Origin of the sequence: Nocardiopsis sp. FR4, assembly GCF_009830945.1 — a bacterium.
Lineage (GTDB): Bacteria > Actinomycetota > Actinomycetes > Streptosporangiales > Streptosporangiaceae > Nocardiopsis.
Map to the genome: position 1 here is coordinate 1 of NZ_VWVV01000018.1, position 115,343 is coordinate 115,343.

Annotated in this window: 103 protein-coding genes, 1 tRNA gene and 1 riboswitch (1 of these 105 running past the window's edge); of the genes, 72 read left to right on the plus strand and 32 right to left on the minus strand. The window is 72.1% G+C overall.

The window, feature by feature from the left end; all coding sequences use genetic code 11:
• Together FYW95_RS17375 and FYW95_RS17380 are read left to right on the plus strand one after the other, a co-directional pair.
• Window positions 1-291: group II intron maturase-specific domain-containing protein (locus FYW95_RS17375; RefSeq protein ID WP_305081063.1), on the plus strand; the 291-nt coding region annotated here is incomplete at its 5' end.
• A gap of 118 nt (window positions 292-409) precedes the next feature.
• Window positions 410-1,309, plus strand: coding sequence for a prenyltransferase (locus FYW95_RS17380; protein WP_159942311.1), 900 nt, complete (start codon window positions 410-412; stop codon window positions 1,307-1,309).
• A gap of 131 nt (window positions 1,310-1,440) precedes the next feature.
• On the opposite strand, the gene FYW95_RS28940 is transcribed toward FYW95_RS17380, so the two are convergent.
• Both FYW95_RS28940 and FYW95_RS28945 read right to left on the minus strand, forming a co-directional pair.
• Window positions 1,441-1,743 (minus strand): hypothetical protein, encoded by a 303-nt coding sequence (locus FYW95_RS28940; protein WP_370462371.1) that lies wholly within the window; start codon window positions 1,741-1,743, stop codon window positions 1,441-1,443.
• Window positions 1,707-2,030: a maleylpyruvate isomerase N-terminal domain-containing protein gene (locus FYW95_RS28945; protein ID WP_236567743.1), complete on the minus strand. Its 324-nt coding sequence runs from the start codon at window positions 2,028-2,030 to the stop codon at window positions 1,707-1,709. Before FYW95_RS28945 ends, FYW95_RS28940 begins: the two co-directional genes overlap by 37 nt.
• A gap of 222 nt (window positions 2,031-2,252) precedes the next feature.
• On the opposite strand from FYW95_RS28945, the gene pyk reads away from it, so the two are divergent.
• Window positions 2,253-3,686 carry a pyruvate kinase gene (gene pyk / locus FYW95_RS17390; protein WP_159942201.1) on the plus strand — a complete coding sequence of 478 codons (1,434 nt, stop codon included), beginning with the start codon at window positions 2,253-2,255 and terminating at the stop codon, window positions 3,684-3,686.
• Window positions 3,687-3,935: 249 nt separating this feature from the next.
• Here the strand turns inward: pyk and FYW95_RS17395 are convergent, their stop codons facing one another.
• The 4 genes from FYW95_RS17395 to FYW95_RS17405 all read right to left on the minus strand — a co-directional run bounded on the left by FYW95_RS17395 (window position 3,936) and on the right by FYW95_RS17405 (window position 6,098).
• Entirely contained in the window at window positions 3,936-4,895 is a 960-nt protein-coding gene (locus tag FYW95_RS17395; RefSeq protein ID WP_159942200.1) for a DUF1266 domain-containing protein, read from the minus strand.
• Window positions 4,896-5,109: 214 nt separating this feature from the next.
• The gene (locus tag FYW95_RS28310; RefSeq protein ID WP_236567732.1) at window positions 5,110-5,577 is read right to left on the minus strand and encodes an LAGLIDADG family homing endonuclease; all 468 of its coding nucleotides are present in this window, start codon (window positions 5,575-5,577) and stop codon (window positions 5,110-5,112) included.
• Between the two features lie 30 nt (window positions 5,578-5,607).
• Entirely contained in the window at window positions 5,608-5,916 is a 309-nt protein-coding gene (locus FYW95_RS28315; RefSeq protein ID WP_255459581.1) for a transposase, read from the minus strand.
• 108 nt (window positions 5,917-6,024) lie between these two features.
• Window positions 6,025-6,098 (minus strand) — tRNA-Leu (locus tag FYW95_RS17405).
• A gap of 134 nt (window positions 6,099-6,232) precedes the next feature.
• Here FYW95_RS17405 and FYW95_RS17410 point away from each other — a divergent pair.
• The 8 genes from FYW95_RS17410 to rpsD all read left to right on the plus strand — a co-directional run bounded on the left by FYW95_RS17410 (window position 6,233) and on the right by rpsD (window position 14,204).
• Entirely contained in the window at window positions 6,233-6,832 is a 600-nt protein-coding gene (locus FYW95_RS17410) for an ANTAR domain-containing response regulator (protein WP_159942199.1), read from the plus strand.
• 384 nt (window positions 6,833-7,216) lie between these two features.
• Window positions 7,217-8,770 carry a branched-chain amino acid ABC transporter permease gene (locus FYW95_RS17415; protein ID WP_201294906.1) on the plus strand — a complete coding sequence of 518 codons (1,554 nt, stop codon included), beginning with the start codon at window positions 7,217-7,219 and terminating at the stop codon, window positions 8,768-8,770.
• Window positions 8,771-8,782: 12 nt separating this feature from the next.
• Window positions 8,783-9,772 carry a branched-chain amino acid ABC transporter permease gene (locus FYW95_RS17420; protein WP_159942198.1) on the plus strand — a complete coding sequence of 330 codons (990 nt, stop codon included), beginning with the start codon at window positions 8,783-8,785 and terminating at the stop codon, window positions 9,770-9,772.
• The gene (locus tag FYW95_RS17425; protein WP_159942197.1) at window positions 9,762-10,637 is read left to right on the plus strand and encodes an ABC transporter ATP-binding protein; all 876 of its coding nucleotides are present in this window, start codon (window positions 9,762-9,764) and stop codon (window positions 10,635-10,637) included. The genes FYW95_RS17420 and FYW95_RS17425 overlap by 11 nt, the downstream gene beginning before the upstream one ends.
• The gene (locus tag FYW95_RS17430; protein WP_159942196.1) at window positions 10,621-11,466 is read left to right on the plus strand and encodes an ABC transporter ATP-binding protein; all 846 of its coding nucleotides are present in this window, start codon (window positions 10,621-10,623) and stop codon (window positions 11,464-11,466) included. The genes FYW95_RS17425 and FYW95_RS17430 overlap by 17 nt, the downstream gene beginning before the upstream one ends.
• Window positions 11,467-11,770: 304 nt before the next feature.
• Window positions 11,771-12,118, plus strand: a complete 348-nt coding sequence (locus tag FYW95_RS17435; RefSeq protein WP_159942195.1) for a HesB/IscA family protein — start codon at window positions 11,771-11,773, stop codon at window positions 12,116-12,118.
• A 186-nt stretch (window positions 12,119-12,304) separates the two neighbouring features.
• Window positions 12,305-13,276 (plus strand): carbohydrate kinase family protein, encoded by a 972-nt coding sequence (locus FYW95_RS17440; RefSeq protein WP_159942194.1) that lies wholly within the window; start codon window positions 12,305-12,307, stop codon window positions 13,274-13,276.
• A gap of 316 nt (window positions 13,277-13,592) precedes the next feature.
• Window positions 13,593-14,204: a 30S ribosomal protein S4 gene (gene rpsD, locus FYW95_RS17445; RefSeq protein WP_159942193.1), complete on the plus strand. Its 612-nt coding sequence runs from the start codon at window positions 13,593-13,595 to the stop codon at window positions 14,202-14,204.
• 258 nt (window positions 14,205-14,462) lie between these two features.
• Here the strand turns inward: rpsD and FYW95_RS17450 are convergent, their stop codons facing one another.
• On the minus strand, window positions 14,463-14,714 hold the full coding sequence (locus tag FYW95_RS17450) for a sulfurtransferase TusA family protein (RefSeq protein ID WP_160050561.1): 252 nt from the start codon (window positions 14,712-14,714) through the stop codon (window positions 14,463-14,465).
• 534 nt (window positions 14,715-15,248) lie between these two features.
• On the opposite strand from FYW95_RS17450, the gene coxB reads away from it, so the two are divergent.
• The 4 genes from coxB (at window position 15,249) to FYW95_RS17470 (ending at window position 19,693) form a co-directional block, all read left to right on the plus strand.
• Complete coding sequence (gene coxB / locus FYW95_RS17455; protein ID WP_159942191.1) at window positions 15,249-16,088, plus strand: aa3-type cytochrome oxidase subunit II; 840 nt, start codon at window positions 15,249-15,251, stop codon at window positions 16,086-16,088.
• Window positions 16,088-17,761 (plus strand): aa3-type cytochrome oxidase subunit I, encoded by a 1,674-nt coding sequence (gene ctaD, locus FYW95_RS17460; protein WP_159942190.1) that lies wholly within the window; start codon window positions 16,088-16,090, stop codon window positions 17,759-17,761. Before coxB ends, ctaD begins: the two co-directional genes overlap by 1 nt.
• A gap of 6 nt (window positions 17,762-17,767) precedes the next feature.
• Window positions 17,768-18,193, plus strand: a complete 426-nt coding sequence (locus FYW95_RS17465; RefSeq protein WP_159942189.1) for a cytochrome c oxidase subunit 4 — start codon at window positions 17,768-17,770, stop codon at window positions 18,191-18,193.
• 207 nt (window positions 18,194-18,400) lie between these two features.
• Window positions 18,401-19,693: a L,D-transpeptidase gene (locus FYW95_RS17470; protein ID WP_236567730.1), complete on the plus strand. Its 1,293-nt coding sequence runs from the start codon at window positions 18,401-18,403 to the stop codon at window positions 19,691-19,693.
• Here the strand turns inward: FYW95_RS17470 and FYW95_RS17475 are convergent.
• The 5 genes from FYW95_RS17475 to FYW95_RS17495 all read right to left on the minus strand — a co-directional run bounded on the left by FYW95_RS17475 (window position 19,690) and on the right by FYW95_RS17495 (window position 25,369).
• Complete coding sequence (locus FYW95_RS17475; RefSeq protein ID WP_159942188.1) at window positions 19,690-20,844, minus strand: glycosyltransferase family 4 protein; 1,155 nt, start codon at window positions 20,842-20,844, stop codon at window positions 19,690-19,692. The two genes, FYW95_RS17470 and FYW95_RS17475, sit on opposite strands and share 4 nt — an antisense overlap.
• A 163-nt stretch (window positions 20,845-21,007) precedes the next feature.
• A complete protein-coding gene (locus FYW95_RS17480) occupies window positions 21,008-22,072 on the minus strand; it encodes a C40 family peptidase (protein WP_159942187.1) in 1,065 nt (354 codons plus the stop codon).
• A gap of 334 nt (window positions 22,073-22,406) precedes the next feature.
• Entirely contained in the window at window positions 22,407-23,411 is a 1,005-nt protein-coding gene (locus FYW95_RS17485; protein ID WP_159942186.1) for a C40 family peptidase, read from the minus strand.
• Between the two features lie 258 nt (window positions 23,412-23,669).
• The gene (locus FYW95_RS17490; protein WP_159942185.1) at window positions 23,670-25,091 is read right to left on the minus strand and encodes an NYN domain-containing protein; all 1,422 of its coding nucleotides are present in this window, start codon (window positions 25,089-25,091) and stop codon (window positions 23,670-23,672) included.
• Window positions 25,088-25,369 (minus strand): hypothetical protein, encoded by a 282-nt coding sequence (locus tag FYW95_RS17495; RefSeq protein ID WP_159942184.1) that lies wholly within the window; start codon window positions 25,367-25,369, stop codon window positions 25,088-25,090. Before FYW95_RS17495 ends, FYW95_RS17490 begins: the two co-directional genes overlap by 4 nt.
• 120 nt (window positions 25,370-25,489) lie before the next feature.
• On the opposite strand from FYW95_RS17495, the gene FYW95_RS17500 reads away from it, so the two are divergent.
• The 3 genes from FYW95_RS17500 to FYW95_RS17510 all read left to right on the plus strand — a co-directional run bounded on the left by FYW95_RS17500 (window position 25,490) and on the right by FYW95_RS17510 (window position 28,393).
• Window positions 25,490-27,313, plus strand: coding sequence for a DEDD exonuclease domain-containing protein (locus tag FYW95_RS17500; RefSeq protein WP_159942183.1), 1,824 nt, complete (start codon window positions 25,490-25,492; stop codon window positions 27,311-27,313).
• The gene (locus FYW95_RS17505; protein ID WP_159942182.1) at window positions 27,291-28,055 is read left to right on the plus strand and encodes a rhomboid family intramembrane serine protease; all 765 of its coding nucleotides are present in this window, start codon (window positions 27,291-27,293) and stop codon (window positions 28,053-28,055) included. The genes FYW95_RS17500 and FYW95_RS17505 overlap by 23 nt, the downstream gene beginning before the upstream one ends.
• 62 nt (window positions 28,056-28,117) lie before the next feature.
• Complete coding sequence (locus FYW95_RS17510) at window positions 28,118-28,393, plus strand: Lrp/AsnC family transcriptional regulator (protein ID WP_159942181.1); 276 nt, start codon at window positions 28,118-28,120, stop codon at window positions 28,391-28,393.
• 88 nt (window positions 28,394-28,481) lie between these two features.
• On the opposite strand, the gene trpD is transcribed toward FYW95_RS17510, so the two are convergent.
• The 3 genes from trpD to FYW95_RS17525 all read right to left on the minus strand — a co-directional run bounded on the left by trpD (window position 28,482) and on the right by FYW95_RS17525 (window position 30,197).
• The gene (trpD, locus tag FYW95_RS17515; RefSeq protein WP_159942180.1) at window positions 28,482-29,552 is read right to left on the minus strand and encodes an anthranilate phosphoribosyltransferase; all 1,071 of its coding nucleotides are present in this window, start codon (window positions 29,550-29,552) and stop codon (window positions 28,482-28,484) included.
• Between the two features lie 64 nt (window positions 29,553-29,616).
• On the minus strand, window positions 29,617-29,754 hold the full coding sequence (locus FYW95_RS17520; protein ID WP_159942179.1) for a hypothetical protein: 138 nt from the start codon (window positions 29,752-29,754) through the stop codon (window positions 29,617-29,619).
• Between the two features lie 5 nt (window positions 29,755-29,759).
• Entirely contained in the window at window positions 29,760-30,197 is a 438-nt protein-coding gene (locus FYW95_RS17525) for a hypothetical protein (RefSeq protein ID WP_159942178.1), read from the minus strand.
• 554 nt (window positions 30,198-30,751) lie between these two features.
• Here FYW95_RS17525 and FYW95_RS17530 point away from each other — a divergent pair.
• Genes FYW95_RS17530 through FYW95_RS17545 form a run of 4 tightly spaced genes read left to right on the plus strand, consistent with a single transcriptional unit; the run spans window position 30,752 to window position 35,029 of the window.
• On the plus strand, window positions 30,752-31,306 hold the full coding sequence (locus tag FYW95_RS17530) for an aa3-type cytochrome oxidase subunit III (RefSeq protein ID WP_159942177.1): 555 nt from the start codon (window positions 30,752-30,754) through the stop codon (window positions 31,304-31,306).
• A gap of 17 nt (window positions 31,307-31,323) precedes the next feature.
• The gene (locus tag FYW95_RS17535; protein WP_159942176.1) at window positions 31,324-32,259 is read left to right on the plus strand and encodes a cytochrome bc1 complex diheme cytochrome c subunit; all 936 of its coding nucleotides are present in this window, start codon (window positions 31,324-31,326) and stop codon (window positions 32,257-32,259) included.
• Entirely contained in the window at window positions 32,252-33,376 is a 1,125-nt protein-coding gene (locus tag FYW95_RS17540; RefSeq protein ID WP_159942175.1) for a cytochrome bc1 complex Rieske iron-sulfur subunit, read from the plus strand. Before FYW95_RS17535 ends, FYW95_RS17540 begins: the two co-directional genes overlap by 8 nt.
• Before the next feature lie 3 nt (window positions 33,377-33,379).
• Window positions 33,380-35,029 carry a cytochrome bc1 complex cytochrome b subunit gene (locus FYW95_RS17545; RefSeq protein WP_159942174.1) on the plus strand — a complete coding sequence of 550 codons (1,650 nt, stop codon included), beginning with the start codon at window positions 33,380-33,382 and terminating at the stop codon, window positions 35,027-35,029.
• A gap of 405 nt (window positions 35,030-35,434) precedes the next feature.
• On the opposite strand, the gene FYW95_RS17550 is transcribed toward FYW95_RS17545, so the two are convergent.
• Complete coding sequence (locus FYW95_RS17550) at window positions 35,435-37,234, minus strand: AMP-dependent synthetase/ligase (protein ID WP_159942173.1); 1,800 nt, start codon at window positions 37,232-37,234, stop codon at window positions 35,435-35,437.
• Window positions 37,235-37,745: 511 nt separating this feature from the next.
• Between FYW95_RS17550 and FYW95_RS17555 the strand changes: the two genes are divergently transcribed.
• Together FYW95_RS17555 and FYW95_RS17560 are read left to right on the plus strand one after the other, a co-directional pair.
• Window positions 37,746-38,189: a hypothetical protein gene (locus tag FYW95_RS17555; RefSeq protein ID WP_236567729.1), complete on the plus strand. Its 444-nt coding sequence runs from the start codon at window positions 37,746-37,748 to the stop codon at window positions 38,187-38,189.
• 232 nt (window positions 38,190-38,421) lie between these two features.
• Complete coding sequence (locus tag FYW95_RS17560; RefSeq protein ID WP_159942172.1) at window positions 38,422-39,369, plus strand: ROK family glucokinase; 948 nt, start codon at window positions 38,422-38,424, stop codon at window positions 39,367-39,369.
• Window positions 39,370-39,448: 79 nt separating this feature from the next.
• Here FYW95_RS17560 and FYW95_RS17565 read toward each other — a convergent pair whose 3' ends face one another.
• Window positions 39,449-40,264: a lysophospholipid acyltransferase family protein gene (locus tag FYW95_RS17565; RefSeq protein WP_159942171.1), complete on the minus strand. Its 816-nt coding sequence runs from the start codon at window positions 40,262-40,264 to the stop codon at window positions 39,449-39,451.
• 364 nt (window positions 40,265-40,628) lie between these two features.
• Here FYW95_RS17565 and FYW95_RS17570 point away from each other — a divergent pair, with 364 nt between their 5' ends.
• The 3 genes from FYW95_RS17570 to macS are packed head-to-tail and all read left to right on the plus strand — an operon-like array spanning window position 40,629 to window position 43,471.
• Window positions 40,629-41,447: an alpha/beta hydrolase gene (locus tag FYW95_RS17570; RefSeq protein ID WP_159942170.1), complete on the plus strand. Its 819-nt coding sequence runs from the start codon at window positions 40,629-40,631 to the stop codon at window positions 41,445-41,447.
• Complete coding sequence (locus FYW95_RS17575; protein WP_159942169.1) at window positions 41,444-42,325, plus strand: hypothetical protein; 882 nt, start codon at window positions 41,444-41,446, stop codon at window positions 42,323-42,325. The genes FYW95_RS17570 and FYW95_RS17575 overlap by 4 nt, the downstream gene beginning before the upstream one ends.
• Window positions 42,326-42,328: 3 nt before the next feature.
• Window positions 42,329-43,471, plus strand: coding sequence for a MacS family sensor histidine kinase (gene macS, locus FYW95_RS17580; RefSeq protein ID WP_255459594.1), 1,143 nt, complete (start codon window positions 42,329-42,331; stop codon window positions 43,469-43,471).
• Window positions 43,472-43,729: 258 nt separating this feature from the next.
• Here the strand turns inward: macS and FYW95_RS17585 are convergent, their stop codons facing one another.
• Window positions 43,730-44,359 carry a molybdopterin-dependent oxidoreductase gene (locus FYW95_RS17585; protein WP_159942168.1) on the minus strand — a complete coding sequence of 210 codons (630 nt, stop codon included), beginning with the start codon at window positions 44,357-44,359 and terminating at the stop codon, window positions 43,730-43,732.
• Window positions 44,360-44,710: 351 nt separating this feature from the next.
• Here FYW95_RS17585 and aroF point away from each other — a divergent pair, with 351 nt between their 5' ends.
• Window positions 44,711-45,757, plus strand: a complete 1,047-nt coding sequence (gene aroF, locus FYW95_RS17590) for a 3-deoxy-7-phosphoheptulonate synthase (RefSeq protein WP_159942167.1) — start codon at window positions 44,711-44,713, stop codon at window positions 45,755-45,757.
• A gap of 93 nt (window positions 45,758-45,850) precedes the next feature.
• On the opposite strand, the gene thiI is transcribed toward aroF, so the two are convergent.
• The 7 genes from thiI to thiO form a co-directional block, all read right to left on the minus strand.
• A complete protein-coding gene (gene thiI / locus FYW95_RS17595; protein WP_159942166.1) occupies window positions 45,851-47,140 on the minus strand; it encodes a tRNA uracil 4-sulfurtransferase ThiI in 1,290 nt (429 codons plus the stop codon).
• A 284-nt stretch (window positions 47,141-47,424) separates the two neighbouring features.
• Window positions 47,425-48,450, minus strand: coding sequence for a 6-phosphofructokinase (locus FYW95_RS17600; protein ID WP_159942165.1), 1,026 nt, complete (start codon window positions 48,448-48,450; stop codon window positions 47,425-47,427).
• Window positions 48,451-48,635: 185 nt separating this feature from the next.
• Complete coding sequence (locus FYW95_RS17605; protein ID WP_159942164.1) at window positions 48,636-49,292, minus strand: response regulator; 657 nt, start codon at window positions 49,290-49,292, stop codon at window positions 48,636-48,638.
• Window positions 49,293-49,412: 120 nt separating this feature from the next.
• On the minus strand, window positions 49,413-51,392 hold the full coding sequence (pknB, locus tag FYW95_RS17610) for a Stk1 family PASTA domain-containing Ser/Thr kinase (protein ID WP_159942163.1): 1,980 nt from the start codon (window positions 51,390-51,392) through the stop codon (window positions 49,413-49,415).
• Window positions 51,393-51,863: 471 nt separating this feature from the next.
• Window positions 51,864-52,637 carry a thiazole synthase gene (locus FYW95_RS17615; protein WP_159942162.1) on the minus strand — a complete coding sequence of 258 codons (774 nt, stop codon included), beginning with the start codon at window positions 52,635-52,637 and terminating at the stop codon, window positions 51,864-51,866.
• 2 nt (window positions 52,638-52,639) lie between these two features.
• On the minus strand, window positions 52,640-52,855 hold the full coding sequence (thiS, locus tag FYW95_RS17620) for a sulfur carrier protein ThiS (protein ID WP_159942161.1): 216 nt from the start codon (window positions 52,853-52,855) through the stop codon (window positions 52,640-52,642).
• A 16-nt stretch (window positions 52,856-52,871) separates the two neighbouring features.
• Entirely contained in the window at window positions 52,872-54,107 is a 1,236-nt protein-coding gene (thiO, locus tag FYW95_RS17625; protein ID WP_159942160.1) for a glycine oxidase ThiO, read from the minus strand.
• A riboswitch (TPP riboswitch) is annotated at window positions 54,075-54,187 on the minus strand. It overlaps the preceding gene by 33 nt.
• 89 nt (window positions 54,188-54,276) lie before the next feature.
• Here thiO and FYW95_RS17630 point away from each other — a divergent pair.
• Window positions 54,277-54,654 (plus strand): Rv2175c family DNA-binding protein, encoded by a 378-nt coding sequence (locus FYW95_RS17630; RefSeq protein WP_201294908.1) that lies wholly within the window; start codon window positions 54,277-54,279, stop codon window positions 54,652-54,654.
• An 82-nt stretch (window positions 54,655-54,736) separates the two neighbouring features.
• Window positions 54,737-55,402, plus strand: a complete 666-nt coding sequence (thiE, locus tag FYW95_RS17635) for a thiamine phosphate synthase (protein WP_160050562.1) — start codon at window positions 54,737-54,739, stop codon at window positions 55,400-55,402.
• A gap of 145 nt (window positions 55,403-55,547) precedes the next feature.
• On the opposite strand, the gene FYW95_RS17640 is transcribed toward thiE, so the two are convergent.
• The 3 genes from FYW95_RS17640 to FYW95_RS17650 form a co-directional block, all read right to left on the minus strand.
• Window positions 55,548-56,441 (minus strand): SDR family oxidoreductase, encoded by an 894-nt coding sequence (locus FYW95_RS17640; protein WP_159942157.1) that lies wholly within the window; start codon window positions 56,439-56,441, stop codon window positions 55,548-55,550.
• Window positions 56,442-56,531: 90 nt separating this feature from the next.
• Window positions 56,532-57,815, minus strand: a complete 1,284-nt coding sequence (locus FYW95_RS17645; protein WP_159942156.1) for a DUF418 domain-containing protein — start codon at window positions 57,813-57,815, stop codon at window positions 56,532-56,534.
• A 192-nt stretch (window positions 57,816-58,007) separates the two neighbouring features.
• Window positions 58,008-59,084 (minus strand): polyprenyl synthetase family protein, encoded by a 1,077-nt coding sequence (locus FYW95_RS17650; RefSeq protein ID WP_159942155.1) that lies wholly within the window; start codon window positions 59,082-59,084, stop codon window positions 58,008-58,010.
• Between the two features lie 153 nt (window positions 59,085-59,237).
• Here FYW95_RS17650 and metF point away from each other — a divergent pair, with 153 nt between their 5' ends.
• Window positions 59,238-60,170 carry a methylenetetrahydrofolate reductase [NAD(P)H] gene (metF, locus tag FYW95_RS17655; RefSeq protein ID WP_370462370.1) on the plus strand — a complete coding sequence of 311 codons (933 nt, stop codon included), beginning with the start codon at window positions 59,238-59,240 and terminating at the stop codon, window positions 60,168-60,170.
• On the opposite strand, the gene FYW95_RS17660 is transcribed toward metF, so the two are convergent.
• Window positions 60,103-60,717 (minus strand): GNAT family N-acetyltransferase, encoded by a 615-nt coding sequence (locus FYW95_RS17660; protein WP_201294909.1) that lies wholly within the window; start codon window positions 60,715-60,717, stop codon window positions 60,103-60,105. The genes metF and FYW95_RS17660 overlap by 68 nt on opposite strands.
• Window positions 60,718-60,971: 254 nt before the next feature.
• A complete protein-coding gene (locus FYW95_RS17665; protein ID WP_013154123.1) occupies window positions 60,972-61,466 on the minus strand; it encodes a transcriptional regulator BldD in 495 nt (164 codons plus the stop codon).
• Between the two features lie 498 nt (window positions 61,467-61,964).
• Here FYW95_RS17665 and pyrR point away from each other — a divergent pair, with 498 nt between their 5' ends.
• The 14 genes from pyrR to FYW95_RS17735 all read left to right on the plus strand — a co-directional run bounded on the left by pyrR (window position 61,965) and on the right by FYW95_RS17735 (window position 78,182).
• Window positions 61,965-62,588, plus strand: a complete 624-nt coding sequence (gene pyrR / locus FYW95_RS17670; RefSeq protein WP_159942154.1) for a bifunctional pyr operon transcriptional regulator/uracil phosphoribosyltransferase PyrR — start codon at window positions 61,965-61,967, stop codon at window positions 62,586-62,588.
• Window positions 62,588-63,496: an aspartate carbamoyltransferase catalytic subunit gene (locus FYW95_RS17675; RefSeq protein ID WP_159942153.1), complete on the plus strand. Its 909-nt coding sequence runs from the start codon at window positions 62,588-62,590 to the stop codon at window positions 63,494-63,496. Before pyrR ends, FYW95_RS17675 begins: the two co-directional genes overlap by 1 nt.
• Before the next feature lie 69 nt (window positions 63,497-63,565).
• Window positions 63,566-64,867, plus strand: a complete 1,302-nt coding sequence (locus FYW95_RS17680; RefSeq protein ID WP_159942152.1) for a dihydroorotase — start codon at window positions 63,566-63,568, stop codon at window positions 64,865-64,867.
• A gap of 59 nt (window positions 64,868-64,926) precedes the next feature.
• Complete coding sequence (gene carA / locus FYW95_RS17685; protein ID WP_159942151.1) at window positions 64,927-66,069, plus strand: glutamine-hydrolyzing carbamoyl-phosphate synthase small subunit; 1,143 nt, start codon at window positions 64,927-64,929, stop codon at window positions 66,067-66,069.
• Window positions 66,070-66,087: 18 nt separating this feature from the next.
• Window positions 66,088-69,393, plus strand: a complete 3,306-nt coding sequence (gene carB, locus FYW95_RS17690; protein ID WP_159942150.1) for a carbamoyl-phosphate synthase large subunit — start codon at window positions 66,088-66,090, stop codon at window positions 69,391-69,393.
• A gap of 139 nt (window positions 69,394-69,532) precedes the next feature.
• Window positions 69,533-70,432, plus strand: coding sequence for a dihydroorotate dehydrogenase electron transfer subunit (locus tag FYW95_RS17695; protein ID WP_159942149.1), 900 nt, complete (start codon window positions 69,533-69,535; stop codon window positions 70,430-70,432).
• A 124-nt stretch (window positions 70,433-70,556) separates the two neighbouring features.
• On the plus strand, window positions 70,557-71,492 hold the full coding sequence (locus FYW95_RS17700; RefSeq protein WP_159942148.1) for a dihydroorotate dehydrogenase: 936 nt from the start codon (window positions 70,557-70,559) through the stop codon (window positions 71,490-71,492).
• Window positions 71,493-71,812: 320 nt separating this feature from the next.
• A complete protein-coding gene (pyrF, locus tag FYW95_RS17705; protein ID WP_159942147.1) occupies window positions 71,813-72,547 on the plus strand; it encodes an orotidine-5'-phosphate decarboxylase in 735 nt (244 codons plus the stop codon).
• Between the two features lie 381 nt (window positions 72,548-72,928).
• On the plus strand, window positions 72,929-73,252 hold the full coding sequence (gene mihF / locus FYW95_RS17710; RefSeq protein WP_097635562.1) for an integration host factor, actinobacterial type: 324 nt from the start codon (window positions 72,929-72,931) through the stop codon (window positions 73,250-73,252).
• 354 nt (window positions 73,253-73,606) lie between these two features.
• Window positions 73,607-74,194 (plus strand): guanylate kinase, encoded by a 588-nt coding sequence (gmk, locus tag FYW95_RS17715; RefSeq protein WP_159942146.1) that lies wholly within the window; start codon window positions 73,607-73,609, stop codon window positions 74,192-74,194.
• 121 nt (window positions 74,195-74,315) lie between these two features.
• Complete coding sequence (gene rpoZ / locus FYW95_RS17720) at window positions 74,316-74,582, plus strand: DNA-directed RNA polymerase subunit omega (RefSeq protein ID WP_159942145.1); 267 nt, start codon at window positions 74,316-74,318, stop codon at window positions 74,580-74,582.
• A gap of 72 nt (window positions 74,583-74,654) precedes the next feature.
• Window positions 74,655-75,845 carry a bifunctional phosphopantothenoylcysteine decarboxylase/phosphopantothenate--cysteine ligase CoaBC gene (gene coaBC / locus FYW95_RS17725; RefSeq protein WP_159942305.1) on the plus strand — a complete coding sequence of 397 codons (1,191 nt, stop codon included), beginning with the start codon at window positions 74,655-74,657 and terminating at the stop codon, window positions 75,843-75,845.
• A 251-nt stretch (window positions 75,846-76,096) separates the two neighbouring features.
• Complete coding sequence (gene metK / locus FYW95_RS17730; RefSeq protein WP_159942144.1) at window positions 76,097-77,290, plus strand: methionine adenosyltransferase; 1,194 nt, start codon at window positions 76,097-76,099, stop codon at window positions 77,288-77,290.
• A gap of 160 nt (window positions 77,291-77,450) precedes the next feature.
• Window positions 77,451-78,182, plus strand: coding sequence for a DUF11 domain-containing protein (locus FYW95_RS17735; protein WP_159942143.1), 732 nt, complete (start codon window positions 77,451-77,453; stop codon window positions 78,180-78,182).
• A gap of 139 nt (window positions 78,183-78,321) precedes the next feature.
• Here the strand turns inward: FYW95_RS17735 and FYW95_RS17740 are convergent, their stop codons facing one another.
• Window positions 78,322-79,554, minus strand: coding sequence for a DUF349 domain-containing protein (locus FYW95_RS17740; protein WP_159942142.1), 1,233 nt, complete (start codon window positions 79,552-79,554; stop codon window positions 78,322-78,324).
• A gap of 444 nt (window positions 79,555-79,998) precedes the next feature.
• Between FYW95_RS17740 and FYW95_RS17745 the strand changes: the two genes are divergently transcribed.
• The 4 genes from FYW95_RS17745 to FYW95_RS17760 all read left to right on the plus strand — a co-directional run bounded on the left by FYW95_RS17745 (window position 79,999) and on the right by FYW95_RS17760 (window position 86,725).
• Window positions 79,999-80,676: an MBL fold metallo-hydrolase gene (locus FYW95_RS17745; RefSeq protein WP_159942141.1), complete on the plus strand. Its 678-nt coding sequence runs from the start codon at window positions 79,999-80,001 to the stop codon at window positions 80,674-80,676.
• A gap of 233 nt (window positions 80,677-80,909) precedes the next feature.
• Window positions 80,910-82,655, plus strand: coding sequence for an aspartate--tRNA ligase (aspS, locus tag FYW95_RS17750; RefSeq protein WP_159942140.1), 1,746 nt, complete (start codon window positions 80,910-80,912; stop codon window positions 82,653-82,655).
• Between the two features lie 697 nt (window positions 82,656-83,352).
• Window positions 83,353-85,362, plus strand: coding sequence for a SpoIIE family protein phosphatase (locus FYW95_RS17755; protein ID WP_160050563.1), 2,010 nt, complete (start codon window positions 83,353-83,355; stop codon window positions 85,360-85,362).
• 22 nt (window positions 85,363-85,384) lie between these two features.
• The gene (locus FYW95_RS17760) at window positions 85,385-86,725 is read left to right on the plus strand and encodes a replication-associated recombination protein A (RefSeq protein WP_159942138.1); all 1,341 of its coding nucleotides are present in this window, start codon (window positions 85,385-85,387) and stop codon (window positions 86,723-86,725) included.
• Window positions 86,726-86,732: 7 nt separating this feature from the next.
• Here the strand turns inward: FYW95_RS17760 and FYW95_RS17765 are convergent, their stop codons facing one another.
• Entirely contained in the window at window positions 86,733-88,307 is a 1,575-nt protein-coding gene (locus tag FYW95_RS17765) for a serine/threonine-protein kinase (protein WP_159942137.1), read from the minus strand.
• Between the two features lie 367 nt (window positions 88,308-88,674).
• Here FYW95_RS17765 and FYW95_RS17770 point away from each other — a divergent pair, with 367 nt between their 5' ends.
• The 23 genes from FYW95_RS17770 to FYW95_RS17880 all read left to right on the plus strand — a co-directional run.
• A complete protein-coding gene (locus tag FYW95_RS17770; RefSeq protein WP_159942136.1) occupies window positions 88,675-89,067 on the plus strand; it encodes a DUF948 domain-containing protein in 393 nt (130 codons plus the stop codon).
• On the plus strand, window positions 89,064-89,330 hold the full coding sequence (locus FYW95_RS17775; RefSeq protein ID WP_159942135.1) for a hypothetical protein: 267 nt from the start codon (window positions 89,064-89,066) through the stop codon (window positions 89,328-89,330). The genes FYW95_RS17770 and FYW95_RS17775 overlap by 4 nt, the downstream gene beginning before the upstream one ends.
• A gap of 105 nt (window positions 89,331-89,435) precedes the next feature.
• A complete protein-coding gene (locus tag FYW95_RS17780) occupies window positions 89,436-90,032 on the plus strand; it encodes a proline-rich domain-containing protein (RefSeq protein ID WP_201294910.1) in 597 nt (198 codons plus the stop codon).
• A gap of 522 nt (window positions 90,033-90,554) precedes the next feature.
• Complete coding sequence (gene alaS / locus FYW95_RS17785) at window positions 90,555-93,224, plus strand: alanine--tRNA ligase (RefSeq protein ID WP_160050564.1); 2,670 nt, start codon at window positions 90,555-90,557, stop codon at window positions 93,222-93,224.
• 606 nt (window positions 93,225-93,830) lie between these two features.
• Window positions 93,831-94,319 (plus strand): Holliday junction resolvase RuvX, encoded by a 489-nt coding sequence (gene ruvX, locus FYW95_RS17790; RefSeq protein ID WP_159942133.1) that lies wholly within the window; start codon window positions 93,831-93,833, stop codon window positions 94,317-94,319.
• Window positions 94,316-96,685, plus strand: coding sequence for an endolytic transglycosylase MltG (mltG, locus tag FYW95_RS17795; RefSeq protein WP_160050565.1), 2,370 nt, complete (start codon window positions 94,316-94,318; stop codon window positions 96,683-96,685). Before ruvX ends, mltG begins: the two co-directional genes overlap by 4 nt.
• A gap of 20 nt (window positions 96,686-96,705) precedes the next feature.
• The gene (locus tag FYW95_RS17800; RefSeq protein WP_160050566.1) at window positions 96,706-97,533 is read left to right on the plus strand and encodes a shikimate dehydrogenase; all 828 of its coding nucleotides are present in this window, start codon (window positions 96,706-96,708) and stop codon (window positions 97,531-97,533) included.
• Between the two features lie 445 nt (window positions 97,534-97,978).
• The gene (infC, locus tag FYW95_RS17805; protein WP_255459673.1) at window positions 97,979-98,545 is read left to right on the plus strand and encodes a translation initiation factor IF-3; all 567 of its coding nucleotides are present in this window, start codon (window positions 97,979-97,981) and stop codon (window positions 98,543-98,545) included.
• A 183-nt stretch (window positions 98,546-98,728) separates the two neighbouring features.
• A complete protein-coding gene (gene rpmI, locus FYW95_RS17810; protein WP_159945333.1) occupies window positions 98,729-98,923 on the plus strand; it encodes a 50S ribosomal protein L35 in 195 nt (64 codons plus the stop codon).
• A 167-nt stretch (window positions 98,924-99,090) separates the two neighbouring features.
• Complete coding sequence (gene rplT / locus FYW95_RS17815; RefSeq protein ID WP_159945334.1) at window positions 99,091-99,462, plus strand: 50S ribosomal protein L20; 372 nt, start codon at window positions 99,091-99,093, stop codon at window positions 99,460-99,462.
• A gap of 11 nt (window positions 99,463-99,473) precedes the next feature.
• Window positions 99,474-100,310 (plus strand): TrmH family RNA methyltransferase, encoded by an 837-nt coding sequence (locus FYW95_RS17820; protein WP_159945335.1) that lies wholly within the window; start codon window positions 99,474-99,476, stop codon window positions 100,308-100,310.
• A gap of 532 nt (window positions 100,311-100,842) precedes the next feature.
• Window positions 100,843-102,069, plus strand: coding sequence for a sensor histidine kinase (locus FYW95_RS17825; RefSeq protein ID WP_159945336.1), 1,227 nt, complete (start codon window positions 100,843-100,845; stop codon window positions 102,067-102,069).
• 191 nt (window positions 102,070-102,260) lie between these two features.
• Window positions 102,261-103,379 carry a phenylalanine--tRNA ligase subunit alpha gene (pheS, locus tag FYW95_RS17830; RefSeq protein ID WP_159945337.1) on the plus strand — a complete coding sequence of 373 codons (1,119 nt, stop codon included), beginning with the start codon at window positions 102,261-102,263 and terminating at the stop codon, window positions 103,377-103,379.
• Window positions 103,379-105,865, plus strand: a complete 2,487-nt coding sequence (gene pheT / locus FYW95_RS17835) for a phenylalanine--tRNA ligase subunit beta (RefSeq protein WP_160050567.1) — start codon at window positions 103,379-103,381, stop codon at window positions 105,863-105,865. The genes pheS and pheT overlap by 1 nt, the downstream gene beginning before the upstream one ends.
• A gap of 466 nt (window positions 105,866-106,331) precedes the next feature.
• Window positions 106,332-107,558: an aminotransferase family protein gene (locus tag FYW95_RS17840; RefSeq protein WP_159945339.1), complete on the plus strand. Its 1,227-nt coding sequence runs from the start codon at window positions 106,332-106,334 to the stop codon at window positions 107,556-107,558.
• 211 nt (window positions 107,559-107,769) lie between these two features.
• Complete coding sequence (locus tag FYW95_RS17845) at window positions 107,770-108,252, plus strand: MarR family winged helix-turn-helix transcriptional regulator (RefSeq protein WP_159945340.1); 483 nt, start codon at window positions 107,770-107,772, stop codon at window positions 108,250-108,252.
• Between the two features lie 197 nt (window positions 108,253-108,449).
• Complete coding sequence (locus FYW95_RS17850; RefSeq protein WP_159945341.1) at window positions 108,450-109,871, plus strand: NAD(P)/FAD-dependent oxidoreductase; 1,422 nt, start codon at window positions 108,450-108,452, stop codon at window positions 109,869-109,871.
• A 233-nt stretch (window positions 109,872-110,104) separates the two neighbouring features.
• Complete coding sequence (gene argC / locus FYW95_RS17855; RefSeq protein ID WP_159945342.1) at window positions 110,105-111,133, plus strand: N-acetyl-gamma-glutamyl-phosphate reductase; 1,029 nt, start codon at window positions 110,105-110,107, stop codon at window positions 111,131-111,133.
• A gap of 12 nt (window positions 111,134-111,145) precedes the next feature.
• Complete coding sequence (locus FYW95_RS17860) at window positions 111,146-111,925, plus strand: bifunctional ornithine acetyltransferase/N-acetylglutamate synthase (RefSeq protein ID WP_159945343.1); 780 nt, start codon at window positions 111,146-111,148, stop codon at window positions 111,923-111,925.
• The gene (gene argB / locus FYW95_RS17865) at window positions 111,922-112,923 is read left to right on the plus strand and encodes an acetylglutamate kinase (RefSeq protein WP_159945344.1); all 1,002 of its coding nucleotides are present in this window, start codon (window positions 111,922-111,924) and stop codon (window positions 112,921-112,923) included. The genes FYW95_RS17860 and argB overlap by 4 nt, the downstream gene beginning before the upstream one ends.
• Window positions 112,920-114,134 (plus strand): acetylornithine transaminase, encoded by a 1,215-nt coding sequence (locus FYW95_RS17870; RefSeq protein ID WP_159945345.1) that lies wholly within the window; start codon window positions 112,920-112,922, stop codon window positions 114,132-114,134. The genes argB and FYW95_RS17870 overlap by 4 nt, the downstream gene beginning before the upstream one ends.
• Window positions 114,131-115,078 (plus strand): ornithine carbamoyltransferase, encoded by a 948-nt coding sequence (argF, locus tag FYW95_RS17875; protein ID WP_160050568.1) that lies wholly within the window; start codon window positions 114,131-114,133, stop codon window positions 115,076-115,078. Before FYW95_RS17870 ends, argF begins: the two co-directional genes overlap by 4 nt.
• Window positions 115,075-115,343, plus strand: the 5' portion of a protein-coding gene (locus tag FYW95_RS17880) for an arginine repressor (protein ID WP_159945347.1). The gene runs 262 nt beyond the window's last position; the window shows 269 of its 531 coding nt (coding positions 1-269); it begins with the start codon at window positions 115,075-115,077; the stop codon falls past the right edge of the window. Before argF ends, FYW95_RS17880 begins: the two co-directional genes overlap by 4 nt.

Here is a 115,343-nt window from a genome sequence, read left to right on the forward strand (position 1 = left end):
AAGATTCGGGACCGGTCCGGCCGTGGCCAGATGGGTCGGGATGTGCGGGTGGTGATCGCCCGGATCAACCCGGTCCTGAGGGGCTGGGGTGCCTACTTCCGTACCGGGAACGCCGCCACCAAGTTTAGAGCGGTGGATGACTGGGTGGTCTGGAGGCTGCGTCGACTCATGGTCAAGAAGCGTGGGCGCAATCTCCGGCCGGGTCAGGCTGCTGCCTGGACGGAGGAGTGGTTCAACCAGCAGGGCCTGTACAGGCTCCGTGGCACGGTCCGTTATCCGGGTGCTGCGTAACCCTGTCAAGAAGATTATCGGTAAGCCGTGTGCGGGAAAACCGCACGCACGGATTGAAAGGGGAATGAGGAGACGGGCCCGGGAACGGGTACCGCGCCTCTGACTACCAATGACCGTTGTGACCTGGGACTCCTTCCGTGCCGCGGAACACTTCACCATGCGCAGCGCCCGCCTCGTCGACCGGCACCGCTTCGCCCACCTCTTCCAGAGCGGCCCAACCGGTCCCGTCCGCTCCGCCCTGGACGCCTACCGCAACATCGACGGCGGCTACGGCAACGGACTCGACCCCGACCTGCGCGGGCACGCCAGCCAACCCGCCGCCCTCGACATCGCCCTGCGCTACCTCGACGACCTCGGCCCCATCCCACCCGACCTCGGCACCGGCATCTGCCGCTACCTCACCACCGTCACCAACCCCGACGGCGGCGTCCCCCCCGTCCTCCCCAACGTCCGCCACACCGAGTCAGCACCCTGGTGGCGCCACCGCGACGACTTCACCAGCGACCTCGGCCTCACCGCACTCATCACCGGATACCTGCACAAACACAACATCCCGCACCCCTGGCGCGACAACGCCACCGCCTACTGCTGGAAGCGCGTCGACGCCCTGTGCTGGACCGAAGCCCACGAGGCCATCGGCGTGTGCACCTTCCTCCAACACGTCCCCGACCGCCAACGCGCCCTCAACGCCGTCAACCGCCTCCACCCCATGATCCGCGCGGTCATCGACACCCACCCCAAACCCCGCGCCCGCCGGCACTGCCACAACGCCCTCGACCTGGCCCCCCACCCCCGACACCTCGCCCGCGGCCTCTTCACCGACGCCGAGCTCAACCGTGCCCTGGACTTCACCGAACGCGCCCAACGCCCCGACGGCGGCTGGGACGCCAACGGGGACCACTGGGACACCGCCGCCACCATCGAACGCGAGGGCATGCGCACCATCCAACGCCTGCGCGTCCTGCGCGCCTACGGCCGCGTCGGCGCCTTCATCCCACCGCCCCGCCGCGACCACTGACCCCCGGACACGAGAGATCAGGCGAACGCCCGCACCACGATCGCTACCGCCACCCGGCCGGGCCACCCCGGCCCCGGCGGCCCGACGGCGCCCCCGCTAACCCAGAGCCAGGAAACGCACCCCCGCCGTCGCTAACGCCTCGCGCCCCCCCCGCCCGAGACGGCCCGGCCCGTCACCGCGCGCGCCGCCGCCAACCCCGCCTCCCGCTCCGAGAGCGCCCCCTCCACCACCGACCGGTCAGCACCCCCGAACAACGACGCCAGCACCACCGCCAACGCCTCCCGGCGCGTCCACGGCTCCCGGCCCAGCGCGTCCGCCAGGTCCAACCCGTGCACCACCGCCTCCAGCACCCGCGTCACCAGGAAGTCCGTCAACAGCATCCGGTCCCCGTGCCGGGTCACCACGACCCGGTCCACCGGCTCCGCGCCCAGCACGCCCCCAGCACCCGGCCCGGCTCCGCCGCGTCCGCCCGACACGCCGCCGCCCCCACCGCGCCGCCCACCCGGTCCGCGTTCACCGCCGCCGAGAACCGCACGTCAGGCGCGTAGTACCCCGCGGCCGACACCAGCGGCCCCGACCCCGGCCCCTCCGACACACCGGCGTCCAACATCACCGAAACCCGCTCCACCGCACCCACCGTGTGCACCGCCAACGCCGCCACGTCCCACGGCGCGCACCGCGTCGGCAGCACCGCCTCCTGCTCCGCCAGCCCCGACAACACCCTCTCCAACGCCCTCACCTCGGACGAAAGAGCGGAAACCACCACACCACGCTCAAACACGACACGCTCCGCCCGCAGCCGACAACCCCCGGCACCCCCACCACACACCCCCCGAAAAACCTCACCCAGGGTCACCGCATTCTCCCCCACGCCACCTCACACACACCCACTCGCAACCTGGTTTAGACCACTCCACCCCCCAAACGCTCTAGAGTGTTAGGCGTGACACGTCGAGCAAAAATCGTCGCGACCCTCGGCCCCGCCACCTCGAGCCCGGAGACCCTCCGCAGGCTCGTCGACGCGGGACTGGACGTCGCCCGACTCAACCTCAGCCACGGAACCCACGACGACCACAGCGCCAACCTCGCCAACCTCCGGCAGGCCGCTGAGGACGCCCAACGAGCCGTCGGCGTCCTCGCCGACCTCCAGGGCCCCAAGATCCGCGTCGGCACCTTCCCCGACGGCCCCGTCGACCTCAACGTCGGCGACGAATTCACCATCACCACCGACGACGTCCCCGGCGACGCCACCCGCGTCTCCACCACCTACAAGGGACTCCCCAACGACGTCCGCCCCGGCGACCGCGTCCTCATCGACGACGGCCGCATCGCGCTGGAATGCACCAAAACCACCAGCACCGACGTCCACACCCGCGTCATCGTCGCCGGAACCGTCTCCAACCACAAGGGACTCAACCTCCCCGGCGTCTCCGTCAGCGTCCCCGCGCTCACCGACAAGGACGAAGAAGACCTGCGCTGGGCCCTGCGCAACAAGGTCGACATGGTCGCCCTCTCCTTCGTCCGCAGCCCCGCCGACGCCGAGGAGTGCCACCGCATCATGGACGAGGAGGGCCTCACCGTCCCCCTCATCGCCAAGATCGAGAAACCCCAGGCCGTCGAACGGCTCCAGGACATCATCGAGGTCTTCGACGGAGTCATGGTCGCCCGCGGCGACCTCGGCGTCGAACTCCCCCTCGAAAACGTCCCCATGGTGCAAAAACGCGCCGTCGAACGCTGCCGCGACAAGGCCAAACCGGTCATCGTCGCCACCCAGATGCTCGAATCCATGATCGGATCCCCCCGGCCCACCCGCGCCGAGGCCTCCGACGTCGCCAACGCCGTACTCGACGGCGCCGACGCCGTCATGCTCTCCGGAGAGACCAGCGTCGGCAAATACCCCATCGAAACCGTCGAGACCATGGCCCGCATCGTCAGCGCCGCCGAACAGGAATCCCTGCGGGCCTCGCACATCCTCAACCGGGTCCCCGAGACCACCGGCGGAGCCATCGCCCGAGCCGCCGCCGAGATCGGCGCCACCGTCGGAGCCAAGGCACTCGTCGCCTTCACCATGTCCGGCGAAACGGCCCGACGCCTGGCCCGCTACCGCTCACCCATCCCGCTCATGGCCTTCACCACCGAAGAGCCCACCCGCGGCCGACTCTCCCTCACCTGGGGCGTCGAGAGCCACATCGTCCCCTGGGTCGACAACACCGACGACATGGTCCGCCAGGTCGAGAGCGAACTCCTCCAACTCGGCGACTACCACAAGGGCGACAAAATCGTCATCGTCGCCGGAAGCCCGCCCGGAACCGTCGGATCCACCAACTCCCTGCGCGTCCACCGCCTCGGCGACGCCGTGGCCCTCACCACACCCTGACCCACCCCGGCGCGGCCACGGCGACCACAGCCACGGCAGCCACCCAGACCGCGCCCGCTGACGTGCCGCATCAGGTCCTGCCCGGAACACACGGCGTATGAGCCACGCCGCCCAACCCGGGACAGGACCAGGTGCGGCCGACGCATATCCGGGGCCGCACACCCCACCCGCCACGGGCCCCGACACACCAAAGGCCCCGCACCCCGGCCGAAACCGGGACCAGGGCCAAGGACGGCACCGCCCCCGCGACTACGGCTCCGGATGCGAGGCCACACCACCCTCCGGCAGCACCCGCTCCAACGGCATGTCCCACGGCAGCAGATTCCACGGACTACGCGGATCCTCCGCCAACAGCCCCAACGCCGCCCACACCCGGTCGGTCCCCCCGTGGTCGCCCTCCACACCCTTCTCCGGCCACAGCAGATACCCCGCGTGGAACGCCGTCGACAACTGCGCCCACGACGAGTACCGCCGCTGCAGATCCGACGCCACCCGCCGCAACAACGTCTGCGTCTCCACCGGACTCAACCAGTCCAACGACGCCCCACCGCACACCAGCCGGATCACGTGCACCGACTTCCACCACTGGTACGCACCGATGAGCACCGTCTCGTCCGCCTCGGCCACCCCGGTGACCGCACGCAACCGCGCCACCTGCTCCTCGGACAGACGCACCTGAGCGCCCGTCACGTGCCCGCCCTGCTCCTGCGGAAGACGCGACCGCGCCACCCCCGCCCGCAGATCCACCACCAGGTCCAGCGACGGCCCCGTGTGCAGTTCCTCGAACAGGGCCTCCACGGCCTCCCGCAACGACTCCCGGTCGGTCACACCCCACTGCCGCTCCAGCATCCGCCGGTAACGGCGCCGCAGCGAGGGCCGGGCCACCACGTCCCACGGCTCGGCCAGAGCCACCCGGAAGGGCGCGGCCACCGCCGCCGCCCAGCGCTCGGTACTCAGCGGGGCGTCGGGGTCCTTGGTACGCACGGCGGGGTTCTCGCGCGCGCCGATCACCAGTTCGGCGAAGGACCCCGCCACCAGCACGGCCACGGGCAGGAACGCCCACCCCGGTTGGTCGACGGCCACGAGCAGGACGATGAGCAGCGCTACGGGGGCCAGCATCCAGGGCTGGCGGCGTCCCGATCCCCAGGCCACCACGACCCAGGCACCGATCACCAGTGCGCCGATGACTCCGGCGACCGCGGTCAGCACCCGCTGCTCCTCTCCTGAGAACTCGCTCGTCCGGCTCTTCAAGGATCGGGGACGCGGGCCCTCCGGGGCGCCGGAACCGACGGGTTGTACTCAGGTTGTGGCCGTGATGTGACCGCTTCAGCCCGCTTGCCCCGGCATAAAGTGACAAAGGGCCTATTTGGGGTGGTACTGGCCGGGTAGTTACGGAGGTTCCGGCCCGTCTGTCCGACTCCCCTCAGTACTTGGGCCCGACGAAGGCGTCCATGCGTGCCACGGCGCCCCGCCGCGCCACCGACACGACGATCCGGTCCCGCCCCCGGCCCGGGGCCTGGCGGCGGATCTGCCGCTTCCACGGGATGCCGAGATGGTCGAGGGCCCCGGTGAGCAGTCCGATGATGTCCTCGGAGACGTTGACGAACTCGTAGCGGGGGTAGAGGTAGTACTTCCACTCGCCGCCGACCTGCCTGCGGACCCGGTTCTCGACGCGGCACCCGTCGGAATGGATCAGTCCTCGGATGAACGCCTCGGGGTGTCCTTCGACGATTGCCCCTTGCCAGGGCTCCAGGACGATGGCCCGGTCGTGTTTCCTGCCGGGTCCGTGCTGGGGGAAGAGGCACGGCCAGTGCTTCCAGTCGCTGTAGACCTCGGTGCAACCGACACAGGTGATCCCTCCGACGGAGCGGTGGGGCGACCCCTTCGACATGCTGGCCTGGCACTCCCGGAGAAGCCCGGGTCAGGAGTCCCCGCAGAAGATCCTCAACCGCCACACACCCTTGTCCCTGTTTCCGGCGGGGCTGATGGACCCGTCGCCGAGGTAAGAGGCCCAGGAGGTAGCTGTAGATCTCGGCGGGCGCGGGGGCCGGGGGAGGGGCCGACACCGGGGGCACTCACCGCTGTCCCGGTACTTGTCGATGAGGGAGCGGTCCTGCGCCCACGCGCGAAGGGTGGAGCGGTTGATTCCCATACGACGGCTGACCTCGGCGTAGGAAATACCAGAGTCGATCATGGAAACCGCTGAGCGGCGGATGTGTGAGGAGTACATGGCGAGAATGCCGACCCACGCTTGTGACAATCCGCGGGCAGCCAACTACAGCGGGTGTATATGTCCGAAATGAAAAAAGCCACCCGCTTGGGTGGCTCTGGGAACTTGTGCCCTGGGTGGGACTCGAACCCACACTGTACGAGGTTTGAGCTCGCGCTCTCTGCCGATTGGAGTACCAGGGCGAAAAGGTTTTGTCAAGGCCTTCTCTGGAATTTTCTTATTCGCCTGGCCGTCGCCGCTCCGCCAACGTTGGTGTCACGATTGACGCGCATTGCCGGTCCCGACGCCTAGCATCCTAGCGGATCTCGGTAACCTCATGTACGTGACGAGGACGCAGAGCCGTGTGGTGATCGCGGAAGACGAGGCCCTGATCCGCCTGGACCTCAAGGAGATGTTGGAAGAGGACGGCTACGCCGTCGTGGGCGAGGCCGGTGACGGCGAGACCGTGGTCCGTCTCGCCCAGGAGCTCAAGCCCGACCTGGTGATCACCGACATCAAGATGCCGGTGCTCGACGGCCTGTCGGCCGCCGAGCGCATCGCCGCCGAGCGCATCGCCCCGGTGGTGATCCTGACCGCCTTCTCCCAGCGGGAGCTGGTCGAGCGCGCCCGGGAAGCGGGGGCCATGGCCTACCTGGTCAAGCCCTTCAACAAGGCCGACCTCGTACCCGCCATCGAGATGGCCACCTCCCGCTACGCGGAGCTGTCCGCGCTGGAGTCGGAGGTCAGCAGCCTCCAGGAGCGCCTGGAGACGCGCAAACTGGTCGAGCAGGCCAAGGGGTTGTTGCAGAGCCGCCACGGGATGAGCGAGCCCGAGGCGTTCCGCTGGATCCAGAAGAACTCCATGGACCGCCGCCTGACCATGCGCAAGGTGGCCGAGACGGTCGTGGAGACGCTGGGGAACGGGAACAGGGGGTAAGCGCGGCTTACGTTCCCACCCGCGCCGCACTGAAGCAGGGGCCGCACTCCCGACGGGGGTGCGGCCCCTGTGGCGTTGCCGGGGCTCCGGCCCCGCCCGCGACCCCGTCCCGGTTCTGGGCACTTCGCTACGGAGAGTGCGGAGAGAATGTGCAGATCAGGACCTTGGCAGGGTGGAAACGAGACGGATGTCCATGGTCAACTCGCTTCTGGTACCAGTTTGATCTCGTTTGCACACGATGGGGTGACGGTTGGATCACGTGGCTTTAGCCATGCTGAACGATCTGCCTAAATCGGGCTAAACTCGCCGCACCGAACAGCAATGGACAGCGGTGTCGAATGCGCGCATTCGGCGCCGCCACCCTCAGATGCGCAAGGAGCGCGCGTGCGCACACGTCTCGTGACCGTGCTGCTCGCCCTGATCACCGCGATCCTGGTGATCCCCGGGCCAGTGGCGTCGGCAGACGAACAGGGCGGTGAGGCGCTGCACGGTCGGATTCTCAACCCGGACAACCGGGATCAGGGTGTCGAGGGCATCGTGATCACGGTCTACGGCGGTGAGGACGAGATCGGGGCGGCGGAGACCGACTCTGATGGAATGTGGGAAGTGGAGCTGCCCGAACCGGGTACCTACCGCGTCGTGGTGGACCAGGAGTCCGTCCCCAGCGAGTTCGTCGTACGAGAGGGCCTCATCGTCGACGGCGAGACCGAGGTGGAGGTCGAGGCCGACGACAGGCGGCCGCTCATCGTGGCCCTGGAGCGCCAGGGCGCGTCCGACGACACCACCGCCTCCCCCTCGGAGGAGGAGACGCGGGACCAGGATTCCGGTGCCGGTGACGAGGAGGCTTTCCAGCCCACGACGGGCGGCGGCAGCTCCTTCGGTGACCGCTTCGTGCAGCTGTCCGCGGCGGGACTGCTCTTCGGCCTGGTGATCGCGGTGTCCGCGATCGGGTTGTCGCTGATCTTCGGTACGACGAAGCTGATCAACTTCGCGCACGGTGACATGGTGACCTTCGGCGCGATGATGGCGCTGGTCTTCAGCAGCGGTGCGGTGGGGCTGGGCAACTCGCTGCTGGCGATCTTCGCCGGTCTGGCGGGTGCGGTCCTGATCGGCGGTCTTCTGGAGTCGCGGTTGTCGCGGCCGGTGCTGATCGTGGCGCAGTGGGCGTCGATCGTCGGGGGTATCGCCCTGGCGACGGTTCTGGGGCTCATGGGCGAGGCGGTGGGCTGGCAGGTGCCGTTGTGGGTGGCCGCCGCGCTGGCGGTGGTCATGGGCGCCGTCCTGGGTGCGTCGATGGAGCGGTACGTGTGGCGTCCGCTGCGGCACCGCAACGTGGCCCTGATCCAGATGTTCATCGTCTCGATCGGTCTGGCCCTGGTGCTGCGGCACGTGGTGCTGGTGCTCTTCGGTGCGGGTCGTAGCCGGTACGCGGGTTTCCAGATCCAGGACCTGGTGCGGTTCGGGCCGGTGTCGATGGCGCCGCGCGACCTGGTGATCATGGCCGTGGCGGTCGTGGTCCTGGTGGGTGTGGCGTGTCTGTTGCAGTTCACGCGGATCGGTAAGGCGATGCGTGCGGTCTCGGACAACCGGGACCTGGCGGAGTCGTCGGGTATCGACGTGGACAGGGTGACGCTGTACGTGTGGGGTCTGGGCGGCGGTCTGGCCGCTCTGGGCGGTGTGCTCTACGGGCTCAACCAGGTGGTGGAGTACGAGATGGGCTTCCGTCTGCTGCTGTTGATGTTCGCGGCGGTGATCCTGGGTGGTCTGGGTACGGCGTACGGGGCGATGGTCGGTGGTCTGGCCGTCGGTCTGGTGGCGATGCTGTCCACCCTGTGGTTCCCGTCCCAGCTCATGCAAGCCTGGGCTTTGGCCCTGATGATCCTCATGCTGCTGGTCAGGCCCCAGGGTCTGCTCGGTCGGCGCGAGCGGGTCGGCTAGGAGAGACGAACGATGGACATCATTTCGATTCTCGCCGAGTCCACCCGGTCGGCGTTGGGTCCGATCGCGGCGATCTACGCGCTGGCGGCGATCGGCCTGAACTTCCACTTCGGTTACACGGGCTTGCTGAACTTCGGTCAGGTCGGCTTCATGCTGATGGGCGCCTACGGTGTGGGCGTGAGTGTGGCGGTGTTCGAGCTGCCGCTGCTGGTCGGTTTCGGCGTGGGCCTGTTGTGCGCTTTCGTGATGGCGTTGCTGTTGGGTATTCCGACGCTGCGGTTGCGGGCGGACTATCTGGCGATCACGACGATCGCGACGGCGGAGGTGTTGCGCCTGGTGTACCGGGCGGGGTTCGCGGAGCCGCTGACCGGTGGTGTGTACGGGTTGCAGAACCTGTCCGCCGGGTTCCGGGAGATCAATCCGTTCGACGCGGGTGCGCGGTACGGGTTCGGTCCGTTGGCGTACAACGGCAACCACCTGTGGGTGTTGGTGGTGACGTGGTCGCTGGTGCTGCTGATGGTGGGTCTGACCTGGATGTTGATGCACAGTCCGTGGGGGCGTGTGATCAAGGGGATCCGGGAGGACGAGGACGCGGTCCGCAGCCTGGGCAAGAACGTGTTCGCGTACAAGATGCAGGTGCTGGTGCTGGGTGGTCTGATCGGTGCGCTGGCGGGCGGCATGCTGGCGGTGTACCAGGCCTCGATCCAGCCGGACCAGTTCAGGCCGCAGGTGACGTTCTTCCTGTGGGTGATCCTGTTGCTGGGTGGTGCCGGCCGGGTGTTCGGTCCGGTGCTGGGTGCGATGGCGTTCTGGTTCCTGATGACGTTCACGGACGGCGTGCTGCGGGGGATGGGTTCCCTGGGCTGGCTGCCGTTCCTGTCGGGTCCGGACTTCGGCGCGATCCAGTTGGCCTTCGTGGGTGTGCTGCTGGTGCTGTTGATCGTGTTCCGGCCGCAGGGGCTCATCGGCGACCGCAAGGAGATGCTGATCAATGTCAAGTGACGAGACGAACGCCGGCGTGGACCGGATGGCCGGTGCGGAGCCGGTGCCCGGTTCGGCGAAGTCGGATCCGATTCTGGTGGCGGACGGTGTGCGGCGGTCGTTCGGCGGTCTGCGGGCCGTGGACGTGGAGCACCTGGAGGTGCAGCGCGGCACGATCACGGCGTTGATCGGTCCCAACGGTGCGGGTAAGTCGACGCTGTTCAACCTGTTGACGGGGTTCGACCGGGTGGACGGCGGCCGGTGGACGTTCGAGGGCCGGGCGGTCAACGGCAGGCGCGGCCACCAGGTGGCGCGTGCGGGGATGGTGCGGACCTTCCAGCTGACCAAGGCGCTGACGCGGATGACGGTGCTGGACAACATGTTGTTGGGCGCTCCGGGTCAGTTCGGTGAGCGGATGGCCGGTGCGTTCCTGCGGCCGGTGTGGCAGGGCCAGGAGCGGTTGAACACCGAGCGGGCGCTGGATCTGTTGGAGCGTTTCAAGCTGGTGGACAAGCGCCACGAGCTGGCGGGTGCGCTCTCCGGTGGTCAGCGCAAGCTGTTGGAGATGGCGCGTTCGCTGATGACGGATCCGACGATGATCATGCTGGACGAGCCGATGGCCGGTGTGAATCCGGCGTTGGTGCAGTCGTTGCTGGGTCATATCACGTCGTTGCGTGATGACGGCAAGACGGTGTTGTTCGTCGAGCACGACATGGACGTGATCATGGGGATCAGTGACTGGATCGTGGTGTTGGCGCAGGGTCAGGTGATCGCGGAGGGTCGTCCTTCGGACATCCGGTCCAACCGGCAGGTGATCGACGCCTACCTGGGTGCCCAGGAGGAGTCGTCGGAGGCGGCGGGGAGTGGTGATGACGGACAGCGGTGACCTGGGTCCCGGGTCGGCGGAGGCCGGGGACGCGGCGGTCGTGCAGGAGCACCGTGAGGAGGTGCTGGAGCACGCGAGTGCGGAGTCGGTGGAGGTGGGTGGTCCGGGGGACTACCTGTTGTTGGCCCGTGACCTGGTGGCGGGGTACGTGCCGGGGGTGAACATCCTCAACGGGTGCACGTTGACGCTGACCGAGGGCGAGGTCGTGGCGATCATCGGGCCGAACGGCGCGGGGAAGTCGACGCTGATCAAGACGATCTTCGGTCTGATCCCGGTGCGTGAGGGCGGTCTGACGCTGCGGGGGGACAGCATCGCGGGTCTGCCGGCGCACAGTCTGGTGGAGCGCGGTGTGGGGTACGTTCCGCAGACGCAGAACGTGTTCCCGTCGTTGACGATCGAGGAGAACCTCCAGATGGGGGCGTTCCTGCGGCCGCGGTCGTTCGCTGAGCGGTTCGCGGTGGTGGCGGAGCTGTTCCCGTTGTTGGGGGAGCGGCGTAAGGCCAAGGCGGGGTCGCTGTCGGGCGGTGAGCGTCAGATGGTGGCGATGGGCCGGGCCCTGATGATGGATCCGTCGGTGCTGTTGTTGGACGAGCCGACGGCGGGGTTGTCGCCGATCTACCAGGAGGAGGTCTTCCAGCGGGTCCGGGAGGTCAACCGTACGGGTGTGTCGGTGGTGATGGTGGAGCAGAACGCCCGCCGGTGCCTGCAGATCTGTGATCGGGGTTATGTGTTGGACCAGGGGCGTAACGCGTACACGGGTACGGGTGCGGACCTGTTGAACGATCCGAACGTGATCGAGCTGTACCTGGGGACGTTGGCCAAGGGCTGAGGTCCGGGTGCGGTGCGGCCGGGGCGGGGGAGGGGCGCGGTGGCGGTCGGAGATGGCGCTGGGTGGCCGGACAAATTACCCTGGTGGTGCGGGCATGCCGCGCGTCGTCCGGGTCCTCGTGCGGGGCCTGGGGGCGGGAACGTCACGGTGGCGGCGCGCCGGTGCCGGTTCCGTGCAGGAATGCCGGGACGGGGCCGGGTGTTGGGATCCGTTGGAGAGGACGGGACCCGTGCAGCGGGCCGGTCCCGGATGCGACCGAGGGGTCGCCAGTCAGCCGCAACCCCTTTCAGAGGAGCTTTACGACATGACGGTTCAGAGCGAGACCACCCAGGGGATCATCCTCACCGACGAGGCGTCCGCCAAGGTCAGGGCGCTCCTGGAGCAGGAGGGCCGGGACGATCTGCGTCTGCGTGTGGCCGTTCAGCCCGGTGGTTGCTCGGGGCTGCGTTACCAGCTCTACTTCGACGAGCGGGACCTGGACGGCGACGTGGTGAGCGACTTCGGTGGTGTGGAGGTCGTGACCGACCGGATGAGCGCCCCCTACCTGGTCGGTGCCACGATCGACTTCGTCGACACGATCGAGAAGCAGGGGTTCACGATCGACAACCCCAACGCCACGGGCTCGTGCGCCTGTGGTGACTCCTTCAACTAGGGGAGCTGGCCGGGGGGAGGGCGTGCGCGCCCTCCCTTTGGTGTGTGGGGTCGGTGTGGCGGGTGGGGTTGTCGGCGGGCGTGGTCGGGGCGGCTGTGGATACCCTGGGGCAGTCCGTCGGGCGTGTGCGCCCGTGCCCCCTCGCGGTTCCTGACCGATCCCCGCTGACCAAGGAGTCTTCGTCCCGTGCGTATCGCGGTTGCCGGTTCCATCGCCACCGACCATCTGATGTCCTTCGAGGGTCGGTTCGCGGAGCAGATCATTCCCGAGCAGATCCAGCAGTTGTCGTTGTCGTTCCTGATCGATGAGCTGGACGTGCGGCGCGGCGGTGTCGCGGCGAACATCTGTTTCGGGATGGGCCGGTTCGGTCTGAACCCGGTGCTGGTGGGTGCGGCCGGGGCGGACTTCGAGGACTACCGCGCCTGGTTGGACCGGCACGGGGTGGACACGTCGGCGGTGTACATCTCGGAGTTGCGGCACACGGCGCGGTTCATCTGTACGACGGACCGGGACCAGAACCAGATCGCGTCGTTCTACGCGGGGGCGATGTCGGAGGCGCGCAACATCGAGTTGCAGCCGATCGCCGAGCGCGTGGGCGGGTTGGACCTGGTGCTGGTGGGGGCGGACGACCCCGAGGCGATGGTGCGGCACAGTGAGGAGTGCCGTACGCGCGGTATCGCGTTCGCGGCGGATCCCTCGCAGCAGTTGGCGCGGATGGAGGGTCCGCAGGTGCGCACGCTGATCGAGGGCGCCTCGTTCCTGTTCACGAACGAGTACGAGAAGGCGTTGGCGGAGCAGAAGACCGGGTGGTCGGACGCGGAGGTGCTGGCACGGGTGGGGACCCGGGTGACGACGCTGGGCGCCAAGGGGGCGCGGATCGACCGGGCGGGCGAGCCGAGTGTGCACGTGCCCGCGGCGTCGGTGGGTGAGCTGGTGGACCCGACGGGTATGGGGGACGCGTTCCGGGCGGGTTTCCTGGCGGCGCACTCGTGGGGGCTGTCGTTGGAGCGGGCGGCGCAGGTCGGTAACGCCACGGCGGTGCACTGCCTGGAGGCGGACGGGCCGCAGGAGTACACGTTGACGCCGGAGTCGCTGTTGGCGCGGATGGAGGTCTCCTACGGGGCCGCGGCGCGGGCCGAGGTGGAGCCGTTCGTGTAGCGGGGCTGGTCGGGGTGGTGTCCGCGAACCCGTAGAGTAGGGAGTCGCGATTCGCACGACCCGGCCCCGGTGGCCGGTGTGTTCCGTGGGGTGGCCGTCTGGTGGTGGCCGCCGTGCGGGCCCGTGCCCTCCGGTGCGCTGAAACGCGTGCCGGCGACCCAGCCCGAGCCGTTCGCGAGGATCGCCGCGACGGTGGGGAACCCGTTCCGCCCGTGTGCCTGTGGTGCCCTGTGGCGGGCTCGGGCGCGTTGAGCGCCTCCCAGATCTAGGCCAGCCTTACCTGGGATTCCCTGAGTGAATTGTGAAAGGACATTGCATGCGCTACACCGGACCGAAGGTGCGGTTGTCCCGGCGCGCCGGCACTCCGCTGACCCGTAAGGCGGTCAGCTACTTCGAGAAGCGTCCCTACCCGCCCGGTGAGCACGGTCGTCGTGTGCGTCGCAACAGCAGCGACTTCGCGGTGCGTCAGGCGGAGAAGCAGAAGGTGCGCTGGTACTACGACCTGACCGAGAAGCAGCTGCTGCGGACCTACGAGAACGCCAAGAAGCGTCCGGGCCGTACCGGTGAGGAGATGCTCGCCGAGCTGGAGCTGCGTCTGGCGACGGTCGTGCTGCGCGCGGGTCTGGCGGCGTCGATCTACGCGGCCCGTCAGTTCGTGAACCACGGTCACATCACCGTGGACGGCAAGAAGGTCGACATTCCGTCGTACCAGGTCAAGCCGGGTCAGATCATCAGTGTCCGGGAGAAGTCCCGGAACATGGTGCCGTTCGTGGAGGCCGCCGAGGGCGTGCACGCCGACGACAAGATCGCCGGTTACCTCGCGGTGAGCCACAAGGACCTGCGGGTGGCGGTCACCGACCGTCCCAAGCGTGAGCAGATCCCGGTGCCGTTCGACGAGCAGCTCGTCGTGGAGTTCTACGCTCGCTAGTGCCGGGTGGTCCCGTCCCCTCGGGGCCGTCTGGGCGTGTGGGGGCCGTGCGGAGGTGTCCGCGCGGCCCTTCGCCGTGTCCGGGGCGTGGCGGCGGGGGAGGGGCCGGCCGTGGTGGGCCCGGGGGCGTGCCTGGTGACGTGCGCGTGTTCCGGTGCGTCGTCAATCGTTATCGAACCGGAACCGAAACTCGTGGGATGGCCGTGACGGTGGGGTTTTCGGCTCCCGGGCGGCCTCGGAGGGGCGGGGCGTCGGGGGTCAGTACTTGCGGCGGATGTGAAACGCGCTACCCCGCGCCAGGGGTTGCTCGGTGACGAACTCGTGCATCTTCATCCGGCACCAGGCGGGGATGTCGGCGCGGGCGGCCGGGTCGTCGGCGGTGACCGCGATGACCGCTCCGATGGGCACTTCGTGCAGTCGGGCGGCCAGCATGATGATGGGGATGGGGCACTTGCGGCCCACGGCCTCCACGGTCACCGTCGGGGGCTGGGGCGGTGGATACTCGGGCACGTGCGACCCCTGGTGCGTCGTCCTGCGGTGGGTACCATCCTGGCCTGATCGGGCCCGTAAGGCGAACCCGGTTAAGGGCGCCGTAAACCCAGCGATACGCTCGCCTTGGTCTCTCCTCGTCGACGCGTTCGTACCGCCCCCGCGGGTGGTGGGACGGGATCGGCGACCAGAGGGTCCGGGGGAACGCCGGGCCGCGCTCCGTAGCCAGCCGGGAGGGTGACCTCCGCGGGCGAACGGGCCCGGCTCCGCGTGCCGCCGTGTGCTTTCACCGGAGTGTCTGGCAACACGCTGACCAGGCACGCCCCGGGCGGGGGCGCTGGGCGGTTCGCGATAATGTTTCCCCCTGCAAAGCTTTGAAACAGGCCGCCCGTGGAGGATCCACGGGCTACACCGCTGGGAAGGCAATCCGTGAGTCCGACCCGCCAAGAGAATCGGCGCTCCCATCCGCGCCGATGGGCACCACGCGGCGCCGCGCTCGCCGTGCTGGGGCTGGCCGCGACCGGCTGCGCGTCGAACGATCTCACTCGTTTGGGCATGCCGGAGCCGATCACCAACCAGGCCGAGCGTGTTCTCTCGCTCTGGCAGGGCTCCTGGGTGGCGGCTTTCGCGGTCGGCATCCTCGTGTGGGGGCTGATCGCCTGGTCGATCATCTTCCACCGCAAGCGCTCTGAGCAGCTGCCGCCCCAGGTGCGGTACAACCTGCCCATCGAAGCGCTCTACACCGTTCTGCCGATCGTCGTCATCTCGGTGCTGTTCTTCTTCACCGCCCGGGACCAGGCGATCCTGCTGGACACCGACGAGCCCGCGGACGTCAACATCGAGGTCGTGGCCTTCCAATGGGCCTGGCAGTTCAACTACCTCGACGACAAGAAGGAGAACGGCGGGGAGGTGCTCTTCTCCGAGACGGGTATCCCCAACCCGGACGGCACCGCCGACCCGTCGACCCAGACCACCCTGGTCCTCCCCGAGGGTGCGACGGTCCACTTCGACCTGCACTCGCCGGACGTCATCCACTCGTTCTGGGTTCCCGAGTTCGGTTTCAAGATGGACGTCATCCCCGGCCGGGACAACGCCTTCCAGGTGGACGTCAACGAGGGGACCGCGGGCGAGTACGTGGGCCGCTGCGCCGAGCTGTGCGGTGTGGACCACGCCCGCATGCTCTTCAACGTCCTGGTCCTTCCCCAGGACGAGTACGACGCCTGGGCCGCCGAGCAGGAGCAGGCCGCCTCCCAGGCCGAGACCGAGGCCGCCGAGACCGAGGAGCAGCCGGAGTCCGGCGAGGGCTCGGGCGCCGAAGGCGCCGGTGCCGAGGGCGACACCGACGAAGAGGGTTCCGGCTTCGGTGGTTCCGGCACCGAGGAGAATGAAGAGTAATGACCACGACGGACACCTCTCTCGCGAGCGTCGGCAAGGCGCCGGCGCCCAAGGGGTCGCTCATCGTCAAATGGATGACGTCGACCGACCACAAGATCATCGGGTACATGTACCTGATCACCTCCTTCGCCTTCTTCCTGCTGGGCGGAGTGATGGCCCTGGTGATGAGGGCCGAGCTGTTCGTGCCGGGGATGCAGGTCGTCTCCAACGAGACGTTCAACCAGATGTTCACCATGCACGGCACGATCATGCTGCTGATGTTCGCGACCCCGCTGTTCGTGGGGTTCTCGAACGTGATCATGCCGCTGCAGATCGGGTCGCCCGACGTGGCGTTCCCGCGCATGAACCTGTTCAGCTACTACCTGTTCCTGTTCGGCAGCCTCATCGCCATCAGCGGGTTCCTGACCCCCGGCGGTGCCGCGAGCTTCGGCTGGTTCGCCTACACCCCGCTGTCGGACGCGGTGCGCTCGCCGGGACTGGGCGGTGACCTGTGGATCCTGGGCCTGGCGGTCTCGGGTCTGGGCACCATCCTGGGCGCGGTCAACTTCATCACCACCGGCCTGTGCATGCGCGCGCCCGGTATGACGATGTTCCGCATGCCGATCTTCACCTGGAACACGCTGCTGACCAGTGTCCTGGTCCTGATCGCGTTCCCGGTCCTGACCGCGGCGCTGATCGCCCTGGGCGCCGACCGCATGGTGGGCACGCAGGTCTACAACGCCGAGCACGGCGGCGCGATCCTGTGGCAGCACCTGTTCTGGTTCTTCGGCCACCCCGAGGTGTACATCATCGCGCTGCCGTTCTTCGGTATCGCGACGGAGATCCTGCCGGTGTTCAGCCGCAAGCCGATCTTCGGCTACAAGAGCCTGGTCGCGGCGACCATCGCGATCACCGGCCTGTCGGTGACCGTGTGGGCGCACCACATGTTCCCGACCGGCGCGGTGCTGCTGCCGTTCTTCTCGTTCATGAGCTTCCTCATCGCGGTTCCGACCGGCGTGAAGTTCTTCAACTGGATCGGCACGATGTGGCGGGGGCAGCTCTCCTTCGAGACGCCGATGCTGTTCGTGATCGGCTTCCTGGTGACCTTCCTCTTCGGCGGTCTGACGGGTGTGCTGCTGGCCTCGCCGCCGATCGACTTCCACGTCACCGACTCCTACTTCGTGGTGGCGCACTTCCACTACGTGGTGTTCGGCACCGTGGTGTTCGCGATGTTCGCGGGCTTCTACTACTGGTGGCCCAAGTTCACCGGCCGGATGCTCAACGAGGCGCTGGGCAAGTTCCACTTCTGGCTGCTGTTCCTGGGCTTCCACGGCACCTTCCTGGTGCAGCACTGGCTGGGCGCCGCGGGCTTCCCGCGCCGCTACGCCGACTACCTGCCCACGGACGGCTTCACCGAGCTGAACCAGATCTCCTCGGTGTCCTCGTTCGTCCTGGCGGCCTCCACGCTGATCTTCTTCTGGAACGTCTACGTCACCGCGCGCCGGGCTCCGCTGGTGACGGTGGACGACCCGTGGGGGTACGGCAACTCGCTGGAGTGGGCGACCTCCTGCCCGCCGCCGCGGCACAACTTCACGTCGCTGCCGCGGATCCGGTCCGAGCGTCCGGCGTTCGACCTGAACCACCCGCACGCCGCGGCCCCGGGCTCCGTCCCGGTGGGCGCCACGAAGGAGTAGGGGCGCATGAAGACGCAGGCCTATCTGTTCATGGGCGTCTCGACCTTCTTCGGTCTTGCCGCCGCCCTGTACGTGTTCTGGTCCTACCAGGACACGGGCACCATCGAGTGGACCGGTACCACCGCCCTGGTGGTCGCCATCGGTTTCGGCTGGATGGTCGGCTTCTGGATCTGGCAGGCCGCCCGGCGCAGTGAGCACTTCCACGGGCTCCCCCCGGAGGAGCGGCTGGACGGCGAGATCCAGGAGAACGCCGGCGAGTACGGGTTCTTCAGCCCGCACAGCTGGTGGCCGCTGTTCGTGGCGCTGGCCGTGGCCTTCACCGCGGTGGGTGTGGCCATCGGCTGGTGGATGGTGATCATCGGCGCCTTCGCCATCATCCTCACCGCCATCGGCTGGATCTTCGAGTACTACCGCAAGGAGTTCCAGCACTAGCTCGCGGTGCCCCCAGCGCCTGGCCCCGGTGGCCGGTCGGATTCCCGACCGGGCACCGGGGCTTCGCCGTACCGGTGAGGCCACGAGCCCGCCGGCGCGGTAGGGGACGAAAGGTAGGCTGCTGGACAGGACGGAGCAGCCAGGAGCCCCGCGGGCGGCGGACCGTCCGCTTCGGGGCTCCGTCGCAAGGACGCTGGAGGTCCTGACTTGAAGGCACGAGTCTCCCGGGCGGCACTGCGCCGCCTGGCGGCCACCGCCGCCGTCGCACTCGCGGCGGCGGCCTGCACCACCACCCCCGAGACCGGGCCCGGCCCCGAGCCCTCGCCGAGTCCGGAGCCGAGCGGGCCGCGGGTGGAGATCACCCCAGAACAGGGCGCCGAGCAGGTGCCGCCCAACACCCCGGTGCGGGTGTCGGCGGAGGAGGGCACCCTCACCGAGGTGCGGGTGGAGCAGACCCCGCTGGAGGGGGAGGCCGCGGAACGGGCCGGTGCGCCGGAGGAGTTCCCGGGGACCCTGAGCGAGGACGGCGCCTCCTGGACCAGCGAGGGCAACATGTACCCGGGGTCGGCGGTGACCGTGCGCGCGACCGCCGAGAACGCCGAGGGGCTGACCTCGGAGGCCGTCGCGGAGTTCCGGACCCTGGCCGCCGAGCCGGGGCGGCGCCTGGAGCTGGTCTCCAACTTCCCCGCCACCGGGGACACCGTGGGTGTGGGGATGCCCGTCATCGTCAACTTCGACCTGCCCGTGCGGAACAAGGCCCAGGTCGAGAACTCGATGGAGGTGACCTCCGAGCACGCGGTCGAGGGCGCCTGGAACTGGGTCGGCGACCAGATGGCGGTGTTTCGGCCGCGCGAGTACTGGGAGCCCTACCAGCGGGTGAGCGTGGACCTGCGCCTGGCCGGGGTGGAGGCCTCAGAGGGGGTCTACGGCATCGCCAACCACCGCATCGAGTTCGACGTGGGCCGGGAGATGATCGCGACGATGCACGTGCCCGACCACGAGATGAGGGTGGATGTCGACGGTGAGGTGGTGCGCGCCATCCCGGTGAGCAACGGCAAGGCGGACAAGCGCTTCAACACCACCACCTCCGGGATCCACCTGACCATGGAGAAGTACGAGTCGCTGGTGATGGACGCGGCCACGGTGGGTATCCCCGAGGACTCGCCCGACTACTACAAGCTGGACGTGAAGTGGGCGGTGCGGACCTCCAACAGCGGGGAGTTCGTCCACGCGGCGCCCTGGAACGACCGGATCGGCTCGGCCGACGTCTCCAACGGGTGCACGAACATGTCGGTGGAGGACGCCCGGTGGTTCCACGGCCAGGCGCTGATGGGCGACGTCCTGGAGACCACCGGGACCGACCGCCAGCTGGAGTGGGACAACGGGTGGGGTTTCTACCAGCGCTCCTGGGAGGAGTGGCTGGCCAGCAGCGCCACGGGGGAGCCGCAGGTGACCGACGGGTCGGGCACCCCCGGCTCCGTGCACGGCGAGGGCCTCTAGTCCGGCAGGTCCTGGGAGCCGTTGAGGAGGGCGTCCAAGCGTGCGGCGGTGTGCTCCCAGCTCCACTTCCGGCTCACCCATTCCCGGCCGTGTGCGCCCATCTGGGCGGCGCGGTCGGGGTCCTTGAGTAGCCGGATGACGGCTCGGGCGGTGGGTCCGGGCAGGGAACCGTCCACGACCAGGCCGGTGCGTTCGGGCAGGACCGCGTCGGGTGCGCCGCCGGAGTCGCCCGCGACCACGGGCAGGCCGCAGGCGGAGGCCTCCAGGTAGACGATGCCCAGGCCCTCGGCCTCCAGGCCGCCGCGCCGGGTGCGGCAGGGCATGGCGAACACGTCTCCGGCGTCGTAGTGGGACGGCAGTTCCTCGTCGGTGACCGGTCCGGTGAAGACCACCGAGTCCATGCCGCGCGCGGCGGCGCGCAGGCGGTCGCGGTGGGGGCCGTCGCCGACGATGAGCAGGGCGGCGTCGGGGACGTCGGCCCGGATCCGGGGCCAGGCGCGGATGAGGGTGTCCTGTCCCTTGCGGGGGACGAGCCGGGAGACGCAGACCACCACGGGCCGGTCGCCCAGGCCGTGGCGTCGGCGGATGTCCTCGCCGCCGCAGCCGGGGCGGAAGCGCTGGGCGTCGACGCCGGGCGCGAGCTGGCGCATGCGTGCGGCGGCGTCGGGGGTCAGGGCGCGGGCCAGGCGGCGGCGGGTGTACTCGCCGAGGTAGGTGAGGGTGTCGGTGGTGCTGCCGATGCGGCGCAGTGCCTCGCGGGAGCCGGGGAGCGCGGCCCACCAGGTCTCGTGGCCGTGGCTGAGGGCGATCTGGCGTTTGACGGGGGTGTCGCGGCCCAGTCCGGCGGCCAGGAGGCCGAGGGGGGCGGCGGCGCCGTAGAGGACGGTGTCGCAGTCCTCCATGTCGGCGATGGCGCGGGCCCGGGCGGCCACACGGGGTGTGGGCAGCAGGACCCGGGCGGCGTCGCGTACGACGGGGAAGGGCTGGCGCAGGTCGAAGTGCGGGTCGGCTGCGGCGTCGGCCGGGGCGGGCGAGGAGCAGTAGACCACGACGGAGCCCTCGGGGCGGCGCAGGGCCATCTCGTGGACGAAGGACTCGATGCCTCCGGTCTTGGGCGGGAAGTCGTTGGTGATGATCAGGGTTCGCGGCACAGGGGGCAGTCTAGGGCGGGGTGGGGCGGGGGCGGGGGTGTGCGACACGCCCGGATTCCCGCGGGGAGGTGTCGGGATTATCGTGATCTACGACGTTAAGGTGCAGCTCGGGTCCTTGCGCAGGTGCGCCCCGCGACGCGGGGCGTCGCGGGGCGCACGGGGGTCAGGGGCGCACGGCGGCCACGAAGTTGGCGCGGTAGTAGTCGTTCAGGGTGACGGTGCCGATGGGGCGCGCGGAGGTGGAGGCGTGCACCATGACGTTGTCACCCGCGTACAGGCCCACGTGGCCGGGGCCGCTGCCGCCGGGGTAGAAGAACAGCAGGTCGCCGGGCTGCTTGTTCTCCCAGGAGACCCGCTGGCCCGCGTTGACCTGGTCGTAGGTGGTGCGCGGCAGGACCACGCCCGCGGCCCGCCAGGCGGCCTGGGTCAGGCCCGAGCAGTCGTAGCCGCCGGGTCCGGTGCCGCCCCAGACGTAGGGCTTGCCGATCTGGGCGTAGGCGAAGTCCAGGGCGACCCGGGCGTTGCCGGAGGCGGGCCCGGTGTAGCTGCCGCCCGTGCCGCCCCCGCTGCCCGTGCCGCCGCCGCTGGTGCCGCCGGCCGTGCCCGTGTCGGCCCCGGTCTGGCCGACGTTGGCGGTGGCCTGCGCCCGCTCCTCGGCGCTCAGCTCCTCCAGCAGGGCCTCCTGCTCGGCGATGGCGTCCTCGGAGGCCTCGGTGGCCTCCTCGGCCTCGGCCAGGGCCTCGGCGGCCTCCTCCTCGGTCGCGACGGCCTCGGCCTCCAGGACCTCCAGGTTCTCCAGCTCGGTCGTGTACTGCTCGAGCGTGCCGTCGTTGCGCTCGGAGAGGTAGTCCAGGTCGGCCTGGTGGGCCAGGGCGTTCTCGGGACCGGTGGAGTTGATCAGCTGGTGGAAGGAGGTGAGGTCGGTGCCGGAGTAGGTGCTGCTGGCGAGCTGGCGAGCGCCCAGACCCAGCTCCTCCACCTTCTCCCGGGTGGTCTCGATCTCCTCCAGGACCTCTTCGAGCTTCTCCTCGGCGGCCTCGTGGGTCTCCTTGGCCTCGTTGTAGGCCCCGTTGAGGGTGATGTACTCCTCTTCGAGGCGCTCGATCTCGGCGCGGACCTCCTCGACCGTGGGCTCGGCGTGGGCCACGGCGCCGGGCAGCAGCAGGGAGCAGGAGGCGAGGGAGGAGACGACCGCCGTGCGTCGCCCGAGGCGGCGGGATGCGGACACGTGTAGCACCTTTCTCCCCTCGTCCGCGGAACGTGCGGGGACAAGGGATGCACCGGGTGGGGCGCGGGTCCTGCGGCGCGCGGCCCGTGTGGGGACGGGCACGAGGGCGGGGCGGCCGGACCCGGATGCGGTTGTCACCGCCGGGGGGGCGGTGAGTCAGGGGCAACCGCACTCGGCGATGAACACTAGTGCATGCCTCGGGCCGCTCTCAACCTTTTCGTGATGTTCCCCTGGTAGGCGCACTGTGTCCGAAAAGCGGTCCCGTGTCCTTTAACGGTGCCCGGAGAACGCAGAGGGGCCGCCACCCGGCGGGTGGCGGCCCCGGGCGTCATCCCTAGGGGCGTACGGCGAACTGGAACTGGGAGCCCCAGTACGCGGCCAGGCCCACGACCTCGATGTTGCGGCCGGTACGCGGGGCGTGGACCATCTGGCCGTTGCCCGCGTAGAGCCCGTTGTGGCCCAGGTCGCCGAAGAAGAACATGATGTCGCCGGGCTGCAGGGCGCCCATGTCGTAGATGCGCTGGCCCACCTCGGCCTGCGCGTAGGTGGTGCGGGGCAGGTCCACGCCCGCGTTGCGCCAGGAGGCCTGCACCAGGCCGGAGCAGTCGTAGCCCGCGGGGCCGGTGCCGCCGTAGATGTAGGGCTTGCCGACCTGGGCGTAGGCGAAGTCCAGGGCCGCGCCCGCGTTGCCCGAGGCACCGCCGGTGTAGGACTGGCCCGCCTCGTCGTTGGCGCCCTCGGCGGAGGCGTCGGCGTCGGGGAACTGCTCCAGGAGCTCCTGCTGCTCCGCGATCTTGGCCTCGACCTCCTCCTTGGCCTCCTCGGCCTCCTCCAGGGCCTCCTCCGCCTCCTCCAGGGCCTCCTCGGCCTCGTCCTTGAGGCTGAAGAGGCGCTCGGAGGACTCGCCGAACTCCTCCAGCTGGGCCTTCTGCGCCTCCGAGAGGTAGTTCAGGTCGGCGTTCTGCTCCAGCAGGGCCTCGGGGCCGTCGGAGGTGAGGATGTTGGTCGTGGAGTCCAGCTCACCGGACTGGTAGGTGGCGTTGGCCAGCTGCTGGACCTTGCCGCGCAGCTCCTCGTAGCGCTCCTCCTCGTCGCCGACCTGCTCCTCGAGCTCCTCATAGAGGGTCTCGGCGACCTCGTGGTCCTCCTTGGCCTGGTTGTAGGCCTCCACCGCGGAGGAGGACTCCTCGTTGAGCCGCTCGATCTCGGCCTCGACGTCCTCCTTGGTCGGCTCCGCGTGGGCGGTGCCCGGGGCGATCATGGTGCTGGCGACGACCGCGCTGAGTCCGGTCGTAGCAGCGATTCGGCGAGCCGTACGCCGACCACCGGTGTTCTTCATGGCGGTCCACGCTCCTTGGGGTTGGGAAGATCCGCACAGGGGTGCTGGGAGATACGGTCACGAGATCCGTGCGGGGGCACGGGGAGGATTCCAGTGCGCGGTGCCCACCGGCGGGCACAGGGGCGGCCTTCTATCCGATGGTGCACACGACACTGCGGTAAAACCTAGCGGACCGCTACGCACGGCTCAACCAGGGGGCGCACACGTCACGTGCCCGGGCCCCCTTCCCGCGGACGGGGCGGGAGGGGGCCGGGCCGCTCAGCCGTAGGCCTCCAAGCGGTGGAGGAAGATGGTCGAGGGCACCGCGCGCGCCCCGGCCCGGCGCACCTCCCGGACGATCTCCCGGTCGGAGGTGACCACCGCGATCGGCCGCCCGGGGGGTTCGGCGCGCACCAGCCGCACGATGAGCTCGTCCGCGGTCTGCCCGGGGGCGCTGAACAGCAGCCGGACCCGGCGGGGGGAGGCCACCACCGGCGGGGTGTCCACGTCCGCGCCGTCGAACACGCAGGTGATCTCGGCCTTGGTGCGGCTGGCCAGGCCCTCCAGGGAGTTCATCAGGCGGGTGCGCTGGTCGGCCAGGGGGAGCGTGCCGTAGCCGGTCTTGGTGACGTTGTAGCCGTCGACCAGCAGGTGCACCCGCGGCGCGGTGAGCAGGTGGTCGAGGAGGCCGGGGTCGTCGTCGGGCAGGCCGCCCAGGGAGACCCGTCGCTGCTGTTCGGTCCCGGTGACCAGGTCGGCGGGGTTGTCCAGGGCGGTGGGCAGGGCCAGCTCCCGGCGCAGTCCGTGCGAGGCCTCCACCAGCACGTCCAGCAGGACGCGCAGGCGGGCCTCGTCGGCGTTGCGTCCGGTGCGTACGGCGCGCCGGGCGTTCTCCACCTGGGTCTCGGCGTCGGCCAGGCGTGAGCGCAGCCGCCGGTTCTCCGACTCCAGGGCGCTGATCCGCGCGGTCGCCTCCGACTCGCGGTCGGCCGTCTCGTTCAGGGTCCGTGAGGCCCGTTCGGTGGCCTCCTTGGCGCGTTGGCGTTCGGTGTGCACCTTGCGGCGCAGTTCGGCGATCTCGGTGCGCTGGGATCTGAGCTGGGAGCGCAGGCGGTCGAGTTCGGCCTGGTGGTCGTGGCGGGTCTCGTCGAGTTGGCGGCGGGCGGCGGCCAGGGCCTCGGCGGCCTCGTCGACCTCCTTGGCGCTGGTCTGGCGGTCGAGTTCGCGGTGGACGCCCTCGATGATGTCGGCCCATCCCCGGGGGCGCAGCAGGTAGGCGCAGGCCGCCACGGCGACGGGGTCGGCCGCGGGGGGGACCAGGCCCGAGCGCAGTCCCTCGGCGAGTTCGGGCCAGACCTGTTCGACCCTGGCGGCGACCGTGGCGCGGAAGGAGGCGTCGGTCTCCAGCTGGGCGGCGATCTGGGGTCCGGCCAGGCGGGCCCGGCGCCGGGGCTCGAACCTGGCCACCCGGCGCAGCAGCGGCGGCAGGTCGTTGGCGCGCATGCCGCCGAGCACGTCGGAGCCGTACTCCACGACCCTGGCGCGCACCGGTTCGGGCAGGGGGCGGGCCAGGTGTTCGGTGTCGTGGCCGGGGGCCCCGTCCCCGGGTGCCGTGTCGTCCCCCGGAGGTGCCGCGCGGGCGTCGCCGTCCAGCGGGCCGGTGCCGTCCGGTTCGCCGCCCGCCTCGGGGCGGGCGCTCATGCCTGACCCGTCGTGCTCTCCGCCGGGGAACCGGGGGCCGACCGGTCGGCGTCGGGGCGGGCGATGACCTCCACGCTGTCGGTGGCGCCGCACCAGCGGCACCGGACGCTCTCGACGGTCTCGGAGAGCACGGTGCGCTCCTCGACCGCGCCGTCACCGGCGAGGTCGAAGTGGAGGTAGTCCTGGGAGCGGAGGGTGCGGGTCACGTCGAACCGTGTGAGATTGCCGCATCCGGTGCACCGCCACCGCTCACTGTCACCCGGCATCGCGATCCCCACGGTTCCTCCTCTGCTCGTCCCGGCGCTGTCCCGCCGGTGCCATGTCCCCACATCTTTCCATGTCGGGCAGGTCACGCCGTATCCCGACGGGTTGTCCCCGCCTCCGAATACCCTGACCGGGTGGTTCGACGGCCCGTGGCGCCCGACGGCGTACAGACCAGCATCGACGACCTCGGCACCCCGTTGGCCGCGGCGACGTTCGTGGTGCTGGACCTGGAGACCACGGGGACCAGCGCCAGCGGGTCGCGGATCACGGAGGTGGGCGCGGTCCGGGTACGCGGCGGCGAGGTGGTGGAGGAGTTCTCCACCCTGGTCGATCCCGGCACCCCCATCCCGGCCAACATCACGTTGCTGACCGGGATCACCCAGTCGATGGTGGCGTCGGCGCCGCCGGTGGAGGAGGTGCTGCCGCGGGTCCTGGCCTTCCTGGACGCAGAGCCGGGCACGGTGCTGGTGGCGCACAACGCGGCCTTCGACACGGGTTTCCTCAAGGCGGCGTGTGAGCGGCAGGGGCGGGAGTGGCCGGGGTATCCGGTGCTGGACACCCTGCGGCTGGCCCGGGCGGTGCTGCACCGGGGGGAGACGCGCAACCACCGGTTGGCCACGCTGGCCGCCTACTTCGGGGTGGCCGCCGCGCCCACGCACCGGGCGCTGGACGACGCCCGCGCCACGGTGGGGGTGCTCCTGGGGCTGATCGAGCGGTTGCGGCCGTTGGGTGTGTCGAGCGTGGAGGAGCTGCGGGCGGTCACCAAGCCGCCGACCCGGGCGCAGCGGGCCCGCCGCCACCTGGCGGAGGGGCTGCCGGAGGAGCCGGGGGTGTACGTGTTCACCGACGCGCGGGGGGCCAGCCTCTACGTCGGCAAGAGCAAGAACCTGCGCCGCAGGGTGGCCGCGTACTTCACGGCGGCGGAGAACCGCAGGCGGATCCGCGAGATGGCGGGGCTGGTGGAGGGGGTCACCCCCATCGTGTGCTCCAGCGAGCTGGAGGCGTCGGTGCGCGAGCTGCGGATCATCGCCGAGCGCAAGCCGCCCTTCAACCGGCGGTCGCGCAACCCGGAGCGGGTCTGGTGGGTGACGCTGACCAGTGACGCCTATCCGCGGTTGTCGGTGGTGCGGGTGGTCCGGGGCGGTGGGGCGCCGTATATCGGCCCCTACTCCTCGGCGCGGGAGGCTGAGCAGGCCCGTGAGGCTCTGCTGCTGGCGTTTCCGCTGCGCCAGTGCACGCACACGTTCGTTCCGCCGGGGGAGGGCGGGGGCGCGCCGCGGGTCGCGGGCGGGGGCCGGGCGGCGGGGGCCGTGGACCTGGGGCCGCGGGTGCCGGTGCGGGGACCGGGCGGCGGGCGCTGGCGGGGGGCGTGCGTGCTGGCCCAGTTGGGGCGGTGCGGGGCTCCCTGTGACGGCAGTGAGAGCGCGGCGGACTACGCCGTGCACGCGGGGGCGGCCCGGTCGGCGATGACCGGGGACCCGTCGGCGGTGGTGGAGGCGCACACCGCGCGGATCGCGGAGCTGGCCGCGGAGCTGCGCTACGAGGAGGCGGCGGGGGTGCGCGACCGGTTGACCGCGTTCCTGAGGGGTGCCCGGCGGGCGCAGCGCCTGGCCGCGATCGCGGCGGTTCCGCACCTGGTGGCCTCCCGCCGTACCGGGGCGGGGTGGGAGACGTGCGTGGTGCGCCGGGGCCGCCTGGCGGGGAGCGCCGTGTTGCGTCCGGGGACCGATCCGGCGGCCTTCCTGGCCTCCCTGGTGGCCACGGCCGAGTATGTTCCCCCCGGTGAGGGGCCCTTCCCGAGCGCCCTGCCGGGGGAGGCGGAGCTGGTCCTGGACTGGCTGGCCGACCCCGCCACGCGGCTGGTGGAGATCGACGGTGAGTGGACATGCCCCTTGGGAGGCGCCGAGGCGCACACCCGGATGACACACTGGGCCCATGGCCGCGCTTCCGCTCAATGACGACTATCCCGTCCGCCGCGTTCCCGTGGTCGCGTACACGCTGATCGCGGCGAACGTGCTGGTGTACCTGGCCTCGCCGCAGGCGGCGACGGCGGTGTGGTACCCGGTCGACGTCATCGGCCGCTACTGCGCGATCCAGGACTACTTCATGTACTGGGGCGCGGTGCCCGCGGAGGTGCTGGGCCGGGTGGAGCAGGTGCCGCACGCGGTGCCCGAGTGCGGTCAGCTCAGCGGCAAACCGGTGTGGTTCTCGGTGTTCAGCTCGATGTTCCTGCACAGCGGGGCGGTGCACCTGATCGGGAACATGGTGTACCTGTTCGTGTTCGGCCCGGTGGTGGAGGACCGGATCGGCAAGGTGCGCTTCGCGGTGCTGTACCTGCTGACGGGGGTGGCGGCGGTCTACGGGTTCGCGCTGACCGACGCCGGCGGGGCCGTGCCCATGGTGGGCGCCTCGGGCGCCATCTCCGGTGTGCTGGGCGCCTACCTGGTGGTGCAGTTCCGCAGCCGGGTGACCATGCTGGTGTTCGTGGTGATCCCGATGCGGCTGCCCGGGTGGGCCGTGGTGGGCAGTTACTTCGCGTTTCAGTATCTTCTCTACGTCACCACATCGAACACTCCCGGTGCCGACAGCGGGGTCGCCTACGCGGCCCACGTGTACGGGTTCATCGCCGGGGTGGTCGTGGGACTGGTGGTCTACCGGCTGCGATGGCGCTCCGGGACGCGGCTCTCCGACGTCTACTAGCGCGTGCGCGCGGTCGGTCCGCGCCCGTCCCGCCCGATCCGAGGAACCGCCCTGGAGGCACAGTGATCACCGCGATCGTCATGGTCAAGGCAGACGTCCACCGCATTCCCGAGGTCGCCGAGGCGATCGCGGAGATCGACGGGGTGAGCGAGGTCTACTCGGTCACGGGGGGCGTGGACCTCATCGCCGTGGTGCGGGTGCGCCGCCACGAGGCGCTGGCCGAGGTGATCCCGGGGCGGGTGAACAAGGTTCCCGGGGTGCTCTCCTCCGACACCCACATCTCCTTCCAGACCTACTCGCGGCACGATCTGGAGTCGGCCTTCTCGCTGGGGCTCTGAGGTCCGCCGGAGCGGTGCGAGGCCGGCGCGGGGCGCGTCCGCCGGGGGAGCCGGGGACGCGCCCGCCCGCGTTCTGTTCCGCGGCCGCTCAGAGCGCCTTGGCGTGCGCCTGGCTGGTCTCCACCCAGCGGGCCAGGGCGCGCTCGGCGGCGCCGCTGTCCACGGCGGCGGCGGCCCGTTCGTACCCGGCGCGGACCGCCTCCAGCAGCGGGCCCCGGACGCCCTCCACGGCGGCCAGCGCGGCGCCGGCGTTGAGCAGTACCGCCTCGCGCACGGGCCCGGGACGGCCCGCCAGCAGGTCGCGTACGGCCTGGGCGTTGAACTCCACGTCGCCGCCGCGCAGGTCCTCGGGGCGGGAGCGGGCGATGCCCAGGTCGGCCGGGTCGAGGGTCTCGCGCCGGGCCTGGCCCCGGCCGACCACCCACACCGTGGAGGTGGTCGTGGTGGTCAGCTCGTCGAGTCCGTCGTCGCCGCGGAAGACCAGCGCCGAGGAGCCGCGGCGGGCGAACACCCCGGCCATGACCTCGCACATGCGCTCGTCGAACACCCCGATGGCCGAGGTGGTGGGCTGGGCGGGGTTGGTCAGCGGGCCCAGGAAGTTGAAGACCGTGGGCACGGCCAGTTCGCGGCGGGGCTTGGCGGCGAAGCGCAGCGAGGGGTGGAAGAGCGGGGCGAAGCAGAAGGTGATGCCCGCCTCCTCGGCCACCCGCGCGGTCAGCTCCGGGGGCAGGTCCAGGACCACGCCCAGGCGTTCCAGCACGTCGGCGGTGCCGCAGGAGGAGGAGGCGGCCCGGTTGCCGTGCTTGACCACGCGCGCCCCGGCGGCCGAGGAGACGATCGCGGCCATCGTGGAGACGTTGACGGTGTGGGCGCGGTCGCCGCCGGTGCCCACGATGTCCAGGGTCGGGCCGGGCACGCTGATGCGCACGGCGTTGTCGAGCATGCCCTGGGCCAGGCCGGTGACCTCGGCGACGGCCTCGCCCTTGGCGCGCAGGGCGATGGCGAACCCGGCGATCTGGGCGTCGGTCGCCGAACCGGACATGATCTCGTTCATCGCCCAGGCGGTGTCGTCGGCGCTGAGGTCGAGGCCGCCCAGCAGGGCGGTGATGAGGTTGGACCAGGTGCGCTCGGTCACGGCGGAGGACTCGGCGGCGTTCATGTTGTTGGCTCCACGGTCGGAAAGGGGCGGGGGCGCCCGGGGCCGGCGCGCGGCCGGACCGCGCTCAGGCGCCCGGGGGGAGGGGGCGGGCGTGGCGGCGCCATCGCCCGGTGTCGGCGCCGTGGTTGAGTGCGGCGCCCACCACGCGGCGGCGGCGCAGTTCCCGCTCGCCGTCGTCGGTTCCCCGCGTGCCCTGTCCCACCGGGGTCATCCGCTCAGGGCCGCGACCCGCTGGCGCATCAGCTCGGCCAGGGCCTCGGCGAACGCGACGGGGTCGATGGGGTGGCTGACGACCTGCTCGGCCTGGGACCAGGTGGCCAGCCAGCCGTCGTCGCGCCGTCCCACCAGCAGGAGTACCGGCGGGCAGCGGTAGATCTCGTCCTTGACCTGGCGGCACAGGCCCATGCCGCCGACGGGGGAGGCCTCGCCGTCGAAAACGGCCACGTCGATGCGCTCGGCCGGGTCGGTCGCCTCCAGCCTGCGCAGGACGACGGGTGCGGTGGCGCACTCGACGAACTCCACCCGGGGCACGTCCGCGGCCGGGCGGCGGCCGATCGCCAGGCGTACCTGTTCGCGGGTTTCGGCGTTGTCGCTGTAGACCAGCACGCGCATCCTGGCATCCGTGTCCGTACCGCTGACCACCATCGCGCAACCGTCCCATCGCGTCTGTCCGCGGCCGCCGCCGTGGGGGGTGCGGCCGGGGCGTTCGTTGGCTGTAGGCCTCTGACTGTATTGCCTTCCGGTCCCGCTGCCCAGGAGGGACGGCCGGGCCGGTGTCGGCGCTGAGACCTTCGACACCACAGGATGCCACCATGCCGGGGCCCCGCGCTAACCCGCCCCCGCGCCCGCGTTACACAACGGTGATGCTTTCGATGTCGGGGCGTTGACTCGAGGGGGTTCGCGTCCGGTTGGCGGGGGTACGGAACGCCTCAGCCGCCCAGGATCGCGATTTTCGGCCCCTTCCTCCGCGCCGTACGCCCCTGGGCGCGGGCCGACCCGCTACAGTAACGTCCCAGTCACGGCGAACAGGCCGTTCCAGGCTCCGGAGGCGCTTCGTCCCCGCGCTGATCCGCCCCGTTACGGGGGGTCGGGTACGGGGCTCCGTGAGATGCCGTAATAATGCTCCCGTGGCGACAGCAACCGCGAACCCAAAAACAGCACCGACACCAGCACATGGTGCGGCAAAGCGTCCTGACCTGGTGAGCGTTGGCACCATCGTGTGGTTGGCCAACGAGCTCATGTTCTTCGCTGCGCTGTTCGCGATGTACTTCACCATCCGATCGGTGACCAACGGCAACCCCGAACTGGGGCAGTGGCCCGACACCCACCTGAACGTCCCGTGGGCGTTGGGCATCACCGTGGTCCTGGTGGCCTCCAGCTTCACCGCGCAGGCGGGCGTCTGGGCCGCCGAGCGCGGCGACGTCAAGAAGCTGCGCATGTGGTTCTACATCACGTTCTTCATGGGTCTGTTCTTCGTTCTGGGGCAGGCCTACGAGTACTACGAGCTCATCGTCCACGAGGGCCTGACTCTTCAGTCGAGCGCCTACGGGTCGATGTTCTACCTGACCACGGGCTTCCACGGACTCCACGTCATCGGTGGGTTGGTCGCGTTCCTCATCATGCTGGGACGCACGTACGCAGCGAAGCGCTTCACCCACCAGCAGGCGACCAGCGCGATCGTCGTGTCCTACTACTGGCACTTCGTCGACGTGGTCTGGATCGCTTTGTTCTGCACCATCTACTTCATCCAGTAACCCGAAACGGGGAAACCGTGAAATGGATCACCGCGCGGCGACGGCATCCCCTGGCGGGGTACGTCGTCGTCATCCTCGCGCTAGCCCTGTTCGGGGTGGGGTACGCCGCCCTGGCCCCCACCGCCGACCAGGCCCAGGCGCAGACCCTCGCCGCTGACGTCCCGTCACCGGATGACGCTGACGTCCTCAAGGGCCGGGACATCTTCAACCAGACGTGCGCCAGCTGCCACAACTACGACGGCAGCGGCAGTTTCGGCGACGACGACGAGGAGTTCACCCGGGGTCCGGACATCCGCGGCGCCGGCGCCGCGGCCATCGACTTCCAGGTCAGCACCGGGCGCATGCCGTCCATGGACCCGGACAACCAGATGCCGCGCAAGCCCATGGCCATGTCCGAGGAGGAACTGGCCGACCTGATCGCCTATTACAACGAGTCGATCAGGACCGGTGGCGCCGACATCCCCTACGACGTCCCCGACACCGCGCCCGAGCGCGCCGACTTCGAGGACGAGGAGTCCTACGAGGACGCGGTCGAGGAGTGGCAGGCCGAGTACGAGGCCTACATCGGGGGTGCCGAGGACACCGACATGGGTATGAGGCTCTACCTGGCCAACTGCGCGCACTGCCACGGCTGGTCCGGCGGCGGCGGCGCGCTCACCGACGGCCGCTGGGCACCCGAGATCCACGACGCGTCCGCGCGCGAGATCTACGAGGCCATGGTCACCGGTCCCGGCGCCATGCCGATGTTCAGCGACAGCGTCATTCAGCCGGAGGAGAAGCAGGAGCTCATCTCCTACGTGAAGACCCTCCAGGCTGAGCCCAATGCCGGAGGCATCTTCGACCTCAACCGGATCGGTCAGGTCGCCGAGGGACTCATCTCGTGGGTCGTCGGACTTGCCCTGATCATTGCCTGCGCGATCTGGATCACCGCGAAGCAGCGAGCCCATGACTGAGAACAACACCAACGACAACAACGAGGCCGAGGGCCCCGCGCCCGAGCGCGTGGTCGGTACGCCCAAGGTCGAGGAGCGCGTGGTGTCCGAGACCCCCGCAGATCCGTACGACGACCACGACGGCCCCTACCGGGCCTTCGAGACGCACGCGCGTCCTGAGGAGGTGCAGCGCCGCGGCGAGAAGATCGCCTCGGTGTGGTTCCTGCTGGCCTTCCTCGGCGGCATCGGCTTCCTGGTCTCCTACTTCGTGTTCAACTCGGAGGAGATCGCCGACCCGCAGATCGCCCAGTACTCGAACATGGCGCTGGGCGGCACGCTCACCCTGGCCCTGTTCGGTATCGGCGCGGGCATGACCGTGTGGGCCCGCCAGGTGATGCCCCACTACGAGGTGCACTCGCCCTACGACGAGCTGCCCTCCAGCGAGGAGGAGAAGAGCTCCTTCGGGACCTTCTTCATGCAGAGCGCCGACGAGAGCGGCTTCACCAAGCGCCCGCTGATGCGCCGCACCCTGATCCTGGCGATGGTGCCGCTGGGCCTGGCGCCGATCGTCCTGCTGCGCGACACCGGCCCGCTGCCGGGGGACAAGTTCAAGGAAACCCTCTGGGAGAACGGCCGCCGCATGTACGTCGAGGGCACCCACCGCGCCCTGCGCCCGGAGGACCTGGAGAACGACCCGTACGGGATGATCTCCGCCCTGCCCGCCATCGACGACGACCACTACCCGCACGGGATCAGCCTCAACGACCAGGCCAAGTCCGTCATCCTGCTCATCAAGATGCCGGAGGGCGACTGGAAGTCCAGGATGACCGAGGAGATCGAGGGAACCGACGGCCAGACGCGTCTGAACTGGACGCACAACGGCATCGTCGCCTACTCCAAGATCTGCACCCACGTGGGGTGTCCCGCCGCGCTGTACGAGCGCACCTCGCACCGCATCCTGTGCCCGTGCCACCAATCGACGTTCGACGCCGCCGACGCCGCTCACGTGGTCTTCGGACCGGCACACCGGCCCTTGCCCCAGCTGCCGATCGGCGTCGATGATGAGGGGTACCTCATCGCGACCGGCGACTTCACCGAGCCGCCCGGGCCGACGTTCTGGGAATATGCGAAGGACTAGTCGATGAGTAAGAACACAAAAGCACCCAAGGCGCTGCGCGGCGTCGGGAACTACATCGACGACCGTTTCCACCTGGCCAAGGCCGGTGAGAAGAACCTGCGCAAGGTCTTCCCGAACCACTGGTCTTTCATGCTGGGCGAGATCGCCCTGTACTCGTTCATCATCCTGCTGATCTCAGGTGTCTTTCTCACGCTCTGGTTCAAGCCGAGCATGGCGGAGGTCATCTATGACGGCTCCTACGAACGTCTGCAGGGCGTTCCGATGTCCGAGGCCTACGCCTCCACGCTCTTCATCGACTTCGAGGTGCGCGGCGGCTTCCTGGTACGGCAGATCCACCACTGGGCAGCACTGATCTTCGTGGCCGCGCTCGTGGTGCACATGCTCCGGGTCTTCTTCACCGGGGCGTTCCGCAAGCCGCGTGAGATCAACTGGCTGATCGGTGTGGCGATCTTCGCGATCGCGGTGGTCGAGGGCCTGTTCGGTTACTCGCTGCCAGACGATCTGCCCTCGGGTATGGGCGTCCGCGTCCTCCAAGGCGTGATGCTGGCGATTCCGCTCGTAGGCTCCTACATCTCGATGTTCCTCTTCGGTGGTGAATTTCCGGGTGAGGACATCATCCCCAGGCTGTACATGCTCCATATCCTGGCTCTGCCGGCTCTGTTGTTGGGCCTGATCGTGGCTCACTTCATGATCTTGTGGCACCAGAAGCACACTCAGTACCCAGGCACCGGACGCACCGAGAAAACCGTCGTGGGAACACCGATGTTCCCCGCGTTCGCGGTCAAGGCCGGCGGCTTCTTCTTCTTTACGTTCGCCGTCATCGCGCTCCTGAGTGCGTTCGTGCAGATCAACCCGATTCATCTGTTCGGCCCGTTCACTCCAACGTCCATCACCTCCGGGCTCCAGCCCGACTGGTACCTGGGCTTCATGGAAGGCGCCCTGCGGATCTTCCCGAACTGGTTCGACTTCTCGATCGGCGGCTATCCGATCATCATCGGCGTCCTGATCCCGGGGTTGGGGATCATGGGTCTGCTCTTCGGGGCTCTGGCCGCCTGGCCCTTCCTCGAACAGTGGATCACCGGAGACAAGCGCGTTCACAACGTCGCGGACCGTCCGCGTAACGCCCCGGTGCGTACCGGCCTCGGAGTCGCCGGAATCGTCTTCTACGGCGTGCTCTGGATGGCCGGATCAAACGACATCCTGTCGGAGACCTTCTCCATCAGCCTGTACACGACGACGTACATTCTGCGGACTCTCCTCATCGTGGGCCCGATCCTGGGCTTCATCATCGCCAAGCGCATCTGCCTGGGCCTGCAGCGCCGGGACAAGGAGACCCTGGAGCACGGCTACGAGAGCGGCATCATCCAGCAGCTGCCCAGCGGTGAGTTCATCGAGGTGCACAAGGCCAGCTCGGAGGAGACGGAGCACGTCCTCAAGAGCAAGCCCCCGGTGACCTCGACGGCGCTGACCGAGCCCGAGGTCGACGACAAGGGTGTGGAGAACCCCGAGGCCCGCAAGGGCCGCGGCAGGTTCCGCCGCGCCCTGGCGCACTGGTACACCAAGGACAACGTGTCCCTGGACGGTGTGCGGGCGCACAACGGGCACCACGCCCACGACTCCGCCGAGGCGGAGAAGGAGGAGGTCGCCCACTAGGGCCGTCCTTCCCCGCCGTCCGAACGGACCCGGCCGCGCACGCGGCCGGGTCCGTTCGCGTCCGGGGCCTCCGGGACGGGCTCCGCGGCCCTCGGGGCCCGCGCTCCCCGCGGATCCGGAGCGGAGGGGACGCCGGCGGCGGAGCGGACCGCGGCGGGAGCGCGTCCGCCCCCGGAGGGTTCCGCGGTGACCGGGAACCGCGCCGGCGGTCCGGCCGGGCGGAGGGCGCACGGGCCGGGACGCCGGGAGGGGATCGGGACGGCCGCGCGTACCCGGGGAGGGAAGGGGGCCCTCCCGCCCCCGGGCCGTCCGGGGGCGCGGGGAACCGCGCGGCACGGTCCCGCGAACGCCGGAGGCCGGGCCTCGTGCGGGGAGCCCGGCCTCCGGCGTTCGCGACTACGCGGCTCAGCCCGCGTAGATGTCGTCGATCTCCTTGCTCCACTGCTTGCTGACCACGTGGCGCTTGACCTTCAGGGAGGCGGTCATCTGGCCGTTCTCCTCGCTGAAGTCGCTGGGCAGGATCTTGAACTTCTTGATGCCCTCGGCCTTGGACACCGCGTTGTTGGCGTTGTCCACCGCCTCCTGGACGGCGGCCCTCAGGTCCGGGTCCTCGGTCAGGTCGGCGACCTCGCCGGTCTTGCCGTGGGCCTCCTTCCACTGCGCGAACGACTCGGGGTCGATCGTGACCAGCGCGGCGATGAACTTGCGGTTGTCGCCGACCACCATGCACTGGCTGACCAGGGCGTGGGCGCGGATGCGGTCCTCCAGCACGGCCGGGGCGACGTTCTTGCCGCCCGCGGTCACGATGATCTCCTTCTTGCGCCCGGTGACGCTGAGGAAGCCGTCCTCGTCCAGCGCGCCCAGGTCGCCGCTGCGGTAGAAGCCGTCCTCGGTGAAGGCCTCCTCGGTGGCCTTGTCGTTCTTCCAGTAGCCGACCATGATGTGGTCGCCCTTGAGGAGGATCTCGCCGTCGTCGTCGATGCGGACGGTGGTGCCGGGCAGCGGCTGGCCCACGGAGCCGATCTTGTTGAACTCGGGGCTGTTGACCGTGGTGGGGGCGGTGCTCTCGGTCAGGCCGTAGCCCTCGATGATGGTGAAGCCGATGCCGCGGAAGAAGTGGCCCAGGCGGGCGCCCAGCGCGGAGCCCCCGGAGACGGCGTAGTCGGCGTTGCCGCCCAGGGCGGCGAGCAGCTTGCCGTAGACGAGCTTGGCGAACAGGGCGTGGCGGAGCTTGAGGCCCAGGGGTACCCGGCCGCTGTCGAGCGCCTTGCTGTAGGCGATGGCGGTCTCGGCGGCGGCGTTGAAGATCTTGCCCTTGCCCTCGGCGGTGGCCTTCTGCTCGGCCTTGGTGTAGACCTTCTCGAACACGCGGGGGACCGCGAGCAGGAAGGTCGGCCGGAAGACGGAGAACTGCTCGATCAGCTCCGGGCCGGTGGAGGGGAAGTGGCCCAGGGTGGCCTTGCCCTCCACGACCATGACCTGGACGAAGCGGGCGAAGACGTGGGCCAGGGGCAGGAAGAGCAGGGTGGAGGGGTTCTCCTTGCCCTGCAGGACCTGTTTGGCCGGGCCGTTGAGCGCGCCGCGGGCGATGAACAGGAAGTTGCGGTGGGTGAGCTTGCAGCCCTTGGGGCGGCCGGTGGTGCCCGAGGTGTAGATGAGGGTGGCGAGGTCGTCGGCCTTGACGGCGGTGCGGCGCTCGTTCAGCGTGTCGTCGGAGACGTCGGCGCCCGCGGAGCGCAGCTCGGCGAACTCGGGGCCCTCGAACTTCCAGACCGGGCCCAGGTCGGGGGTCCTGTCGCGGACCGACTCCACGCGCTCGGCATGGGCGTCGGTCTCGACGAAGACGGCCTTGGCGCCGGAGTCGGCGAGGATCCACTCGACCTGTTCGGCGGAGGAGGTCTCGTAGATGGGGACGGTCACGCCGCCGACGGACCAGATGGCGTAGTCGACCACCGTCCACTCGTAGCGGGTGCGCGACATCAGGGCCACGCGGTCGCCGTGCTCGATGCCGGCGTCGATCAGGGCCTTGGCGTACGCGGCGATGTCGCCGTGCAGCTCCGCCACGGTGACGTCGTGCCACTGGCCGGACTCCTGTCGACGGGCGGCGACGGCGTCGGGCTCGCTGGCCGCGCGCGCGTAGAGCGTGTCGGTCAGTCGCGCGTCTTCGGAGATCTCGACCTTCGCGGGAGAGCTGTATTCGCGCACGTGGTGCTCCTGGACGTGTACGGGTTCTGACAGTGGGGACGTGATGACGGTAACAACAGAAGCCTACTCGTGAGTAGAACAGGTTGCCGTTCGGTATCCAACGGTGACCCGACCTGGGCGTATGGCGGGTCAGGGCGCCGTGGGCGCGCTGTGCCCGCCGTGCGCGGGGCGGGGCCCGCCCCCGGGGCGGCGCGGGCGGGCGGGACCGGGTCCGGTGCCGCGGCGTGCGCCGCTCCCGCTCGTGGGGCGTGCAGGTCACGGCGGTGATCCGGGTTACCCGCCGTACGCACGCGAGACTATACGCCCGGCATAGCTTTTGTGCACATCATGAGAACTCTGCGTTCTCTGCGACCTTTGGACCCTTCTGGGGCTTTGGCTTTCCGGCGACCCGCCGTCACGGGACCCCGGGGGCTTCCCGGGTTCCTCCCTGATCCTGCCCTGAGAAGGCTCCCGCGGGGTCTGCCGGGCCGGTTACCGTGAAGCGGAACGCGCTGCGAAGGAGGAGCCTGACATGGCGGAGAACGCCGACCGCAACAGGGGCCCGGACTCGGGCAGGGCCGAGCCCGACCTCATCGACGACGCGCTGGGACTGGTCGACAGCCTCCAGCGCCGCCTGCTGTCGGCCGGGGTGCGCCGCGGGGTCAGGGCCGTCACCTCGCCGCCCCCGGGCAAGGGGGACGTGTGGGAGGAGGCCATCCGGCTGGAGTCGGGGCGGCGCCGCGACCCCCTGGAGGAGGTCCTCGACATCGTCCGCACCTCCGCTCCCGAGGTCGCCGGACACCTGGGCCGGGCCGGCCTGGCCCTGGCCGGCGCGCTGGGCCGCACCTGGGGCGTCGTCGAGCGTTCCCTGGAGGAGGGGCGTGCGCAGGCCCGCCGGGACGGCTCCGAGCACACGTCCGCCCCGCGGCCCGAGGGCGGCGGGGAGGGCGACCGGCGGCTGACCACGGGCGCCTGAGCGCCGCGCGCCCCGGCGGTGGCCGGGGCCGGGTTCCCGTCCGCGCGTACCCGGGTTCCGGTCCCCGCTGGGGCCGGGCCCGGGTACGCGGCCGTTCGCGTGCCCGGACGGGGGTGTCGACGGCTCCGCGGCACCTGGTTTAATCGAGGGACTCGCATCATATGAAAAATCTCAGCCATGAACCTTGAGACTTATGTCAGAGTTCGGGCGTAAGTACGAAGGAGCTGCCCCCATGCTGACCATCGGCGTAGACATCGGCGGAACCAAGGTCGCCGCCGGTGTCGTGAACCCTGACGGGCAGATCCTGGACAAGGTCAAGTACCCCACGCCCAGCAACGACCCCGTCGGCCTGGCCGACGTGGTCGCCAAGGCCGTCGGCGAGCTGCGCGCCAGGCAGGACGCCGGCGCGGTCGGCGCGGTCGGCGTGGGCGTGGCCGGGTTCGTGGACGAGGACCGCGCCACCGTGCAGGTCGCGGTCAACCTCGGGCTGCGCGAGGAGCCGCTGCGGGAGCGGGTCCAGGAGCGCGTCCACCTGCCGGTGGTCATCGAGAACGACGCCAACGCCGCGGCCTGGGCCGAGGCCAGGTTCGGCGCCGGGCGCGGCAGCGACCACATCGTCTGCGTCACCCTGGGCACCGGTATCGGCGGCGGCCTGGTCATCGGCGGCGCCCTGCACCGCGGCCGCTACGGTGTGGCGGCCGAGGTCGGCCACTACCGGATGGTCCCGCACGGGCGGCGCTGCGCCTGCGGTAACCACGGCTGCTGGGAGCAGTACGCCAGCGGGAGCGCCCTGGTCGCCGAGGGCCAGGACCTGGCACGTACCGACCCGCGGGCCGCCGAGCGCATGCTCAAGCTCGCCGACGGCGCCGTGGAGCGGGTCCAGGGACACGTCATCACGCAGGCCGCGCTGGAGGGCGACCGCGCCGCCCTGGACTGCTTCGCCACCGTCGGCGAGTGGGCCGGGCTGGGCCTGGCCGACCTGGCCGCCATCCTCGACCCCGAGTGCTTCGTCCTGGGCGGCGGGGTCTCCGACGCCGGGTCCATCCTGCTGGACCCGGTCCGCGCCTCCTTCGCCCGCCACGTCTCGGGCCGCCCCGGCCGCCGCCTGGCCGACGTGCGCCTGGCCGAGCTGGGCGGCGAGGCGGGCATCGTCGGCGCGGGCGACCTCGCACGCCACTGACGGCTCCCCGCGCAGGGGGACCGGTACGCGAAGGGGCCCCGGCGAAGGTGTTCGCCGGGGCCCGTGGTGTCCGGGGCGCCTACTCCTGGCCGGAGCCGCGACGGGAGCGCTTCCTCTCCTCGCGGCGGGTGCGGCGCTCCTCCTTGCGCCGGGAGCGCTCGGCGCGCCTGCGGTCCTTGTCGCTGGCGTGCTGTTCGCGGCGGGCCTCCTTGGCCTCGGCCTCCAGTTCGGCCTTGACCGACTGCGCGTAGCGGTCCACGTACTCCTGGCCGGACATCTCCATGAGCGCGTACATGATCTCGTCGGTCACGGCGCGCAGCACGCGCGGATCCTTCTCCATGCCGTAGTAGCGGGAGAAGTCCAGCGGCTTGCCGAACCTGACCTTGGGGCGCACGCCCAACCGGGGGAGTGTCCGCCCGGGCGGCATGATCTTCTCCAGGTTGATCATCGCCATCGGCACCACCGGCGCCCTGGACTCCAGCGCCAGGCGGGCCACACCGGTACGGCCCCGGTAGAGCCTGCCGTCGGGGGAGCGGGTGCCCTCGGGGTAGATGCCCAGCAGGTCGCCGCGCTTGAGGACCTTCAGCCCGGTGCGCAGCGCCGCCTCGCTGGCCCTGCCTCCCGAGCGGTCGATGGGGATCTGGCCCACGCCGGTGAAGAAGGCCCGGCTGATCAGGCCCTTGACCCCCGTACCGGTGAAGTACTCGGCCTTGGCCAGGAAGGTGATCTTGCGCGGCAGCGGCAGCGGGCCGAAGAAGTGGTCGGAGAAGGACAGGTGGTTGCTGACCATGATGGCCGGCCCCCTGCGCGGCACGTTCTCCACGCCCTCGGCGCGCGGTTGCCACAACACGGCCAGAACCGGCCCCAGGATCGCCTTGACCACCCAGTAGAACATCGCTCAGATCACCCCTGCACACGCGGGGAGCACTGGGCAGGGTCTGCCTCGATTCACTGTCCCGCTCGGCCGACATTGCCAGGCTCACGCCCGAAGGGTCCGGGGGAGCCGCCGCCTGACGTGCGCCATCCTCCCACCGTGCGGGGGCAACTGCCAAAGCGCCCCCAAACGGGCCCTCCGCCCGCCGCGAAAGAGGATACTCAGTCGGCCCGCCCGGCGGAGCCTCCCCTCCCGGCACCGGACCGGGGGACGTTAGTGTGCACCCATGACAAACAGTCCGCCGAGGGGCTAGCCTCACGGCTGGAGCCAGCATCCGCACGCCCCGAACCAGCGCGCTCCGGCCCTTCCCACCACCGCGTACCGCATGATCCCCTGGAGCCGCTCCGTGACACCGCCCATCGCCCACCCCCTCATCCCGGGCGCGGAACCGTTCAGCCACCACGGGTCGGGGGTCGGCGTCCTGCTCTGCCACGGGTTCACCGGCTCCCCGTACTCGATGCGCCCCTGGGGCGAGTACCTGGCGGCGGCGGGCCTGAGCGTGGAGGTCCCCCTGCTGCCCGGGCACGGCACGGTCTGGCACCACATGAACCTCACCACCAGCGACGACTGGCTCGCCGAGGCCGAACGGGTCCTGCTGGAGCTGTCGGCGCGCTGCGACGAGGTGTTCGTCATGGGGCTGTCCATGGGCGGGGCGCTGACCCTGCGGCTGGCCCAGCGCCACCCCGGCCTCGTGCGCGGGGCCGTGCTCGTCAACCCCTCCCTGGCGGTGGAGGACCGGCGGCTGCCCCTCATCGCGCCCTTCCGCCGCGCCGTCTCGCGGTTCATGCCCTCCACACCGGGCCTGGGCACCGACATCTCCAAGGACGACACCACCGAGGGCGGCTACGACCGCGTGCCCACCGCCGCGGCGGCGACACTCCCGAAGCTGTGGCGCGAGGTTCAGGAGGGCATGTCCGGTTTGCGAGCGCCGATCCTGGCCTTCCGGAGCCCCCAGGACCACGTCGTGGGACCGGACAGTCTGCGTATCCTCGCTAGGAGAGCGGTCAACACGCGGCTGACGATCCACCTGCTCCACGACAGCTACCACGTGGCGACGCTCGACCACGACGCCGCCGCGATCTTCGACGGGAGCCTCGCCTTCGTGCGAGAGCACAGCAGAAGCGGGGAAGGAGCCGACCGATGACGCAACGTCGGGGCAACGGCCTGCTCGCCGACGCCTACGTTCCTCTGGTCCTGCTCGCCCCCTCGCACGCCGACCGGATGCTGGAGGCGCTGCGCCGCAGCGGCATCGCCGCCTACGCCGTCCCCCTGGAGGAGGACGTGCTGGACCCGGAGGGCGGCGACGACCCGCCCACCGACCACCTGTACGTGGACGCCGAGGAACGCGCCGCCGCCGAGCGGGTGCTGGGCGCCGAGCTGCCCGACCTGGGTGCGGGGGCCGCCCCCGACCTGCCGGCCCCGCGCGAGCCCCGGCCCGAGACGGACGGGGAGGAGGGCGGCCCCAGCGGTCACGACGCGCCGGTCGGCGGCGACCTGCTGGACGGCCCGCCCGCCAACGTCGACCCCGACGCCGCCCCCGTCCAGCCCGCCGACGAGGACGAGGTCTGGAACGACCTGGTCGCGCGGTTCTACGACGACGCCGACACCTCCGCCGAGCGCCGCCGCCCCGCCTGGCCCGACGCGGAGAACCTCAGCGTCTCCGACCCCCGGGAGGAGACGGTCGGAGACCTGCTCGCCTCCGGTCCGGGGGGCTCGGAGGAGCGGGAGGAGACCGAGGAGCGGGAGCGCCGCCGCGCCGAGGCGGAACTGGAGGGCCACTACCAGCCGCCGCCCCCGCCGCCCCTGCTGCAGGGCGACCGGGTGGGCATCGCCGCCTGGTTCGGCCTGCTGGGCGCCCCGGTGCTGGTGTTCGGCGCGGCCTTCCTCGGCGTCACCCTGCCCAACTGGCTGATGTTCGTGGCGGTGCTGGCCTTCCTGACCAGCTTCGTCGTCCTGGTCTTCCGCATGACCGACTCCCGTCCGCCCGGCGACAGCGGGCCCGACGACGGGGCGGTGGTCTGACCCCTGGGCTTCGACGTCCCCCTCTGGCGCTCCTTCGCCCTCTTCCGCGCGGTGGCCCTGGCCTACTCCCTGGTCCTCCTCCTCCAGCACCACGAGCACCTGTCCCGTCCCTGGCTGGCCTGGGTGGTGCTGGCGGCCATGGCGGCGTGGACGGTGGCCGCCACGCGCGGCTACGCGCGCCCCGAGCACCGCACCTGGCACCTGCTCACCGCCGACCTGGCGGTGGCCTTCGCGTGCCTGTTCGCCACCGCGTGGGCGGCGGAGCCGTTCTACCTCACCCAGGCCCCGCCGCTGAGCGGCTACTGGTTCGCGGGCGCGGCCCTGGCCGCCAGTGTCATCTGGGGGCGGCGCGGAGCCGCCCTGGTCGCCGTGCTCTACGGCGCGGCCGACCTGGCCCTGCGCGCGGTCATGGGCGCCGCCGTCACCGCCGCGACCGCCCGGGGCGTGGTGCTGCTGCTCCTGGCCGGTCTGGCCGTGGGGTACATGGCCAGCGTCGCCGGGCGGGCCGAGGAGCGCTTCGCCCGGGCGGTGGCGCTGGAGGCGCGCATCCGCGAGCGCGAGCGGCTGGCCCGCTCCATCCACGACTCGGTGCTGCAGGTGCTCTCCCTGGTGCGGCGGCGCGGCGCCGAGGCCGGGGGCGAGGCCGCGGAGCTGGCCCGGATGGCCGGGGACCAGGAGGTGCGCCTGCGCGCTCTGATCACCGACGGGCTGGACGGGGAGGCGGCCCCCGGAGGGGCCGCGCCCGCGGCGGCGGAGGACGTCGTGGACCTGCGTGAGCTGCTGCGCCCCGTGGAGTCGGTCCACGTGTCGCTGTCCGCGCCCGCCACGCCCGTCACCCTGCCCGCGCCCGTCGCGGCGGAGCTGTCCGCCGCGGTCCGGGCGGCCCTGGACAACGTGGAGCGGCACTGCCCGCCCGGTACCCGCGCCTGGGTCCTGGTGGAGGACGAGGAGGACGCGGTGACCGTGTCCGTGCGCGACGAGGGGCCCGGTGTCGACCCCGGGCGGTTGGAGCGGGCCCTGGCCGACGGCCGCCTCGGGGTTGCCCAGTCCGTGCGGGGTCGGGTGCGCGATCTGGGCGGGAGCGCGGAGTACGTGTCGCTCCCCGGGCAGGGGACCGAGGTGGAGATGCGCGTTCCGCGGCGCTGAGACGCCCGCTGCGTCCCCCGGAGGCGCGCCGGCGACAAGGGGGAAAGCGCCCCTCGGGGTACGCCGCCCCAGGGCGCCCCCAGCGGCGCCCAGCCCGTTCCTGGAGCTTCTGCCTCCGGGAAAATCGCTGGTCAGAGGAGGGGAAGCCGAGGTGGCGCACGCGGGGCGCGCGGGACCCCGGCCGCACGCGTGCGGTGGCCCGGCCCGGCCGCGGCCTCCCGCCTGGGACGCCGCGGCCGTCCGCGGGGGCGGGTTCCCCTACCGCGGGCCCTCGCCGGGCTCCTCCTGGTAGGAGAAGCGCTGCTCCCGCCAGGGGTCGGCCCGGTTGTGGTAGCCGCGCTCCTCCCAGAAGCCCCGGCGGTCGGCGGTCATGTACTCCACGGCGCGCAGCCACTTCACGCTCTTCCACCCGTACAGGTGCGGCACCACCAGGCGCAGCGGGGCGCCGTGCTCGGGGGGGAGCGGTTCCCCGTAACGGTGGGTGGCCAGCAGCACGCCCTCGCGCAGGAAGTCGTCCAGGCGCATGTTGGCGCTGTAGCCGTACTCGCCCCAGGCCATCACGTGCGTCACCTCGGGCGCGGGCGGCGCCTCGGCGACCAGGGCGGCGGAACTGACCCCGCCCCAGGGCACGTCGGGGGTGCTGAACCGCATCACGCAGTGGAAGTCGTGCACCGCCTCCACCCGGGGCAGCCGGGAGAACTCCGGCCAGGTCCACCGGTAGGAGCCCAGGTCGGCGGTGGCCCCCAGGATCCGAAAGTCCCACCTGTCCGGCCGGAAGGCGGGCACCCGCCCGTAGTGCAGCGGTTTGTGCTCGTGGCGCACCGCCTGACCGGGAGGCAGACGCGGCCGGTTCCCGTCCGCCCCGCTCCCGTCCGTCTCCTCGGACACGTGCCTCCCCCTGTTCGTCTCTCGGCCTCCGCGGCCGTGCCCGCTCGGTCGGAGCGGACGCGGTCCGAACCACGGCGTCCGGCCATCCTGTCAGGTGCCGGGGAGAGCCAGATCACTCACCCCGACGGTGCGGGTGTGTGGCGACAGCGCGCTGACGGTGCGCTATAGTCGCAGCCATGCAGCGGAACTTTTGGCGCTTTTATGGCTACCGGCCCGACACCCCGGTCGCCTGTAAAGCGCTGCGCTGACACAGACGACTTGAGCCCCGGGCCGGTAGAGCCCGGGGCTTCTTCGTGTTCCGGGCGCCGCGCGGCTCGCTCATCCCACAGACAAGCAGCGAGGAAGACGCACATGGTCATCGTGATGGCACCGGACGCCACAGCGGACAACATCGACGATCTCGTCGCACTGGTCACCTCCGCCGGAGGCGAGGCCTACGTGACACGCGGCGTCAGCCGCACGATCATCGGCCTGGTCGGCGACATCGAACGCTTCCAGGACCTGGGCCTGGCCGCCAAACCCGGGGTCAGCGACGTTCTGCGCATCTCCGTCCCCTACAAACTCGTCAGCCGCGAGAACCACGACAGCCGCACCGTGGTCAGCGTGCGCGGTGTGCCGATCGGCGGCGACAACGTCACCGTCATCGCCGGACCCTGCGCGGTGGAGACCCCCGAGCAGACCCTGGATGCGGCCCGGATGGCGCTGCGGGCGGGCGCGTCCCTGCTGCGCGGCGGCGCCTACAAGCCCCGCACCTCCCCCTACGCCTTCCAGGGCCTGGGCGAGGAGGGCCTGAGGATCCTCGCCGAGGTGCGCGAGGAGACCGGGCTGCCCATCGTCACCGAGGTCGTGGACGCGGCCGACGTCGGACTCGTCGCCTCCTACGCCGACATGCTCCAGGTCGGCACCCGCAACATGCAGAACTTCGCCCTGTTGCAGGCGGTGGGCGACGCGGGCAAGCCCGTCCTGCTCAAGCGCGGCATGAGTGCCACCATCGAGGAGTGGCTGATGGCCGCCGAGTACGTCGCCCAGCGCGGCAACCTCGACATCGTCCTGTGCGAGCGCGGCATCCGCACCTTCGAGAAGGCCACGCGCAACACCCTGGACATCAGCGCGGTCCCGGTCGCGCAGAACCTGTCCCACCTGCCGGTGATCGTCGACCCGTCCCACTCGGGCGGCAAGCGCGACCTGGTCCTGCCGCTCTCGCGCGCGGCCGTGGCGGTCGGCGCGGACGGCGTCATCGTCGACGTGCACCCCCACCCCGAGACGGCCCTGTGCGACGGCCCCCAGGCCCTGGTGGAGGAGGACCTGGCCGAGCTGCGCGATCTGGCGGGCACCCTGGCCACCCTGACCGGACGCACCCTCACCCCGGCCCCGGGGCTGCAGCTCTCCGCCCTGTGAGCTGACACGGCGCCGATCCGGGCCCGCCCCGCCAGGGGCGGGCCCGGATCGGCGCCGCCGACGGCTTCCGGGGCCCGCGCGGGCCCCGGAACCCTACGCGCTGGTGGCCACGGCGGCGCTGGCGGGCGCCACGCGCCGGGGCGCCGCCTCGCCCAGGAAGCTGGGCTTGTGCACCTGGGCGGTGGAGACCAGGTGCTCGGCCAGCTCCTCGGCGTCCAGGCGCTTCTCGATCTGGCGCAGGTCCGGGATCTTGGCCGCGGTCTCCACCTGGCGCGGGGTCAGCATGGTGCAGCAGTCCTCGTCGGGCAGCTCCGAGATGGCCAGGGTGCCGATCCGGCGCGCCTGGTCCATGATCTCGGTCTTGTCCATGCCGATGAGCGGGCGCAGGATCGGCAGGTCCACCGCGTCGTCCAGGGCGGTGAGGTTGGTCATGGTCTGGCTGGAGACCTGCCCCAGCGCGTCCCCGGTGATCAGGCACTCCGCGCCCAGGTCGTCGGCGAGGGCCTCGGCGGTCTTGAGCATCAGGCGGCGCTGGGCGACGATCTGCAGCCGCTCGATCCCCGAGCTCTTGAGCTGCTGCTGGGCCTTGCCGAAGGGGATCACGAACAGGCGCGAGCCCACCTGGTAGCGGTCCAGCTGGCGGACCAGGCTGTAGGCCTTGTAGATCGACTCCGGGCCGGTGAAGGGCATTCCGGAGAAGTGCAGGAAGTCGACCTTCAGGCCGCGCCGGATCATCCGGTGCGCGGCCACGGGGGAGTCGATGCCGCCCGACATCAGGACCAGGCCGCGACCGCTCATCCCGGCGGGCAGGCCGCCCTGGCCGGGGACGCCGTCGGTGAACACGAACGCCTCGTCCTTGTCCACCTCGACGTACAGGGTGTTGTCGGGCCGCTTGAGGTTGACCTTGTACCCGTGCGCCTCGATGACCTTCGAGCCCAGGTAGCCGGCCAACTCGGAGGAGGTCATCTCGAAGCGCTTGTCGCGTCGGCGGGCGCGCACCGCGAAGGTGCCCTCGCGTCCGGCCAGGGAGCGCACGCCCACGTCGGTGATGGCGTCCAGGTCCTTGGGCACCCGGCGGACGAGGTGCACCCACACCACGCCCATGACGTTGGCCATGCGGTCGGCGATCTCGGCGACCTCCAGGTCGGAGGCCTCGGGCTTGCGCACGATGACCACGCCCGCGCCGCGCTGGGACAGGCGGACGTCGCCCAGGTCGCGTACCGAGGCGCGGATGTTGTTGTGCAGCCGCCGCTCGAAGAGCTTGCGGTTGGAGCCCTTGAGGACGATCTCGCCGAGCTTCATGAGCACGCAGAGCTCGCCGAGCCCGGCGTCGGCTCCGGCCTGTGCTGCGGGGAGCGGCGCGGACTCAAGCGACGCGGACATGGTGCTACCTCCGGTGGATGCCTTGGTTCCCGGTGCGAGGTGGGTGCGGCGGCGGCGGGACCGGGAGCGCCCCCCGCCTTCTTCCAGTATCGAACATTCTCCGTACCGCTCCATCCATTCTCGGGCAGTGCGGGAGCGGGGGCCCAGGGGCGGGCAACGGGTGCGCCCCCCTCCCTGGGAGCTGGGAGGGGGGCGCGCGGTGTCCCGGGGGTTCGGCGCGCGTGGCCGGTGGCCGACACCTCCGGGGGAGCCCCGGGGCAATCCGGATCCCGGGCTCCGTGTCCTCAGCCGAAGAAGACCTCGGCCTCCTCGTACCGGGAGGCGGGGACCGTCTTGAGGGTGTCGGTCGCCTCGGCCAGGTCCACGAGGGCGATGTCGGTGCCCTGGAGGGCGACCATCTTGCCGAACGCGCCCTTGTGCACGGCCTCGATGGCGTTGACGCCCAGCCGGGTGGCGAGCACGCGGTCGAAGGCGCTGGGGGTGCCGCCGCGCTGGACGTGGCCCAGGACCACCGAGCGCGCCTCCTTGCCGGTGCGCGTCTCGATCTCGCCGGCCAGGGTCTGGCCGATGCCGCCCAGGCGCACGTGACCGAAGGCGTCCTTCTCGCCGGTGGACAGCTCCAGCTGCCCCTCCTTGGGGTGCGCGCCCTCGGCGACCACGATGATCGGCGCGTACTGGGTCTGGAAGCGGCTCTCGACGTGCTTGACGACCTCGTCGATGTCGAAGGGGCGCTCGGGGATGAGGATGACGTTGGCGCCCGCGGCCATGCCCGCGTGCAGGGCGATCCACCCGGCGTGGCGGCCCATGACCTCCACCACGAGGGCGCGGTGGTGCGACTCGGCGGTGGTGTGCAGGCGGTCGATCGCCTCCATCGCGATGTTGACGGCCGTGTCGAAACCGAAGGTGAAGTCGGTCGCGTTGAGGTCGTTGTCGATGGTCTTGGGCACGCCGACCACGTTGACGCCGCGCTCGTGCAGCTGGCTGGCCACGCCCAGGGTGTCCTCGCCGCCGATGGCGACGAGGGCGTCCACGCCCAGGCCCGCCATGTTGTCCTTGACCCGCTCGACGCCGCCCTCGATCTTCATGAGGTTGGTCCGCGAGGAGCCCAGGATGGTGCCGCCCCGGGGCAGGATGCCGCGCACGGCCTCCACGTCCAGGGGCATGGTGTCGCCCTCCAGAGGACCGCGCCAGCCGTCCCGGAAGCCGACGAACTCGTAGCCGTAGTCCTTGATGCCCTTGCGGACCACGGCGCGGATGACCGCGTTCAGACCCGGGCAGTCCCCGCCACCGGTCAGCACCCCGACTCGCATACGACCTTCTCCTCGACGTTTGTGTGCCTGACGGCGCATGGCGCCATATGGTCTAGACCATAGTGCGCGCGGGACCCCGGGGCCAACCCGGGGCGGGAAATACCCGGCGGGCCCCTCCCGGGGCCTGGGAGGAGCGCGACCGGAAACCGTGCGCGCCGCTGCCCGTTACCCGTTCCGGCGCCGGGTCAGGTGTCCAGACCCCGGTCGATGGCGTAACGCACGAGCTCCACCCGGTTGTGCAGGTGCAGTTTGGTGAGGGTGTTCTGCACGTGGTTCTGCACGGTGCGGTGGGAGATGGTCAGCCGCTGCGCGATCTGTTTGTAGGCCAGGCCCTTGGCGACCAGGCGCAGCACCTCGGTCTCACGCGGGGTCAGGGCGGGCGCCCCGGTGCAGGGGGAGGGCCGGGCCGAGGACAGCCTGCGGTACTCGCCCAGCACCAGTCCCGCCAGGCCGGGGGTGTACACGGCCTCGCCCGCGTGCACCCGGCGCACCGCGTCCAGCAGTTCCTCCCGGGCCGCGGACTTGAGCAGGTAGCCGGTCGCACCGGCCTTGACCGCCGCCAGCACGTCGTCTCCGGCGCCGCTCGCCGACAGCACCAGCACCCGCGGGGGTTCGGGCAGGGCCACCAGGCCCGCGGTCAGCTCCACCCCGGTCATGTCCGGCAGGTTCAGGTCCACCACGGCCAGCGTGGGGCGCGCCGCGGGGGCGATCCGCAGCGCCTTGGCGCCGTCGCCCGCGGTCCCCACGACCGCGATCCCGGCCTCGTCCAGGTCGCGGGCCACCGCGTCGCGCCACATCGGGTGGTCGTCCACCACCAGGACCCGGACCGTCTCGCTCGCCATGCGCGTGAGCCTATCCCGGTCCGGCGGTGCGCGGCAGCCCCGGGAGGGGCCCCGAACGCGCCGCGGGGGCGCGCGGACCCCGGGGTCCGCGCGCCCCCGTCCGGGGAGGGGCGACGGGCGTCAGTCGTCGTCGAAGTCGCCCAGGTCCAGGCCGGCCGGGGTCGCGGTGATGGTGATCTCGGTGCCCTCGGGAGCCCTGCCCGTGTGCGACTGGTGCGAGACCGTCCGGCCGCCGAAGATCCGTTCGACCTCGACCTCGAAGCCGGCCTCCTTCAGCGCCTTGCGCGCGTCCTTGACCGACATGCCGACCACGTCGGGGATCTCCACCCCGGGCGGTCCACTGGAGACGGTGAGCGAGACGGTGCTGTTGCTGCCGACGCTGGAGCCGCTGTCCGGGCTCTGCCGGATCACCTTGCCCTCGTCGACGTCGGCGTTCTCCTCCTCGGTCACCTCGACGCTCAGGCCGAGCTCCTCCAGCTTCTGGCGGGCGGTGTCCACGTCCTCTCCCACCACCGCGGGGACCGGGATGCTGCGGCTGACGAAGACCGTGACCCCTTCCTCCCGGTCGGCCTCCTGGCCGGCCCCGGGATCGGTCGAGACCACGTTGCCCGGCTCGACGTTCTCGTCGTCCACGTCCTCCTGGACGACGCTCTCCGGGGCGAACCCGAGGTCCTCCAGGGCCTTGAGGGCGTTGGCGGCGTCGTCGCCGACCAGGTCGGGCATGGACACCGTCTGCGGACCCTTGGAGAGGTAGACGACGACCTCCTCGCCGGGGGACAGGGACGCCCCGGCCTCCGGGTCGCTGCTGGCCACCGCGCCCACCTCGACGTCGCTGTAGACGCTCTCCTCGGCGAGGGTGTAGCGCAGCCCCTCGCCGCGGATCAGCTGGCTCGCCGCCTCGGGGGTGGCGCCCACCACGTCGGGGACGCTCTCGTACTGTCCGTCGACGATCCACCAGCCCGCCACGAGCACGACCAGGGCCAGGACCGCGGCCCCGACCCCGATCAGCAGGTTGCGGCGGCGCCGGGGGTCGGGGCCCTCCCGGTAGTCGTCATCGTCGTAGTCGTCGTAGTCGTCGTCGTACCGGCCGCCGTCCAGACCCGCGGACTGCATGTCCACGACCATGGTGGCGTTCTCGGTGCCTGGACCGGCGCCGCCCGCGATGAGCTGGGGCGCGGTGACCGAGGCGGTGGCCGCCGCCTCGGGGGCCACGGGGGCGAGGGGGGTCTGCTCGGCCGGAGCGGCGGCGGGCAGGCGGTTGAGCACCTCCAGCACCTTGGCCAGGTACTGGCCCGCGTTGCCGGGGCGGTACCGGGGGTCGCGCTCGGTGGCCTTGGTGACCAGGGCGTCCACCTCGGCGGGCAGGCCCGGCAGGAAGTGCGAGGGGCGCGGCACGTCCTCGTTGACGTGCTGGTAGGCGATGGCGATGGGCGTCTCGCCGGTGTGCGGCTGGCTGCCGGTGAGCAGCTCGTAGAACATGATGCCCGCCGCGTAGACGTCGGTGCGCGCGTCGGCGGTGCCCCGCTCGATCTGCTCGGGCGCCAGGTAGGCGGCGGTGCCCATGAGGGTGCCGGTGCGGGTCAGGCCCTGGTTGGACTGCTCCACCGCGCGGGCCAGGCCGAAGTCGGCCACCTTGACCCGGCCGTCCTCGGTGAGCAGGACGTTCTCCGGCTTGATGTCGCGGTGCACCATGCCCGCCTGGTGGGCGGCGCCCAGCGCGGCCAGCACCGGGGCCATCACGTTCAGGGCCTCGTGCGGGGTCAGGCGGCCCCTGGCCCTGAGCAGGTCGCGCAGGGTGCGCCCGGGTACGTACTCCATCGCCAGGAAGACGTGCCCCTGGTCCTCACCCTGGTCGAAGACCTGGACGACGTTGGGGTGGGAGAGCTTGGCGACGGAGTGCGCCTCGTTGATGAAGCGCTGCACGAAGGTGGGGTCCTGCGCCAGCGAGGGGTGCATCACCTTCAACGCCAGCCGCCGGTCCAGCCTCAGGTCGTGGGCGACGTAGACGGTCGCCATCCCGCCTCCGGCGATCCTCGACTCGACGAAGTAGCGTCGGTCCAGGGTCGCGCCTACGAGCGGGTCGGAAGTCGTCATGTCCACGGCGGAGTAGTGTCCTTGCTGCGGGGAGCGCGGGCTGTCGCGGCCGGTGGCGCGTACCCGACACCGGGTGTCGAACCGACACGATAGCGGAAGCCCGCGCCAGGTCTGCCCCGCGGTTCGCGGTCGCGTCGCACCGCTCCACCCTAGGTGGGGTGCGTCCGCGCCTGGGTCGTTTCCGGGCGCGCGCCGCCGCGCTCGCGGGGCGCACACCCCCTCCACGGTAGGGGACGGCACCAAACGTCCCAGGTGGGACGCACCGGTCCCCCCGAGCGGACCCCGCGGGGCCCCGACGTCGTCTGTGCCACACAGACCTCGCAGACCGCGTGAGCGACCTCTCCCCCCACCGGCACCGGACGGCCCCGCGAACCCGTCAGCCGCCCGGGGCCGGTGGGCGGGGGGTGTTCGGGCGCCCGCGCCCTGAGGCGCCCGAACACGGACCGCGGCGAAGCGGAGGCCCGGGGACGGTACGGCCTAGTCCACGGCGGGGGAGGAGGCCTGGGCGTGGCGGCGCACCGGGATGCGCCCGGCCAGGCGGGCGCCGCGTCCCGCGCGCACCGCGTCGCGCATCGCCGCGGCCATGCGCACCGGATCCTGGGCGCGTGTGACGGCGGTGGCCAGCAGCACCGCGTCGCAGCCCAGCTCCATGGCCAGGGCGGCGTCGCTGGCGGTGCCGATCCCGGCGTCCACGATCACCGGCACCCCCGCCTGCTCCACGATGAGCTCCAGGTTGTGCGGGTTGCGGATGCCCAGGCCCGAGCCGATCGGCGCGGCCAGCGGCATCACCGCCGCGCAGCCCAGCTGTTCCAGCCGCCGGGCCAGTACCGGGTCGTCGTTGGTGTAGGGCAGCACGGTGAACCCCTCGTCCACGAGCTGCTCGGCGGCGTCCAGCAGTTCCACCGGGTCGGGCAGCAGGGTGTGCTCGTCGGCCACCACCTCCAGCTTCACCCAGTCGGTCTCCAGCGCCTCGCGGCCCAGCTTCGCCGTGCGCACCGCGTCGGCGGCGGTGAAGCACCCGGCGGTGTTGGGCAGGGGCCGGATCTTGTTGCGGGACAGCACGTCCCACACCGACCCCTGGGTGCCGGGGGCGACCCGGCGCATCGCCACGGTGGTCAGTTCGGTGCCGGAGGCGATGAGCGCCTCCTCCAGCACCTCCAGGGACGGGGCACCGCCGGTGCCGGTGATGAGCCGGGAGCCGAAGGGGACCCCGGCGATCACGAGCGGGTCGTGGGCGGTGTGCTCGGTCATGCTCAGCCTCCCTGCACGGCGGTCAGGACGTCCACGCGGTCGCCCGCGCCCAGCGCGCTGTCGGCCCACGCGGTGCGCCGCACCACCTCGTCGTTGACGGCCACGGCGATCCCGCCGGGGATCTCCCCGTCCCGCGCGGCGGTCAGTCCGCGCACGACCGCCTCCACGGTGGTGTCGTCGGCGAACTCGCGGCGGTCGCCGTTGATGATCAGTTCCACTCCAGCTCCTTGCGCGTCATCGTGCCGCGGTCCGGTCCGCGGCGAAGCGGCGGGCGTACTCCGGCAGGGTTGCGGTCGTCAGGGCGTGGGCCATGGCCTCGCCGGTCACGGGGGCCAGCAGCACCCCGTGCCGGAAGTGCCCGGCGGCCAGGTGCAGCCCGGGCACGCGGGTGGGGCCCAGCAGGGGTTCGTTGTCCGGGGAGCCCGGGCGCAGGCCCACGCAGGTCTCGGTCACCTCCAGCTCGCTCACACCGGGGACGAGTTCGCGGGCGTCGCGCAGCACCTGCCAGAGGCCTCCGACGGTGAGCGCCGTGTCGTGGCCGAGTTCCTCCTGGGTGGCGCCGATGACCACCTCGCCGTCGGCGCGCGGCACCAGGTAGGTCGCGAAGCCCCGGACCAGGCCGCGTACCGTCCGGTGCACGATCGGCGGCTCGCCGTCGGGCACCCGGGCGCGCAGCAGCTGGCCCTTGACCGGGCGCAGCGGCGGGACGACGGGCCCGGGGACGCGGACGCCCTCGCCCCAGCAGCCCGCGGCCAGCACCACCTGGTCGGCGGGCAGGGTGTGCCCGTCGCTCAGGCGCACGCCCAGCCGGGCGCCCTCCGGGCCGGGGGAGAGGACCTCCTCGGCGGCCGCGGTGTACTCGGCCGCCCCGGCGCGTTCGCCCGCCGCCGCCAGTGCGCGCAGCAGCAGCCGCGGGTCCACGGAGTGGTCGTCGGGGGCCAGTACGCCTCCGCGCACCGAGGGGGCCAGCATGGGTTCCAGGCGGCGGCACTCGCGGCTGGTGAGGCGTTCGGCGGCCACGCCCAGGCGCCGCTGGAGCCCGTGCAGTTCGGTCAGCACGGCCAGGTCGTCGCGGTCGAAGGCGACCAGGAGGGTGCCGGTGGTGCGGTAGCCCACGCTGATCCCGCTGGCCTCCTCCAGTTCGGCCACGAAGTCGGCGTACATGCCCGCGGACCGGATCCCCAGCTCCATCAGGGGCTCCTCGCCGAAGGTCGCCTCGGTGGCGGGGGTGAGCATCCCCGCCGCGACGGCGGAGGCGGCCCGGGCGGCGGCCGGGTCGGTCACGGGGTCGGGTTCGACCAGGGTGACGGGCAGCCCCCGCTGGGCGGCGCGCCAGGCGGTGACCCGGCCGACGAGGCCGCCGCCGACCACGACGACGCCGCGGTCGGACGCATTGGTAGGACGAATCGCTGCGGAACGGGGTTCGTTCTGGGTAGGCACGGCGCTGCGTTCCACTCCCTTCGCCGGCATGATCCGGATCAGGTTCGTGCGGTCGGAGGCTCACAGCCTCCCTCTCAGCCGGGTCCCACCCGGCTCCCGCGGGATGTAGGTCTGCGCCCATTCTAGGGCCCCGCGGGAGGCCCGCCAGGGCCGGGCGGCGGGTGACGCGTACGCCGGGACAGGCGCCTCGGGTGTCCGGATGTGGCAGATTGGTGCCGTGACACGAAGCGACATCGACATCGACACGCTGGTCGGCGAGTGGCTGACCCTCAAGGAGGCGGCCGCGCCGCTGGGCGTGAGCCCGAACCGGATCAAGACGCTGATCCGGGAGAACCGCATGATGGGCATGGTCCGCGGGGGCGAGCTGTCCATCCCCGCCGCGTTCATCGACGGCGACGACCTCGTCAAGGGGCTGCCGGGCACGCTGGTGCTGCTCAGCGACGCGGGCTTCTCCACCGAGGAGGCCCTGCGCTGGCTGTTCACCCCCGACGACTCCCTGCCGGGCACGCCCATCCAGGCCATGCGGGAGAACCGGGGCACCGAGGTGCGCCGCCGCGCCCAGAGCCTGGCCTTCTGAGCCGTGGGACCGCGGGGGCGGGGCGCGCCGTCGCGCTCCCCGCCCTTGGGTCCGCGCGCCCCCGGGCCTTAGGGTGGGAGGGGTGAGGACCAGCCACGGAACCAGCCTGCGCAAGCGCCTGGACGCATCCCTTCTGTACCTGTGCACCGACGCCCGGAGCCGTCAGGGCGACCTGGCCGAGTTCGCCGACGCGGCCCTGGCCGGGGGGGTGGACGTCATCCAGCTCCGGGACAAGGGACTGGAGGCGCGCGAGGAGATCGCGGCCCTGGAGGTGCTCCGGGAGGCCTGCGAGCGGCACGGCGCCCTGCTGGCGGTCAACGACCGCGCCGACATCGCCCGCGCCGTACGCGCCGACGTCCTGCACCTGGGCCAGCGCGACCTGCCCGTGCCCATGGCCCGCGACATCGTCGGAGCCGATCCCGTCATCGGCCGCTCCAACAACGACATCGCCGCGGCGGCGGCCTCCGCGGAGGAGCCCGGCGTCGACTACTTCTGCGTGGGCCCCACCTGGGCCACGCCCACCAAGCCGGGCCGCCCGGCCGCAGGGCTGGAGCTGGTGGAGCGCACCGCCGCGCTGGGAACCGACCGTCCCTGGTTCGCCATCGGCGGGATCGACGCCGACAACATCGACCAGGTGGTGCGCGCCGGTGCCCGCCGCGTCGTGGTGGTGCGCGCGGTCACCGAGGCCGAGGACCCCCGCGCCGACGCGGCCGCGCTGCGCCGGCGCCTGGACGCGGCCCAGGGCTGACCCGGCCCGGGCACCGGCGGCGCCCCGCCCGGGACCGCGCCCGCCCGGCCCGGCGGCCGTCCCGGCCACGCCCGGCCCGGGGACGCGGAAAGGGGCCGCCGGGAGGCGGTCCAGCCCCCAGCCGTTGCCGAGGTCAAGGGGGGCTTCAGACCGGCACGTGGGCCAGGGCGCTGGGATGGCGCCGCAGGAAGCCCTCGATGGACTGGGCCGGGTGGCCGGCCAGGTCCGCGACGGTGGGCGCGACCACGTCCAGTTCCCCGGCGGCGATCGCCTCGTAGGAGGACACCCAGCCCTCCACGGCCCACTCGGGGGCGTCCCCGCCCCGGCGCGCCTCCAGCGCCTCCTCCCGGCTCTGGGGCACGTAGCGGACCGTGCGGCCGGTGAGCGTGCCCAGCCGCTCCGCCGTCGCGGACAGGGACAGCGCCTCGGGACCGGTGACGTCGTAGGTGGCGTTCTCGGAGTTCAGCCGCACCCCCGGGTCGGTCAGCACGGCGGTGGCCACGTCCGCCACGTCGTCGCGCGAGACCCAGGCGACCCTGCCCTCACCGGCCGGGCCGCGCAGCGCACCGCTCCCGTCCACCCAGTGTGGCAGCAGGTCCAGGTACAGGCTGGGTCTGAGGAAGGTGTAGCGCACCCCGGTGGAGCGGATGTGCGCCTCGGTGAAGAAGTGCGTGCGCGCGAACGTGAACGTCGAGGCCGGCCCCGCCCGCAGGAAGGACAGGTACACGATCCGGGACACCCCGGCCTTGACCGCGCCGTCCACCGCGCTCAGGTGGACGTCGACGCGGTCCTCGGACTCGGTCGCCGAGACCAGGAACAGCGTGTCCACGCCCCGGCACGCCCGTTCGAAGGCCGCGGTGTCCTCGTAGGCGGCCATGGCCGCGCTGCTGCCGGGGTACTCCGGGGCCCGGTTGATGTCGCGTACGATGAGCCGCTGGGACAGCCCCAACCGCGCGATCCGGGCGGCGACTCGCCCGCCCAGCGCCCCGGTCGACCCGGTCACCCCTATGGTGTGGTTTGTCGTGTGATCGTCGCCCATGACACCCCATCCTGCGCCACGAGGGCGTGCCGGGCACTGACCGGCACGCCCCTTTTTGGGTTCACGGAGGGCGGGTTGGCCTCCCCGGGGTCAGGAGGCCCCGGATCCGGGCGGGGTGCCCGTCCCGGAGGCGCGCACCCGCTCCGGGGCGTCCTCCCGGCGCCGGTAGGCCAGGCGGCGCAGCAGCACCTCGGCCGGGCCGCGCCTGCCCGTCCGCTCCAGCGCGTGGGCCGCCACCACCGTCACGAGCCACACGCCGACCGCGAACAGCAGCATCGACCAGGAGGTCAGCTCGGCGCCCAGCCCCAGCCCCCAGGCCGCCAGGACCGGCGCGCACAGCACCGACTGGGCCAGGTAGGCCGAAAGGGAGCGTCTGCCCGTCGCGTCCAGCGCCCGCACCACCACGCCGCCCGTGCGGCCGCGCTCCTGGAGGCGGTGCGCCACCAGGGCGATCAGCGCCACGTAACCCACGCCGCAGGCCATACCGGTCAGCATGTGCGGCATGCTGAGCATGTCCTTCTGCGTGGCGGCCAACTCCCAGACCCCGATCTGGGCCAGGGCCGAGGGGATCCCGCCCAGCCAGCCCAGGCCGATGCCGACGACCGCGGTCCAGCGCAGCAGCACCAGGTGGCGGCCCGGCTCCTCCAGGATCCGCTGGCGCGCCGCCCAGTAGGCGAGCAGGATCACCGTCGGCACGACCAGCCCCAGCAGTCCCTGGATCACCACGACGAACGGCCAGGCCATCAGGCGGCCCGCCGCGGCGCCCAGCAACGAGGACTCGCCGATGTTGGCGGCCAGGGTGTCCATGCTGAAGGCGGCCGCCTCGCCGCTGTCGGCGGGAGCCAGGGCCAGCCCCACCAGGCTGACACCCGCCAGCATCACCATCAGCCACGTCAGCACCCCGGCCCACACCAGGATCGTCGTGGAGCGGCGTCGGAAGAAGAGCCAGCCCAGCACCAGGCCGGCCAGGCCGTAGGCGCCCAGGACGTCGCCCATCCACAGCAGGAGGGCGTGCGCGAAACCGAACGCGAGCAGCCACAGGTTGCGGCGGCGCAGCAGCGCGTCCGCCTCCCGCGCGCTGGCGCCCGCCGCCTCCTGCCGCCGGGCCAGCTGGACCATGCCGTACCCGAACAGGAACGCGAACATCGGGTAGCTGCGCGAGTCCACCGCCGTGACGATGAGGAACTGCGTGACCGAGTCGAGCGCGCCCTCGGGTACCGGGTGGGCTGTCGACCCGTTCATGGGGACCGCCCACAGGTACCAGACCGTGTTCGCGATCGCGATGAACAAGAGCATGAACCCGCGCGCCAGGTCGGGGGCGAGCGCGCGTTCGCTCGCGCCCACTGGGCCGCGAGCGACGGTGTGTCCGGACATGGGAGGCTCCCCTATTTCGCGATATGTCGTATCAGCGATTCAAGCGGAGGCCCGCGGTCGGGCACAACGCTTCCCGGGCGGCGCAAAACCCTGGGAAACCACCTAGGGGCATCCCCGGGGACGGCGTACCTCCGGCCCCGCCGACGCCTGTTCCGGGTCCGGCCGCCGGACGGCCCGGGAGGGAAGGGCGCCTCAGAAGGTGCGCCTGGTGGCCGCCACCACCAGCTGGCGCAGCGGCTCGCGCGCGCTCGCGTCCAGCTCCGGGCTCTCCAGGGCCGCCACGGCCCGCTCGGCGTACTCGGAGACCATCCCCTCGCACACCGCCAGCGCGCCCGAGCCCTCGATCAGCGAGCGCATCCACTCCACCGACTCCACCGACAGCTCCGGCCGCCCGAGCAGGGAGCGGAACCGGTCGGCGTCGGCCGCGCCCGCGCGGGCCAGCGTCTCGGCCACGATCAGCGTCCGCTTGCCCTCGCGCAGGTCGTCTCCCGCGGGCTTGCCCGTGGTGGAGGGGTCGCCGAACACGCCCAGCACGTCGTCGCGCAGCTGGAAGGCGATCCCCAGCGGGAGGCCGTAGTCGGTGTACACCCGCGCCAGTTCGGCGCGGCCCGCCAGCGCGGCACCCAGGTGCAGCGGCCGCTCCACGGTGTACTTGGCGGACTTGTAGCGCATCACCCGCAGCGCCGCCTCGCGGGTGGAGGCGCCCCGCACCTGCTCCAGGGTGTCCAGGTACTGCCCCGCCATCACCTCGGTGCGCATCGCGTCGAAGGGGGCGCGCCCCTCGCCCAGCTCCCGCGCGCCGAACCCGCTGGCCTGGTACATCTCGTCGGACCAGGCCAGGCACAGGTCGCCGATGAGGATCGCCGCGCCCCGGCCGAAGCCCTCTCTGTCACCGCCCCACCCGTGCTCGGCGTGCAGCTTGGCCAGGCGCCGGTGGGTGGCGGGAAGGCCGCGGCGCGTGTCGCTGTTGTCGATCACGTCGTCGTGGATGAGCGCGCACGCCTGCAGGAACTCCAGGGAGGCCGCGGCCCGCACCACCCGCGCGTCCCCGGCCGCGCCGCCCGCGCCGCGCCACCCCCAGTAGCAGAAGGTGGGGCGCAGGCGCTTGCCGCCGGAGAGCATCGCCTCCAGCGCGTCCATCGCCGGGGCCAGTTCCTCGCCGATCTCCAGCAGCCGCCCGCGGTGGTCGGCGCAGAACTCGGCCAGTTCACGGTCCACCGCGGAGCGGATCACGGACACGGATGAGGTGGAAGGGGAAGAAGGGGCCATGTCCTGCACATTAGTGGCTGTGCGGCACATGCGGGTCCTCCTTCCCCCGGGGGAGGCCCTCCCGGGCCACCAGCGCGAACACCGCGGTGAACGGGTCTCAGAGTGTGGGACGCCATCCCACCGCGGAGGACCTCCTGACCTAAGGTGGTGTGCATGCTGTCAGCACCGACACGCCCCGTGGCGCTCCGAACCCCGGCCCCCAGACCGCGTCATATCCGCGAACTCCTCCAAACGGGCGAGCCGCTGTTCTCCTTCGAGTTCTTCCCCCCGCGCACGCCCCAGGCCCAGGAGCGGCTGTGGCGGGCGGTCCGGGAGATCGAGGCCCTCGGCCCCTCGTTCGTCTCGGTCACCTACGGTGCGGGCGGCAGCACGCGCGGGCTCACCGTGGAGACCACCGAGCGCATCGCCACCGACACCACGCTGCTGCCGGTCGCGCACATGACCCTGGTCGACCACTCCGTCGCCGAGCTGCGCCACCTGGTGGGACGCCTCGCCGACGCGGGCGTGTCCAACATGCTCGCCGTGCGCGGCGACCCGCCCGGGGACCCCAGCGGCGAGTGGGTCAGCCACCCCCAGGGGCTGACCTACGCCGAGGAACTGGTGCGCCTGATCAAGGACAGCGGCGACTTCTGCGTGGGCGTGGCGGCCTTCCCCTACAAGCACCCGCGCTCGGCCGACGTGGAGACCGACACCGACCACTTCGTGCGCAAGTGCGACGCGGGCGCCGACTACGCCATCACGCAGATGTTCTTCGACCCCGAGGACTACCTGCGCCTGCGCGACCGGGTGGCGGCGCGCGGCTGCGAGATCCCCATCATCCCCGAGGTGTTCCCCGTGGTCCGCACCTCGTTCATCCCGCGCTCGGAGCAGCTCTCCGGGGCTCCCTTCCCCAGGGACCTGGCGGAGCGCTTCGCCTCCTTCGGCGACGACGCCGAGGCGGTGCGCCAGTTCGGCATCGAGCACGCCCAGCGCATGTGCGAACGGCTGCTGGCCGAGGGGGCGCCGGGCATCCACTTCATCACCTCGAACCAGTCCACGGCCACCAGGCAGATCTACCGCGAGGTCTCCGGCCGCCGGAGCCGGTGAGGGGGAGCCGGGCGGCCATGATCGAGAAGGGGGCGTCCGGGCTGCCGGGGAAGGAGAAGTCCTCCAGCACCTCGGTGAAACCGCACGAGCGGTACAGGTGGCGCGCCGCGGACGGTCCCGACCTCGTGGACAGCACCGCGGTGCGCTCCGGCCGCTCCCGGCACAGGGCGTGGAGCACCGCGCGCCCCACGCCCTGGTTCTGCGCCTCGGGCAGCACGTGCACCTCGGCGATCTCCAGGGCGTCGGCCAGGTAGCGGCGCGCCTGCTGCTCCCTCCCGCTGGCGCGCAGCCCCTCCAGGACCGTGTCGTGCCACCACTGGCCGCGGCGGCCGTGGAACCCGTAGGCGAAGCCGACCGGGCGGCCCGCGCGCAGGGCCACCACCGCGCGGAACCCCGGGTAGTAGGCGTGGCTGTTCATGACGGAGGCCCGCCCGGGCAGCTGCTCCGGGGGCGGGCGCATGGCGGCCTCGTACACCTGGAGCAGCGCGGGTACGGCGTGCGTGAAGGCGGGTGGGGCCAGCTCACGCAGCTCGGTGTCGGCTGCCACGGCCCAACTGTAGTGCCCCGCCGCGCCGGGGACACGTGTGCGCGCCCGGGGTCCTTGACGCCTCCCTCGGGCTGTTGTTAACTGGATCCCGTCGAACAGGAGTTCGACATATCTCCGCCGCCCCCCATACGGTGGAGGGCGGCGCGGCCGGGCTGGGGAGGGGAAGCCCCACGTCCGGCCGCGCCGCCTCGTTCCTCCCGGACACGACGAGAGCCCGCGGCCGCGGCCGCGGGCTCTCGTCGAGCGGTGTTCTCCTAGAAGGCGTCGACCGCGCGACGCGCCTCGGGGTCCAGGACGCCCCAGTTGATGAGCTCCTCGGTCAGGTCGCCGGGCGACTTGTCGTAGATGACCGCGAGTGAGCGCAGGTCCTCCTGGCGGATGGACAGCACCCGCCCGTTGTAGTCGCCGCGCTGGCTCTGGATCGTGGCCACGTAGCGCGAGAGCGGCCCGGCCTTCTCCTGGGGCAGCTGCTGCATGCGCTCCAGGTCGATGACCAGCTTGGGTGTGGGCCCCAGCGGGGTGGGCGCCGCGCCGCCGGGCAGCAGCTCCGACATGGGCACCCCGTAGAAGTCGGCCAGTTCGGCGAGCTTCTGGACGGTGACGGCGCGGTCACCGCGCTCGTAGGAGCCCACCACGACGGCCTTCCAGCGTCCGTGGGACTTCTCTTCCACCCCGTGCAGGGACAGGCCCTGCTGGGTGCGGATGGCGCGCAGCCGCGCTCCAAGGGACTTGGCGTATTCGGATGGCATCTTCTCGCGCTCCCGGCCGTGACAGTGGCTGGCGTGGTGGGGGAGACGTCCGCTCGTACTCGGCGGGCCGCCTGGGCGGTCCAGCGGATGGTCACGGGATGCAACCCCACCCGGCAGTGGTTACAGACAGTGACGGTAGGGGGGTCTGCCTTCCAGGTCAAGCCGTTGGTGTGAAACGCGACTAATCGGTGGCCAAACCGTGCGTAAGTGAGACACCTCTCATGTGTGGATCGAATGGGACGAGTCGCATGCCTAGATAGCACGAAAAGCCCGCTCCTCCAGGGACTTTTGTCCTTCGCCCCTTTGATCGCTGAATCCACTGGGTGGCGATATGACTACATTCGGGATAGAGTGCGGCGAATTTTATGTGACGAGAGTCACATTCTTCGCCGGGGGTGGTTGACCGACCTCCGGGCGTTCGCGTCGTCGCTGGTAGCGTGGATCCGATCGACATCCTTTAACGACCTGTCCCGTGAGGCAGGGAAGGGGGTCACTACTTTGCGTGCGCGAAAACCGACCGCCGGTGACGCCGGCGGCGCACCCGCCGAGGTCCCCGCGGGCACCCGCGCCGTCCTCGACGGCAACGAGATCAACCGGGCGCTGACCCGCATCGCCCACGAGGTGCTCGAACGCACCAAGGGCGGCCACGGCGTCACCCTCCTGGGCATCCCCTCCCGCGGCGTCCCGCTCGCCCGGCGCCTGGCCCGGCGCATCGAACGCGTGGAGGACCTCACCGTTCCCGCCGGCTCGCTCGACATCACCATGTACCGCGACGACCTGCGCTCGGCCCCCGTCCGGGCCCTGGGCCGCACCGAGATCCCCGCGGGCGGTCTGGACGACCGCGTCGTCGTCCTGGTCGACGACGTCCTCTTCTCCGGCCGTACCGTCCGCGCCGCGCTCGACGCCCTCGGCGACCTCGGGCGCCCCCGCGCGGTCCAGCTCGCCGTCCTCGTCGACCGCGGCCACCGCGAACTGCCCATCCGCGCCGACTACGTGGGCAAGAACCTGCCCACCTCGCTGCGCGAGAGCGTCACCGTGCGCCTGGAGGAGACCGACGGCCACGACGCGGTCCTGCTCGGCCCGGCGCGCCCGCGCCCCGGCACCACGGAGGGGAACGCCTGATGCGCCACCTGCTCTCCACCGGCGACCTGACCCGCGACGAGGCCGTCCTCATCCTGGACACCGCCGCCGAACTCGCCCAGGTCGGCGACCGCTCCGTCAAGAAGCTGCCGACCCTGCGCGGTCGCACCGTGGTCAACCTCTTCTACGAGGACTCCACCCGCACCCGCACCTCCTTCGAGCTGGCGGCCAAGCGCCTGTCCGCGGACGTCATCAACTTCTCCGCCAAGGGCTCCAGCGTCTCCAAGGGCGAGAGCCTCAAGGACACCGCGCTGACCCTGCAGGCCATGGGCGCTGACGGAGTCGTCATCCGCCACAGCGCCTCCGGGGCCGCCCACCGCCTGGCCAACTGGGTCGACGGCTCGGTGCTCAACGCGGGCGACGGCACCCACGAGCACCCCACCCAGGCCCTGCTGGACGCCTTCACCATGCGCTCCCGCCTGGGCCGCCTGGAGGGGCTGCGCGTGGCCGTGGTCGGCGACATCCTGCACAGCCGCGTCGCCCGCTCCAACGTGCTGCTGCTCACCACCCTGGGCGCCCACGTCACCCTGGTCGCGCCGCCCACCCTGCTGCCGGTCTCGGTGCACACCTGGCCGTGCGAGGTCTCCTACGACCTCGACACCGTCCTGCCCAAGTCCGACGTGGTCATGATGCTGAGGGTCCAGGCCGAGCGGATGCGCGAGTCCTTCTTCCCCTCCGCGCGCGAGTACAGCCGCAACTACGGGCTGGACGGCGAACGCCTGTCCCACATGCCCGAGGACGCCATCGTCATGCACCCCGGGCCCATGGTCCGCGGCATGGAGATCTCCGCCGAGGTCGCCGACTCGCCCCGGTGCACCGTCACCGAGCAGGTCGCCAACGGCGTCAGCCTGCGCATGGCGGTGCTCTACCTGCTGCTCGGCGGCTCCTGAGGGAGGCCGGCGACCACCGCCCGGCCCCGCTCCCCCACGACTCCAGAACACGAGGAAGCCAACACCGCGATGCCCGACACCCATGCACCGCACCTGATCCGGGGCGCCAGCCCCGCGGGCGGCGATCCCGTCGACCTGCTCCTGGCCGACGGCCGCATCGCCGCGATCGGTCCGGACCTGGACGCCCCCGAGGGCGCCCACACCACCGAGGCCGCCGGGCTCGTCGCCCTGCCCGGACTGGTGGACCTGCACACCCACCTGCGCGAACCCGGCCGCGAGGACGCCGAGACCGTCGCCAGCGGCTCCCGCTCGGCCGCCATGGGCGGCTACACCGCGGTCCACGCCATGGCCAACACCGACCCCGTCGCCGACACCGCCGGTGTGGTCGAGCAGGTCTGGCGCCTGGGCCGGGAGGCGGGCTACTGCGACGTACGCCCCGTCGGCGCCGTCACCGTCGGCCTGGCCGGACAGCAGCTCTCCGAGATCGGCGCCATGGCCGACTCCGCCGCCCGGGTGCGCGTCTTCTCCGACGACGGCCTGTGCGTCTCCGACGCCCTGCTCATGCGCCGGGCCCTGGAGTACGTCAAGGCCTTCGACGGCGTCATCGCACAGCACGCCCAGGAGCCCCGCCTGACCCAGGGCGCCCAGATGAACGAGGGCTGCGTCTCCGACCGGCTGGGCCTGCCCGGCTGGCCCGCGGTCGCCGAGGAGGCGATCATCGCCCGCGACTGCCTGCTGACCCAGCACGTGGGCTCGCGCCTGCACGTGTGCCACGTCTCCACCAAGGGCTCGGTCGACATCATCCGCTGGGCCAAGGCCCGCGGCTGCGACGTCACCGCCGAGGTCACCCCCCACCACCTGCTGCTCACCGACGAGCTGGTGGAGAGCTACGACCCCGTCTACAAGGTCAACCCGCCCCTGCGCACAGCCGAGGACGTCCAGGCGCTGCGCGAGGGCCTGGCCGACGGCACGATCGACATCGTCGCCACCGACCACGCCCCCCACCCGGCGGAGGCCAAGGAGACCGAGTGGTCCACGGCCGCCATGGGAATGGTGGGCCTGGAGACCGCGTTGGCCGTCGTGCAGCGCACCATGGTCGACACCGGCCTGCTCACCTGGGAGGGCGTCGCCGACCGCATGTCCGCGGCCCCGGCCCGCATCGGCCGGGTCCACGACCACGGCCGCGGCCTGGAGGTCGGCGCGCCAGCCAACGTCGTCCTGTACGACCCGGCCGCACCGGTCGAGGTCGACGGGGCGGCCATGGCCAGCAAGAGCGGCAACACCCCCTTCCGGGGCATGACCCTGCCCGGTTCGGTACGCGCCACGTTCCTGCGCGGCGCCCCGACCGTGCTGGAGGGGAAGATCCAGTGAACACAGCAGCGACAGAAGCAAGCGCCCAGGCCAGCCCGGGCACAGAGGAGGGGGCACACGTGTCCGAGACCACCGGCGGACCGGCGATCCTGGTTCTTGAGGACGGCCGCGTCTTCCACGGCCGCTCCTTCGGCGCCACCGGCGAGACCTTCGGCGAGGCGGTCTTCAACACCGGCATGACCGGCTACCAGGAGACCCTCACCGACCCCTCCTACCACCGCCAGATCGTGGCCATGACCGCCCCGCACATCGGCAACACCGGCGTCAACGACGACGACCCCGAGTCGGGCCGCATCTGGGTCGCCGGGTACGTCGTGCGCGAGCCCGCCCGCATCCCGTCCAACTGGCGCGCCCAGCGCACCCTGGACGAGGAGCTGCGCCGCCAGGGCGTGGTCGGCATCGCCCTGACCGGCACCCGCGCCCTGACCCGCCACCTGCGTGACAGGGGCGTCATGCGCGCCGCGATCAGCACCACCGAGACCGACCCCGGGGCCCTGCTGGAGCGCGTGCGCCAGCAGCCGCCCATGGCCGGGGCCGACCTGGCCGCCGAGGTCAGCACCACCGAGAACTACGAGGTGCTGCCGCCCGAGGGCGTGGCGACCCGCTTCCACGTGGCCGCCGTCGACCTCGGCATCAAGGCCATGACCCCCCAGCGCCTGGCCGAGCGCGGCTGCCGGGTCACCGTGCTGCCGGCCACCGCCACAGCCGAGGACATCCTCGCCCTGAACCCGGACGGGGTGTTCTTCAGCAACGGCCCCGGCGACCCCGCCACCGCCGACGGCCCCGTCGCCGCCATGCGCGGCGTCCTGGACGCGGGCCGGCCGCTCTTCGGCATCTGCTTCGGCAACCAGATCCTGGGCCGCGCCCTGGACCTGGGCACCTACAAGCTGACCTTCGGCCACCGCGGCGTGAACCAGCCGGTGATCGACACCCGCTCCGGCCGGGTCGCCATCACCAGCCAGAACCACGGATTCGCCGTGGACGCCCCCCTCGACACGCCCTTCGACACCCCTTACGGCCGGGCCGAGGTGAGCCACATCGGCCTCAACGACCAGGTCGTCGAGGGCCTGCGGCTGCTGGACCGTCCCGCGTTCAGCGTCCAGTTCCACCCGGAGGCCGCCGCCGGCCCCCACGACGCCGCCGAGCTCTTCGACGCGTTCGTCGACCTGATGTCCGCCCAGCCCGCTCCGGCTGCCAAGTAAGCAAGAGGGAAGCAGAGCATGCCGCGCCGTAGTGACCTTTCATCCGTCCTCGTGATCGGCTCCGGGCCGATCGTGATCGGGCAGGCGGCCGAGTTCGACTACTCGGGAACCCAGGCCTGCCGTGTCCTCAAGGCCGAGGGCCTGCGGGTCATCCTGGTCAACTCCAACCCGGCCACGATCATGACCGACCCCGAGATCGCCGACGCCACCTACGTGGAGCCGATCACCACCGAGATGATCGAGAAGATCATCGCCAAGGAGCGCCCCGACGCCCTGCTGCCCACCCTGGGAGGGCAGACCGCGCTCAACGCCGCCATCTCCCTGGACGAGGCGGGCGTCCTGGACAAGTACGGCGTCGAGCTCATCGGCGCCAACATCGCGGCCATCCAGGCCGCCGAGGACCGCGAGAGCTTCAAGGGCATCGTGGAGCGCGTCGGCGGCGAGTCCGCCCGCTCGCGCATCTGCCACACCCTGGAGGAGTGCCTGGCCGCCGCCGAGGAGCTCAACTACCCCGTGGTCGTGCGCCCCTCGTTCACCATGGGCGGTGCGGGCTCGGGCTTCGCCCACGACGAGACCCAGCTGCGCCGCATCGCGGGACAGGGCCTGGCGCTCTCCCCGACCACCGAGGTGCTCCTGGAGGAGTCCATCCTCGGTTGGAAGGAGTACGAGCTGGAGCTCATGCGCGACGCCAACGACAACGTCGTGGTCGTGTGCTCCATCGAGAACCTCGACCCCATGGGCGTGCACACCGGCGACTCCATCACCGTCGCCCCCGCCATGACCCTCACCGACCGCGAGTACCAGCAGTTGCGCGACATCGGCATCGCGGTCATCCGCGAGGTCGGCGTGGACACCGGCGGCTGCAACATCCAGTTCGCCGTCCACCCCACCACCGGCCGGATCATCGTCATCGAGATGAACCCGCGTGTGTCGCGCTCCTCGGCGCTGGCCTCCAAGGCCACCGGCTTCCCGATCGCCAAGATCGCCGCCAAGCTCGCCGTCGGCTACACCCTGGACGAGATCCCCAACGACATCACCCAGAAGACCCCGGCCAGCTTCGAGCCCGCGCTCGACTACGTGGTCGTCAAGGTGCCCCGGTTCGCCTTCGAGAAGTTCCCCGGTGCCGACCCCGGCCTGACCACCACCATGAAGTCGGTGGGCGAGGCCATGGCCATCGGCCGCTCCTTCCCCGAGGCCCTGCAGAAGGCCATGCGCTCCCTGGAGAAGAAGGGTGTGGGCCTGACCTGGGAGGGTGAGCCCGGCGACAAGGACGACCTGCTGCGCCGCGCCGCCGTGCCCACCGAGTACCGCCTGCGCCAGGTCCAGCAGGCCCTGCGCGCCGGGGCCACCGTGGCCGAGCTCCACGAGGCCACCAAGATCGACCCCTGGTTCCTGGACCAGATGCTGCGCCTGGAGGAGATGGCCCGCGTCCTGGCCGCGGCGCCCAAGCTCGACGCCGACCTGCTGCGCGAGGCCAAGGGGCTGGGCTTCTCCGACGTCCAGATCGGCCAGATCACCGGCCGCACCGAGGAGGTCGTGCGCGAGCTGCGCCACGCCCTGGGCATCCACCCCGTCTACCTGACCGTGGACACCTGCGCCGCCGAGTTCGCGGCCCGGACGCCCTACCTGTACTCCAGCTACGACGAGGAGACCGAGGTCCCCACGGGCGACCGGCCCAAGATCATCATCCTGGGCTCGGGACCCAACCGCATCGGCCAGGGCGTGGAGTTCGACTACTCCTGCGTCCACGCCTCCTTCGCGCTGTCCGAGGCCGGGTACGAGACCGTGATGGTCAACTGCAACCCCGAGACCGTCTCCACCGACTACGACACCAGCGACCGGCTCTACTTCGAGCCGCTCACCCTGGAGGACGTGCTGGAGGTCGTGCGCGCCGAGCAGGCCGCCGGACCGGTCGTCGGGGTCATCGTCCAGCTCGGTGGCCAGACCCCGCTGGGCCTGGCCCGCCGCCTCAAGGACGCCGGGGTGCCCATCATCGGCACCAGTCCCGAGGCCATCGACCTGGCCGAGGACCGCGGCGCGTTCGGCAGGGTCCTGGACCAGGCCGGTCTGCCCGCCCCCAAGTACGGCACCGCCCACTCCTTCGCCGAGGCCAAGGCCGCCGCGGACGAGATCGGCTACCCCGTCATGGTCCGCCCCTCCTACGTGCTGGGCGGCCGGGGCATGGAGATCGTCTACAGCGAGACGATGCTCGCCGACTACATCGAGCGCAACGCCGAGGTCAGCCCCGAGCACCCGGTGCTCATCGACCGCTTCCTCGACGACGCCATCGAGATCGACGTCGACGCCCTCTACGACGGGCGCGACCTGTACCTGGGCGGCGTCATGGAGCACATCGAGGAGGCCGGGATCCACTCCGGCGACTCGGCGTGCACCCTGCCCTCCATCACCCTGGGCCGCGAGGACATCGAGCGGATCCGCTACTCCACCGAGGCCATCGCCCGGGGCACCGGGGTGCGCGGCCTGATCAACGTCCAGTACGCGCTCGCCTCCGGCGTGCTCAACGTGCTGGAGGCCAACCCGCGCGCCTCGCGCACCGTGCCGTTCGTGTCCAAGGCCACCGCGGTGCCGCTGGCCAAGGCCGCCGCCCGCGTCATGGCCGGGGCCACCATCGCGGAGCTGCGCGAGGAGGGCATGCTGCCCGCCACCGGCGACGGCGGCGACCTGCCGGCGGACGCGCCGGTCTCGGTCAAGGAGGCCGTGCTGCCCTTCAACCGGTTCATCGACAGGAAGGGCGAGGGCGTCGACACCATCCTCGGCCCGGAGATGCGCTCCACCGGCGAGGTCATGGGCCTGGACACCGAGTTCGGCGCGGCCTACGCCAAGTCGCAGCTGGCCGTCAACGGCTCCCTGCCCGAGAAGGGCCGGGTGTTCGTCTCGGTGGCCAACCGCGACAAGCGCTCGATGATCTTCCCGGTCAAGCGCCTGGCCGACCTGGGCTTCGAGATCCTGGCCACCGAGGGCACCGCCGTGGTGCTGCGCCGCAACGGCGTGCACGCCACCGTGGTGCGCAAGCACAGCGAGGGCAGCGGCCCCGAGGGCGAGCCGACCATCGTCCAGCTCATCCACGCCGGGGGCGTCGACCTCATCGTCAACACGCCCTTCGGCAGTGCCGGGCAGGCCGGTCCGCGCCTGGACGGCTACGAGATCCGCACCGCGGCCGTGCTGCGCGGCGTGCCCAGCGTGACCACCGTGCAGGGCCTGGCCGCCGCGGTGCAGGCGATCGAGGCGCGGGTGCGCGGCGACGTCGGGGTGCGCTCCCTGCAGGAGCACGCCCGGACCCTCACCGCCAGCCGGACCCGCTGACCCGTGCGGGGGCGCCGCGGGCGGTTCGCCCACGGCGCTCCCGCCGATACGGTGGTCGGCACAGGGCAGCAACTCCAGAGGGGGGAGGGCGGCGTCGGCGCCCGGGTCCGTGACACCGGGGCTTCGGCGCCACGCACTGATGAGCGACAACGGACCGGTGCAGGCCAGGTGTCCGGTGCTGAACGTGCGCCGGGTGGACGCCTACTACGCCATCACCGTGGTCGCCCCGGGCATCGCCGAACGCTTCCGCTCCGGGCAGTTCGTGTCGGTGGCGGTGGGCGGCGACCACTCCAGCACCCTGCTGCGCCGCCCCTTCGCCATCCACGACGTCAAACCCGACTACGGCGGAACGGTGGAGTTCCTGTTCGCGGTGCGCGGCACCGGCACCGCCTGGTTGTCGGAGCGAAGATCGCGCGACCTGCTGGACGTGGTCGGTCCCCTGGGCCGCCCCTTCCCGCTGCCGCGCGACCCGGTCAACTGCGTGCTGGTGGGCGGCGGCTCGGGCAGCGCCCCGCTGTTCCCGCTCGCCCAGTCGCTGCGCAGGCGCGGCTGCCGTGTCGACTTCGTGCTCGGGGCGGCCTCCGCCGACCGGGTCTTCAGCGCCATCACCGCGCGCCGCATCGCCGAGACGGCCACCTTCACCACCGACGACGGCTCCTTCGGCACCCGCGGCCGGGTCACCGACGTCCTGGGCCGGGTGGTCGAGGAGTGCCGCTCCGACGCCGTCTACGCCTGCGGTCCGATGCCCATGCTGCGGGCGGTCACCGCCGTGGCGGGCAACCACGGCATCCCCGTCCAGGTGGCGGTGGAGGAGACGATGGCCTGCGGCACCGGGATCTGCATGACCTGCGTCATCCCGGTGGTGGGCGAGGACGGCATCACCCGCATGGTGCGCTCGTGCGTGGACGGCCCGGTCTTCCGCGGTGAGCAGGTGCGCTTCGACGACGTGGGCACCATTCCCTTCGACGCCCTGGGAGCCCCCGGCTGGAAGGGCTCCAGCGCCGCCCGGGCCGCCGAGTCGGCCCGCGACATCGCCTGAGCGCGGCCCGCCCCCGCCGCCCGCGGGCGCGCCCGGCCGGCACCCGCGGGACCCGTACCCGCGGGGCCGCGGACTCCGCACGGGACGGACCCCCGCACCCCGAAGACGAACCCCCAGAGGAAGAGTGAACGCAGACCTCAGGACCCGCCTGGGCGGCTGGGAACTGCCCAACCCGGTGGTGACCGCCGCCGGGTGCGCCGGATCCGGCCGCGAACTGGCCCAGTTCTTCGACATCGCCTCCATCGGCGCCGTCACCACCAAGTCGGTGATGCTGGAGCCGCACGCCGGACGGCCCGCCCCCCGCATGGCCGAGACGCCCAGCGGGATGCTCAGCACGACGGGTATGCAGGGGCCCGGAGTGGACGTGTTCCTCCAACGGGACCTGCCCTGGCTGCTCTCCCGGGGCGGCCGGGCGATCGTGTCCATCGCCGGCGCCGGTGTGGGCGAGTTCGGCGAGCTGGCCCGGCGCGTCTCGGCGGCGGAGGGGGTCAGCGCGATCGAGGTGAACCTCTCCTGCCCCGACCCCGCCGACCCCGCGGGGCGCCACTTCGCCGACGACCCGGCGAGGGCCGCCGCCGTGGTGGGCACGGTGCGCTCCCACACGCGCTCCGGGCTGCCGGTGCTGGCCAAGCTGGCCGCCGACGTCCCCGACGTGGTGGCGCTGGCCACCGCGTGCGTGCGGGCGCGCGCGGACGGGCTGTCCATGGTCAACACCGTGCGCGGTATGGCCGTGGACACCCGCACCCTGCGTCCGGCGGTGGCCGGGGGCATGGGCGGGCTGTCCGGCCCGGCCATCCGCCCGCTCGCGGTCGGCTGCGTCTACCGCGTGCACGAGGCGCTGCCGGAGGTGCCCATCGTCGGCATGGGCGGGGTCCGCACGGGCGCCGACGTCCTGGAGTTCATGGCGGCCGGGGCCAGCGCGGTGGCGGTCGGCACGACCAACTTCTCCGACCCCTCGGCGTGCGCGCGCGTGCTGCGCGAGTTCACCGAGCTGCTGGAGGCCCGGGGCCTGGCCAGGGCCGCCGACGTGGTGGGGGCCGCCCACCGGGCGGGGGCGTGACGGTCCGGGCACATGGTGCACAGAGGCTCTGACCGGCCTGAAAGGTCCTGAAACGGCTCTGTGCGACCGCGTGCGCGCAGGCGGTCCATCTGTGTACGGTGCAGGCAGAAACCGCGCCTGCGGCCGCCTGGCGGCCGTTACGGGGAAGTGACCCGGGTGGGGCGCATGAAGCGGCGTATCCGGGGAACCGCACACCTTGGTGGTGTGCACATGACAGTGAACGTGCATCGTCCGGTGCTTCGGTAAGCACGTCCGTAAGTACATCCGTGCGTTGCACGCGCCGACCCGCTCGGCCACACACGACAGAGGAGACGACCGACATGACCGCGCCTTCCGCGCCCATCGCCGTGGCCCTGGACGCCCGGGACCTGGAGACGGCGGCCACCTGGGCCTCGGCCGTCGCGCCGCACGTGAGCACGGTCAAGGTGGGGCTGGAGCTCTACCTGCGCTACGGGCCCGACGTGGTCGGCGCCGTGCGCGGGGCCAGCGGGGTGGGGGTCTTCCTGGACCTGAAGCTGCACGACATCCCGGCCACGGTGGCCGGCGCCGCACGCAGTGTCGCCCACCTGCGCCCCTCCATCCTCACCGTGCACGCCGGGGGAGGGGCGGACATGGTGCGGGCCGCGGTGGAGGCCGCCCCCGACACCACGGTCGCCGCCGTGACGGTGCTCACCTCCATGGACGAGGCGGACCTGGAGCAGGTGGGGCTGCTCGGCCCGTCCCGCGACGCGGTGCGGCGCCTGGCGGCGCTGGCGGTGGGGGCCGGGGCCGGGGCCCTGGTCTGCTCGCCGCGCGAGGTGGCCCTGGTCCGGGACGAGGTCGGGCCCGGAGTCACCCTCATCACGCCGGGCGTGCGCCCGGCGGGGGCGGACCCGGGCGACCAGTCGCGGGTGGCGACCCCGGAGGAGGCGATCGCGGCCGGGGCGGACCTGCTGGTCGTCGGCCGCCCCATCACCCGGGCGCCGGACCCCGGAGCGGCGGCGGCCTCCATCGCCGCGGCGGTGCGCCGGGCCGCGGCCGGCGTCCAGGCAAGCGGAGGAGGACGGCGCCGCTGAGCACTCTTCGACGGCGGAGAAGGGAGTGACACGAGGGGAACGACGGAACCGGGAGACGATCCCTCGTGAGGGGGAGGGCGCGCCCGGTTATGTGTCACAAAAGATTGATAATTGGGTGTGTCCGAAACTCGAACAACACTGCCCAGAGTGACCTGAGTCACCCCTGTGTGACCTCCGCTGGTCGCATGCTCCATCCCTTAGTCAATCGGGACCAAAGTCCTGATTTTCGTCTCTTATAGCAGTTGACTTGTAACTCTGGGTAGTTGGTTCGACGAAATAGCCGCTGAAAGGGCACTTTGCGTTGCCTAACAGGGGTCAGACCTACTAACTTGCGCAGGCGTCCGCCCTCTACAAACGAGTAGAAATCCGAGGTGACCCGGCGTGGCCCTTCCTCCCCTGACACCCGAACAGCGCACCGCGGCTCTGGAGAAGGCCGCCAAGGCCAGAAAAGAGCGCGCGGAGGTCAAGAACAAGCTGAAGAACGGCGGCATCTCGCTGTCCGAGGTCCTCTCCAACGGACTCAAGGACGACGTCATCGGCAAGATGAAGGTGTCGGCACTGCTCGAGTCCCTTCCCGGCGTCGGCAAGGTCCGCGCCAAGCAGATCATGGAGCGGCTCAACATCGCCGAGTCGCGCCGTGTCCGCGGCCTGGGGACCAACCAGCGCGCCGCCCTCGAGGCCGAGTTCGGCGACCTCACCAAGTAGCGCCCAGCGGTACCGCAGTACCCGCTGCGTCCAGCAGCGCCAGCAGCACCTGAACGCAGTACACCGGCCCGCCGCGTCCCCCACAGTCGCGGCGCGGGCCCGGCCGCGACGGCGGCCGACCCCCGGTGAGCTTCGGCGGGCCGCGGCCGGCGGACGGGTGGCCCCAGGCCACAGCCGTCCGCCGCGCCGCGGCCCGGTGGTATAAAGGGAACTTCCCGCGACCGTACGCGGACACACCGCACACCAGCCGCCCGCACGGCCAGGCGCCCGGGCCGGACCCGGCCCCCGGTGCGCGACGCGAGGGCCCCGGCCCCGCCCGTGGCGGACAGGCCCGAAGGGAAGCCTGGAACACACATGTCCGACTCCGGATCCCACCCCAGCCCCGCCCAGAGGCGGCTGACCGTCCTGTCCGGACCCTCGGGTGTGGGGAAGAGCACGGTGGTCGCCCACCTGCGCCGCCAGAACCCCGACGTGTGGCTCTCGGTCTCGGTCACCACCCGCGCACCCCGCCCCGGCGAGCAGGACGGGGTCCAGTACCGCTTCGTCACCGACGAGGAGTTCGACCGCCTCGTCGCCGGGGACCAGCTCCTGGAGTGGGCCCAGTTCGCGGGCAACCGGTACGGCACCCCGCGCCGCCCCGTCGAGGAGCGCCTGGCCGCCGGAGTGCCCGTCCTGCTGGAGATCGAGCTCCAGGGCGCCCGCCAGGTCCGCGCGTCCATGCCCGACGCCCTGCACGTCTTCCTCGCCCCGCCCTCCTGGGAGGAGCTGGTCCGCCGTCTCACCGGGCGCGGCACCGAGTCCGAGGAGGTCATCCAGCGCCGCCTGGAGGTGGCCAGGACCGAGCTGGCCGCCGAGAAGGAGTTCGACACCACGCTCGTCAACACGTCCGTACAGGATGTGTGCGACGAGCTGCTAGCGTTGGTGACCGCGCCCAAGGTGTGATAGCGGCCGGACCCGAGGGTCCGCGCCCCGCGCCGGGCCGGGCACCGTCCCGGCGGCGCCCACGTTCTGACCACCGCACCGCGGCCCCTCGGCCGCGGACCATCCCTGGGGGTAATTCGAAGTGGCTGGTACCGAGCCCGTCGCCGAAGGCATCACCAACCCGCCGATCGACGATCTGCTGGAACTGGTGGACAGCAAGTACAGCCTGGTCACCATGGCCTCCAAGCGCGCCCGCCAGATCAACGCCTACTACGCCCAGCTGGGCGAGGGCCTGCTGGAGTACGTCGGCCCGCTGGTGGAGACCCAGGTCCAGGAGAAGTCCCTGTCCATCGCCCTGCGCGAGGTCAAGGCGGGCCTGCTCACCGCCGAACCCTTCGAGGGTTCCTGATCCCGCCGCTCCCGCGGCGCCCGGGGCCTGGTAGAAACCCTGTCTGTGAGTGACACACAAACCGTTCCCCGGGTGGTCCTCGGCGTCGGCGGGGGCATCGCCGCCTACAAGGCGTGCGAGCTCCTGCGCCGACTGACCGAGTCCGGCCACCGGGTCCGGGTCGTGCCCACCGCCGAGGCCCTGCGCTTCGTCGGTGAGCCCACCTGGGCCGCCCTGTCCGGCCAACCCGTCGCCACCGGCGTGTGGGACTCCGTGCACGAGGTCCCGCACGTACGCCTGGGCCAGGAGGCCGACCTGGTGTTCGTGGCCCCGGCCACCGCCAACATCCTGGCCAAGGCCGCGAGCGGCCTGGCCGACGACCTGCTCACCAACACCCTGCTCACCGCGCGCTGCCCGGTCGTGTTCGCGCCCGCGATGCACACCGAGATGTGGGAGCACCCCGCCACCCGGGACAACGTGGCCACCCTGCGCTCCCGCGGCGCCCTGGTGCTGGACCCCGCCGTGGGCCGCCTGACCGGCGCCGACACCGGTCGCGGGCGCCTGCCCGAACCCGCGGAGCTGTTCGAGGCCGCCCGCCTGGCCCTGCGCCGCGGCACCGCCGCCCCCGACCTCACCGGCCGGCGCGTGGTCGTCTCCGCGGGCGGCACCCGCGAGGCCCTGGATCCCGTCCGCTTCCTGGGCAACCACTCCTCCGGCAAACAGGGCTACGCCCTGGCGCGCACCGCCGCCGCCCGCGGCGCGGAAGTGACCCTGGTCGCCGCCAACGTCACCCTGCCTGACCCCGCCGGAGCGCGCGTCGTGCGCGTGGAGTCGGCCCGGCAACTGGCCGAGGCGATGGAGGCCGAACGCGCGGGCGCCGACGTGCTCGTCATGAGCGCCGCCGTCGCCGACTTCCGCCCCGCGGCCAGCGCCGCCTCCAAGATCAAGAAGTCCGGTGCGGCCCCCGCGCCCATCGAACTCGTGGAGAACCCCGACATCCTCGCCGGACTGGTCGCCTCCCGCGGCGCCGAAGGCCTGGCGCAGACCATCGTGGGCTTCGCCGCCGAGACCGACGACGTGCTCGCCAACGGCCGCGCCAAACTGCGGCGCAAGGGCTGCGATCTGCTCGTGGTCAACCAGGTCGGCGGCGGGCGCGCCTTCGGCACCGAGGACAACCAGGCCGTCATCCTCGGCGCGGACGGCACCGCGGTCGACGTTCCCACCGGGCCCAAGGAGGACCTGGCCGACCGGGTCTGGGACCTGGTCCGCCAGCGCCTGGGCTGAGGCGGGCCCCGGCCGGGGCGGACGCGCCCGCGCGCTGGACTGGATTCCTACCGCCGAGTACGCCACACTGCGAGCGGGTGCCCGTGACGAACAGCGCGTTCGACCGCCGGGTGCCCCTCCCCACCAGTCCCGTTACAGTGGACCAACAACCAACCCCGTCGGTCGGTAACGACCGCCCCGGCAGGCAGCCGGGGGCGGCCCCCGCCGCGCCGACACTGTCAGCCAGCAGCCGCTGCAAGGAGTCACGCAACGTGTCCCGCCGCCTTTTCACCTCCGAGTCGGTCACCGAGGGCCATCCCGACAAGATGGCCGACCAGATCAGTGACGCGATCCTCGACGCGATGCTCACCAGCGACCCGCGCAGCCGGGTCGCGGTCGAGACACTGATCACCACCGGTCAGGTCCACATCGCGGGCGAGGTCACCACCCAGACCTACGTCGACATCCCCGCCATCGTGCGCGAGAAGATCCTCGAGATCGGTTACGACTCCTCCGCCAAGGGGTTCGACGGTGACTCCTGCGGGGTCAACGTCTCCATCGACGCCCAGTCCCCCGACATCGCCCAGGGGGTCGACACCGCCTACGAGGCGCGTGTCGAGAACGAGGACGACGCCCTCAACCAGCAGGGCGCGGGCGACCAGGGCCTGATGTTCGGCTACGCCAACCGGGAGACCCCCGAGCTGATGCCGCTGCCGATCAAGCTGGCCCACTCCCTGGCCGAGCGCCTGGCGGCCGTGCGCCGCAACGGCACGGTGCCCTACCTGCGCCCCGACGGCAAGACCCAGGTCACCGTCGAGTACGACGGCCAGACCCCGGTCCGCCTGAACACCGTCGTGGTCTCCAGCCAGCACTCCGCCGACATCAACCTCGACGAGATGCTCACCCCCGACATCCGTGAGCACGTCATCGAACCGGTCGTGTCCGCCTTCGGCCTGGAGGCCGACGACTACCGCCTCCTGGTCAACCCCACCGGCCGCTTCGAGATCGGCGGCCCCATGGGCGACGCGGGCCTGACCGGCCGCAAGATCATCGTCGACACCTACGGCGGCTACGCCCGCCACGGCGGCGGCGCCTTCTCCGGCAAGGACCCCTCGAAGGTGGACCGCTCGGCCGCCTACGCCACCCGCTGGGTCGCCAAGAACATCGTGGCCGCCGAACTCGCCGAGCGCGCCGAGGTCCAGGTCGCCTACGCCATCGGCAAGGCGCACCCGGTCGGTGTGTTCATCGAGACCTTCGGCACCGAGAAGGTCGCCCCGGATCTGATCGAGAAGGCCGTCAAGGAGGTCTTCGACCTGCGCCCGGCCGCCATCGTGCGCGACCTGGACCTGCTGCGCCCGATCTACTCCCGCACCGCCGCCTACGGCCACTTCGGCCGTGAGCTGCCCGAGTTCACCTGGGAGAGCACCGAGCGCGCCGCCGCGCTGCGCTCCTTCGTGGGGGCCTGAGACCTCCTCCAGCGCGCTCCCTCCGGGGCGAGCGGCCCGGACCGGCCGCCCGCCCCGGACGCGTGTCACCCCCTTCCGCATGTCACACGCCCCTTTCGGCCACTCCGTGTTATTCCGTATATACGACGTGTGACATTCGTGTGCGGAACCGGAGGGGACCATGACCGTGGCGACGGCGGTGGCGGCGGTGGGGCTCGCGGTGCTGGCCGCCCTTCCCGGGGCGGCGCCCGCCGCTGCGGAGGGCCTCCCCGGCGCGGGCGAACTGCGCGTGCGCCTGAGCGCCAGCGCCGACGAGGAGCGACTGGGCCCGGGCGACCGGATCCACTACGTGGTCCGCGTGCGCAACTCCGGGACCGAGACCCTGCGCGAGGCCGAGATCGTGCAGTTCCTGCCGCCCACCATGCGCTACGTCTCCGGATCGGGCGGGGCCGGGGCGGGGGAGGGCCGGGTGACCTGGACGCGCTCGCTGCGCCCGGGCGAACTGGTGCGCATGCGCGTCACCGGCGAGATCACCGGGGTCCGCGACGGGGGGGAGCATCCGGTCACCACGGTGTGCGCGCGCCCGGCTCCCGACGCGGTCCTGGTCTCCTGCGACGCCGCCGTACACCGCGTCCACGCGGCACTGCCCCTGGTCTGGGTGGTCACCGGGCTGGCCTTCGGCGCCGCACTGGCCCTGTGCGTCGGCGCCATGGTCCGCCACCGCCACACGCACCCGACCGGAGGCCCGCCGCCCGCCGGCACCCGCCCCGCGCCCGAACCCGCCACCGGGGAGCCGGCCGGTACCGACGCGGAGCCCGTGCCCGCCGCCGGGAAACCGGCCGAGCCCGCGATCGGGCCGTCCCTCATCCCGGCGGACGACACGAGGGCCGCCGAACTCGACCCCCGGCCCTGAACGTACGAACCCGACAGGACGGGCGACACGGGAGGGCCGCAACCGCACGCCTCCCGCCGCGGAGGGGGGAACGGGTCCGCGGACGCCGACGGGCCGCGGGCGGCCACCGGCCGCCGCGGCCCGTTCCGGGGCACCGCCCCTAGCTCAGCTCGTCGAGTGCCTTCTCCGCCTCGGCCAGCCACGAACGGCGGGCCTCCAGCGCGTCCTCGCACTCGCGGATCCGGCGCGTGTCACCGCTGGCCCGGGCCTTGTCCAGCCGGGTCTCCAGGTCGGCGATCGCCGAGGCCAGCTGGGCGACCGTGTCCTCGGCGCGGGCCCGCGCCTCGGGGCTGGTGCGCTCCCACTCGGCCTCCTCGGCCCGGCGCACGCTGTCCTCGATCTGCCGGAAGGCGCCCTCCAGGTGGTCGCGCACGTCACGCGGCAGCTCACCGGCCTCCTCCCAGGCCTCCTGGAAGTCACGCAGCCGGGCGCGCGCCCGCCTCGGGTCGGAGATCCCCGGGATCTCCGCCTTGGCCTCGGCCAGGATGCGCTCCTTGGCCTCGGCGTTGACCCGCAGTTCGGCGTCGCGCTCGGCGAAGGTCGCGTTGCGCGCGTCGAAGAAGGTGTCCTGGGCCGCCTTGAAGCGCGTCCACAGCTTGTCCTCGCTGGCTCTGTCCGTGCGGCCGCTGCGCTTCCAGCGCTGCATCAGGTCGCGGTAGGCGCGGGCCGTGGGGCCCCAGTCCGTGGAGGAGGCCAGGGCCTCGGCCTCCTCCACGATGCGCTCCTTCTCCGCCCGTACCGCCTCGCGCTCCTGGTCCAGGTTGGCGAAGTAGGCCTTGCGCCGCTTGGAGAAGGAGTTGCGCGCCGCCGACATCCGCTTCCACAGCGCCTGCTCGGTGGGACGGTCGGCCCGCGGGGCCTTCTTCCACTCCTCGATGAGCTGCAGCATGCGCTCGCCGCCGGACTTCCAGTGCGTCGTCTCCGCCGCGACCCGCTCGGCCTCGGCGACGATGCGCTCCTTGATCTCCCGGGCCTGGCCGCGCGCCTGCTCCTGGGCCTGCTTCTGCTCGACCTTGCGCTCCTCGGCGCGGTCGGCCAACACGTCCAGGCGCTTCATCAGCGAGTCCAGGTCACCGACCGCGTGCGCGTCGCGGACCGCGTCGCGCAGCTTGTCGATGTTCGCCATCGCCGCGGAGGCGGACAGGTCGGTGCTGCGCAGCCGCTTCTCCAGCAGCTCCACCTCGGTGACCAGGGCGTCGTACTTGCGGCGGAAGAACGTCAGGGCCTCCTCCGGCGCCCCCGCCTGCCACGATCCGACGACCCGCTCGCCTTCGCTCGTGCGCACGTAGACCGTGCCGTCGTCGTCTACGCGGCCCCAAGGGTCCGTGGTCACCGTGTCCTCCTGCTGTCATGAGCCCGGCCGTGGGACGGGTTCGGGTCGTCGCGTCGTGTCCTCGCCGGTTCGTGACGGGAACCACCGTGCTCAGCACGATATCCGTACGATTCGGCGGGAGGCGCCGCGCCGTGATTCACGTCTGCGCGGATCACGGGTGTCCGCGCACCCTCGCGCGCTGGGTCGGCCCGCCCCTTCCGCGCAGTTCAGGCGTGGTTCGGGGCGCCGGTACCGCACCAAGGTCGGTGACCAATATGGCATTACCACGCGGTTTGGCAAAGAGGCCAGCCGCGCGCGGTGATCGAATGGTGATCAAACGCTTTCCAGCGGGAGCCGATCGGGTCGCCGCCCCCTCCGGGCGTCGGTAGGCTCAGGAGCCGGGGTCCGCCGTAACCCCGCCGCCCCCGACCGTGTACCCGACCGAGGAACAGGACGACATCCGCCGTGCTCATCGCCGCACTCCCCACCGGGCCCCTCGCCGCGAACTGCTACGTGCTCGCACCGGCCCCGGGCGGCGACTGCGTCATCGTCGACCCGGGCCAGGAGGCCGCCGAACAGGTCGACAAGGTGCTCACCGAACACGGCCTGACCCCCGTCGCCGTCCTGCTCACCCACGGCCACTTCGACCACGTGTGGTCGGCCGCCGACCTGTGCGCGCGACACAAGGTCCCCGTCCACCTGCACGCCGCCGACCGCGCACTGCTCACCGACCCCGCCGCGGGCGTGGACCCCGGCTTCGCCGCCCAGCTGTCGGCCCTGCTGGGCCCGGGCCCGTACACCGAACCCGAGGAGCTGGTCGAGGTCTCGGGCGGCGACACCCTCACCCTGGCCGGACTGGACTTCGGGGTCGAGCACACCCCCGGCCACACCCCCGGTTCGGTCGTCTACACCGCGACCACCGAGGACGGCGTCCCGGTGATGTTCGCGGGCGACCTGGTCTTCGCCGGATCCATCGGCCGCACCGACTTTCCCGGCGGCGACCACGGGGCCATGCTGCGCAGCCTCGCCAGCGCCGTGCTGGCCCGCCCCGACGACACCCAGGTCCTGCCCGGCCACGGCCCGGCCACCACCGTCGGACGCGAGCGCGCCAAGAACCCCTACCTGCGCGATATCAACGGCTGACCCGCGAGTTCCGGCCCCGTCTCCTCCCGCAGGGACCACGTATGACCATCCAGCAGCACCAGCGCCCGCACGACGGACGAGATACGGGCACCGGCCCCGCCCGCACGCGGTGGCCGGTGTTCCTACCCGCCGCCCCGCACGGATGCGCGCGGGGCGGTGTCCACAGGTCTGGCCCGTACCGAAGCGCAGGTCGGGCACACTTGACATGAACAAGACGCTGAAGGAGAAGTCCGTTGATACGCACGCATGAGGCAGGTGCGTTGCGCGCCGAGCACGCCGGCGCCACTGTCGTCCTCGCCGGTTGGGTGGCCCGCCGCCGCGACCACGGCGGCGTCGTCTTCCTCGACCTGCGCGAGGCCTCCGGGGTGGTGCAGGTCGTCGTCCGCGAGGACGACCTCGCCCACGACCTGCGCGCCGAGTACTGCATCAAGGTCACCGGCTCGGTACGGGTGCGACCCGAGGGCAACGAGAACACCGAGATCCCCACGGGCGCCGTCGAGGTCGTCGCCGACGAGATCGAGGTGCTCAGCGAGGCCGCGCCGCTGCCCTTCCAGCTGGACAGCGCCGCGGACGTGGCCGAGGAGACCCGGCTGCGCTACCGCTACCTGGACATCCGCCGCCAGGAGATGGCCGAGAACCTGCGGCTGCGCTCCAAGGCGACCTACGTGGCCCACGAGGTCATGCGCGACCTGGGTTTCACCTACGTCGAGACGCCCTACATGACGCGTTCCACCCCGGAGGGCGCCCGCGACTTCCTGGTCCCGGTCCGCCTCCAGCCGGGCCACTGGTACGCGCTGCCGCAGTCCCCCCAGCTGTTCAAGCAGCTGCTCATGGTCGGCGGCATGGAGCGCTACTACCAGCTCACCCGCTGCTTCCGCGACGAGGACCTGCGCGCCGACCGCCAGCCGGAGTTCACCCAGATCGACCTGGAGATGAGCTTCGTCGACGAGGAGGACATCTTCGCCGTCGGCGAGCAGCTGTTCACCCGCCTGCTGCGCGAGGTGCGCGGGGTGGAGCTGCCCGAGAGCTTCCCGCGGATGCGCTTCGCCGAGGCCATGGACCGCTTCGGCTCCGACAAGCCGGACCTGCGCTTCGGCCAGGAGCTGGTGGAGGTCACCGACTACTTCGCCGACACCCCCTTCCGGGTGTTCAAGGCGCCCTACGTGGGTGCGGTGGTCATGCCGGGCGGCGCCTCCCAGACCCGCAAGGAGCTGGACGCCTGGCAGGAGTGGGCGCGCTCGCGCGGGGCCAGGGGCCTGGCCTACGTGCTGGTGCAGGAGGACGGCACCCTGGGCGGCCCGGTGGCCAAGAACCTCTCCGAGGCCGAGCGCGACGGGCTGGCCGCCAAGGTCGGCGCCGCCCCGGGCGACGCCGTGTTCTTCGCCGCGGGCAAGCGCTTCGAGAGCCAGGAGCTGCTGGGTGCGGCCCGGTTGGAGATCGGCAGGCGCTGCGACCTGATCGACACCTCCCGCTGGGAGATCCTGTGGATCACGGACATGCCCCTGTTCGAGGAGGCCGACGAGGAGGGCACCTGGAAGCCGGTGCACCACCCCTTCACCGCTCCGGCGGTGGAGCACGAGGCCGACTTCCAGGACCACCCCGGCACGACCAACTCCCGGGCCTTCGACCTGGTGCTCAACGGCTACGAGCTGGTGTCGGGCTCCATCCGTATCCACCGCGCCGAGATGCAGCAGCGGATCTTCGACGTCATCGGCCTGAGCAAGGCCGAGGCCGAGTCCAAGTTCGGCTTCCTGCTGGAGGCGTTCAAGTTCGGACCGCCGCCGCACGGCGGCCTGGCCGTGGGGTGGGACCGCATCATCATGCTGCTGGCCGGGCAGCCCACCATCCGCGAGGTCATCGCCTTCCCCAAGACCGCGTCGGGCGGCGACCCGCTGACGGGGGCGCCCACGCCGATCACGGCGGACCAGCGGGCCGAGGCCGGGGTGGACTTCGACCCCGAGAAGGCCGACAGGAAGTAGGCGGCGGGACCCCCGGGCCCACGGGGGCGGCGCGCCGGGTGCGCGCCGCCCCCGCGTGTGTCCGGGCCGGCGCGGGACCCGGCTCGGCACACCTGGATTCCGGGTGCGGGGCCACCGTGTTCGGCGGGCGGCGGGATCCGCACCGCACCCGGGCGCCCGGATCCCCCTTGTGGAAACCGCCGTATTCGGTCACACGGAGAACGGCGTCGACTATCGGGCGTCGGCTGTGGCGGCGGTCGTGGCCGGAGGTGGACGCGCTGCCCCGGTACGGATGCGCTGAGAGCCGTCATCCCCTACCGTTGAGGGCGAATCACCCCTCCCGCGCCGCGGTGGAGCACGTGTTGTGGAGTGAACACAGTGCCCTCACGGGAGGAAATCCCGTACGCGGTCGGAAGTGGTGGTGGAGTGCGTTCTGCGCCATGAAGTCACACGAGCGTAACGATCCACCCGTCGTGGCCCGGGGTAAGAGGCCGCGGAGGTGGAGTTCGGCGCCAGTTCTCCCTACCGGTGGACCTCGGGGTTCGCCTCCGGCCAGGTCACGCGGTCGCCAGGAGTGTGGTGAACCGCTGTGCACCGCCGGTCCGACACCAGAATCGGTCTGACCCCGGACATTAGAATGGGCCGGTCGGAACGTGGCAGGGGTGGCCGCGCCCGAGCGCGGGTGTGACGTCCGAGACGACATGAGGATGAGTCATACGTGAACGGAAAACGCGCTGCAGGCGATGGTTCCGAGAGCGCTCTCGCGGAGGCGTTCTCCCACGCCCCCGAGCCCATGGCGCTCGCCCTGGCCGACGGCGCGATCTGCCACGCCAACCTGGCCTTCACCGAACTCTTCGACCTGGGGGAGTCCGCCCTCCTCGGCCGCCTCTGGTACGACCTGCTCGACGGTGACGACGTCCAGCGCGGCGCCACCGCCCACGAGGAGTCCCTCGGCGGGACCTGGGGGCGCCGCGCGCGCCTGCGCCTGAGCGTGGCCGACAAGGCCGCCCGCCTGGTCGAGGCCGAACTGCGCCCGGTGCCCGCCGACGACGGTGCGCGCGTGGTCGTGCTGCTGCACGTGCTCTCCACCGAGGAGGCCGACCTGCGGGTGGTCAGCGAGCTGCGCACCGACAACTCCGACTCGGTGCTGTGGAGCCTGGACCTCGAGACCGGGCGGCTGCGCGAGCTCTTCGGGCCCACGCCCCTGGGCGCCCTCCTGGCCGGGAACGACCGCGAACTCGAACGGATCCTGGAGCGGGTCCACCCCGACGACATCGCGCGGGTGCGCGACGCCCTGTCCGCCTCCTTCTCCGGCCGCGACTACGAGCAGCGCTTCCGCGTCTTCGACCGCCTCGGCGACGAGCGCTCGCTGCACGTGCGCGCCCGCTACGTCCCCGGCGACCCCGACCGCCTGGTCGGCATCGTCGACGACGTCACCGAGCACGTCCAGCTGGTGCGCCGCCGCCGCCGCACCGAGGCCGAGCACGGCCGCCTGGTGACCGAGCTGTCCTCCAAGCTGGTCTCGGCCACCACCGTGGACAAGGTCATGGACCTGCTCAGCGAGGAGTTCCTGCCCATCTTCGGCGGTGTGCAGGCCATCGCCCTCTACGTCGAGGGCGGGGTGCTGCGCAGCTCCCCCAACGCCCGCTCCGCGGGCAGCAACCTCGACCGCATCGACGGGCGCCGCGCCGACGACACCGACTTCCCCATGGGCGCGGTCATCCAGGACCGCCAGCCCCGCTTCTTCGAGAGCCGGGCCGAGATCATCAGCCGGTTCCCCGCCGCCGTCGAGCTCATGCGCCAGGTGCGCGGCCAGGCCTGGGCCACCGTGCCGATCTTCGGTGACGGCAAGGTGGCCCTGGGCGTGTGGCAGATGGTGTGGGACCGCCCCCACCACGCCAGCCGGGACGAGCGCGCCCTGATGCTCACCTTCGCCGGGCTCGCCGGGCAGGCCCTGCAGCGGATCAAGGCCCAGCAGGCCGAGCTGGAGCTGGCCGACGCCGTGCAGCGCCGGATGCTGCCCCGCCAGGTGGCCAGCTTCCCCGACATGGACATCGCCACCAAGTACCTGCCCTCGCGGGCGGACTGGCGGATCTGCGGCGACTTCTACGACGTCATCGAGCTGCCCGAGAACAAGGTCGGCCTCCTGGTCGGCGACGTGCAGGGGCACGGGGTGGAGGCCGCCGCGGCCATGGGCCAGATCCGGGTGGCCTTCCGCGCCTACGCCACCAACCAGGCCGATCCCGGCGTGGTGCTGGGCGAGACCAACCGCCTGCTCACCGAGACCGGCGAGATCGTCTTCGCCACCTGCGGCTACCTGGTCGTGGACCGGGAGAGCGGGGTCATGCAGGCCGCCTGGGCGGGGCAGCCGCCGGTCGTGCTGGCGGCCCGGGGCGGCTACGAGCTGTGGGAGCCCGAGACCGGCCCGCCGCTGGGCGTGCTCCCCGACGCCGACTACCCCGTCAGCACCCGCATGCTGCCGCCCGGCACCGCGCTGCTGCTGTGCTCGGACGGCCTGGTGGAGAGTTCGGACCTTCCCATGGGGGAGGGGCTGGCACAGGTCGGCGCCGCCCTGGCCGAGCACCACGAGTCCCCTGAGGAGGCCGCGCACGTGCTGGCCGAGATGGCCCCCGCCGGGCGCGGCGACGACATCGCCCTGCTGGTCACCCGGATGGTCCCCTCCGACGAGCCCGCCCGGGACCGGGCCGCGGTGGCCTCGGGGACCTGACCGGCCCCGCTACCCTGGGCAGGTGACCGAAACGCTGTTCGACGACGCCGGGGCCGAGGCCGCGCGGGGCCAGGAGCCGCTCGCCGTGCGCATGCGCCCGCGCACCCTGGACGAGGTCATGGGCCAACGCCACCTGCTGGGGGAGGGAAGCCCACTGCGGCGCCTGGTCGAGGACGACGCGCCGATGTCGGTCTTCCTGTGGGGTCCGCCCGGTACCGGCAAGACCACCCTGGCCACGGTGGTCAGCCGGGTCACCAAGCGCCGGTTCGTGGAGCTGTCCGCCGTCAACGCCGGGGTCAAGGACGTGCGCGCCGTCGTCGACGAGGCGCGCCGCCGGATGGGCATGCACGGGACCCGCACCCTGCTCTTCGTCGACGAGGTGCACCGCTTCAACAAGACCCAGCAGGACGCCCTGCTGCCCGCGGTGGAGAACCGCTGGGTCAGCTTCATCGGCGCCACCACCGAGAACCCCTTCTTCTCCGTGGTCAGCCCGCTGCTGTCCCGCTCGCTGCTGCTGTCCCTGGAGTCCCTGGACGACGACGACATCCGCGCCCTGCTGGAGCGGGCCCTGACCGAGGAGCGCGGGCTGGACGGCCGCTACGCGCTCTCCCCGGAGGGCGCCGACCACCTGGTGCGCCTGTCGGGCGGCGACGGGCGCCGCTCGCTGACCTACCTGGAGGCCGCCGCCCTCGTGGCGGGTCCCCCGGCGGCGGAGCCGGTGACCATCACCGCCGAGCACGTGGAACGGGCCGTGGACCGGCACGCCGTGCGCTACGACCGCTCCGGCGACCAGCACTACGACGTCGTCAGCGCCTTCATCAAGAGCATGCGCGGTTCGGACCCTGACGCGGCGCTGCACTACCTCGCGCGCATGATCGAGGCGGGGGAGGACCCGCGCTTCATCGCCCGCCGCGTCGTCGTGCACGCCAGCGAGGACGTGGGCATGGCCGACCCCACGGCCCTGCAGACCGCCGTGGCCGCCGCGCAGGCCGTCGAGCTCATCGGGATGCCCGAGGCACGGATCAACCTGGCCCAGGCGGTCATCCACATCAGTCTGGCCCCCAAGTCCAACTCCGTGATCAGCGCCATCGACGCCGCGGTGGCCGACGTGCGCGCGGGCCGCGCCGGGCCGGTGCCCGCGCACCTGCGCGACGGCCACTACCGTGGGGCCGCCGAACTCGGCCACGGCAAGGGCTACCGCTACGCCCACGACTACCCCGGGGGCGTGGCCCCGCAGCAGCACGCCCCCGACGGGCTGGCCGACCGCGAGTACTACCGGCCCACCCGGCACGGGGCCGAGCGCCGTTTCGGCGAGGTGCTCCAGCGGATCAGGGGCGTCCTGCGCGGGGGCCGGGGCGACTGAGGCCGACTCAGTCGGTGAACAGTTCGACGATCCGCACGATCTCGCGCGGCTCGCCCTCCGGGGCCTCCTCCTCGGCGAAGGTCACCTCCACGATCACCACCGGGCCCCACGCGAGGTAGTCCACGAAGTCGGCTCCGGTGAGCTCCCAGGTGCCGCGCCCCTCCTCGTCGAGGAAGACGTGGTCGGGGGCGGCGCAGAACTTGGCGCACAGCACCTCGGCGTCGGCGGGGATGACCGCCTCGCCGGGCTCGCCGGCCTCCTGCCACTGTTCGGCCCAGGCGCTGTGGCTGGGCACCCCCTGGCCGCGGACCGGCTCGTCCTCGCGGTCGACCGGGGTGTAGACCCAGGGCCCCGTCTCGGGGGAGTCCTGTTCGGCCGGGTCGAAGCGCACGACCATGGTCAGCGGGCCAGCCTCGGGCGAAGGGCTCTCCTCGACGGGCTCCTCCTCGGCGGAGTCGGAGACCAGGGCGTCCTCCTCGTCCGGGCCGAGCACCTGGGACAGGCCCCACACGCCGGCGCCGGCCAGGCCCAGGGCGAGCGCCGCGCTGCCCGCCAGGAACAGGGCGCGGGCGGGGCGGCGGTTGGACATCCGCCCCTCCAGCCGGATGACCTCGGGCACCCGGGCGGGCGGTTCCACGGCGTGCCACTCGCGCTCCAGGATCAGCGCCAGTTCGTCGCGGCCGGGGGAGGACCCCGGGGCCTCGGGCTCCTGCCCGGCGCCGACGGCGTTCTCGGCCTGCCACACCGCGATGGCCGCGCCGATCACCTCGCGCAGGCTGGGGCGGCGGTGGGGGTCGGGGTCCAGGGCGCGCGCGACCACCGGCCGCAGCCCCCGGGCGAGGCCGTCCAGGTCGAAGGCGCCGCGCGCGGCGCGCTCGGCGATCTCCGCGGGTTCGCCCGGGCCGAAGGGCAGGCGGCCCGTTCCGGCGAAGGCGACGATGGCGCCCCAGGCGAACACGTCGGCGGCGGGGGTGGCCGCCCCGCCCCGGAAGCGCTCGGGGCTCAACCAGGTGGCGCCCGCCCCGTGCATCCGCTCCGCCGAGGCGGCCACCGCGCAGTCCATGATGTGCGGGCCGTGCGACTCCAGCAGGATTTCGCCGGGGCGCAGGGACCCGTGCGCGACCCCCCGGGCGTGCAGGGCGGACAGGCCCTCGGCCAGGCCGGTGGCCAGGGCGATCAGCTTGCCGGTGCCCAGTCCGCCGCGTTTGGTGACGTAGTGCGAGAGCCGCTCGCCCGCCAGGTAGGGCATGGCCAGCCAGGGCGGGTTGGCCTGGCTGTCGAAGGCCAGGGGGACGACCACGCGTTGGGGGTCGACGTTGGACAGGGCCCGCAGGCGCTGATCCAGGGCGGGGTAGACGTCGGGGGAGTCCAGCTCGGGGGAGGCGAGCGTCTTCACGGCGACCAGGCGGTCGCCCGCGTTGGGGGAGGCGGTGTCCACGGCGGCGTAGACGGTGCCGGTGGCCCCCTGCCCCAGGCGTCCGAGGACGAGGTAGGGGCCGATCCGCGACGGGTCGTCCGGATAGAGGGGTGCCAGGTCCGGCGGTACCAGTACGGAGATCTCTCGGGGAGAACGAGGGCTCATGGGTGTCCTGTCGATGCTTCATGGGCCGGTGGACGGCTGAGTGTCCCGACATCGTAGTGAAGATCCCGCTATACAGTGATTCTCCTGCAGAGCGGGCCCCGCGTCGATCCCCGTGTCCCGCCCCGGCCACCGGGGCCCGGGCGGGCCGAACGTGACCGGCGCCACCGGAGGCCGGACCGTGGCGTCTCCGCCCGACCCCCTGGGGAACACGATAGGGTCGGCCGAAACCGGCCAGGCCCGCGTACCGCGGCAAGCACGGCCGCCCCCGGGACGTGTTCGGTGGGTGTACACGCCCCCCGGCCCGGCGCGTGCGCGAGCGGCCGTCCCACACCCTCGAAACCACCCTCTATCTGCCCACGGAGCCCGCATGCTTACCGGAGGAGAGGTCGCCGCGCTCGTCGCCGCGGTGGTCTGGGCGGTGCTGGCCACGTTCCTGTGCGTGGCGATCGTCAAACTGATCAAGCTCATCAACGAGGCGACCCGCGTCGTCTCGGAACTGGGGGAGCGCACCCCGCCGCTGCTGGACGACGTCGCCTCCACGGTGGAGCGCACCAACACCTCCCTCGAACGCGTGGAGGAGATCACCGCCAACGTCCAGGCCAGCTCCGAGGACGTCTCCACGGTCACCGCGCTGACCCGCTCGGTGCTCACCGGACCGCTGGTGAGGGTGGCCTCGCTGTCCTACGGCGTACGCCGCGTGCTCGGCCAGCGCCGGGCCCTGGCGGTGGTCCGCGCCCGCCGCAGGAGGGGGAGCCGGTGATCGGCAGACTGTTCTACCTCGCGGCGGGGGCCGTGATCGGCGGTTACGCGGTCCACCGGGTCAACCGGGCCCGGCGCGCGCTGACGCCGGGCGGCATCGCCGAACGCGTCGAGGGCCAGGTCACCGAGTACCGGAGCGCCCTGCGCGAGCTCAACGAGGACCTGGCCCGGGCGGTACGCGAACAGGAGGAGGAGTTGCTGCGCCGGTACGCCCCTGGCCGGCGGGCCCTGCCCGGGGCCGGGGAGGACCCGGAGGCGTCCTGAGGTCGGGGGCGTCGCGGGAGGTTCCGTGGATCGTGAGGTGTTTTCCGTGCCGCCTGGGTAGGAGGCGGGCATAGGAGCGTTCCCCCATCGGATGGAGACCGTCTCATGTATCCGCAGCAACCTTCGAACGATCCGAACCAGGGCGGACAGCAGCCCGGAGGGTCCTACCCGTCCGGCCAGTACCCGCAGGATCCGGCGTACCAGGGCGGCTACCAGCAGCCCCCCTACGCCCCGGAGGCGGGGAGCCCGGCCAAGATGCCGGGCACGGCCGTCACCGTGCGGGTGCTGATGTTCATCGGTGGTGTGTGCGGCCTGCTCCTGGGTGTGCTCATGTGGCTCGCCGCCGCCATGGCCTCGGGCGACAACGAGTTCAGCCAGGAGTTCCAGCGGGGGATGGAGGAGAGCGGCCTGCGGATATCCGGCGGAGAGGCCGGAACCCTGTTCTTCCTCGTGGGCCTCGTTCCGTTCGTCTACGGGGTCGTCTCCGTCGCGCTGGCCTCGTTCATGGGCCGCCGCAGCCCCGTCATCCTGTGGTCGGTGGTGGTCTTCCAGGCCCTGGCCGCCCTGGTCCTGATCCTGGGCGTGCTCTCCGGCGGTATCGGATCGCTGATCCCGCTGGCCGTCACGATCGCCATGATCGTGCTCATGCTCTTGGCGGGCACGCGCGCCTACTACTCGCGTCCGGCCCCCGGCGCCTACTAGGGACGCCGCGGGCACCGTCCGGGGACCGGCCGCCGGCCGGTCCCCGGCGCGTGTGCGCGACCGCCTCCCCGGCTCCCCGGCGTCCCCTGCGCGACCCTCCGCGGAGCCGTCCCTCACACAGCGGGTTACGGAAAGGCCGAAATCTCCTCCCCTCGCGGCCCCGTGTCCCCTCGGACCCGGAAGACCCGTCCGCCGCTCCGGCCGGACACCCGGTCATGCCCGCGCCCGGGCCCGCCACCGGCGCAGGGAGAAGACGGCACCCCCGCCGCCCGTTTCCGGGGGCGTCCCCGCGCCCGGGCCTCTCCCCGCCGGGGCCCGGGGGTGGCCAGCGGCGATAGCCTGGGAACGACCCGGCCGCCGCCGTCGTCATCCCGGGACGGACCTCCGGCGGCCACCCGCAAACCACGCGCGCTGGCGTCGAGGTCCCCTCTACGATGGGCCCCTACCGACCACGCGTGAGACGGTCCCACGCCGGGACAGACACGTCGCCCCGGGCGGCGGAGCTAGCACAGGAGGGCATCAATGGAGACGGCAGAGATCGCGCGCCGCTTCCTCAGTTTCTTCGAGAAGAACGGACACACCGTGGTGCCCTCGGCAAGCCTCATCGCCGAGGACCCCACGCTGCTGCTGGTGCCCGCGGGCATGGTTCCGTTCAAGCCCTACTTCCTGGGCCAGCGCACGCCTCCCTACGACACCGCCACCAGTGTGCAGAAGTGCATCCGGACCAAGGACATCGAGGAGGTCGGCAAGACCTCCCGGCACGCGACCTTCTTCCAGATGCTGGGCAACTTCTCCTTCGGCGCCTACTTCAAGGAGCAGGCCATCCCCCTGGCCTGGGAGCTGGTCACCACGCCGGTGGCCGAGGGCGGCTTCGGCATCGACCCCGAGAAGCTCTGGGTGACCGTCTACCTCGACGACGACGAGGCGGAGGCCATCTGGCGCGAGAAGGTGGGCGTGCGGCCCGAGCGCATCCAGCGCATGGGCATGGAGGAGAACTACTGGTCGATGGGCGTGCCCGGCCCCTGCGGCCCCTGCTCGGAGATCTTCTACGACCGCGGCCCCGAGTACGGCGCCGACGGAGGCCCGCAGGCGGACGAGAACCGCTACATCGAGATCTGGAACCTCGTCTTCATGCAGTACGAGCGGGGTGAGGGCGGCGACAAGGGCGGCTTCCCGATCCTCGGCGAACTGCCCAAGAAGAACATCGACACCGGGCTGGGCCTGGAGCGCCTGGCCGCGGTCCTGCAGGGCGTCGACAACATCTACGAGACCGACATCATCGGCCGCGTCCTGCACCGCGCCGCCGAGCTGACCGGCACCCGCTACGGCGAGGACGCCGAGCGCGACGTCATGCTCCGCGTGGTCGCCGACCACGTGCGCAGCGCCGTCATGCTCGTCGGCGACGGCGTGCGGCCCGGCAACGAGAAGGCCGGGTACGTCCTGCGCCGCATCCTGCGCCGCTCCATCCGCAACCTGCGCCTGCTCTCGGGTGGGGACACCGCCTTCATGCACGAGCTGACCGAGGTCAGCATCGACGCCATGAAGGACATCTACCCCGACCTGCTGGACCGGGCCGACGTCATCCACGGGGTCATCGACACCGAGGAGCGCAACTTCGCCGACACCCTGCGCGCGGGCACGGCGCTGTTCGGCCGCGCGGCCGAGCGCACCCGCGCCGCGGGCGGCACCGTCTTCTCCGGGTCGGACGCCTTCCAGCTGCACGACACCTACGGCTTCCCCATCGACCTGACCCTGGAGATGGCGGCCGAGCAGGGGCTGTCGGTGGACGAGAAGACCTTCCGCGAGCTCATGCAGCGCCAGAAGGACACCGCCAAGGCCGACGCCAAGGCCAAGAAGCTCGGCAACGCCGACATCTCCCTGTACGCGAGACTGCTGGAGGGCGCCGGGGCGACCGACTTCCTCGGCTACACCGACGCCGCGAGCGAGGCCCAGGTCAAGGGCATCGTCGTCGACGGCGCCGCGGCGCCCGCGGCCCGCGCGGGCGACAAGGTCGAGATCGTGCTGGACCGCACCCCGTTCTACGCCGAGAGCGGCGGCCAGCTCGCCGACACCGGCACCCTGAGCGTGGACGGGCGCGGCGTCGTGGACGTGGAGGACGTGCAGAAGCCGCTGCCCGGCCTGTTCGTGCACCGCGGCACCGTCCGCTCGGGCGAGGTGGTCCTGGACGACACCGTCCACGCCGCCATCGACACCGGCCGCAGGCACGCCATCGAGCGCTCGCACTCGGCCACCCACCTCATCCACGCGGCGCTGCGCAACTCGCTGGGCCCCTCCGCCGGGCAGGCCGGTTCGGAGAACCGCCCCGGCCAGCTGCGGTTCGACTTCACCGCCGAGGCCGCGCTGGGCGGCGACCGCCTGGCCGAGGTCGAGGAGGAGGTCAACAGCGTCCTGGCGGGCGACATCCCGGTGCAGACCGAGGAGAAGGACCTGGACGAGGCGCTGAGGATGGGCGCCCTGGCCATGTTCGGCGAGAAGTACGGCGACCGCGTGCGCGTCGTGGAGATGAGCGACTACTCCGTCGAGCTGTGCGGCGGCACCCACGTGCCCTCCACCGCCAGGCTGGGCATCGTCAAGCTCCTGGGCGAGTCCTCCGTGGGCTCGGGCGTGCGGCGCGTGGAGGCGGCCGTGGGCGTGGACGCCTTCCGGCGCCTGTCCAAGGAGTCGGCTCTGGTCGGCCAGCTCTCCGAGCAGCTCAAGGCCCCGCGCGAGGACCTGCCCGAGCGGATCGACGCCCTCGTCTCCCGGCTGCGCGCGGCGGAGAAGGAGATCGAGAGGATGCGCGCCGAGCAGGTGCTCCAGGCGGCCGGTTCCCTCGCCGAGAAGGCCCGCCGCCACGGCGGCGCCCTCGTCGTCGCCACCCCGGCTCCGGAGGGCACCAGCGGCGACGACCTGCGCAGGCTCGTGACCGACGTGCGCGGTCGCCTCGGCGAGGCCGAGCCCGTGGTCGTGGCGATGACCGCCGTGCCCAAGGACCGCCCGGTCGTGGCGATCGCGGTGAACAAGGCCGCGCAGAGGGCCGGGATCAAGGCGGGCGACCTGGTGGGCGTCGCGGCCCGCGCCCTCGGCGGCGGTGGCGGCGGCAAGCCCGACATCGCCCAGGGCGGCGGCAGCGACCCCGCCAAGGTCGACGAGGCCCTGCGCGCGGTCGAGGAGCGCGTGGCCGGGGCCTGACCGCGTCGGGCGGCCACCGGTCCTGTCCGCGGGCGTGTGCGGTGATCCTGCGATCTCGCACACGCCCGACGCGTGTCCGCGCTCCGGGGCGGGCCACCCCACGGGCCCGGATCCGGAACACGGCGGTGAGATGCCGTGACAAGCCGCAGCGGGTCGGTAACGTCGCCACATGTGACGATGCGGAGAATCGCGACGTTCCCGGACACGGTGCCCGGCGGGAGACGGCCCGCCGCCGCGCGCGGTGGAGCCGTCGGCCGCGCCGCGCGCCACGGCCCCGTGAGGGCCCGTTCGCGCCGGGACGGCGCCGAAGTGACTTACACTCGGACGGAACGCGTCCTGCCCCGGCCACGCCGGGGCAGCCTCCCGCCGGGTCGGCAGGGCGACCTGCGTCCCCGTACGGCGACTGTTGTCGGCGAGGCTGCGTACCGTCATCGAATCGGGCATACTGTGGCGCGTCACAGCCGATCACACGGCTGTCTGTGCGGACTCTCCCGCGATCCAGCTGACGAACAGGACCACCGTGTTGAGGATTTCCCCATCGCGGTGCTGTGCCGACAACGGTACGGCCCGCCCGTGCACTGCCCCCGGTCGCGGGGAGAGGTCCTCTTGAGGCACGGTGTGCGCCTGGCCGTCGATCCGGGCAACGCCCGCATCGGAGTCGCCGCCAGCGACCCGAGCGGTATGCTCGCCAGCCCGGTCGAGACGGTCCCGCGCGGCCGCGGCGACCTCCAGCGAATCGCGCTGCTGGTCCTGGAACGGCAGGCGAGAGAGGTCGTTGTGGGCTACCCTGCCTCACTGTCAGGAGAGGAGGGGCCGGCGGCCCGATCCGCGCGGGAGTTCGCGAACGCGCTCGCGAAGCTCCTGCACCCCGTCCCCGTCCGCCTGGTCGACGAACGCCTCACCACGGTGACCGCCCAGGGACAGCTGCTCTCCGGAGCCTCCTTCGCCAAGAAGGGCGCGAGGGGAGGCCGGGCCCGCCGGTCGGTCATCGACCAGGCGGCGGCCACCGTGCTCCTCCAGAGCGCCTTGGACCAGGAACGGTCAACAGGCCACCCCCCGGGCGAGATCGTCCGCTCCAGCCAGGGAGAAGAATGAACGACAGGGACGACTACCCCGAAACTCCCTATCGTGGGCGCCCCCGCCGCGAGCGCGGTTACGACTACGACCCGCTGAGCGACCCCCTGCCCGCGCAGCCGCCGCCCCCGCGCGGCCGCAGAGCGCGTCCCGAGCCCGAGGCCTGGAACGACGGTCCCGGCACGGACGGGTTCCGGACGCCGGAGTACGCCCCCGGGCCGGAGCAGGGCCCCGCGGCCCCGTCCGCAGGGCGCCGCCGCGCCGAACCCCCCGCCGCCCCGCCCCGGCGCTCCGGCGCCGCCGACGCCCTGCGCGGGGGCCGGGCCGCGCGTTCGGGAGCGACCCGTTCCCCCGAGGAGCCCGGCCCCGGCGGGCCCGCCCCCCAGCAGCCCCCCGCCAGCGACCCCACCCAGGACGCCCTGGCCGCCCTGGCCAACCTGGGGGAGGCCGCCGCGCCCCCCCGCTCCGCCGCCCCGCGGCAGCAGCCGCCCGCAGCCGAGGAGGAGCCGCCCCGCCGCGGCCGCCGCAGGCGCGGACCCGTCGACGACGCCCCTCCGGCGGCGCCCCCCGAGGAACAGCCCCCGGGCCGTCGCGGCCGTCGTAAGCGCGCGCGGCGCGACGACGAGCCCGCCGGCGGCTTCCTGGACGACGCCCCCGAGTCCGACGACCCCTTCTCCGGTGGCTTCCCCGGCGTGAGCAGCTCCGCCGACACCGGCGCCTTCGCCGCGGTCGACGTTCCCCCGTCCCGCCGCCCCCGCCGGGCCCGCGCCGAGGACCCCGAACCGGACACCGGCTCGGGTGCGTTCGCGGCCGGGGGTTTCGACGAGGACGCCCAGCCGCGTGGGCGTCGTGCGCGTCGTGCGCGTGCGTCGGCCGGGGACGAGGAGCCCCGTGGCCGACGCGGCGGTGGTCGCCGTCGGCGCGGTGGCGCGGCGGAGGAGCCCGCTCGCGCGGAGGAGCCCGCTCGCGCGGAGGAGCCCGCTCCGGCCTTCGAACGGGACTATGACACCGGCGGTTTCGCGGTGGAGGAGGACCCCGAACCGGACACCGGCTCGGGTGCGTTCGCCGAGGAGGACGCGGCGGAGGATCCCGAGCCCCGCGGGCGCCGCTCCCGCCGTGCCCGCGCAGATGAGGACGAGGAGCCCCGCGGCCGACGCGGCGGCGGCCGCCGCAGGCGCGGTCGGCGCGAGGAGCCCGAGGAGGACCCGGAGGAGTACGAGTACGAGGAGCCCAAGCTCTCCGACATCGCCGAGGCCTACGGCGGGGGCCGCAGCAGCCGCAGGAAGGCCAAGGAGCTCAGGCGCGCCCGCGCCAACGCGGGCAAGGCGGGCCGGCTCCGCCGCCGCCGCAACAAGACCCTCATGGTCGTGCTGGCCCTGGCCCTCCTCCTCGTCGTCGCGGGCGGCGGCTACGCCGTGATGCGCGCCTACGTCTTCCCGGCCGACTTCGAGGGCCAGGGCAGCGGTGAGGTCATCGTCGTCGTGGAGAAGGGCGACGCGGGCTCCACGGTCGGCGACAGGCTCGCCGACCTCGGCGTCGTGGCCAGCAGCCGCGCCTTCACCAACGCCCTGGACGCCGTGCCACCCGAGGAACTCGGAGACGGCCTGGTCCCGGGCACCTACGCCCTGGCCAGCGGCATGAGCGGAGAGGCGGCCGTGGCCGCCCTGCTCAACCCCGACAACCGGGTCGGCGGGCGCATCACCGTTCGGGAGGGGCTGCCCTCCGAGGAGGCCCTGGAGATTCTCGCCGAGAACACCGACGTGACGCTGGAGGAACTCCAGGAGGCCTACGCGCGGACCGACGAACTCGGCCTGCCCGAGTACGCCACCGAGGGGCCCGCGGGCTACCTGTTCCCGGCCACCTACCGGTTCGACCCGGGCACCGAGGCCCTGTCGATGCTCAAGATCATGGTGCAGCAGCACCACCAGGTCGCGGAGGAGATCGACCTGGAGGGGAGGGCCGCCGCGCTGGGCTACGACCCCAACGAGATCATGGCCATCGCCTCCATCGTCCAGGCCGAGACCGGCACGGAGGAGGACATGCCCCTCATCTCCGCGGTCGTGCACAACCGCATGGAGCTGAACATGGAACTCCAGATGGACAGTACGTGCTTCTACGTCCTGGGCGAGAAGGGCACGTTCCTCAACAACGAGCAGCGTGCGTCCTGCGAGGCCGACCCGCGCGGCTACAGCACCTACGGCATGGTGGGACTCCCCGCCGGGCCGTTCGTGGCGCCCGGCGAGGCGGCCATCGAGGCGGCGCTGGAACCGGCCGACGTGGACTACCTCTACTTCGCGCTCACCGACCCGGAGAACGGTGAGACCGGCTTCTCCACCACACTGGAGGAGCACAACCAGATGGTGGCCGAGAACCAGGCCGAATGGTAGGGAAAGGGGACTCGGGGCCAGTGCGCGCCGCGGTACTGGGCTCACCGGTGGCCCACTCGCTCTCACCGGTCCTGCACACCGCCGCCTACACGGCGATGGGCCTGCACGAGTGGTCCTACGGCATGCACGAGTGCGCCGAGGCGGACCTGGCGCCCTTCCTGGCCGGGCTCGGCACCGACTGGGCCGGGCTGTCCCTGACGATGCCGCTCAAGCGGCGCGCCCTGGAACTGGCCGACACGGTCACCGACCTGGCCCGCCAGGTGGGCGGGGTCAACACCCTCGTGCGCCGGGGCCGCACCTGGCAGGGCCACAACACCGACGTGGCCGGCATCGCCGAGGCCCTGGACGAGGCCGGGGTGGACTCCGCGCGCGGCGCGGTCATCCTGGGCGCCGGGGCCACCGCGGCCTCGGCGCTGGCCGCGCTGCGCGAACTCGGCCTGTCCGGACCGGTCACCGTGCTGGCCCGCGACACCGGGCGCACCGCGGACCTGGCCGCGGCGGCGGAGCGCCTGGGACAGCCGCTGCGGGTGGCCCCGCTCGCGGACCTGGACGCCCACCTGGACGCGGGCCTGGTCGTGTCCTCCCTGCCCCCGGGCGCGGCCGACCGCTACGCCGAGCGGATCGCAGCCTCGGGGGCCGACCTGTTCGACGTGGTCTACGCCCCCTGGCCCACCCGGGCCGCCGCGGTCGTGGCCGGGCACGGCGGCCGGGTGGTCGGCGGCTTCCCGATGCTGTTGCACCAGGCGGTCGCCCAGGTGCGCCTGATGACCGGGATCCAGGACGTGCCGGTGGAGGCCATGCGGGAGGCGGGCGAGGCCGAGCTGGCCCGCCGCGCCGTACCCGCCTGAGCCGCGGACCGCCGCCCCCGGGAGGCGGCCCGCCGGGCGCGGGCCGTTCGCCGCGGTGGACGCGGGGGGACGCGACCCCTGGTACGATGAGGTATCGACTTGCTCCGGTGTGTCCCATACCGGAGCCGCAAGCGGAGGTGATCCTCCCACCTGCCGGGTGACGCCCGCGCGGGTTCCGGTCCGGCGACCGAGCGCATCGCGCCTGTTCGCCGGGTGCCCTTGTCCGGGGCGCCCGGCGTGCGCGGGCGGCTCCGCCGGGACAACCGATCGGATCACCCCGTTTGCGTACGCTGGCGGGGTTTTCGCTGTACGTGGACCCCGACACGGCCGAGCGGCCCGACGGACAGGGGCGGCCCGGCCCCAAGGGCCGTCCACCGCCCGGCGGACGGCCGGTCCCAGTAATCCGAGAAAGCTAGGGAGGGGTCCCATCAGCGCCGAGCCCCGCATCAATGACCGCATCCGGGTGCCCGAGGTCCGTCTTGTCGGACCCAATGGTGAGCAGGTCGGAATCGTCTCCGTGCAGGACGCCCTGCGTCTGGCCCAGGAGTCCGACCTCGACCTCGTCGAGGTCGCTCCGACCGCGCGCCCGCCGGTCGCCAAGCTGATGGACTACGGCAAGTTCAAGTACGAGTCCGCGGTCAAGGCCCGCGAGTCGCGCAAGAACCAGTCGAACACGATCATCAAGGAGATCAAGCTCCGCCCGAAGATCGACCCGCACGACTACGAGACCAAGAAGGGTCACGTGGTGCGGTTCCTCAAGAGCGGGGACAAGGTCAAGGTGACGATCATGTTCCGCGGCCGTGAGCAGTCCCGGCCCGAGCTGGGCCGCCGACTTCTGGCGCGGCTTGCCGAGGACGTCCAGGATCTTGGCACCGTGGAGTCGCAGCCCAAGCAGGACGGCCGCAACATGGTCATGGTGATCGGTCCGCACAAGCGGCGGTCCGAGCACAAGGCCGAGGCCCGCGCCGCGGCGGGGGACAAGGCCCGCCGCGAGCAGAGTTCGGGCGCCTAGCGACGGGAAGTCCCCCACCGCCCGGTCGCCGGGAAGGCACCGGGTGGTGGGGTGGGCTGTGCGCGCACGGCCCGGATGCTGTGTGAACGGCGCTCGCGGGGTCCCCCGCCAGAGCAGCGGAAGAACCGTGCCGTCCGTCGTCTGACGGGTGGCACGCCGACGGAGTAGGAGACGACGGCGACCATGCCGAAGAACAAGACCCACAGTGGGGCCAAGGACCGCTTCAAGGTCACCGGCTCCGGCAAGATCATGCGCCGCCGTGCCAACAAGAACCACATCCTTGAGCACAAGACCTCCAAGCGCAAGCGCAAGCTGAGCAACGAGGCCGAGCTCGCCCCCGCGGACACCAAGAGCATCCGCAAGCTGCTCGGTAAGTAGCCGCGGCAACCCTTCCCCTCCCCGGGGGCGCCCACGCGCCGGGCCCAGTCGGCGCGGTGACGGCAGACCCGGGAGGGCACCACACCAAGCAACACGGCCGCCGGTCTCCTTGGAGCCGGGCCGGTCGGCGCGCCGTGCGCGCCGCACGAGACAACTAGGGAGTTCCAGTGGCACGCGTGAAGCGGGCTCTCAACGCCAAGAAGAAGCGCAAGGTCGTCCTCGACCGGGCGAGCGGCTACCGCGGTCAGCGTTCGCGCCTGTACCGCAAGGCCAAGGAGCAGATGCTCCACTCGATGACCTACGCCTACCGGGACCGCAAGGACCGCAAGGGCCAGTTCCGTCGTCTGTGGATCCAGCGCATCAACGCCGCCTCCCGAGCCCACGGCCTCACCTACAACCGCTTCATGCAGGGCCTGAAGCTGGCCGGCATCGAGGTCGACCGCCGTATGCTCGCCGAGCTGGCGGTCAACGACGAGGCCGCCTTCGCGAGCCTGGTGGAGACCGCCAAGAAGGCTCTGCCCACCGAGGCCGCGGCCTAGGACGCGCAGCGATGGCGAGCCACGAGTTCACGAGTGTCCGCTCACCCCGGATCAAGGGGGTTCGGCGGCTCGCCAAGCGCACGTTCCGCCAGCGCGAGCGGCGCTTCCTCGCCGAGGGCCCCCAGGCCGTGCGGGAGGCGCTGAGCGCCGCCGGAGACGGGCGGCCCCGCGGGGCCGCCCCGGGCGTTGTGGAGGTCTTCGCCACCACGGAGGCCATGCAGCGCCACCTCGACCTGGCGGACGCCGCCCGCGAGGCGGGCGTACCCATCCACCGGGTCAGCCTGGACGTGATGTCGGAGCTGGCCCAGACCGTCACCCCGCAGGGCGTCATCGCTGTCTGCGAGTTCGTCGACGTCCCGCTGGAGAGCCTGGGCGACGTACGCATGGTGGCGGTGCTCTCCCACGTGCGCGACCCGGGCAACGCGGGCACGGTCCTGCGCACCGCCGACGCCGCGGGCGCGGACGCGGTCGTCTTCACCGACGCCTCCGTCGACCCCTACAACGGCAAGTGCGTGCGGGCCTCGGCCGGAAGCCTGTTCCACCTGCCCGTGATCGTGGGCGTCCCCGTGGCGCGGGCGGTCGACTTCCTGCGCGGGGCGGGCGCCCGGGTGTGGGCCGCCGACGGCGGCGGCCCGCGCGACCTGCACACCGCCGCCGACGCGGGCGATCTGGACGGTCCGGTCGGCTGGGTCTTCGGCAACGAGGCCTGGGGGCTGCCAGAGGAGACCGTCGCCCTCACCGACGGCGCGGTCAGCGTCCCGATCTACGGTGGGGCCGAAAGCCTGAATCTGGCCACCGCCGCGGCCGTGTGCCTGTACACCACGGCGCGGCAGCAGCGGCGCTCCTGACCCGGCGCGGGCGATCGCGTGGGACTCCAGGTCAGCGCCGGTGCGGTCACCGCGGGTGAGGGGCCGGGAGCGCTGGCTCCCCGCCTCCCGTGACAGGCCCGCCGGGGGAGGGGACCTTTCCCAAGCCCTCCCCCTCCCCTCGGAATGCACGTGCACGGGCGCCGGATGCCGATAAGGTCGTCCAGACAGGCATCCCGGAGGGTCCATGCGCATCGCGCGTAGACTCCGCCGCGCCTACCCGTGTCGCGGGTGCGGCGCTGCGGCGGTCGGACACCACCGGCAGGCTTGACGACATCGCGTGAGCACGAGCCGTACGCCCGGACCGCAGACCACCGGTACCGGCGGGGCGGCCCGCCCGGGGAGGGGTCGGTGTGCCCGTCCCCCCGCCCGCGCCCGGTCCGGGGCGCGAGGCGTACCGGGTGCGAGCGCAGGGTAGACAACCTGCGGTGGTGCCCACGGGGTAGACCACCGGTCAACGGTCCTCGGCTCACAGGCCTGTGGTCGTGGACCTTCAAGGGGAGCGGGGAGAGGCGTGGGCAGCGGCCGGCAGGTGGACCACCCGGCGGAGGACGCGGACCGCGGGGCCGCGGACCCCTCGCGCGACCCCGGGCAGGGGACCGGGCCAGCCGCCGACGCTCCCCCCGAGACCGACGAGTCCCACACACCCGGTACGCGCGACGCGCGACCCGCCGCCCCGTGGGAGGTGGCCGAGGCCCCCGTCGGTCCCGGCGGCACCCCCCTGCACCCCGACGAGCTGCCCGACGGCGTGGCCGTGGCCGACGCGCGCGGCCGGATCGTGCTCTTCAACGCCCAGGCCGCCCAGCTCGTCGGTGTTCCCGTCGAGTCGGCGCTGGGCCGTGACTACCGCGCCGTCCTGCCCTTCCTGGGCCTGGACGGCAACGACTGGTGGGAGGCCAGCGACCCCTACGGCGGCGCCCGCGACCGCGTGCGCCAGCCGGAACGCGCCCTCCTGCTGCCCGACGAACGCGAGATCCTCGTCGCCGCACGCTACGTGCGCGCCCGCCCCGGGGGCGCCCTGGTACGCCTGGTCGTGACCCTGCGGGACGCCTCGGCCCGCGCCGAGCGCAGCCGCGCCGACCTCGTCTCCCAGGTGGCCCACGAACTGCGCTCGCCCCTGACCAGCGTCAAGGGCTTCACCTCCACCCTGCTCACCAAGTGGGAACGGCTCACCGACAAGCAGAAGCTGTTCATGCTGGAGACGGTCAACGCCGACGCCGACCGCGTGACCCGCCTCATCCACGACCTGCTCGACGTCTCGCGCATCGAGTCCGGCCGCCTGGAGGTGCGCCGCCAGGTCGTGGACCTCACCGAGGCGGTGCGCCGGGTCGTGGCCGGACGGGTGGCCTCCGGCGAGCCCGAGGAGCGCTTCCGCGTCGAGACGCGCGGCGAGCTCCCGCGGATGTGGCTGGACCCCGACAAGATCGAGCAGATCCTGCTGAACCTGGTGGAAAACGGGGTGCGGCACGGCGCTGGTACTGTCAGTATCGTGATCGAGCCGTGTGAGGGAGGAGCAGCGGTGTCGGTGCGCGACGAAGGCCAGGGCATAGCGCCCGAGACCATTCCGCGCGTCTTCCGCCAGTTCTGGCGCAGCAAGCGCCGGAGCGGGACCGGCCTCGGACTGTTCATCGTCAAGGGCCTCGTCGAGGCCCACGGCGGCACGATCACCGTCGGGCGCGCCCCCAGCGGCGGCGCCGAGTTCCGATTTACCATGCCCGCCGGGGCGCCCGAGTTCGTCTGAAGACCCCTTCGGACCCTCCGGCCTCCCCGGTGGGCGCCACGGCGTGCCCCGGGCCCCACGATCGGACACCCGTCCCGGGCGTGCCCGCAACCCGCCTGCTTTCCCTGTCGGCTTCGTCCGCCCCGCCGCGGACCGTGACTGCCGCCTGTTCCCCCGTCCTGGTCGGGGATCCGGCGGCGAGGCAACCAACCATGTCTGCACCGAACAATTCCTTCGACCCGGTCGAGGTGACCCCCCTGCACCCCGACGAGGTCGCCCGCATGCGCGAGGAGGCGCTGGCCGCCATCGAGGCCGCCGCCGACCTCGCCGAACTCAAGGAGGTCCGGCTCGCGCACGCCTCGGACCGCTCCCCGCTGGCCCTGGCCAACCGGGAGATCGGCGCCCTGCCCCCGGCGGCCAAGGCCGACGCGGGCAAGCGCGTGGGCGGTGCCCGGCGCGACGTCGGCCAGGCCCTCAAGGCCCGCCAGGCCGTGCTGGAGGCCGAGCGCGACGAGCGCGTCCTCATCGAGGAGCGGGTCGACGTCACCCTGCCCTGGGACCGCGCCCCGCGCGGGTCCCGCCACCCGCTGACCACGGTCGCCGAGCGCGTGGCCGACCTCTTCGTCGGCATGGGCTTCGAGATCGCCGAGGGCCCCGAGGTCGAGGCCGAGTGGTTCAACTTCGACGCCCTGAACTTCCAGCCCGACCACCCGGCCCGCACCATGCAGGACACCTTCTTCGTGGAGGGCCCCGACGGCGGGCCGTCCGGCCTGGTCATGCGCACCCACACCTCCCCGGTGCAGGTGCGCGCGCTGCTCTCGCGCGAGCTGCCCGTGTACGTGGTCGCACCCGGCAAGACCTTCCGCACCGACGAGCTGGACGCCACCCACAGCCCGGTCTTCCACCAGCTGGAGGGCCTGGTCGTGGACCGGGGAGTCACCCTGGCCCACCTGCGCGGCGCCATCGACGCCTACGTGGAGGGCGTGTTCGGCGAGGGCCTGCGGACCCGGTTCCGCGCCTCCTACTTCCCCTTCACCGAGCCCTCCGCCGAGGTGGACATGGAGTGCTTCGTGTGCCGGGGCGCCTCCGTGGGCGATTCCGACGCGGCCTGCCGCACCTGCTCCAGCGAGGGCTGGATCGAGATCGGCGGCTGCGGCGTGGTCAACCCGCGCGTGCTCACCGCCGCGGGCGTGGACCCCGAGGTCTACAGCGGATGGGCCTTCGGCCTGGGAATCGAACGGACACTGATGTTCGCGCACGGGGTGCGCGACATGCACGACATGGTCGAGGGCGACATCCGCTTCACCTCGGCGTTCGGGAGTGAGAACTGATGCGCGTCCCCCTGTCCTGGCTGCGTGAGTACGTCGACCTCCCGGCCGAGGTGACCGCGCGCGAGCTCGCCGGCCGCCTGACCCTGGCGGGCCTGGAGGTCGAGACCGTCGACGCCCTGGGCGCCGACCTCAGCGGCCCCGTCGTCTACGGCCGCGTCCTGTCCATCGAGGAGCTCACCGGGTTCAAGAAGCCCATCCGCTTCTGCCGGGTGGACGTGGGCCGGGCCAACGGCACCGGCGAGCCGCAGGAGATCGTCTGCGGCGCCCGCAACTTCTCCGAGGGCGACCTCGTCGTGGTCAGCCTGCCCGGAGCCGAGCTGCCCGGCGGTTTCCGGATCGGTGCCCGCAAGACCTACGGCAGGATGTCGGCGGGCATGATCTGCTCGGCAACCGAGCTGGGCCTGTGGGAGGACCACAGCGGCATCGTCGTCCTGCCCGAGGGCTTCGGCGAGGTGGGCGAGGACGCCATCGGCCCCCTCGGACTGCGCGAGGACGTCCTCGACATCGCCGTCACCCCCGACCGCGGCTACGCGCTGTCCCTGCGCGGCGTGGCCCGCGACGCGGCCGCGCTGTACGGAGTGGAGCTGCGCGACCCGGCCGCCGCGGCCGTGGCCGAGCCCACCGGTGAGGGCCACCCCGCCGAGATCGACCCGGCGCTGTGCGACCGCTACGTGCTGCGCGGAGCCACCGGGTTCGACCCCGACGCGCCCACCCCGCTGTGGATGAAGCGCCGCCTGCACCAGTGCGGTGTGCGCCCGGTCTCCCTGGCGGTGGACGTCACCAACTACGTCATGCTCGAACTCGGCCAGCCGCTGCACGCCTGGGACCGCGCCCAGCTGCGCGGCGCCCTGCGGGTGCGCGCCGCCCAGGAGGGCGAGAAGCTGGAGACCCTGGACCACGTCCAGCGCTCCCTGGACGCCGACGACATCGTCATCGCCGACGACAGCGGACCGGTCAACATCGCGGGCGTCATGGGCGGCCTGACCACGGAGATCTCCCTGACCAGCACCGAGGTGCTGATCGAGGCGGGCCATTTCGAGGCCATGCACATCGCCCGCGCCTCCCGGCGCCACCAGCTCTCCTCGGAGTCCTCCCGCCGCTTCGAGCGCGGCGTGGACTCCGCGGTGCAGCTGGCCGCCGCCACCCGCGCGGTGGAACTGCTCGCCGAGCTGGGCGGGGCCACCGTCGAGACCGCCTACACCCACCTGGACCGCACCGTGCCCCGCGAGCCGATCACGGTGCGCGCCTCGCACGCCGGCTCGGTGGCCGGGGTGGACTACCCCGAGGGCACCACCGAGAAGTGGCTGAGCGCCGTCGGCTGCGAGGTGGAGAGGGACGGCGACCTGGTGCGGGCCACCCCGCCCACCTGGCGGCCCGACATCACCGACCCCAACGACCTGGCCGAGGAGGTCATCCGCTTCGAGGGCTACGAGAACATCCCCTCGATCCGTCCGCTGGCCTCGGGCCGGGGGCTGACCGCGAGCCAGCGCCTGCGCCGCGCGGTCGGCCGCGCCCTGGCCGACACCGGTTTCCACGAGGTGCTGAACTACCCGTTCGTCGGCCAGCGCGACCTCGACGGCCTCCAGTTGGAGGCCGACGACGACCGCAGGCGGGCGCTGCGCCTGGCCAACCCGCTCAACGACGAAGAGCCCCTGCTGCGCACCACGCTGCTGCCCGGCCTGTTCAAGGCCCTGGCCCGCAACGTGGGCCGCGGCTTCACCGACGTCGCGCTGTACGAGACGGGCCTGGTCTACCGTCCCCGGCCCGACGCGCCCAGCGCCCCGATCCTGCCGGTGGACCGGGGCCCCACGGCCGAGGAGCTGGCCCGGATCGACGCGGCCCTGCCGGAGCAGCCGCGCCGGGTCGGCGCGGTGATCGCCGGCAACGCCGAGCGCGCCGGATGGTGGGGGCCGGGCCGGGAGGCCGTCTGGGCCGACGCGATCCAGGCGGCCCGCGACATCGCCCGCGTGGCGGGGGTGGAGCTGGAGGCCGAGGCCGACCAGCACGCCCCCTGGCACCCGGGCCGCTGCGCGGCGCTGTACGTGCGCGTGGACGGCGAGCGCCTGCTCGTGGGCCACGCCGGTGAGCTGCACCCGCGCACGGTCAAGGCCTTCGGCCTGCCCGAGCGCGCCTGCGCGGTGGAGGTCGAGCTCGACCGGATCGAGCGGGCCCGCACGCCGGTCGTCGCCCCCGAGGTGTCCACCTACCCCGTCGCCACCCAGGACGTGGCGCTGGTCGTGGACGCCTCGGTGCCGGTGGGCCGGATCAGCGAGGCCCTGGCCGACGGGGCGGGTGAGCTGTTGGAGAGCGTGCGCCTGTTCGACGTCTACACGGGGGAGCAGGTGGGTGAGGGGCGCAAGTCGGTGGCCTTCACCCTGCGCTTCCGTGCCGCGGACCGCACACTGACGGCCGAGGAGGCCAGTGCCGCGCGCGACGCGGCCGTGGCCGTGGCGGCCGAGCGCACGGGGGCCGTGCTGCGCGGCTGACCGGCGCGGCGCTTCGGCTCGGGCGGGGCCGGTCAGTTCCTGGGAAAGGGGATGGGGCCGGCCCCGCCCGTTCGTGTGCGCGGAGCGCCGCGCGAGGGCGTCCACGGCACCCGCGTGTCGCCCAAAGCTCCGGTTCCAATCCCGGATTCCAGACTCTTTTTCGGCGCGTTTTTCCAGCGCAGCAAGGGTTTTGGCGCCGACACCGCAGGGTAACCGGAATGAAGTTTGGGTTTCGGGGCATGAATCTTCGTTTTGTCTCTTGCTGTGAGGCCAGTCGCGCATTTAGCCTTCAAGCACCTGCCACCACCGGGCGCCCGGGAGCAGGCCGGATCAACCTGAGTTTTCCGCTGCGCTCTCGCGCATGACACGGCTCGGAGGTCGCCATATGACCGAAACGGTTGTCTCGTCCGCACTCGCTCACCGGGAACACCGGGAGCCCAGTCGCCTCTGGCACACCTTCTGCGACATGAACGCGGTGGACAGGGGACCGGAGTTCATGGTGGCCCGCGCCGAGGGCGTGTGGCTCTGGGACAGCGCCGGCGACCGCTACCTGGACGGTACGGCGAGTCTCTGGTACTGCAACGTCGGCCACGGCCGCACCGAGATCGCGGACGCCGTCCACCGCCAGATCACCACCCTGGACGCGTACACCGTCTACGGGGACTTCGCCAACCGCCCCGCGCTCGAACTCAGCGAGCGCCTGGCCGCGCACGCACCGGTCGCCGATCCCCGGGTCATCCTGACCTGCGGGGGAGGGGAGTCCATCGACACAGCGGCCAAACTGGCGCGGCGCTACTGGGCGGTCACCGGCCAGCCCGGGCGCACGCACCTGATCAGCCGGACCGGCGGCTACCACGGCCTGCACGGCTTCGGCACGAGCATCTCGGGGATGGACCGCTTCCGCAGCGGCTACGGCAGGCTGGTGGAGGACACCTCCGTGGTGCCGCACGACTCCGCCGCGGCCCTGGAGGCCGAGATCCTGCGGGTGGGGCCCGAGCGGGTGGCCGCCTTCTTCGCCGAGCCGGTGATCGGCGCGGGCGGTGTGTTCGCTCCGCCCGAGGGCTACTTCGCCGAGGTCTCGCGGATCTGCAACAAGTACGGCGTGCTGTTCGTGGTCGACAGCGTCATCTGCGGTTTCGCCCGCCTGGGCAACTGGTTCGGCATCGAGCGCTTCGGGGTCGACCCGGACATGATCGTCTTCGCCAAGGGCGTCTCCAGCGGCTACCTGCCGCTGGGCGGCATCGTGGTCAGCGGCCGCGTGGCCGACCCCTTCTACAACGGCGAGGGCAACCCGTTCCTGCACGGGACCACCTACGCGGGGCACCCCACGGCCTGCGCCGCGGCGATGGCCAACCTGGACATCCTGGAGCGTGAGGACCTGTTCACGGTGGCCCTGGAGGTGGAGCGGCACCTGGACGGCGCGCTGCGCGGCCTGGCCGACCACCCGCTGGTGGCCGAGGTGCGCTCGGGCGTCGGGGTGATGGGCGCGGTGGAGCTTACCGAGGAGGCTCTCACCGAGCGGGGCATCACCACGGCTGAGGTGTTCGCCGAGGCGCGCACCCGCGGGGTGATCGTACGGCCGGTGCCCACGGCCCTGCTGGTCTCGCCGCCCCTGGTCATCACCTACGAGCAGACCGACCACATGGTCTCCACCCTGGCCGCCGCGCTGGACGCGGTGGCGGCCCGGCACTGACCGCGGGGCCCCGTCCCGACGGGGCCCCGCGAAGAGCACTCCTGTTCCCTTTCCACCGGTTGACCGACCCGGCGCGTGGCACTACGCGCCGGGTGTGACGTGTCCGCCCGAAAAACACTGGGCGGGGCAGCGCCCTTCGGGTAAAATTTACTGGGAAGATATTTCTTATGGGTGAGATGCGGGTTCGGCGTCCGCCCGGAGGGGACGGGACATGTCCAGACAGTCCGAACAAGCGGCGCCGGAGCAGGCCCTCGGCGACGACGACCTCATCACCGCCTGGGGACTGGTCCACGAGGCGATGACCGCCGTCGAGCCCAAGCTCCTGGGCGGGATCACCCCCGACGGCCGGGACATGGCCGGACCGTGGTTCGAGGTGCTCATCCGCCTGCAGCGCACCCCCGGCCACCGGCTGCCCATGAGCCGCCTGGCCCGGGAGGTCAGCCTCAGCACCGGCGGGTTCACCAAGCTCGCGGACCGCCTGGAGCGCGAGGGCTACCTGGAGCGGGCCAACTGCGCCTCCGACCGGCGCATCGTCTACGCCGTGCTCACCGACAAGGGCCTGGACTTCATCGGCAAGGCCCGGACCAAGCACGTCGAACGCCTGCGCGCCCACGTCCTGAGGCCCCTCGGGGAGGACGGCGTGCGCCGGCTCGCCGCCATCGCGCGCACGCTGCGTGACAGTTCCTGCTCCTGACAGCGCAGTCGTTCCGCAACGATCCGTAGCCGAATCCGCTCTCCGTGGCGGCGGTATCGCCCTCAAAGGTACGGAAGGCGTCCCACAAGCCGTCGTTCCCGTGTAGGTTGGCGGAAGTTCGTGGGTTCCGCGCCGTGCGGACCGTGGGCGTACGGGTCTCGGGGGGAAAGATGGGTCTGTTCACCACTGCCGCGCAGATGAGGGCTATTCCCCGGTCCACTCGCTTCGCCAACGGGGGCGTCTCCTTCTGGTTCCGCGAGACCGGCCTCCCCGAGCGCCGCGCGCCCCTGCCCGGCAGCGCCGACTACGACGTCTGCGTGGTCGGAGCCGGGTACACCGGCCTGTGGACCGCCTACTACCTGAAGAAGGCGCAGCCGGACCTGCGGGTGGCGGTGGTCGAGCGCGAGTTCGCCGGGTTCGGCGCCTCGGGCCGCAACGGAGGGTGGCTGTCCGCGGAGTTCGCCGGTTCGCGCGAGCGCTACGCCGAGTCGCACGGCAAGGCCGCGATGATCGCCCTGCAGCGCGCGATGATGGACACCGTCACCGAGGTGGCCTCCGTCGCCGAGGCCGAGGGCGTCGACGCCGACATCGTCCGGGGCGGCATGCGCCTGGTGGCCACCAACGCCGCCCAGCGCGAACGCCTGGCCGAGGACATCGAGTACCTCCAGGAGTGGGGCTACTGGCCCGACGACATCCACCTGGTCGAGGGGGAGCACGAACCCCGGCTGGCGGTGGCGGGCGCGGTCGCCACCGCCTACTCCCCGCACGCCGCCCGCGTGCAGCCCGCCAAGCTGGTCACCGGTCTGGCCAAGGTGGTGGAGGACCTGGGCGTGGCGATCTTCGAGGGCACCACCGTGGAGGAGATCCGTCCCCGCGACGGCGCCTCCCGCCCCGCGGTGGTCACCGAGCACGGCACCGTCTACGCCGACCACGTCGTGCGCGCCACCGAGGGGTTCACCTCCACGCTGCGCGGCCAGCGCCGGGAGTGGCTGCCGATGAGCTCCTCGATGATCGCCACCGAGCCGATCCCGGCCGAACTGTGGGAGAAGATCGGCTGGGAGGGCCGCGAGGTCCTCGGCGACACCGCCCACTCCTACGTCTACGCCCAGCGCACCGCCGACGACCGCATCGCCATCGGCGGGCGCGGCGTGCCCCACCGCTTCGGCTCCGGCCCGGACACCGACGGCGCCACCCAGCCGCAGGCCATCGCCGACCTGTGGCAGGCGCTCATCCGGATGTTCCCCGACGTGGCCGAGGTGCCGGTCGAGCACGCCTGGTCCGGTGTGCTGGGGGTGCCCCGCGACTGGTGCCCGAGCGTGCACCTGGACACCGAGACCGGCCTGGGCTGGGCGGGCGGCTACTCGGGCAGCGGCGTGGCCACCAGCAACCTGGCCGGGCGCACGCTGCGCGACCTCGTCCTGGGCCGCGAGACCGACCTGACCCGGCTGCCCTGGGTGGGCCACCGGGTCCGCGGCTGGGAGCCCGAGCCGCTGCGCTGGGTGGGCACCCAGATGATCTACGGCCTCTACCGCACCGCCGACCGCCGCGAGTCCCGCACCGAGGACCGGGCCCAGACCTCCCGTCTGGCCGGGCTCGCCAGCCGCATCGCGGGCCGCTGACCGGTTTCCCCTCTTCCCCGAAGAACACGCGCCCCAGGGTGCAGACCCCGCGGCACGAGCCTCCCCGCCGTGTCCCCGTACTCCTGGGGGCGTGGGAAGGAGGTCACCGGGGAGCCGGGCCCGGAGAGCGCCGGGCCCCCGGCCGGGTCGGCCGGGGCGTTCCGTTCCTGCGTTTGCATAAATTTGCATGGCGGTGCATGATAGTTCCGTCGGTTCGATCAGGGGGCACCACCATGGGATACACAGCGGCCATCGCCGGAGCCAGCGGCTACGCGGGAGGCGAGCTGCTGCGCCTGCTCCTGGGCCACCCCGAGATCGCGATCGGCGCGGTGACCGCCGGCGGCAACGCCGGCACCCCGCTCGTCCAGCACCAGCCGCACCTGCTGCCGCTGGCCGACCGGACGCTGGCGCCCACCACCGTGGAGGAGCTGCGCGGGCACGACGTGGTCTACCTCGCCCTGCCGCACGGGCAGTCCGCCGACATCGCCCATCAGCTCGGAGACGACGTCCTCGTGGTCGACTGCGGCGCCGACTTCCGCCTCAACGACGCCGCCGCCTGGGAACGCTTCTACGGCACCCCGCACGCCGGGACCTGGCCCTACGGTCTGCCCGAACTGCCCGGCCAGCGCGAACGACTCGCCGGGGCCCGCCGCGTCGCCGTCCCCGGCTGCCACGTCACCGTCGCCACGCTGGCCCTCTTCCCCGGCCTGGCCGAACAACTCGTCGAGCCCGACCTGACCGTCGTCGCCGTCACGGGCACCTCCGGAGCGGGCAAGGCACCCAAGCCCCACCTGGTCGGCAGCGAGGTCATGGGCGCCCTCAGCCCCTACGGCGTCGGCGGCACCCACCGGCACAACCCCGAGATCGTCCAGAACCTCACCTCGGTCACCGGCGAGCCGGTCACCCTGTCCTTCACCCCGGTCCTGGCCCCGCTGCCCCGCGGCATCCTCGCCACCTGCACCGCGCCGCTCCGGCCGGGGATCACCGCCGACCAGGTCCGCGCCGCATACCAGACCGCCTACGCCGACGAGCCCTTCGTCCACCTGCTCCCCGAGGGCACCTGGCCCAGCACCGCCATGACGCTGGCCGCCAACACCACCCTCGTGCAGGTCACCGTCGACCCCGACGCCAACCGCGTGGTCGCCGTCGCCGCCCTGGACAACCTCACCAAGGGCACCGCGGGCGGCGCCGTGCAGAGCACCAACCTCGCCCTCGGCCTGCCCGAGGACACCGGCCTGCCGCTCGCCGCGGTCGCCCCCTAGGAAGGCAGCACCGTGAGTGTCACCGCTCCCCAGGGATTCCGCGCCGCCGGAGTCGCCGCGGGACTCAAGGACGACGGCGCCCGCGACGTGGCCGTGGTCGTCAACGACGGCCCCTCCCGGGCCGCCGGAGCCGTCTTCACCACCGCCCAGGACCCGGCCGCCCCCGTGCTGTGGTCGCGCCAGGTCGTCTCCGGCGGACGCGTGCGCGCCGCCGTCCTCGCCTCGGGCGGGGCCAACGCGGGCACCGGCCCCCGCGGCTTCCAGGACGTCCACGCCCAGGCCGAGCACACCGCGGACCTGCTGGAGGACTCCGCCGCCGAGATCGTGCTGTGCGCCAGCGGCCCCCTCGACGTCCGACCGCCCCTGGACGTACTGAACAAGGGCGTCAGCGCCGCCCTGGCCGAGGCCTCGCGCGGCGGCGGACTGGCCGCCGCCGACGCCATCCGCACCGACGACACCGTCGTCAAGATCGCCTTCCGGCGCGGCGACGGCTACACCGTCGGCGCCATGGCCAAGGGCCCCGATCCGTCGGTGTCCTCGGCGCTGTGCGTGCTCACCACCGACGCCGACCTCACCGCCGACCAGTGCCAGCGCCTGCTGGCCGGAGCCGTCGAGGCCGCCCTGGCGCCGCTGACCGCCGCCAACGACACCGTGCTGCTCCTGGCCAGCGGCGCCGCCGGCACCACCCCCGACGAGGACGACCTCGCCGCACTGCTCACCGAGGTGCTCAGCGAGCTGGCCACACAGGTCAGCGCCGACACCCCCGACCACGACCGGGCCCAGAACTCATGATCGCGCGCTCCAACCCAGCCACCGAAGACCAGGCGCGGGCCGACGCCATAGACAAGGCCGCCATCCTCATCGAGGCGCTGCCCTGGCTCTCCCGCTTCCACGGCCGCACCGTCGTGGTCAAGTACGGCGGCAACGCCATGGTCAGCGAGGAACTGCGGGTCCGCTTCGCCGAGTCCGTGGCCTTCCTGCACTACGCGGGCCTGCGCCCGGTCGTCGTGCACGGCGGCGGGCCCCAGATCAGCGCCCAGCTCGAACGCGCCGGCGTGGAGTCCACCTTCACCGCCGGACTGCGGGTGACCACCGACGAGGCCATGGACATCGTGCGCATGGTCCTCACCGGGCAGGTCAACCGCGAGATCGTGGGTCTGGTCAACCAGCACGGCCCCTTCGCCGTCGGCATGTCCGGCGAGGACGCCAACCTCCTGCTCGCCGAGCGCAAGTCCGTGGAGGTGGACGGACAGGCCGTCGACATCGGCCGGGTCGGCGAGATCACCGCCGTCGACCCGGGCGCCGTCTCCGCGCTCCTGGCCGACGGCCGCATCCCCGTGGTCTCCAGCGTGGCCCGCGCCGACGACGGCGGGGTCTACAACGTCAACGCCGACACCGCGGCCTCCGCCCTGGCGGTCGCCCTGGGCGCCAGCAAGCTCATCATGCTCACCGACGTCGAGGGCCTGTTCTCCGACTACCCGCACAACACCGAGCTGATCAGCCGCCTGGACGTCGACGAGCTGCGGGCCCTGCTGCCCTCCCTGTCCGCGGGGATGCTCCCCAAGATGGAGGCCTGCCTGCACGCCGTCGAGGGCGGCGTCCCCCAGGCCCACATCATCGACGGCCGCATCCCCCACTCCCTGCTCCTGGAGGTCTTCACCGACCAGGGCGTCGGCACCATGGTCGCCGACGAGGAACTGGAGGCCGCGCTGCTCGCCGGAAACGGCCACACCCCGCGCCCCTGGCGCCCCCACGACACCACCGCCACGAACGCAGGAGGCGTACAGTGACCAGCGGTTCCGACCTGCGCGAGCGTTTCGCCGCCGCGCTCATGCCCACCTACGGCGTCCCGCCCGTGACCCTCACCCTCGGGCGCGGCTGCGAGGTCTACGACGCCGACGGCCGCCAGTACCTCGACCTCATCGCCGGGATCGCCGTCTCCGCCCTCGGACACGGCCACCCCGCCCTGGTCGAGGCGGTCGCCCGCCAGACGGCCACCCTGGCCCACACCAGCAACCTGTTCGTCCACGAACGCGAGGTCGAACTCGCCGAGCGCCTCGTCGGCCTGGTCGGCGGCGACGCCAAGGTCTTCCTCGCCAACTCCGGCACCGAGGCCAACGAGGCCGCGCTCAAGCTGGTCAAGCGCGCCGCGGGACCCGGCCGCCACTACTTCGTTGCCGCCGCCGGAGGCTTCCACGGCCGCACCTCCGGCGCCCTGGCCCTGACCGGCAAGGACGCCGTCCGCGAGCCCTTCGGCCCCTTCGGCACGGACGTGCGCTTCGTCCCCCACGGCGACCTGGACGCCCTGGCCGAGGCCGTCGACGAGCACTGCGTCGCGGTCTTCACCGAACCCACCCAGGGCGAGGCCGGGGTCGTGCCCGCCCCCGAGGGCTACCTCGCCGGCGTCCGCCGTATCTGCGACGACACGGGCGCGGCCTTCGTGCTCGACGAGATCCAGAGCGGCGTCGGCCGCACCGGGCGCTGGTTCGCCCACCAGGCCGAGGGCGTGCGCCCCGACGTGCTCACCCTCGCCAAGGGCCTGGGCGGAGGCCTGCCCATCGGCGCCTGCGTCGGCTTCGGCCGCTACGCCGACGCCTTCCACAAGGGCGACCACGGCTCCACCTTCGGCGGCAACCCCGTCGCCTGCGCCGCCGCCCTCGCGGTCATCGACACCATCGAGAACCAGGACCTGCTCGCCCACGTCACGGTCACCGGCGACCTGCTGGCCGAGCGGATCGAGGCCATCGACCACCCCCTGCTGGCCGGACAGCGCGGCAGCGGCCTGTGGCGGGCCCTGGAACTGACCGCGCCGCACGCCGCCCACGTACAGGAACAGGCCGCCGTGCGCGGCTTCCTGGTCAACGCGGTGGCCCCCGACGCGGTCCGGATCGCCCCGCCCCTGGTCATCACCCCCGAAGAGATCGGCCTGTTCATCGAGGCGCTGCCCACCATCCTGGACGCAGCCGAGGCCGCCGCGACGAAGGAGCAGCACCAGCCATGACCCGCCACTTCCTGCGCGACGACGACCTCTCCCCGGCCGAGCAGGCCCGGGTGCTCGACCTCGCCGACGAGATGAAGAAGGACCGCTTCGGCCACCGCCCGCTCGCCGGTCCGCGCACCGTCGCCCTGCTCTTCGACAAGCCCTCCACCCGCACCCGCCTGTCCTTCGCCGTCGGCGTCGCCGACCTCGGCGGCAGCGCCCTGGTGCTGGACAGCGCCAGCACCCAGATGGGCCGCGGCGAACCCCTGGAGGACACCGCCCGGGTCCTGGAACGCCAGGTCGCCGCCGTCGTGTGGCGCACCTTCGCCCAGAGCGACCTGGAGACCCTGGCCGCCCACATCTCCGTCCCCGTGGTCAACTCCCTCACCGACGAGTTCCACCCCTGCCAGATCCTCGCCGACCTGCAGACCGTGCGCGAGCACAAGGGCGCCCTGGCCGGGCTCACCCTGGCCTACCTCGGCGACGGCGCCAACAACATGGCCCACTCCTACCTGCTGGGCGGCGCCACCGCCGGACTCCACGTGCGGGTGGGCGCCCCCGAGGGCCACCAGCCCGACCCGGCCGTGCTGGCCCGCGCCGCCGAGATCGCCGAGCGGACCGGCGGATCGGTGACGGTCACCGCCGACGCCGTCGAGGCGGCCCGCGGCGCCGACGTCCTGGCCACCGACACCTGGGTCTCCATGGGCCAGGAGGACGAGGCCGAGGAGCGCGAGGCGCCCTTCCGCCCCTACGCCGTCGACGCCGACCTGCTCGCCCACGCCCACCCCGAGGCCGTCGTCCTGCACTGCCTGCCCGCCTACCGCGGCAAGGAGATCAGCGCCGAGGTCCTCGACGGGCCGCGCAGCGTGGTCTGGGACGAGGCGGAGAACCGCCGCCACGCCCAGAAGGCCCTGCTCGCCTTCCTGCTCGAAGCCAGTGACAACCCCGGGGCCGAGCGACGATGATGGCGGAAGGCGGCAGCGCGCCGATGACCAAGGCGGCCAGGCACGCCCGGATCACCGAGGTCCTCACCCGCGAGGACGTGCGGTCCCAGGGCGAACTGGCCAAACGCCTGGCCGAGGCGGGCGTGCAGGTCACCCAGGCCACCCTGTCCCGGGACCTGGACGAGCTGGGTGCGGTCAAACTGCGCACCGCCGACGGCCACCTGGCCTACGTGCTGCCCGGGGAGGGCGGCGAACGCCTGCAGCGCACCCGCCCCGACAGCCTCGA

Coding starts and splice junctions, on each gene's coding strand:
- FYW95_RS28310 (WP_236567732.1), bottom strand. CDS start 5,577: ATGTCGAAGGGGTCGCCCCACCGCTCCGTCGGAGGGATCACCTGTGTC.
- FYW95_RS28315 (WP_255459581.1), bottom strand. CDS start 5,916: ATGTACTCCTCACACATCCGCCGCTCAGCGGTTTCCATGATCGACTCT.
- FYW95_RS17410 (WP_159942199.1), top strand. CDS start 6,233: ATGTACGTGACGAGGACGCAGAGCCGTGTGGTGATCGCGGAAGACGAG.
- FYW95_RS17420 (WP_159942198.1), top strand. CDS start 8,783: ATGGACATCATTTCGATTCTCGCCGAGTCCACCCGGTCGGCGTTGGGT.
- FYW95_RS17425 (WP_159942197.1), top strand. CDS start 9,762: ATGTCAAGTGACGAGACGAACGCCGGCGTGGACCGGATGGCCGGTGCG.
- FYW95_RS17430 (WP_159942196.1), top strand. CDS start 10,621: ATGACGGACAGCGGTGACCTGGGTCCCGGGTCGGCGGAGGCCGGGGAC.
- FYW95_RS17435 (WP_159942195.1), top strand. CDS start 11,771: ATGACGGTTCAGAGCGAGACCACCCAGGGGATCATCCTCACCGACGAG.
- rpsD (WP_159942193.1), top strand. CDS start 13,593: ATGCGCTACACCGGACCGAAGGTGCGGTTGTCCCGGCGCGCCGGCACT.
- coxB (WP_159942191.1), top strand. CDS start 15,249: ATGCCGGAGCCGATCACCAACCAGGCCGAGCGTGTTCTCTCGCTCTGG.
- ctaD (WP_159942190.1), top strand. CDS start 16,088: ATGACCACGACGGACACCTCTCTCGCGAGCGTCGGCAAGGCGCCGGCG.
- FYW95_RS17465 (WP_159942189.1), top strand. CDS start 17,768: ATGAAGACGCAGGCCTATCTGTTCATGGGCGTCTCGACCTTCTTCGGT.
- FYW95_RS17485 (WP_159942186.1), bottom strand. CDS start 23,411: ATGAAGAACACCGGTGGTCGGCGTACGGCTCGCCGAATCGCTGCTACG.
- FYW95_RS17490 (WP_159942185.1), bottom strand. CDS start 25,091: ATGAGCGCCCGCCCCGAGGCGGGCGGCGAACCGGACGGCACCGGCCCG.
- FYW95_RS17505 (WP_159942182.1), top strand. CDS start 27,291: ATGGCCGCGCTTCCGCTCAATGACGACTATCCCGTCCGCCGCGTTCCC.
- trpD (WP_159942180.1), bottom strand. CDS start 29,552: ATGAACGCCGCCGAGTCCTCCGCCGTGACCGAGCGCACCTGGTCCAAC.
- FYW95_RS17525 (WP_159942178.1), bottom strand. CDS start 30,197: ATGGTGGTCAGCGGTACGGACACGGATGCCAGGATGCGCGTGCTGGTC.
- FYW95_RS17540 (WP_159942175.1), top strand. CDS start 32,252: ATGACTGAGAACAACACCAACGACAACAACGAGGCCGAGGGCCCCGCG.
- FYW95_RS17545 (WP_159942174.1), top strand. CDS start 33,380: ATGAGTAAGAACACAAAAGCACCCAAGGCGCTGCGCGGCGTCGGGAAC.
- FYW95_RS17555 (WP_236567729.1), top strand. CDS start 37,746: ATGGCGGAGAACGCCGACCGCAACAGGGGCCCGGACTCGGGCAGGGCC.
- FYW95_RS17560 (WP_159942172.1), top strand. CDS start 38,422: ATGCTGACCATCGGCGTAGACATCGGCGGAACCAAGGTCGCCGCCGGT.
- FYW95_RS17565 (WP_159942171.1), bottom strand. CDS start 40,264: ATGTTCTACTGGGTGGTCAAGGCGATCCTGGGGCCGGTTCTGGCCGTG.
- FYW95_RS17570 (WP_159942170.1), top strand. CDS start 40,629: ATGATCCCCTGGAGCCGCTCCGTGACACCGCCCATCGCCCACCCCCTC.
- FYW95_RS17575 (WP_159942169.1), top strand. CDS start 41,444: ATGACGCAACGTCGGGGCAACGGCCTGCTCGCCGACGCCTACGTTCCT.
- aroF (WP_159942167.1), top strand. CDS start 44,711: ATGGTCATCGTGATGGCACCGGACGCCACAGCGGACAACATCGACGAT.
- thiI (WP_159942166.1), bottom strand. CDS start 47,140: ATGTCCGCGTCGCTTGAGTCCGCGCCGCTCCCCGCAGCACAGGCCGGA.
- FYW95_RS17600 (WP_159942165.1), bottom strand. CDS start 48,450: ATGCGAGTCGGGGTGCTGACCGGTGGCGGGGACTGCCCGGGTCTGAAC.
- FYW95_RS17605 (WP_159942164.1), bottom strand. CDS start 49,292: ATGGCGAGCGAGACGGTCCGGGTCCTGGTGGTGGACGACCACCCGATG.
- FYW95_RS17615 (WP_159942162.1), bottom strand. CDS start 52,637: ATGACCGAGCACACCGCCCACGACCCGCTCGTGATCGCCGGGGTCCCC.
- thiO (WP_159942160.1), bottom strand. CDS start 54,107: ATGCCGGCGAAGGGAGTGGAACGCAGCGCCGTGCCTACCCAGAACGAA.
- FYW95_RS17630 (WP_201294908.1), top strand. CDS start 54,277: ATGTGGCAGATTGGTGCCGTGACACGAAGCGACATCGACATCGACACG.
- FYW95_RS17640 (WP_159942157.1), bottom strand. CDS start 56,441: ATGGGCGACGATCACACGACAAACCACACCATAGGGGTGACCGGGTCG.
- FYW95_RS17645 (WP_159942156.1), bottom strand. CDS start 57,815: ATGTCCGGACACACCGTCGCTCGCGGCCCAGTGGGCGCGAGCGAACGC.
- FYW95_RS17650 (WP_159942155.1), bottom strand. CDS start 59,084: ATGGCCCCTTCTTCCCCTTCCACCTCATCCGTGTCCGTGATCCGCTCC.
- metF (WP_370462370.1), top strand. CDS start 59,238: ATGCTGTCAGCACCGACACGCCCCGTGGCGCTCCGAACCCCGGCCCCC.
- FYW95_RS17665 (WP_013154123.1), bottom strand. CDS start 61,466: ATGCCATCCGAATACGCCAAGTCCCTTGGAGCGCGGCTGCGCGCCATC.
- FYW95_RS17675 (WP_159942153.1), top strand. CDS start 62,588: ATGCGCCACCTGCTCTCCACCGGCGACCTGACCCGCGACGAGGCCGTC.
- FYW95_RS17680 (WP_159942152.1), top strand. CDS start 63,566: ATGCCCGACACCCATGCACCGCACCTGATCCGGGGCGCCAGCCCCGCG.
- carB (WP_159942150.1), top strand. CDS start 66,088: ATGCCGCGCCGTAGTGACCTTTCATCCGTCCTCGTGATCGGCTCCGGG.
- FYW95_RS17695 (WP_159942149.1), top strand. CDS start 69,533: ATGAGCGACAACGGACCGGTGCAGGCCAGGTGTCCGGTGCTGAACGTG.
- pyrF (WP_159942147.1), top strand. CDS start 71,813: ATGACCGCGCCTTCCGCGCCCATCGCCGTGGCCCTGGACGCCCGGGAC.
- gmk (WP_159942146.1), top strand. CDS start 73,607: ATGTCCGACTCCGGATCCCACCCCAGCCCCGCCCAGAGGCGGCTGACC.
- FYW95_RS17735 (WP_159942143.1), top strand. CDS start 77,451: ATGACCGTGGCGACGGCGGTGGCGGCGGTGGGGCTCGCGGTGCTGGCC.
- FYW95_RS17765 (WP_159942137.1), bottom strand. CDS start 88,307: ATGAGCCCTCGTTCTCCCCGAGAGATCTCCGTACTGGTACCGCCGGAC.
- FYW95_RS17770 (WP_159942136.1), top strand. CDS start 88,675: ATGCTTACCGGAGGAGAGGTCGCCGCGCTCGTCGCCGCGGTGGTCTGG.
- FYW95_RS17780 (WP_201294910.1), top strand. CDS start 89,436: ATGTATCCGCAGCAACCTTCGAACGATCCGAACCAGGGCGGACAGCAG.
- alaS (WP_160050564.1), top strand. CDS start 90,555: ATGGAGACGGCAGAGATCGCGCGCCGCTTCCTCAGTTTCTTCGAGAAG.
- mltG (WP_160050565.1), top strand. CDS start 94,316: ATGAACGACAGGGACGACTACCCCGAAACTCCCTATCGTGGGCGCCCC.
- rpmI (WP_159945333.1), top strand. CDS start 98,729: ATGCCGAAGAACAAGACCCACAGTGGGGCCAAGGACCGCTTCAAGGTC.
- FYW95_RS17820 (WP_159945335.1), top strand. CDS start 99,474: ATGGCGAGCCACGAGTTCACGAGTGTCCGCTCACCCCGGATCAAGGGG.
- pheS (WP_159945337.1), top strand. CDS start 102,261: ATGTCTGCACCGAACAATTCCTTCGACCCGGTCGAGGTGACCCCCCTG.
- pheT (WP_160050567.1), top strand. CDS start 103,379: ATGCGCGTCCCCCTGTCCTGGCTGCGTGAGTACGTCGACCTCCCGGCC.
- FYW95_RS17840 (WP_159945339.1), top strand. CDS start 106,332: ATGAACGCGGTGGACAGGGGACCGGAGTTCATGGTGGCCCGCGCCGAG.
- FYW95_RS17845 (WP_159945340.1), top strand. CDS start 107,770: ATGTCCAGACAGTCCGAACAAGCGGCGCCGGAGCAGGCCCTCGGCGAC.
- FYW95_RS17850 (WP_159945341.1), top strand. CDS start 108,450: ATGAGGGCTATTCCCCGGTCCACTCGCTTCGCCAACGGGGGCGTCTCC.
- argC (WP_159945342.1), top strand. CDS start 110,105: ATGGGATACACAGCGGCCATCGCCGGAGCCAGCGGCTACGCGGGAGGC.
- argB (WP_159945344.1), top strand. CDS start 111,922: ATGATCGCGCGCTCCAACCCAGCCACCGAAGACCAGGCGCGGGCCGAC.
- argF (WP_160050568.1), top strand. CDS start 114,131: ATGACCCGCCACTTCCTGCGCGACGACGACCTCTCCCCGGCCGAGCAG.